The sequence below is a fragment of the Nonomuraea sp. KM88 genome (assembly GCF_052245635.1).
Taxonomy (GTDB): domain Bacteria; phylum Actinomycetota; class Actinomycetes; order Streptosporangiales; family Streptosporangiaceae; genus Nonomuraea.
Map to the genome: position 1 here is coordinate 228,541 of NZ_JBQQCC010000009.1, position 115,343 is coordinate 343,883.

The following is a 115,343-nucleotide window of genomic DNA, read 5'->3' on the forward strand; positions in this document are numbered from 1 at the left end:
TCGCCCGCCGCGCGGCGGGCGGCGACCCACGGCTCGCGCAGGCCCGCCAGCCCGCGCCGCACGTCGGTCTCGACGTACGGGTCGGTGTACGGGCCCGAGGTGTCGTAGAGCGTCACCGACGAGCCGTCGGAGAGGTTGACCTGGCGCTTGGGCACGCGGAGGTCGCCTTCGTAGATCTTGGTAAAGGTGGGGACACGCGCGTCGGTCATCGCGCAAACTCCCTTCGCCGGCATTACCCGGAGCAGGTTCTGGCGGTCGGCGGCTCGCAGCCGTCCTCTCAGCCCGGTCCGCACCGGGCTCCCGCGTTGGACGGCGCTGGTCCTACCCACGCCCACGCCAGGACGAAACATGACATCATCCGCAAAATGGAAGATCCCACGTCAACGACCGCAGCCACCTACGACCACATCGCCCCCGCTTCGCCGCGAACACCGAGCGGCCCGACGCCGGCCTCCAGGCCTTCAGGCAGCGCTTCGCCGACGCCGTGCCCGCCGGTGGAACGGTCGCCGACCTGGGATGCGGGCCGGGCAGGGACGCCGCCTGGCTGGGCGAGCGCGGGCTGCGGGTCGTCGGCGTGGACCGCTCGGCCGCCATGACCGGACTGGCGGCGGCCCGCGGCGTGCCCGCCGTGCTGGGCGACCTGCGCCGGCCGCCCGTGGCCCCCGGCTCGCTCGCCGGCCTGTGGTCGGTCGCGGCCCTCCTGCACGTGCCCGCCGCCGAGACCGAGGCCACGCTCCGCGCCTGGTCACTGACCCTGCGTACGGGTGGCGTGCTGGGCCTGAGCACCTCGGCGGGCGACTCGGAAGGGTGGGAGGAGGTTCCGAGCGGGGCCGGCCGGCACCGCTGGTTCGTCCACCGCGACCCCGGCGCGCTCCTGCGCCTTCTCCACGCGGCCGGATTCGACACCGTCGAGCACGGCCTGAACACCGCCGGGCGCACGTGGCTGAGCGTCCTGGCGATCAAGCGCGAGGTTTGACGGCCCTCTCCAGCGGTACCAACCCCATCAGGGGGACTATGAAAAAGATCGCCGCTGTCGCAGGACTCGTGCTGCTGGCCACGTTCGGCGCCCCCGCCGCCCACGGCGACGGGACGGACCAGCACGAGGTGAGCAAGGAACAGTACCGGACGCTGCTCGCCCAGTGCCGCTTCGCCGACACGGGCAAGGCTCGTTGCCGCTCGACGGTCAAGGAGATCTTCCGTATCGGCGCAAGGGACGCCGACCTGGACTGCCGTACGTACGCCGGCGTGACCGTGTGCGGCACGCTCCAGCTCAGCGAGGCCGAGCGCGCCTGCATCCGCGACTCCGAGGAGCACGGCATCTCGTTCCGCCGCGCCGAAGTGGAGTGCTACGCCTTCTCCTGAGGGGGCAGACGCCATGATCATTGTTGGGGTGGACGGCTCGCGCGCCGGGCTGGAGGCCGCCGGCTGGGCGGCCACCGAGGCGGCGCTGCGCCGTACCCGGCTGACCGTGGCCCACGCGGTGCCGCGGTGGGTGTGCGAGGAGCTGTCCGCCCGCTACGCCGAGGTCGCCCGGTGGATGCGCGACGAGGCGAACTCGGTGCTCGCCGCCGCACGCGACCGGGCGCTGCGCGAACGCCCCGCGATCATCGTCGAGACCACCCTGCTCCCCGGCGACCCCCGCACGGCGCTGATCAAGGTCGCGGAACAGGCCGACCTGCTGGTCGTCGGCGGCCACGGCATCGGCGGCGTACGCGGGCTGCTGGTCGGATCCGTCGCCCAGGGGGTCGCCGCCCACGCCCGTACGAACGTCGTCGTGGTCGGAGAGCGGCCCGCGACGCCCCGCGGCGAGATCGTGGCCGGCACCGACGGCTCGCCTCCCGGCCTGCGGGCACTCGACTTCGCCTTCGCCGAGGCCGAGCTGCGTGAGGCGCGGCTGCGGGTCGTACAGGCGTGGGCGTGGCCGCGGCCCGGCGGCTTCTTGCCCGCCGACCCCGAGAACGAGCAGCACACCCTGCACCAGCTGCAGGACCTGCTGGCCGAGCGCCAGGAGCGGCACCCGGACGTGGACGTGCTGCCCGAGGTCGTGCACGGCCACCCCGTCGAGGTGCTGAAGGAGGCGGCCGAGGGCGCCGACCTGCTCGTGGTCGGCTCGCGCGGGCACGGGCAGCTCGCCGGCATGCTGCTCGGCTCGATCAGCCAGGCCCTGCTGCACCACACCCCCTGCCCGCTCGCCGTGGTGCGGGCCTGACCCCCTCCGTGGTGTGACCTTCGGCGTGGCGCGGGCCTGAAAGTTACATCCGTCTTCGCAGGTCACCCGGGCGGGCACGGGCACGTGCTTCCCGCCGCGGACCGGCGCTTCCTACCATCTGCGCAGGCGACGACGGGAGAGCGGACGATGCGAAGGATCAGCGCCGTGCTGGCGGCGATGCTGGCCGCGGCCGCCGCGGTGTTATTCGCGACGACCGCGCCGGCCGGCGCCGCCGCGACCAGGATCATGCCCCTGGGCGACTCGATCACCGGCTCCCCCGGCTGCTGGCGGGCGCTGCTCTGGAACAGGCTCCAGAACGCCGGCCACACGGACATCGACTTCGTCGGCACCCTCCCGCCCCAGGGTTGCGGCGTCGCCCACGACGGCGACAACGAGGGCCACGGCGGCTTCCTGGCCACCAACGTCGCCGCCCAGAACCAGCTGCCCGGCTGGCTCTCCGCGACCCGGCCCGACGTCGTGCTCATGCACTTCGGCACGAACGACGTGTGGAGCAACATCGCTCCTGCGACGATCCTGGGCGCGTTCACCACGCTGGTGAACCAGATGCGGGCGAGCAACCCCGCCATGAAGATCCTCGTCGCCAAGATCATCCCAATGAACCCGTCCAGCTGCGCGGACTGCGCCCAGCGGGCCGTGGCCTTCAACAACGCCGTCCCCGCCTGGGCCGCCGCCACCACCACCGAGCGGTCGCCGATCACGGTCGTCGACCAGTGGACGGGGTTCAGCACGGCCACGGACACCTACGACGGGGTGCACCCCAACGCCGCAGGCGACCAGAAGATGGCCGACACGTGGTATCCGGCGCTGGTGGACGCCCTGGCCGGCGCCGACCCCGATCCCGACCCCACCGACCCGCCTCCGGGCGGCTGCGCGGCCGCGTACAGGAACGCCGGCCAGTGGCAGGGCGGCTTCCAGGGCGAGGTCACCGTCACGAACGCCGGCACGGCGCCCATGAACGGGTGGGAGGTGCGATGGACGTTCGCCGACGGGCAGCGGATCGACCAGATCTGGAACGGCACGCTGAGCGCCAGCGGCTCCTCGGTGATCGTGCGCGACGTCGGCTGGAACGGCACGCTCGCGCCCGGCGCCTCGGCCACGTTCGGCTTCCTGGCCTCGTGGAACGGCGCCAACACCGCGCCCGTACCCACCTGCTCCTAGTCCTGGCCCGCGCTGATCGCGGCCGGCGTGAGGCGTGCACGGTCGTCGGCGGCCGGTGCCGTCTCCCTCCCCAGGGGGAGGCCCCGCACGCGCGCCGGCCATAGCTTGTCGGCCATGAGACCACATGCCAGGCCGGCCCTGCTGACCGCGGGTTTCGCAGGAGCCGCCGCGCTGGCGCTGGTGGCGCCGGGAAACCTCGTCATGCGGCTGGCCTTCGGCAAGCTCGACGATCCGGCACTCGGCCGGCAGCTCCTGCTCACCGCCCTGGGCGTGCTGCTCGCCCTGGCCACCGTACGCTACGGCAGCCGCCCTCTCTCCCGCGAACCCGACGGGACGGTACGGCCGGCGCGCTGGGCCAGGGCGGCGACCTGGGCGGCGGCCGGCGTGCCGGTGCTGGGGTTCTCCGTACCGCACCTGCTGTGGGGGCTCGGCGTGCCGTTCGGCGTGGCGGGACCCTCCGCGGCGGGGCTCGCGGCGCTTCGCGGCTCGCCGGTGTACTGGGGGCTGCTCGTCGCGGGGCCGGTGGCCGGCGGCCTGCTCACCCTCGGGCTGATCAGCCGATGGGGGCAGATCGTGCCCACATGGGTGCCGTGGCTCGGCGGCCGGCGGGTGCCGACCGGCCTCGCCGCCGTCCCGGCCCTGGCAGTCGGGCTGCTCGTCGGCCAGTACGGGGCGATGATGACGAGCTGCCTGGCCTTCGGCATCACCCGCACGTGCGCACCCGAGGGTGGCGCTGAGGTTCTCGACGGCAGCTGGGCGTTCGCCGGGACGTACCCGGTCTTTCTGGCGTGGGGGGTGTGCCTGCTCGGCGCCGCCATCGGATATGTCCACACCCGGCGCGGCTGAAGGCTCCCGGCGACCTCGACGCCGACGATCACACCGACCTCGCGGCCATCAACCCCGAGAGCGTCCCGGGTGCGGGACCGCGCACCGTTGCGGGACAGTGCGAGCCGGGCGCCCTGGCACGTCCGCACCCGGCGCTTTCAGGTGTCGGTGGACAAGTGCTGCCTGCTGAGCGACAGCCCGTGCTCGTCAGCGAAGGCTCGCCGGCACAGGCCGTGGCAGAAGCCGTACAAGGTGCCCTGGTGAACGAGGGTGAGAGGCGTGTCGAGATCCACGCTCATGCCGCAGATCGGGTCGATCAGCTTGTCATCCACCTGGGGCGGCGCCTCACGCTCGGGCGCGCCGTCGCGGTACGGGCGCGAGACGAACTCGGTGAGATCCATGCTGTCCATGACCCTCCCTTGGATCCCGATGCCGCCCTCGGTGATGCCCTCGACGAGGATCACCGCGTGGGGCTCGCGTCGCACGCGTTCGGGATCGCGGCCGGCCTCCCGCTCGATCTCGGCCAGGATGGCGGTGATGGTTTCCACCATGTGCTCGCACACGTCCTTCCGCCACGACGCCGGGACGGTGACGCGTACGAGATAGCGCGGCGGAGCCGCGGGATCCGTCGCCGGCCGCTGACCGAGAACCCAGGTGGCCGGCTCGTGCACGAGCACCTGCGTGATCAGCCGTTGCGCATCGATGATCTCGAGGGCGTGGCTGTCGTCCTCGACCATCAGCGTGTCGATGAGCCGGCGCCCCAGCGTCTGGCGTTCGTCCTCGCTGAGAGCGCCTCTGGGAACGTACACATCGATCAGCAGCATCGCGCTCACCCAACCCTTCGGAACAGACTTCTCCCTCCACAATGCCGGGGAGGGGTATACGAAGCATCCGACGGGAGGAGCGTCTCTTCCCTACTACGGAGGAAGTAGGCCGAGGCGAACACCCTCACCGACCTGCACCGCAACCGAAGCGGTCAGGAAGCCTGCACCACGGGAGCGCCTTCGCTGGCCTGCACCAGCACGAAACCCTGCCCGTTGAAGGCCAGCTGCATGGCCTCGCCGCTCCCCCGCCCGATCAGCGCGCCCGCCTTCACCGTCCGGTTCACCCCCACATGGAGGCTGGTGCTCCAGCACACCGCGGACTGGCCGTCGGCGTACGTCGGCATCTGCGCGGCGTCGAGCAGCACCGGCGTCCCGTGCGTCGTCACCGCCACCCACCCGGTGCCGGTGATCGTCGTGTTGAACAGCCCGCCCGCCGCGACCCCCGCGCCCTGAACCCGCTGGATGTCCCACGACAACTGCGGCTGGAAGGCCAGCAGGTTACGCCCGTTGACCGTGAGCCCCTCGTTCTCCAGGTAGAACAGGTGAATGTCGTCGGCGTTGTCGGCGAGGTAGAGCAGCCCTTCGCCACGCACCCGCATCAGCGACGCGCCCTCGCCCGTCATGGCCTTCTTGAACAGCTTGCCGAGGCCGCCCGAACCTTCGTAGTCGAAATCCATCCGCCCCTGGAAGGCAACCATCGAGCCCTGCTTGGCCAGCACTTCGGGCAACTGCACCCGGAGCATCTTGCCGTTCTGGAGGGCGAAGCCAGGGGGCAGCGGCTGGCCGTCGAGGTTTCCGAAGATGGAGCTACGCACGTTTTCTACCTTTCGAGAAGTCGTGCCCGCCAGCGTACGGAAAACGGGACCCGACCCGCACACACATCGCGACCCGCTCGACCGATCACGACCCGCATCCCAGGCCGGCCCGCTCACCTGCTGTGCCCCTGTCCATCAACCCCGCTGGACGCCCTCCGCCAGATCCCTGACGACCTGGATCAACTCCGCCGGATCGAACGGCTTCGTCAGGTAGGCGTCCACGCCGATGCCGAGGCCACGCGCCCGGTCATCGTCCTGCGCCCGCGCCGTGATCAGCACCACCTTGATGTGGCTGGTGGCCGCGTCGGTGCGCAGCTTCTCCGCCGTCGTCCATCCGTCCAGGCAGGGCATCATCACGTCGAGCGTGATGACGTCCGGCATGACCTCGAGCACGCGATCAAGGCAGTCCTGCCCATCGGTGGCGGTTGTCACCTCGAATCCCTCCAGGTTCAGGTTGACCGCGATGAGCTGGCGGATGACCTCGTCATCGTCCACGACCAGTACTTTCCCAAGAACCTCGCCCACGGGCGCCAAGTTAACCTGTAGTGAGGTAGTCACGCCGGGTTTTCACGGGATGTGTTCAAGGAGCGTTATCCGGTGCCGAGTGGTGTCGGGATGCTGATAGCCTTGTCACTCGTCAGCCCCCTTAGCTCAGGGGATAGAGCACCGGCCTCCGGAGCCGGGTGCGCAGGTTCGAATCCTGCAGGGGGCACCAGACAGAAGGTAAGCACGATGGGTCGCCGACTCTCCTGACTGAGGTCCTCCTTGCCGGCCTGCGGTTCCTGCTCGGCCAGCGCCTTCACTTCTGTGATCTTCGCCTTTCTGGCCCGGGCCAGGTCGGCGTAGCGACGCTGGAGCCGTTCACGGAAATCACTGTCGATGTCGTCGTCGCCCGTCGGGACGTGATCTTCTATCTGAGCGAGCACGTTGTTCTGCCGTTTCTCCAGGTCGAGGATCTCCTTTCGCAGCTGCTTGATCGCGGTGTCATCCTTCGGGGCACTCTGAGCCAGGTCTGCGCCGAGTTGGGCCAGGCGATGCGGGTTGAAGACGCGATCGGCGAAGAACTCGTGCACCAGATCCAGCAGGTCGTCCTCCCGGATCCACAGGCTCTTGGGATGGGCGGCGTACCAGTCGCGGCGATCCTTGTGGTGCCGCGGATCCGGCTTTGCACGCGTAGTACGACACGTCGTTGCGGCTCTTGCCATGCATCTGGTGGTCACAGATTTCGCAGAAGACGTACGAACGCAGCGAGTACGTCCGGCTGGTCTGAGGGTGCGAGTTGGGCTCCGAGCCACCCCGCGATCGTTCCCTGATCTTCCCCACCGAAGAGACCGCCTGGAACAGTTCCTTGGTCACCAGCGGTTCGTGCGTGGGGCGAGGAGACCAGATCCACTCGCCGGACGGGTTGTTCTTGCCACCTTTCTTCGTCGCGCGGCGGTTCCACACCATGTAACCGGTGTACTTCGGGTTGGCCAGAATTTCGCGCACCGACGACCCGCTCCACCTGCCCAGCGCACGGCGCGGATCCACCGGCGTGGGCGGCGGATACTTCTCCGGCTCGATGTTCAGCTTGTCGGCGATGGCGTCGTAACCCAGCCGGTGGACCGCACGGAGCATGAAGATGTGCGTCACGGTCGGCCCTTCCACCGGATGGGGGACCAGGCGGGTCTTGCTTCTTCCCTCGGCACGCTTGGCAGCAACCGGGTGCGGGACCTTCTGAGAATTCACGCCGTGGATTCAGGCCCGGCAGCCTCGCGCACACGGTGCCGTAGCCAGGTCAGGGCTGGGTCCTTGGCGCGGGTGGCATGCCAAGCCAGTGACACGGTGAATTCTGGCATCTCGATGGGCACCGGGCTGAGCGCGAGCCCAGAGGTCGCGGCGAATACCCGGGCAGCATGTACGGGAATCGTCGCCATGGCGCTGCTTGCCTTGAGCAGCGAGATGACGCCGGCGAAATGGGTGATGGAGGTCACCACTGTTCGGCTCAGGCCGCGCGCTTCGAGAATGTCGTCGACGATCCCGCGATGCCCGTCGTATGAGACCAGCAAATGCGGGTGGCTGAGGAAGTCGTCCAGACTGAGCGGTGTCCTCACGCTCAGCCTTTCGGGGTCGTAGACACAGACGTAGCCGGATCGCAATACCGGCTCCTGGCGGTGCGACGCGCTCAGAATGGGCGCGGCGGTCACAGCGAGGTCGATGTCGCCGTTGTCGAGCATCCGCCCGACCACGTAGCGGTTGGTCTGGCGGACCAGGATGCGGACCTGCGGGCACTCCGCGGCGAACTTCGTGACCAGGGCCGGGACCAGAAACGTCTCGATGTCGTCCGACATGCCGATGGCAAAGGTACGCGGCCTTGCTGTGGGGTCGAACCCATCCGCGTCGCAGATGACGTCCGCGAGCGCGGCCAGCGCAGGACGGATCTGGTCGGCGAGTTCGACGGCGCGCGGCGTGGGGGCGAGCCCGCCAGGGGCACGGACGAACAGCGGGTCGTGAAAGACCGTACGCAATCGAGACAGCGCACCGCTGACCGCCGCCTGGCTCATCCCTATTCTCTGCCCGGTTCGGGTTGCGTTGCGCTCGGACATCAACGCGCTGAAGACCACCAGCAAGTTCAGGTCGACCCGCCGAAGATCGGTATGGCGGATATCGGATATCACAAATATCAGTTTCCCAGATGAATCTTCTGGGTCCTAGCGTTGGGGCCATGAGCTCCACCGCAGCAGACGCGCCGATGCTCTCGGTGGCCGTCGTCCAGGTCGGATCGACGATGTTCGACACCACCGCCACGCTGGAGCGGGCGATCATGTGGGTGCGTCGAGCCGCTGAGCAAGGTGCTCGCCTGATCGTCCTGCCGGAGGCACTGCTGGGCGGCTACCCCAAAGGCCTTGACTTCGGCGTACGCGTCGGGTCGCGTGATCCCGTCGGCCGCAGTGAGTTCCAGCGGTACTGGGATGCGGCGATCGACGTGCCCGGTCCGCAGACCGACACCCTCTCGGCCCTCGCCAGGGACCTGGGAGTCACATTGATCATCGGTGCCGTCGAACGGGTCGGCCGTACTCTGCACTGCGTCGCGCTGTTGATCAGCCCGGATCTTGCGGAGCCGTTGGTCCACCGCAAGCTGATGCCAACAGCCGCGGAACGGGTGATCTGGGGAACCGGTGACGGCTCGACAATGCCGGTGCTGCCCCTCCACACACAGGGAAGCGGCTCCACAGCGGGCGACGTGTGCGGCGTCGGCTCGGCGATCTGCTGGGAGAACTACATGCCGCTGTTCCGCGCGGCGATGTATGCCAAGGGCGTGGACATCTGGTGCGCCCCCACGGTCGACGACCGCGACTCCTGGCTCGCGACGATGCGGCACATCGCCTTGGAAGGACGATGCTTCGTGCTGAGCGCATGCCAGTACCTGGAACGCGACGGCCTGCCTCCGGACGTCCATCCGATTCAGGGCGACGTACCAGGGACCGTCCTCATCTCGGGCGGCAGCATGATCGTGTCTCCGCTTGGCGAGGTCCTCGCGGGTCCGCTGCGCGAGGGCGAAGGCATGTTGGCAGCCCGGCTCGACCTTCGGGAACTCGCGCGGGCCCGGATGGACCTCGACGTCATGGGCCACTACGCGCGACCGGACATCTTCCAGCTCACCGTCGACGAGCGCCCTCATGTTGCAGTGAGGCGGCTGACCCGTTGAACATCACCACGGCAATGCCCCTCGAACGCATCCGCGAAGCCGAATCGGCGGTGAGTGCCCGGCTGGCGGCCACCCCGCTCGTAGAGTTGCGCGGCCTTACCACACCTGAAGGTAGGACAATCCTGATCAAGGCCGAAGGCCTCCAGCCCACGGGCTCGTTCAAGGTGCGCGGGGCTCTCAACCGCATCATCAGGCTCAGCGAGGCGGAGCGTGCTGCCGGCGTCGTCGCCTACTCCACAGGCAACCATGCGCAGGCCGTCGCATGGGCGGCGCGGGCGTTCGGGATCGCCGCGACAGTGGTGATGTCGCCCGACGTCCCGCACAACAAGGTGGAGGCGACGCGCCGACTGGGCGCGGACGTTGTGATGGCCGCTGCGACCTCGGACGCTCGAAGAGCATTGGCCGAGCGACTCACCCACGAACGCGGGGCGGCGCTGGTGGCACCCTACGACGACCTGAACGTGATCGCTGGGCAGGCCACCATCGCCACCGAGATCCTGCGTCAGACGCACCACGAGCCACCAGCAGCCCTCTACGTGCCGATCGGTGGAGGCGGACTGCTGGCCGGCATCGCTGCCGCTGTCAAGCACCTGCATCCAGCCACACAGGTCATCGGTGTCGAGCCGGAGCTGGAGGCAGACGCATGGCGCAGCTTCCAGACAGGAATACTGTCCCGGCTCGACCGGCCAAGCGAGTCCATCGCGGACGCCATCAAGATCCAGGAACTTGGACGCCTGACCTGGCCACTGATCCACCGACACGCCGACGATGTGGTGACAGTTTCCGAAGCACAGATCGCCCATGCCTGCCGCATCGCCGTCGACCTGGCGAACATCGTCATCGAGCCCGGCGGGGCCGTCGGGCTCGCCGCGGCCCTGCAGGACCACCGCCGCATCGACCATGGCGGACCGGTCGTCGTGGTGGCCGGAGGCGGAAATGTCGACCTCGCCACGCTCGCAAAGATCGCGGGGATCGGTGAGCCGGCATATGGCTGACCTGCCGGTCTTCACCCGCCAAGGGATCGGCGCGGCGTTGCGTCTTGTGACCGGCTCTCCTGGCCTCCGACTACTACGGCGGCTCCGCCCCATCCGGCCCGTTCGGCGGTCGATGCGCCTGTCCCCGCCAGCGACCTGGCTGAGGATGTCCCGCTCTTGCTCCAGCTCACGAATCCGGACCTTGAGCTGCTTGAATGCCACCGTTCGTTTCCTTGATCGCCGTCAGGTCATTCATGAGTGCCCTTCCCGACAGTCGTACGGCCCGCCCACGTCGTCACCGCGACGCGCAGCGCATCGTCGTGCTCGGCCTTCTCGGTCGCCCAGCAGAAGTAGCCGTCGGGACGGACGAGTGCGGTGGTGTGGCTGCCGTTCGTCCAATGCGCCTGGATGACCTGGTCGGGAATGGCCACGCCGGTGTCTTGTCCGGCGGGCTTGATCAGCACGAATCTGCCGCGCGCTGGAGTTCGTTCAGCCGCCCCTCTGCCAGTTGGACATCGGGGGCGCGTCGTCCGGCCAGCTTGTGCGCGCCACGTGGAGCGCGGTAGGCAATGCCGATGCCGGAGATCATGGCGGCCGCCTTGCCCGCCAGTGGGCGCAGGTTGCTGAGGATGGTCCCGGCGGTGGTACGGAGCACGGCTCCGTCGCGGAGAACGGCGACGAGTTTCCAACTGAGGTTGGCGGCGTCCTGCAGGCCGGTGTTCATGCCCATGGCACCTGCTGGGGAATGCACGTGCGCGGCGTCACCGGCGAGGAAGACCCGGCCGACGCGGTACGCGGGAGCCTGCCGTTCGTCGCTGTGGAAGCGCGACTTCCAGCGGATGTCGGTGATGTCGTAGTCGGTGCCGAAGGTTAGCCGCAGTAGCTCTCTGATCTCCTCGTCGTCGAGTGGCGCGTCGTCGGGGAGTTGATGACGCCGGTTCCAGCCGGTCAATCGGTAGGTGTCGCCGCCCATTTCGGTGAGCAGTGCGAAGCCGTCCGGCACGGCGTTGACCGTGAACGCCCGCCCTGGCCGCCGGGCGAGCTTGAGATCGGCCAGGATCAACGAGCGGAGAATCGACTCGCCGGGAAAGGGCAGGCCGATCGCTGACCGGATGGTGCTGTGCACGCCGTCCGTCCCGACCAGGTAGGACGCGCGGAACTCGGTGGCCGGGTCCGGGGGCGCGCCTCGGCGGGTGACAGCGCGGGCCGTGACCCCGTGCCCGTCTTGGTCCACGCTGACGACTCTGGTGTCGTGGACGAGGGTGACGCCGGCTTCGCGAGCGCGGCGCTCCAGCACCCGCTCCACCTCGTACTTCGGGAGGAACAAGACGAACGGATAGCGACTGGGTAGCCGGGAGGGTTCAGTTGTGCCCGCTCGAACAGAGCTAGCCGATCGATGGGATGCCCCAGTTTCACTACTTCGTCCGCTATCCCACGGGCGTCGAACTGTTCCAGCACGCGAGCATGGACCACTAGGGCGCGGGACAGGTTGCTGGTCTTACGCGGCCGGGCCTCGACGAGGGTAACGGACAACCCCGCCTCGGCGAGATCGCCGGCCAGGAGCAACCCGGTGAGACCGGCGCCGACGACCAGCACATCAGAATTCACCACCATGAGGATCCTTGAGTGTTCTCCAACTTGAAGCCGCAGGTCGTGGGCATGCTGTGCGGCAGAGCTTGATCGACAAGTAGAAGAGCCCCTGGTAGAAGGGTTGTCGACCAAGATCAACCGTTAGACCAGAGGCTTGCTGTTCTACCGCGCCGCGCTGCCGTTGTCACCTCAGGCCCTGTCCTACCTGTCCGGCATCCTGCGCCGGCACCGCAAGACGATCGGCACGCCCTGGCGCCGCCTCAACCCCGGCCAGCAGGCCCTGCTCGTCCTCGTCCACCTGCGCAAAGGCGAGACCCTGGCAGAGGTCGCCGCAGGCTTCGGCGTCGGCATCGCAACCGCCTGGCGCTACATCCGCGAGGCCATCACCCTGCTCGCCCGCCGCTCACCCCGCCTAGAACAGGCGTTACGTGCCGCCCAGCGTGCCGGCTACCCCTACCTGGTACTGGACGGCACCCTCATCCCCATCGACCGCGTGGCCGCCGACCGGCCCTACTACTCCGGCAAGCACCGCAGACACGGCATGAACATCCACATCCTCGCCACCCCCGACGGCACACCCTTGTGGACCTCCGGCTCCCTGCCCGGCTCCGTCCACGACCTCAGAGCCGCCCGCATCCGGGGCATCCTGCGCCGCCTCAACGCCGCCGGCCTGGTCACCCTCGCCGACAAGGGCTACGTCGGTGCCGGCGAGCACGTACGCGTCCCCTACAAGGGCCGCAACAAGCCCGCCTCACAGAAGACCGCCAACGCCACCCACGCCAAGCTCCGCGGACCGGGAGAACCAATGCACAGCTGAAGACCTGGCGTATTCTGCGCAAACTCCGCTGCTGCCCACTTCTCGCAGGTCAGCTCGTCAAAGCGATCCTCGTCCTTCAGCTCCGTGAGGCTGGATGAAAAGCATTCCTTGCATTCACGTTGTGCGCTTTTGATTCCGCCGACGATTGGAGTGCCGGACGGAATTACTCACCAAGTGTGAGTACGTTCGTCCGGGGAAGCAAGGCCGATTCTCCCTCGATTACGGACAATGCACCGAGCTGAATAAGTGGGATTTTTGTCCGATAAATCCTGGTAACCTCGCCGGCCGGCGGCTAGCATTACGGGTGCATGTTGCGCACTGCACGCCGCGTCTGACATGGCCCCAGCATCGTCACGCACGAGCCCTTCAGAGGGAGCGGAGAAGCAATGCCCGAAATTTTGATCGTCGGGGCGGGAATCGGCGGCCTTGCCGCAGCCATAGGACTCAGGCGGATTGGTCGTTCGGTAAGCGTTATTGAAAAGGCCACCACTCTCGGCGCGGTCGGTGCTGGCTTGTCCCTGTGGCCGAATGCGCTACGTGCGTTGGACGAGCTTGGCGTCGGAAAGGCGGTCCGAGCAGCCGGAATCTCCGCCGTGTCACGCGGTGGACTGCGTCGCCCGTCCGGGCAGTGGCTGCGGCATCGGCACCCCGACGACATCCCTGTACTGATGATGCACCGCGCTGACCTGCACCGAACGCTGCTCGACGCGCTGCCCGCCGATTGTGTGCACACCAACGCCACCGTCACAGAAGTCAAGCAGGCCGCAGGCGGCATCGACGTGATGTACCAGACCCACGACGGTCTCCGGCAGGAGGAGGCCGAGTTGGTCGTGGCTGCCGACGGTGTGCATTCCACGGTCCGGCAGCAGCTGTGGCCCAAGCCCACGAAGACGCGCTTCGATGGCCGTTCGACCTGGCGTGCCGTCAGCGACGGCATTCTCGAACCGGCTGAGGAAGCCATCACATGGGAACGGGATCAGCAGTTCGGGCTGCTACCACTGCCCAACGGCCGCCTCTACTGGTTCCTCACAGCCGAGGTCGAAAGGCAAGGGATCCGTTACGACGACGAGTTGGGCGAGGTCCGACGCCGCGTGGGCCACTGGCACGACCCGATACCCGGCATTCTGGCCGCCACCGCACCCAGCGCGGTGTTGCACCACGACATCACGACTCTCGCACCTCTGGAAACCTATGTAAGCGGGCGGGTGGCGCTGCTCGGCGATGCCGCCCACGCTCAGTCTCCCGACCTAGGGCAAGGCGCCTGCCAAGCTATCGAAGATGCGGTCGTCCTCGCATCAGCGCTGGCGACCGAACACGATCTCGGTTCGGCGTTAGAGCGGTACGACCAGGAGCGACGTCCGCGCACACAGGCCATCGCCCAAGCGGCGCAACGTCAAGCCAAGTTGACGCAGGCGAACTTCTGGGCTATGACTTCTGCAGCCCGGCTACTGCCACGTTCACTGTGGCGCCGTCGGATCGCGCGTTGGGTGGACTGGTCGCCACCTTCCCTCTAACGTGCCCCATCTTCGGTGGAGCCGCTGGTGTGTCCTGGGTTGAGTGGAGGCGGGTTGCTGGATTCTTGTGCCGCTTGATGAGAGGAAAGTGGCATGGGACGACGGGGCGACCCGTCGGAGTTCCGGCGAAGGTACTGGACCTGCTCGAAGCAGGCCGAGTCGCACGGCCACTGTTCCCAACGTCTGGCGGCCGCGGTGGACGTGGCGGCTGAGGGACGTCGCCGGCAGGAAGGACACGTCCCAACTGGGCCGCTCATGTTCAGAGGCGCGAGATGTCGCGCATGCCGAAGCCCGTCTGGAACGCGCGGGCAAGCGTCGTCACGGCGATGGTGTGGCTGCCGCCGGTCGGCTTCGAGGGGTCGAAAATGGTGACCGTGCCCTTCAAGCTGTTGTAGCCGTAGGCGACGATCAGGTGACCGGTGTTGCCGGGGAATTCCTTGCCCTCGTTCCACGGCAGCTTCTCCGGCCATACCGCGAGATCGGTTGCTCGGCGGAGAACACCGATGTCGTGGGACAAGCGACTCATCAGGGTCAGCGGCCGTTTGGCGACGTCCGTGGCCAGAGTGAACTTGTAGCCCCGCGGCTTGACGTACATATTGAGCGTGTCCATGGAACCCTTCCACGAGGTGCCCGAGGTGGTGGTCCCCATTTTCTTGGCCAGAGTGGCCTGGTCAACCTTGATACCGAAGGTCGACAGGACCATCTGCGCAGCGGCTGGGGCGCAGTGGTTTCTTTTGATCATGTACTGACCCTTGAACGGCAGCGTATGCGCCAGCGGGGCGATGGCAGCACTACCCGCCCGGGGCACAGCCGCATCCCCGGCGGCGGCGTGCGCCAGGTGCTGAGGTGCGACCTGAGCGCCAGCCGTGAACGCGATCGATACGGCTAGGGCTGCGGTGCACTTCATGATCCACTGCTTCACTACCGAACTCCTCGAAGCCTCGGGCGGAATCGCTCGCCGCCGTTGTTCCCTGTGCTCTTCACGCTGTTCCGCAGGACGTCATGAGCCGACGGAAAAGAACACGGAACAGTTTGAGGTCGGCCGCTTCGCAGCGCAACGCCGGAAAACCCACGGATTCGGCCATCGCCCAGGTCGGCGTCCACCCGAGCCCCGGAGGGCGGCCGTTTACCTTCTGAATCTGTTGGATCCGAGAGCCGGGACTTCTCCCTCGGCCACCCGGCATCTTGTCGTCCGGTGATCAGAATGGTCGAGGAACCCCAGTTCGGGAGGCGCAGGGCGATAGGCGCCCGGGACTCGAACGCCGAACCTACGGTTCAGAAGATCGGTAAGCATGGAGGCATGCCGGCTGAAAGATTGGGATTTCTGGCCCGTTTCTCGATAGCTAGGTTTGGCTAGCGTTCACAGCCATTTCCTAGACGATCACGTTTCGCCTCGCGATGCATATCGACGAACGGAAATTGTTTCCCGAAGATAGCGTGGCCGGAGCTCCTCGATATGGTCTATCCACCCGGACAGCAACACGAAGGGATGCCTGAAGGCCGTGGCGAACAGTAAGCAGGTGGTCCGCAACCAGGATTATTCGGCGCCGCGCGCAGGAAGCGGAGGCACGTTCTGTCTCGACCGCCACACCCCCGTGTTCGTCGCGGTGACCGCCGGCCCCGGCCGACGGCCGCAAAGCCGGCAAACTCCCCTATCCGTGGGGGAGAGGAACTGGGACCAGCGGGGGCGGACTCTTCCATCAGCGGTCCTAGCCAACCTGCGCTGCCCGCAGCACGATCTTCGAGTTCATCGAGAGCTGGTACCACCTCCACCGCCTGCACAGCAGCCTGGCCCACCGGAGGCCTGCCGATTACGAGGCCGCCGAAGCCCTCGCTACGGTGCAGTGAGCGGTTCGGCCTGGTGCGCGTTGTGCAGCAATTCCACGAAAAACGGCGCCTCGAACAGCGGCACCGTGCCGATCCGGTGCACCGCGATGCCCGGCGTCCACGAGTTCATGACCACGCCGCCCGACAGGTCCGGAAGGTCCGTGAGCGTGACCTTCCGGACAAGTTGGGGGACACCGAGGCGGTCCAACTGCCTCCTGACGATGCCCATCATCGTTCCGCCCAGCATCTCGGCCTCCGGCCACACCACAGAGGTACCGTCCCAGAAAGCCAGATTCCAGATCGAGGCCTCGCTGAATCGACCCGCGCGATCGATGAAAGCGGCGTCGTCGTAGCCCTTGCCGACGGCCCGACGCAGGTAGTACGTCTTCGCCACCTCGCCGACATGCTTGAGGGCCGCGAGCATCCGCTCGTGCTCGACCACTGCCAGCGCCAGAGGTCCCGCCGGGCCGGCCGAGGCAGGCCCGGTACGGATCAGCACGTCGAGTTCGAGGTCGTCCCCGGCAGCGGTGAACTCACCGGCCGGTGAGTACACCGTCGCCGTCAGCGAGACATCGGCGGGGCCGGCCTCGATCGCGGCCCGCAGCAGGGAACGCATCCGGTCGTCCGGCAGCGCTTGGCCGAACAACTCCTTCGAAGCGCTGCGCAGGCGCTCCAGGTGGAGGTCGAGGCCCCGGATCCGGCCCTCGCGCACCTGCATCGCGGTGAAGTGGGCGTAGCCGGCGAAGGCCAGCGGTGCCAGGTCCCCGGCCGTCGCCGCCCGACCATTGCGTTGCACGGTGAAGAAAGTCATGGTCACTCCAGTGGTAGGGCCGCTGCGAGCGAAGGACCGCTTGCAGCAGATACATCAGAACGGGTCGAACAAGGTGATTCCAGCACCGCCCATTACCGCTTCATCGCAGGGATGATGCGGTGATCGCGCTGGGCGATCAGGTTGTGCAGGTCGGCGGTCGCGATCACACGCAGGGTGTGCAGTTCGGCGGCGGCATGCTCGGGGGTGAAAACGTTCAGCGGCCATCGGCCGACCGTCCCGCCCTGCAGGTGCGGGTGATGGAACCCGGCACCGTAGAAGGCGTGCAGGCGGACGGCTCCGATGCCGGCCAGTCGCTGCTCAGGCCAGGACAACTCCCACAGCGCTTCCAGTCCCCGCTCGCCGGTGCGGCGCACCCCGGAGGCAGCGATCTGGCCGGTGTTCAGGAGCAGGGGACCGTTCAACTCCTCCAGCGCCTGGCGGGCAAACGGGTCCAGGAACGGCACCGTTTGCAGAAAGAGCACGTCCTTGCCGGACCGATCACGCGCCGCCGGGACGGGGGCGTGGCCGTAGGTGCGGTCGCGCAGGTCGACGAAGTGCCGCATCAGCGCCGCGACATGTGCAGGCACGCTCATCGCGGGATCGCGGCACCGATGCCCCCAACGGCAGGCTCCAAGACAGACAGAAACATAAGGATCTCCGCCATGATCGTCTCCTGGTGGATGGTGCGTGATTGGACGCGTCCAGAATCGATGGCGGAAGATGTCCGCATCAAGACAAAAGTTGTCTAGCTTCGGTGAGTCTTACTCACCGATAAGGAGCGGGCGTTATGGAACGCTATGAGATCGAGACGTTCCTGACGCTGGTTGAGGAACTGCACTTTCGGCGCACTGCCGAACGGCTAGGGCTGGCCCAAGGCCGCGTCAGCCAGATCATCAAGAAGCTCGAACGCCAGATCGGCGCTTCTCTTTTCGACCGCACCAGCCGCCGCGTCGCGCTCACCCCGATCGGACGGCAACTCCACGACGGCCTGCTCCCCGCTCACCAGCAGATCCAGTGGGCGGTTGACCAGGCACGCACCGTCGCGCGCGGTTTCGCTGGCCCGATCCGGGTGGGCTTTTCCGCCCCGTGGTCGGGCGAGGCCGTCATCCAGGCCGCCGACCTCTACCAGGGCCGCCATCCCGACGCCGAGGTGCACATCAGGGAAGTCCAGCTCAACGATCCCCTGGGCCCGATGCGCGCCGACGAGATCGATCTACAGCTCACCGAGTTCCCCATCCGCGAGCCCGACATCGCCGTGGGAACCGTGGTGTTTGCCGAGCCACGCGGGCTCATGGTCCCCGCACGGCATCCGTTCGCCGAACGCCCCTCTGTATCGGTCGAGGACCTCGCCCGGGCCACACTGATTCCCATGGCGGGCGAGCGCATCCCGCAGTACTGGCTGGACGCCATATACCCCCGCCGCACCCCATCCGGGCTCCCCATCCCGCAGGGCCCGGGCGCGGCCTTTTGGCAGGAGGCGGTCTCGCTGGTCGGCGCGGGCAAGGGCGTCTCACCCGCGTCCCTCAAGGCCGCGCGGTATTACTCGCATCCAGGCGTCGTGACGGTCCCCTTCCACGACGCGCCACCGATCGAGTATGGGCTACTGTGGCCGGTCAGCCGCGAGACAGCCCGGGTTCGCGCGTTCGCCGAGCTCATTCGCCAGACCGCCGGGGCGGTCCGACCCGACGAAGCGTCCGGGTGACGTCCAGCGTACGTGCTGCGCGGCCTGATGTGCTCGCCAGGCGAGCAGTTGCGGATCGCCACCAAGTTATCCTCGGCTTTGTCGGAGTTGTCGCGCAGGCATTCGGCCAACACCACCGCGCCGCGACCCCGCCAGAGCGCAGGTGGTTCGCGATGATCAGCCTCGCCCACCAGGCCCCAGACGATCACAGTCTCTGCTACGCGATTGAGACCGGGCCGTCTGCGGCTGGACCTGGAGCTGGCCGGGATCAAGCACCTGACCGGGCTGGCCGACGCCATCCAGGCCCGTGATCCGAACGGGTTCGCCACGGCCAGGCAGGCTGGACTACGGCTCGGCTGGACGGCTGACTGGGTGGAGACGGTGCTCGGCGAGTGCCTCGCCGAGCTGCCGGCCTGGCACGGCGGCATGGTCGCGGAGGTGACCAGCGAGTTGGCGGACGCCATTGACGCCGCGATCGCCTCCACCATGACCATCCCAGCAAGCTCGCGCCGTGCTTACCGCAACCGGATCGCCGGTGTCCGGCGGCTCTTGTTCGAGTCCCGCGTGATCGACATCCCGCCACGGCGGCGGCCCTGGGCGCGCTCCCTGGAGCAACGCTTCGCCCAGGTGCCGATGGCCAGCCAGATCCGCGAGGTGCTGCTGCGCTATGTCCGCACCCGCGCTGCGGTGCTGCAGCCCAAATCGGTGGAGAGCCTGATCAACGACCTGCTGCCGTTCGCCCCGCGCGCCGCCTAGTCTTCGCTGCCGACATCCCCAAGCTTGACCAGCTGCTTCCCCGGGCGTAGAACGACGATTTCGCTCGCCTGGCCCTGCCCGTCCTTCGCGGCACGGGACTACGCGTCGGGGAACTGCTCGACTTGGAGATCGGCAGCATCATCGACTACTGCCCCCACCGGGACCCGGCTGAAAGTCCCGCTCGGCAAGCTCGCCACCGAACGCATGGTCCCTCTGGACGCCGCCGCCCTCGCCTGGATGAATGGGCCACGCTGCGCGGCGTTCACCGACCGTTGCCGCATCCACGCATCGGACACCCACCGACTTCCTGTTTCACCTTTGCACGGCCGCAGACTCGGCGCGACCCGGCTGCGCAACGGCCTGCTCGCCGCCGCCGAACCGGCCGGGCTGCGCACGCCCGACGGCAACGTGCTCGTCGTCACCCCACACACTTACCGCTTAACCTGCAGAAACAGGATCACGCGAAGATAGATTCATACACCACGTCCGTGGACGTGACCCCGCATCCGCGCCATTGGCGAGCGTGCCGTCGTGGCCTTGCAGTCCTGGAAGGTACTGACCAAGCTGAGCTGCCGCCCGCACCGAGCGACCGCGGTCGTGCAGGCAATCCTCGTGCTGCAACTGGTCGACGAGGGCCGTTGCTCAGGTTGAAGGGGTTCCATCTTCCGTGGCCCCTCAAGCCCGCCTACCATCGCCGCCGCGACGCTCTGCCCCCACGGGTGCGCAGAACGGGCTGCGTATCACTGCAGCGGCGATCATCGCGTGATCGATCTGACCTCCATCTAGTTCAGGCTTGCTACAACCAGATGACATTCGATATGAATCCTCTATGACAGAAGGACATTTGGCGATGAGTTGGACTGGGCGGAGTTCCAGATGCTCGACGCACACCTTGCCGTACTGTCACTGATCACCTGTGAGAAGGGAGCGCCTGCCGGCATCACGCGGACGAGCACAAGGGCCATATCACCGCCCTGGCCAACGATCACCGCGGCAAGAGGCTCAACAGGCCACGTCCCTCGACAGGGTGCGCTGCTACGACACCGAGGCCCACGTTGATCGGCAAGCTGTCGCTGCCTGAGCGGGCGACAACGCTCCCGGCGGAGCGCGGCGACCTCCTACACATCAGCCAGCCCGAGGAGCAACCATGACCGACTGGACCCCCACATCCCTGCAGCATGAGATCGCCCAAGATCTCCAGGTGAGCGCGTTCTTTGACGTACAGCAGGAGATCAAGCGCCGGGTGGCCTTCCTCGCCGACCAGCTGACTTCCACAGGGCGACGCTCGTTGGTGCTGAGCATCAGTGGAGGTGTGGATTCCATGACTGCGGGCCGGCTGTGTCAACTCGCGGTCGAGCAGGTCCGTAGCACCGGGCAGGAATCGGCGTTCCTCTCGATGCGGCTGCCGTACGGCGTCCAGGCCGATGAGCAGGATGCACAGGTGGCGCTCGAGTTCATCCGGCCTGACCAGGTGCTGACTGTCGATGTGCGGCCCGCCAGTGACGCCGCGCTGGAGGCGATGCTGGCCGGAGGCTTGGTCTTCCGGGATGCGCGCCACCAGGACTTCGTGCTCGGCAACATCAAGGCCCGGCAGCGCATGATCGCTCAGTACGCGGTGGCGGGAGCCCACGACGGCCTGGTTGTGGGCACCGATCACGCTGCCGAAGCGGTCTCCGGCTTCTTCACCAAGTTCGGCGATGGCGCAGCCGACGTGGTCCCACTCTCCGGTCTCACCAAGCGGCGCGTACGGGCCATGTCGCAGGCTCTTGGCGCGCCGTCCACGCTGGTTCACAAGACCCCGACCGCGGACCTGGAGTCGCTCACCCCGGGCAGGCCCGACGAGGAGGCGCTTGGCGTGACCTACGACGACATCGACGATCTCCTGGAAGGCAAGCCGGTTGATGAGGCCGCCTTCTCGACCATCGTCCGCCTCTACCGGCTCACCAAGCACAAGCGACATCTACCGATTGCCCCCTGAATCTTCTGCTCGGATGCAGGGCTGGGCCACGCGGGGGCGCAGGATGAGCGCGGCGACGCGGTGCGCGCACGGCCCATGTCCGGCGTTGGCGTAAGCATGGGTGCCGTCAGCGGCGAAGTAGGCCGTCCAGCTCAATGGACCTGTGGCCGATGGGCAACCCGGAGGACGCCGGACTCCACGATGATGTACTCGCGGGAGCCCGTTGCGTAGGCCGGGACGGCTGGCGCCGCAGCCTGGTGGCAGGCCGTACGGGTATCCACCGGCTCGCGACGCATGAGGAGCCACCGCCGCCCTTGCTGGTGCTGCCGAAACCACTGACTGGGCACACCTCGGGTCAGGGATATCGGACCGGCGCCTCGCCTGCTGGGGGTCGACGATTGGGCTCCGGGAAAGGCCACGTCTATGCCACGATCTTGTTGGACCTGGGGATTGGCGAGCGCGTCGATGTGCTCCCCGACCACACGGCATGGCCCGCCTCGCCGGAACGTTGGACCCCCGCACCGGCGGGTTGATCATCGCCGACGGCGAGCGGGCCGCCGTCGAGGCCGCGGTGGCGTGCGACCCGTTCCTCACCAGCGGTGCCGCCACCGCCGAGATCCTCCATTTCCACCCCACCTGTACGGCCGAGAAGCCGATCCTGTGAAATTCCCTTCGAGAAGATACGGAGATCCATAGGCGTGAGTGAAACAATCCACGTCGTGCCGGCGCGAGGTAGCGCCAGCCAGCGCCTGAAACCTGGGCAGAGCGTCAAGGTGATCAACACTTCGGGCACTCAAGTGGTCGATTGCTGGGCTTTCGCGTTCGCAGACACGCGCGAATTCATGTCGATGGAGCACACAAGGGTAGAGATCGAACGCGTATCTCCCGCTGTCGGGGATCATTTGTACACCAACCGCCGTCGACCGATCCTCACCCTCACGGAGGACAGCTCGCCCGGAGTGCATGACACCACCTTGGCCGCGTGCGACATATACCGCTACTGGCGCCTCGGCGCCGATGGCTATCACAGGAACTGTACAGACAACCTCGCCGAATCCATGCGGGCGGAGCGTCTGCCCCTCCCGGCGACACCGTGCCCCTTGAACCTGTGGGAGAACGCCCCGGTTCGCCCTGACCGCACCCAGAGCATCGCGCCCCCCGTGTGCGCTCCCGGCGATCATGTCGTGCTCCGGGCGGAACTGGACCTGGTCGTGGTCTTCTCTGCCTGCCCGCAGGACATGGCACCGACCAATGGCCCCGAGGGCGTCCCCCACGATGCGCACTTCATCGTGTTGTAACTCCCTCAGGGGCAGGAACGGCCCTTGAGGGTGCGCACCCAGACCGTCCGCTTCACCCAGCCACCATGGACCTGCGTTCCGCGTAATTCAGCGGCATGGAGGTCCGAATACGGGCTCTGAGCTGGGCTGACATGGGTGTGGCCGCCTGGAGGGCGTTTCTCTAGGCGGTGATGTTCGTGCTGGTCAGTGAATCGCCCCGGCTTCGGTGGAGACTTGATCTCTTGAGAGGATCGAGTCCATGCCAGGTAAGTCTCCCTACCCCGCCGAGCTGCGCCGTCGAGCGGTGCGGATGGTCGCCGAAGTGCGGCCCGATTACCCGACCGAGTGGGCCACGATCAACGCGGTCGCGACCAAGCTCGGCATCGGCACCGCGGAGACGCTACGGAGGGGTCGATGCGGTCGTGGCGGACGCGGGCGTGGGTGTCGGCGTCGCGGCTGCCGTCGGGCAGGGCCTTGGGCAAGGCCGTGTAGACCGCTGCCGGGGTGGCGCGGCGCGGCAGGGACCGGTGCGGGCGGCGGTGGTTGTAGGCATCGACGAAGCGGTCGAGGATGCGGCCAGGGGGCAGGCGCTCCCGGGTTATAGATCGGCGCGGGAACTGCTGCCGAGGCTGGTGTTCCTGGCCGCGCATTTGAGCCTGGTCGCGATCGGGTACGCGATCACCCTGTGAACGGGTTGAGCCACGCGTTCCTGGCCGACGGGCAGGCCCGGCTGTGGTGGCGGTCATTCGTCGGGCTATGGCAGCTTGCCAGAGCTCGGCAGGGAGTTTGTGTATCCCATCGATGAGGAGATTGCTCTGGCCGCGTCCATCAGAGGGCCGGTTGCGTCCTTCATGCGGCTTTCGTCGAACCAGGTCGACGGTCCGGAGACGCTCAGTGCTGCTACCTCCGACATGGAGATGGGAATGGGTGCGGCGACCGTGTGGACCCCTCGCATGGTTTCTTCGAACGCCCAGGCGTACCCGCGCCGGCGTGTTTCCTCGATTTGAGCGAGAAGCCCGTTCAACGTCGGAGGGGTTACGTGGGTGAATGCCGCGTCTCCCACGTCGAGCGTGAACTGGATGAGTTCTTCGCGTGACAGGCTTGCCAGTAAGACCCGGCCTGCCGCACCGGCCCACAGCGGGTACGGTCTGCCGACCTCGGCCTTCGCCTTGAGCCCGGACCGCGACTCGACCTGCTCCACGTAGACCCGCGAATGCCCTACGCGCACCGCGAGGGCAATGGTCTCGTCAAGGTCGTCCCGCAGCCGCATCATGTGCGGTAGCGCCTGGGAGCGGACGTCGATTCGGTCCAGGTACGACATGCCCAGGGTCAGGGTCTTCGGGCCGAGGCCATATCTGCGTGAGGCGGAATCCTGCCGGACGAGGCCGCTCTGCTCCAGCGCCTGCAGCAGTCGCTGGACGGTGCTCTTCGGCAGGTCAAGGAGAACGCCGATTTCGCGGGCGCTGGCGTCACGGCCGACCTCGGCGAGGGCGGACAGGATATCCGCAGCTTTGCGGACGGATTCGTTCATGTTACTCCCTCGCAGCAGGCTGCTGTGATTATGGCACCTCAGGCTTTGCGGGAGGTCGCCGGCGTCGTACCGGTAGAGATCGGGGCGACCGCCGGCTTCACGCGGGCTTGCTGCCGTTCTCGGCGTCGTTCCGGTGCCTCGATCACTTCCCCGCCCCGAGGGTGATGCCTTCGATGATTCGGCGCCACAACCACAGGTAAAGAGCCAGCATGGGCAGGACGAGAATGCATACGCCGGCGAACAGCCCGCCGTAGTCGGCGCCCGAGAACTGCATGCTCGACAAGAAGTTGAGCAGCGCCAGGGAAACCGTGTACTTGTCCACGGTCTGCAGAAAGACAATGCCGAGCAGCGTCTCGTTCCACATCGAGATGATGTTCAGGATCAGGACGGTTATAAGGCCCGAGCGAGCCAGGGGCAACATGACCTGCCAGAATGACCTGAACGGGGAGGCCCCGTCGATCGCGGCCGCCTCCTCGATCTCACGCGGCAGAGTGCGCATGAATCCGGTCAGCAGGAACACGGTGAATGGCACGTGCGTCGCGGTGTAGATGATGAAGAGACCCAGGAGGCTGTTGACCAGGCCGACTTTCGACATCATCTCGAACAGCGGGATGACGGTCACCTGCGCCGGGATGCCGAGCCCGAGCGCGAAGAACACGCTGAGCGGCCCGGCGGAGCGGGTGCGGATGCGGCTGAGCACGTATGCGGCGGGGGCGGAGACCGCCAGGGTACAGAAAGAAGCCCCTAGCGCGAGCCCGGCCGTGTTGAGCGTGGCGCGGGCGAAGCCGCTCTCGTTCCATGCGTTCTTCCAGTTTTCCAGGTGGAGCGAGCTCGGAATCCCCCAGGGCGCCCTGAAGATGTCAGTGGTGTTCTTGACCGATGACAGGATCAAGAACGCGAAAACCAGCAGGTTGAAGGCGACGAAGGCCCAGACCAGAACGCGGCCGAGGGCACGGAGCGGGTCGCCCCCCGCCGTTCTGACGAGCGGGGATCTTCCACGGGACGGACGTCGGTCACGGCCCTCGCGTACAACGGCGGGATCGCTGCGCGGCTGCAACACCCCGGCCTGCGCACCCGGGTTCTCAGAACTCAATGGGATCCCTCCGGAGCAGGCGCCTCAGGACGACGATCAGGACGGTGAACAGCACCAGCATGAGAATGGCTGACGCTGATGCGTAACCGAAGAGGTACGACGGGCTCCTCCCGCCGAACGACTCGCCGTAGACGAAGAGCGCCGAATTCCACACGGCCGGCGGTGGCAGATCATTGGTCGTTCCGCCGAAGGCGTAGATGAATTCGAAGATCTTCAGCGAACTGATCGTCCAGAAGATGGCGGCAACCGATATCACGTCCCACGACAGCGGCAACGTGACGAATCGTAGCCGCTGATATGCGTTAGCCCCGGCCAGCAGCGCGTCCTCGTAGAAGTACCGCGGAATACGGTCAACGGCGGCCAGGATGATCGTGACGTAGAGACCGGTGGAGATCCAGACCGTGCCGATGAGGATCATCAAGAAGAGATTGTCGGCGTTCAGCCAGGGGATCGGTTCCGTCCCGAACACCTTGGACAGGATGGTGTTGACCGTACCGTTGTGCTCGAAGATGAACCCCCACACGATCGACAGGACGATGGCGGACACGATGTGGGGAAAGAAGAGCACCGAACGGATGAACGACCGCCCACGCATCTCGCGGACGATCATGGTCAGGACGAAGCTGACGGCGAAGATGGCGGCGCCGGCTCCGACCAGGATGATGAGGGTGTTGACCAGCGCGGTGCGGAAGGTGGGGTCGCCGAAAAGCGCGAAATAGTTGTCGAGGCCGTTCCACCGCATCTCGCTCACGCCGTCCCACCTGTGGAAGCTGATCCACAGCGCGGCGAGGGTCGGCCCGATGATGAAGGCCAGGTACAACACGAGCGCGGGAACGACGAAGGGCAGGTACAACCGTCGGCGCGACCGGTCGAAGGCCCCCGTGCTCCGGGGTGAGCCACGCCAGGGGCGCGGCCCACCCGCAGGAGGTGTCGCGAGCGTCATGAGTGGTGTCCCGCCCAGAAGTCGCGCTGACCGGTGGTGATCTGGGCGATGAACTCGTCCGGTGTGACTTTGCCGGTCATGAGCTTGAGATTCAGCGGCTGGAAGACCTTCTTGTCGAAGTCCGAGAAGTCTCCGAGAACTCCGTCAGTGATCTTGCTCAGGTTCTTCTCCTGCAGGAGGGCGTTGACGTCCGCCAGCTGCTTGGGCACCTCGACATCCGATCGGGGGGTGAGGTTGTTCGCCTCGCTGGAGATCTTGGACAGCCGCTCCTTGTGGAGGAAGTGGGCGATGAACTTCTGCGCCTCCTCGGCGTGGCCCGCCGCCTTCGGGACAGCGAATCCGATGACGCTCGCCGGCAAAGAGTCGTCATTTCCGAGCGTCGGGAAGTTGAACGACCGGTACTCGAAACCGGGTGCCGCCAGCGTCTCGGTCTCGGTCGGAGCCCAGCTGCCCATGTAGAGGAAGTCCGCCTGGTTCTGCGCCCACTTCGTCTGGATGGCGGGGAACTTGCTGCTGTCGTACCCCGGTATGAAGTAACCCTGCTTCGCGAGGTCGGCGATGGCGGTGAGCGCGTTGCGGACGTCGGCGTTGTTCCAGCCGCTTGCCTGCTTGTCCGACACGAGCTTGTAGAAGCCACCTGTGCCGAGCGTTCGGGCCAGTGCCGTCGCCGTCCAGAACTCCGCGTACCCGGCGATGTCCCCGTCGAGGGCGATCGGGTTGCGGCCGGACGCCTTCGACTTGGCCAGGACGTCCGTGAATTCCTGCCACGTCTTCGGCGGGTTGCTCGCGACGTCAGGCAAGGTCTTGGCGTTGTACCAGATCGAGTATCCGATCACCTCGTACGGGATCAGGAACTGGGCGCCGTTGGCCGCGGTCGTGAACTGGTCGTATTTTTTCGGGATCACCTGGCGGACGGTCTTGCCTTCGCCAGGTATCTCTATGTTGTGTACGTCGCTCAGGTCCTTGAACTGATCATTCTTGACGATCGCGTTGCTGACCGTGAAGTACTGCTGATCGATGAGGTCGGGGACGTTGTCGGTGCGCAGCGCCGCCAGGAGTTTCGTGACATTGTCGCGCCCCTGCCACTCCACCTTCACCTTGATGCCGGACTCTTTCTCGAAGTCCGCGAGCGCCTTCGCCAGAACTTTGGCCTGCGGCTCTTTCTCCTGCCACATCGACCAGTAGGTGAATTCCTGAGCCGAGTCGTCCCCCGAGCCGTCGGCGGAACAGGCCGAACCGAACAGTCCAAGTGTGACGGCGAGCATGAGGGCGGCTGCTCTCTTGCGGCGGCGCCGGTGTCGCATCTGCATGGGCGCATCCCTTCAACGCGTCCCATTCAGCGGGACAGCGGACCGTTTCCCGAGGGGGTCGAAGCTAGGCGGTGCTTGCGGTGCGTGTCAACGGCCCCACCCAAGATGCCTGCGGAACGCCACCTCCTGTTCGCATTGCCGCCATTGATGGCAGCCCACGAAGCATGATTGACTCGATCTCCGTGCCACCTATAATGGTCCACCGTCCCATAAAATGGGACAAAGCAAATGAGGATCGAGGGTATCTCGTGGTGGAGTCTGGACCGCGACCGTCGGCCGGAATCGTTCCTTCTACAACACCTGAGCACGCCGTTCCCGCTCACGACCTCGCCGGCCACACAGTCCTTGTCACCGGGGCGTCCGGCCCCGGAATCGGCTCCGGGGTGTGTGACGCGCTCCACGCGGCAGGGGCGCGACTCGTCATCAACGACCTGGTCGATGAGCACGTAGAGAGAACGGTGCGTCGCTACCCCGGCGCAGTGGGTGTGGCCGGGGACGTCTCGCGGCCGGACGACGTGGCGCGGATATTCGAGGAGGCGATCGACCGCGCCGGGCCGCTGACCGGACTCGTCAACAATGCCGGCGTCGGGCTCATCGCACCGATGCTCGACGCGACCCAAGCCGAGTTCGACCGCGTCGTCGACATCGACTTCCGGGGTGTCTGGCTGATGAGCCAGGCCTTCGCCCGGTCAGTGGTGGCGCACGGCCGGCCGGGCGCCATCGTCAACGTCTCGTCGGTCCACGCCGACAAGACGATCGGCCAGTACGCCATCTACGCCAGCGCCAAGGCCGCGGTGGAGGGGCTGACCCGCGCCTGCGCCGTCGAATTCGGATCAATCGGCGTGCGCTGCAACGCCATAGCACCGGGATATGTCCCGATCAACCGGGATCTGGTGCCGCCCGGCTATCCCGCGCACGACGCCTCCTGGATCGCCGCGCACACCGGCAGCGAGCAGGTGCTCCAGAGGACGATCGAGCCGATCGACTGTGGCTGGGCAGTGCGGTTTCTCCTGTCGGAGCAGAGCCGGTGCGTCACGGGCCAGGTGATCACCATCGATGCCGGGCTCACCGCCCGGCTCTACAACGGCGAGATGAGTGCTCGCATCTATGCCGATCGAAAACGGCAGGCGGCGCTACGTGCGGAAGGCCCGGACGCGCGATGAACGATCCCATGCGGATTTCACGGATCCGCGCGACCGAGGTCGTCGTGCCCGCGCATCCCGGAGTCATCGAGTCGCCATCGCTTCACCGCCCGCTGCACAACAAGCCGTGGAAGGGCGCCGCGAGCTGGTCCGTCCAGTTCGACGAGATGCCCAAGGTCATCCTCGAACTCGAGCTGCGGGACGGGACGGTGGGCCTCGGCGAGCTGTACCGCGCGCACGACTGGGAGTCCGTGGACGCGATGGCCACCGCGCTGGTGGGTCTGGATCTGCGGTCAGTGAGCATGCAGGACGTGCCGCTTCCTCGTGTCCACGAATTCGACGGCTTCGAGATGGCCGTCTGGGATGCGTTCGCGCGATCCCTCGGCCTGAGGGTCGTCGACCTGCTCGGCGGACCGCTGCGCGACCGGGTCGCGGTGAGCGCGTGGTCGAGTCACCGCACGGTGGATGACGTCGGCGATCTGGTCCGCTCCTTCGCGTCCGCGGGCTTCACGACCGTCAAGTTCAAGTGCTCGCTCGAGGACGACGTCGTGGCGTGGTGCGGAGCCATCGCCGAGCGGGCACCCGCCATGTCCGTCGTACTCGATCCCAACGGCCGCTTCGAACACCTCGCAGAAGCGCGCGCCATCGGGTTGGCGCTGGCCGAGATAGGCAATGTCGCCTGCCTTGAGGATCCGATCCCGCACTGGATGCTCGATGAGTGGTCACGGTTGCGATCCGTCGTCCCGATACCGCTGGCACGCCACCTGTCGCTCGCCTACCCGCAGTTTTCCGACCGCGGCAGTGAAGCCGTCGCGGTACTCCAGCGCGGCACCGCGGACATGTTCAACATCACCGCGGGGTTGAGCGATTTCCGTCGCCTCGACCACGCCCTGGACCTGTTCAACATGCCGACCTGGCATGGATCGCAGGTCGACCTCGGTATCGCGGAGGCCGCCTATCTCCACTCCTGCGCCGCCGCACGAACGTGCGTGCGGCCCAGCGACATCTTCGGACGCCTGATCCGGTCCCACGACCTGCTCCGCCAACCACTACGGATCGAGCCCCCTTACGCGTTTCTTCCAGACGGAATCGGTCTAGGCGTCGAGCTCGACGAGCAGGCCCGCGTCGAGTTCCGGACAGCCGAGAAGGAGTACCTGCCGCAGTGAGCCCAGAGAACCCATTCCCAGCAGATCCCGATCGCGCCGCGATCTGGACGATGCTCGTCGACCGCGACATCAGCGCGTACGTCCGCAACGAGTGGACCATGGTCGAGGCCGACTATGTCAGCTCGTCGGAATTCGTGTCGATCGATGCCAGAAGGACGTCGAACCCCGATTCCTGGAGAGTCGGGCAGAATCTCGCGGCCTACCGTGACTCATGGTCGGCGGGCAGCGCGGAACTGGGCGCGGCCGTTCCGGCTGACACGTTGGAGGCCGGGTTGAGGGAGGCCACGACGCTGCGGGACATCGAGATTCACGAGGCGGACGCTGTCGCGCACAAGAAGTTCGACGGGACGATCCGCCGTCGCGACGGTGGACTGGTGCACCTCAACTGGCAGACCCTCTACCTCTGCCGGCGGTACGCCGATCGCTGGCGCATCAGGGGGTTCATCGGCCGGCTGCCGAACCCGATGGGAGACAGCTCCGTCGCGTTCCCCGCGAAGGACCTCCCTGCCCATGCCACCCAACATGCCACTGCCGGGCCCTACTCCCCGGTCCTGACCGTGCGGGCGGACCGCCTGGTCGTGGTGTCCGGCCAGGCCGCGATCGTGCAGGACGGCTCGGTCGTCGGGGATGACATAGAAGAGCAGACGCATCTCACTCTCCAGAACTGCCGACGCCAGCTGGCGTTCGCCGGATGCACGCTCGCCGACGTCGTGAAGGTGAACGCCTATCTCACCGACATGGCGACCTGGGGACGTTTCAACTCGGTCTACCGGACGTACATGCCGGAACCCTGCCCCGTGCGCACAGTGGTCGGAGCGGCCCTGCTCGACGGGCTCCTCGTCGAAGTGGAGATGTGGGCGGTCGCACGATGAGAGCCGCCTCATGACGTACTGGGAACAGATGACCTCGGCCCGACTCGCCACGGTCGACAGGTCCCTGCCGGTCATACTCCCGCTCGGTGCGGTCGAGCAGCACGGACCACACCTCCCGCTGGCGACGGACCGTATCCTCGTCGACCACTTCTGTCAGGGGATCGACCGGCACCTCGGTGACGACGTGCTGATCCTGCCCACCGTCTCGGTCGGCTACTCCAAGCACCACGACGACTTTCCCGGCACCTTGTCCCTGACGCACGAAACGCTGCTGCGCCAGATCGTGCAGACCGCCGACTCAGCTCTGCGGCACGGCATGACCAGCCTGCTGATTCTCAACGCCCACGGTGGCAACGAAGGCATCGCCCAGGTCGCTTTGGAACAGCTCGGGCACAGCCGGCCCGAATGCAAGATCGTCCGGACGGCGTGGTGGCAGATAGCTTCCGAGGCCCTGCTCGCCATCAGTACGACCGGCCCGGGCGGTGTCGGTCACGCATGCGAACTCGAAACCTCGCTGCTGTTGGCCATCGCCCCCCACCTCGTTGACGAGTCCGCCATACCGCCGCGCGAGAACAAGAGCTGGTTCAGCTGGGACACCGCCGACATGCTCCGCTCGGGGAGCGCCATCATCTACCGCCGCTTCGCCGACGTCTCGTCCACGGGCGTGTTCGGCGACCCCCAGGCCGCCTCCGCAGAAAAGGGGCAGCAGATCAGCGAGATCGTCACGCAGCGCCTGGTTGACCTCGTCCGGTCCATGACGGTCCGGTGAGGGCAGACGTCATTTGTGCAGGACTTCCGGGCCCCACTGACGAGAGGAACCCCGTGCGAGGCGACAACGAGTGCAGGCGCGCTGGCCGGACCGTGCGCCCCGGCGCGCGCCGGGGCGCGTACCGGGCCGTGATCTGCGACCTCGACGGCACCGTGTATCGAGCGGGCCGGCCGCTGCCGGGAGCCGTCGAGAGCTTGGAGCGGATGCGCGCGGCGAACGTGCCCGTTCTCTTCGTCTCCAACAACCCCACCCGCTCCTCGGCATCGTATGCCGAACGGCTGCGGGCGCTGGGCGTGGCCGCAGAGCCGGAAGACGTGCTGACCTCTGGTGGCGTGGTCATAGATTGGCTCCTGGCCGAGGCGGCGGGCGCACGGGTCCTGCTGGTCGGCGAATCGAGCCTGCACGCCGAACTCGCCGGACACGGCATCGGTCTCGTCGACAGCGGCCGCGACGCGGATGTGGTCGTGGTTTCGTTCGACCGTACCTTCGACTATCGCAAGTGGATGGAGGCGTTCCGCGCGCTGCGGGCCGGAGCCCGGTTCGTCGCCACGAACCCCGACCCGACCTGTCCCGTCGACGATGGGGAGGTCCCCGACTGCGGGGGAATCATCGCCGCTCTCGAGGTGACCGTCGGACGCCGGGTCGAGGTCGTCGTGGGCAAGCCGTCGGCGATGATGGCGCACGCCGCACTCGATCGGCTGCGGGCCGCCGCTCATGAGGTGCTCGTCGTCGGGGACCGGCTCGAAACAGACGTTCGTCTGGGCACGCGCAACGGCCTGGACACAGCGCTCGTCCTGACTGGTGTGACCGATCCGGCCGACCTGCACACGGCACCCGACCAGCCGACCTTCGTCCTGGACGATCTCGCGGCGCTGCCGTCCCTGGTGGGGCTCACCGAACCGGAGGCCGGCTGAGCATCCTCAGCACCAGGCTTCCGGCCGGCACCGGCTTGCCGCCGAGGTATCCGACGAGCAGGTCGCGAACCATAACGGGGCCCGGAAGACTACGGGGATGCCCCGCGTGCCGCGTAATTCAGCGGTCCGGAGGAATCTTGGGTGAGCTGACATGGGTACGGCCGGGTCGGCGATTTCGTTTGTCACGGCCGTGCCTTTATGTCGATACAACACGCTGGTGGACGCGCACTGCCGTCGGCCGCAAAGAGTGTCAGAAGATCGCTTGCGTGCGGCATTCAGGAAAGTGCGGTGGCCGGAAATGGCGGCCAATTCCAGCCGTGCGACCGCCGATAATCGACCCTTTTGGAAGGTAGAGGAATTGGGTCCTTGACGCGGCACCTGTCCCTATATACGTTGATCGCAACAACCTTCCATACCGCCCCCGACGCCGCACCTCACCGGTGTCAGGCGGGCATGGAACGCGTGCTTGTCAAGTTACTCAGAATGACTCGGGGGCCGCGCAGTGGCTGGGGGTTTTGGAACGCCGTTCCGGATCCTCGGGCCCATCGAACTCTGCAACGGCGACACCGTCGTGCCCATCGCACCCGGGCGGCAGCCGATCGTTCTCGGGGCGCTGCTGCTGGAAGCCAACCACATCGTCAGCACCGAGCATCTCATCGACGCCGTGTGGGACGAGGATCCTCCGTCGAGCGCGCGCAGCCAGGTGCAGATCTGCATTTCGGCACTGAGGCGGCTGCTCACGCTCTTGCCGGTCGAGGCCGAGATCGTCCGGCGCTCGCCCGGCTACCAGCTCAGCATCACGCCGGAGGATCTGGACTCGTACTGCTTCGAGAGCTTGGTGCACGAGGCCGGGAACCTGGCGCAGGCGGAGGACATCCTCGGGGCGGCCGAGATGTTGCGGGAGGCGCTGTCGCTGTGGCGGGGACCCGCGCTCAGCGGGGTCGCGAGCCAGGTGCTGGAGAGCAAGGCGCTGCGTCTGGACGAGTCCCGGCTCACCGCCCACGAGACCTGCATCAACCTCGAACTGGAGCTGGGCAGGCACCGCGAGCTGATCGGCGAGCTGACGGACCTGGTGCAGCGCAACGCGCTGCGCGAGCGGCTGCGCGGCCAGCTGATGCTTGCCCTGTACAGATCGGGACGGCAGGCGGAGGCCCTCGACGTCTACCGGGCCGGGCGTACACACCTCATCGAGGAACTGGGCCTGGAGCCGGGCGAGGAGCTGCGCCAGCTCGAATCGGCGATCCTGGCGGGCGACGAGTCGCTGCTGCTCGACAGGCCGGCTCACGCCACCGCCACCGCCGCGTCCGCGTCCGAACAGCCCGCGGTGCTCCTGTCGGTCACCCCGCACCAGCTCCCGACCGACATCCCGGACTTCACCGGGCATCGGTCCCTGATCGAGACGGCGGAGAACTTCTTACGCGGAGGCGAGGCCGAGGCGGTCCGCATCGTCGTGATCAGCGGCAAGGCGGGGGTGGGCAAGAGTTCCCTGGCCGTGCACCTCGCTCACCGCCTGTCCGGCGAGTTTCCCAACGGGGAGCTCTACCGGGATTTACGGGGCAGCCAGCCTCAGACCGTGCCACCCGCCGACACGCTTGGCACGTTCCTGCGCTCGCTCGGGATCCCGGGCCCTGCCGTGCCGAGCAGCGTCGAGGAGCGTACCGCCACCTATCGCAGCATGCTGGCCAACACGCAGACGCTGGTGATGCTGGAAGACGTGGAGAGCGAGGCCCAGGTCGTCCCGCTGCTGCCGGGCAGCGCCGGATGCGCGGTGATCATCACCAGCCGAGCGCGGCTGACCGGGCTGCCCGGCGCGCTGCAGCTCCCCGTGGAGGTCATGGACCAGGAACAGTCGCTGGAGCTGATCGGGAAGGTCATCGGCCCCGACCGGGTGGCGGCCGAGCCGGAAGCCGCCGCCGCGCTGACCCAGGTGGTGGGCGGCCTGCCGCTGGCGCTGAGGATCGTGGCGGCCCGGCTCGCCGCCCGCCCGCACTGGTCGCTGGCCTCGATGGTGGGCCGCCTGGCCGACGAGCGGCACCGGCTCGACGAGCTCGCTCACGGCGAGATGGTCGTCAGGAAGAGCCTTTCGCTCACGTACGAGAGCATGGACGAGCGCACCCGCAGGCTCCTGCGGCTGCTGAGCGTGGCGGAGTCCGTGACGATCCCCGCCTGGTTCGCCGGGGCCCTGCTCGACGACGACGTGTACCGCGCCATGGACCGGCTGGAGCAGCTCGTCGACGACCAGATGCTCGACGTGGCCGGGGTGGACGCGGGCGGCGATCCGCGCTACAAGTTCCACGGCCTCATCCGGGTGTTCACCCGGGAGCGGCTGCACGAGCACGAGGACGAGCCGACCAGGCTCACCGTACTCGGCCGGGTGACGGGCGCATGGTTGCACATCGCGGAGGAGGCGCACCGCCGCCTGCACGGGGGCGACTACACGCTCCTGCACGGCTCGGCCCCGCGCTGGACACTCCCGGGCCACCACCTCGACCGGCTGCTGGAGAGCCCGCTCGACTGGCTCGAACGCGAGCGGGGCAACCTGTGCGCCGCCGTGATGCAGGCCGCCGACCACGGCCTGGACGAGGCGTGCTGGGACCTGGCGGTCACCCTGGTGTCCCTCTTCGAGACCCGCAGCTATTTCGAGGACTGGCAGCACACGCACGAGAGGGCGTTGATCGCCACCAGGTCGGCGGGCAACGTGCGCGGCATGTCGGCGCTCATGTGCTCGCTCGGCTCCATGCATCTCAACCAGCGCCGCACTTCCCTGGCGCGCCCGCTGCTGGAGTCGGCGCTCGCCCAGTTCCGCGAACTCGGCGACGAGCACGGTACGGCCCTGGCCTCGCGGAACCTGGGCCTGCTCCACTACCGGCAGGGGGAGCTGGACAGGGCCGCGGAGCTGTACCGGCAGGCACTGGCCGGGTTTCGGCTCCACACGGACCTGGTCGGCGAGGCCCACGTCCTGGCGAACATGGCGCAGATCGAGCTGGACCTGCAGCAGTACGCCGCGGCGGAGGAACGGCTGAACCGGGCCCTGGAGATCGTCAGGGAGACCAGCAGCCGCCGGGTGGAGGCCCAGGTGCTGAACAAGCTCTGCAAGACGCACCTGCTGAGCGGCGACTACGAGCGGGCTGAGCAGGTCGAGGGCACCGTCCTGCGCATGGTGCGCGACATCGGCGACATCATCGGCGAGAGCTACGCCCTGCAGAACCTCGGCATCGTGTACGGCCGGCAGCGGAAGTTCGACACGAGCGAGCGCATGCTGCGGCAGGCGGTGGAGGTCCGGGAAGGGATCATGGACCATCTGGGCGCCTCGCAGATCCGGCTCGACCTGGCCGAGATCCTGACGGTCAAGGGTGACACCACCGAGGCGCTGGCGGTCGCGGAGAAGGCGCTGGCCATGTTCCAGGAACGGCAGGCCGAACAGTGGTCAAGGAGGGCCGACGAGATCGTCGCGGCCCTCCTTGACCGGGGGTGACCCGGCTGCCGGGGTCGGCTGCCGGATTCGGGCGGGTTCAGCCCACGGGGCGGGAGTGAGCTGGTCCCACGGCGTGTCGTTCGTGGGGGTGGAGCTAGTCCCAGGGCGTGTCGTCGTTGGCGGGGGTGGGGCCGTCCCAGGGGGTGTCGTTGGTGGGGGTGGGCTGGTCCCAGGGGGTGTCGGTGGTGGGGGTGGGTCCGTCCCAGGGGGTGTCGGCGTAGGCGATGGCGGTGGCGGGGCCGAGCAGGGTGGCGAGGGAGATCGTGGCGGTGATGACGATCTTCTTGATCTGCATGGCGGGGACCCCTTCACCTGGGCTTTCGGCTGGTTGCTGCGATGCCTCAGAAGGTATGGAAGGAGTCATTCGCGGCCCTATCGCGCGGCTTATCGCCGCCGGGTGCGTCCCGTGATGGCGCGACGATAGGTTCGTGACAGCCTCGTGACGGCTTCGCCTACCTGAACACCACCACCCGGTTGCCGTTGAGAAGGAGCCGGTGCTGGATGTGCCACTGGACCGCCCGCGCCAGCGCCAGGCACTCGACGTCGCGCCCGGCGGCGGCCAGGCGGTCGGGACAGAAGGTGTGGTCGACGCGGACGACCTCCTGCTCGATGATGGGCCCCTCGTCCAGGTCGGCGGTCACGTAGTGCGCGGTCGCGCCGATCAGCTTCACCCCGCGGACGTGAGCCTGCCGGTACGGCCCGGCGCCCTTGAAGCTGGGCAGGAACGAGTGGTGGATGTTGATGGCCCTGCCGTCGAGCTGCTTGCACACGTCGTCGCCGAGGATCTGCATGTACCTGGCCAGAACGACCAGGTCGATCCGATGCTCCTCCACCAGCGCCAGCAGCCTGTCCTCCGCGTCCTGCCTGGTGTCCGGGGTCACGGGGACGTGCTCGAAGCGGATCCCGTGGGAGGTCACCAGGTCGGCCAGGTCGGGATGGTTCGACACCACGAGCGGGATGTCGGCGGGCAGCTCTCCGATGCGCCGGCGGAAGAGCAGGTCGTTGAGGCAGTGGCCGTACTTGGAGACCATGATGAGGAGGCGCGGCCTGGCGGAGGCGTCGGCGAGCCGCCATTGCATGCCCAGGCTCTCGGCCGTCGGGGCGAAGTCGGCCCGCAGCTCCGCGAGGTCGCCCGGCGCGCTGAAGTGCACGCGCATGAACAGCCGGCTCGAGGCGTTGTCCCCGTGCTGCTGGCTCTGCAGGATGTTGCCGCCGTGCCGCAGCAGGAATCCGGAGATCGCGTGAACCACGCCCGCGCGGTCGGGGCAGGCGAACGTGAGCACATACTCCTCCGACATGCCATCCTCCTAGGTCAGCCAGGGGCGATGAAGTAGAACGTCTGCTGGGCGGAGAAGAGGCCGCTGGCGGAGAGCGTGAAGACGTCGGCGAACTCCAACGGCCCCTCGCCGGGCTCGTCCGGCTCCCGCGTACGGCTTCCGACGACGGCGATGTGTTCCGTGGAGGCGATGACCGTGCTCACCGTGTGGTGGCAGCGCCCGACCCGCTTCTCCTGGAAGCGCTCCAGCTCGGTCCGGCCGCGCACGGTCAGGCCTGGCCTGCTCAGCACCACGTCCTTCTCGAAGAGCGAGGCGTAGGCGTCGACGTCGCCGGCGTCGAGGTATTCGTAGCTGAGCTGGGCGTGGTCCACGGCGATGGAGGCGAGGCCGGCGCTGCGGACGCATCCGGCCCGCGGATCATCGTGAGACATGGTTGCGGTTCCCTCTGTCTGCGGTGGGCAGGGCGGGCCGGCGGTCAGGAAGCTCCGTGCCGCTCCCGGACCATCAGCAGGAAGAGCTCGTCCTTCTGGTCCAGGGCGTGGATGCGGGAGAACATGCCGTCCAGGTCCTGCGGGCAGGACAGGCGGCGGTGGTGGCGGCTGCGGAAGGCGTCGCAGCGCTGCTCGATGACCTGGCCGTAGTCGTTCATGGGTGTCCCTTCTCGCCGCTAGCCGCGGCTGAACTGGAGCTGGCCGAGCAGCTCGCCCACGGACTCCAGCACCGTGGGCAGCTCCTCGTGGATGAAGAAGTGGTCGCCCGGCAGCACGCGCATGCTGAACGGCCCGCCGGTCAGGTCGCCCCAGGCGGCGACGTCCGCCACGGAAACGGCGGCGTCGGCGGCGCCGCACAGCGCGTCGATCGGCACCGGGATCGGCGTGCGGGGAGCCCAGGACTGTCCGGCCACCACGGCGAAGTCGGCTCGCAGGGTCGGCAGGGCGAGGTCGACCAGCTCGGGCGAGTCGAAGAACGCGGGCGGCGTGCCGCCGAGCCCGCGCAGGTGAGCCAGGAACTCCTGGTCGGGCAGCAGGTGGGCGGCGGCGGGCGGCCCCAGGTGCGGCGGCGGCGAGCCGGCCGCGATGATCCGCTCGGGCAGCGGCCAGCCCCGCTCCAGCAGGGCGCAGGCGACCTCGTACGCGATCCGCGCGCCCATGCTGTGCCCGAAGATCGCGAACGGCCGGTCAAGGTACGTGCGCACGCCCGCGAGGAGGTCGTCCACGAGAGCGCCCATGTCGTGGTGCGGCGGCTCACTGAACCTGCTCCCTCTGCCGGGAAGCTGGAGCGGGATCACTGCGGCCCCGTGGATCTCCCGTGGCCATTCCTGGTACACGTTCGCGCTGCCACCCGCGTAGGGCAGGCAGAACAGGATGCGCTGCGCGTCGCCTACGGGCCGGGCCGTCCAGCGGCCGGGCCGGGTTCTGAGGGACATGGGTCCTCCTTGACTTCCCTGTGTCTCCAAGGTCCCCGCAACAGCCGCGGGACACAATTAGGGGAAATCCCCTGATGCGCGGACCCAGGGGGAAGTCCCGCAGGTCGCTTGCCTCGTCCGGGGTGTTCGGCATATCACCGATTTCAGGCCGCTCTCACGGAAAGGTGTTCGGCGATGTGTGGAATAGTCGGATGGGTCGACTGGCAACGTGACCTACGCGACCACCGCGACGTGCTGGCCGCGATGACCGAGACGCTGGCCTGCCGGGGCCCTGACGGTTCCGGCGTGTGGACCGCCCGTCACGTGGGCTTCGGGCACCGCAGGCTGGCCGTGCTCGACGTGGCGGGCGGCGCCCAGCCCGCGGTGGCGGAGGCGGTCGCGATGACCTACAACGGCGAGGTCTACAATTTCCGCGAATTGCGCGATGAATTACGGGCCAAGGGCCACCGCTTCACCACCACGTGTGACACGGAAGTGGTCTTGCGTGCGTATCTCGAATGGGGAGAGGATTTCGCCGGACGGCTGTCCGGAATATATGCGCTGGCCATCTGGGACGGGCGTACCGAAGAGCTGGTGCTGGTGCGGGACCGGCTCGGCGTGAAGCCGCTGTACTTCACCGGGACCCCGCACGGAGTGATCTTCGGCTCTGAGCCCAAGGCCCTGCTGGCCAACCCCGGCTTCGCGCCCGTCATCGACGCCGACGGGCTCGCCGAGCTCTTCGCCGCCGCGTCGGCGCCCACGCCCGGCCGCTCCCCCCTGCGCGGCCTGTCCGAGGTCCGCCCCGGGACGCTGGTACGGGTGAGCAGGCGGGGCACGCGCCACCGCACGTACTGGAGCCTGACCGCGCGGCCCCACGAGGACGGCGACGAGGCGACCGTGCGGCGCGTGCGCGAGCTCCTGGGCAGCGCGGTGGACGAGCAGCTCGTCTCCGACGTGCCGCTGTGCAGCCTGCTGTCGGGCGGCCTGGACTCCAGCGCGGTGACGGCCCTGGGCGCCCGGTCCTACCGGGGCGGCGCGTACGGCGACAAGCTGAGCAGCTACGCGGTCGACTTCCACGACAGCGGCAAACATTTCCAGGAGACCACGCTGCACCACAGTCTCGACGCGCCCTACGCCCGGGCGGTCGCCTCCCACGTCGGCACCAGCCACACCGAGGTGCTGCTCGACGTGCCCGACCTGCTGGCCTGGTCCGACGCCACGACGAGGGCGCGCGACCTGCCGGGGCTGGGCGACGCCGACATCTCCCTGCACCTGCTCTTCCGCAGGGTGGCCAGGGACTGCACGGTCGCGCTGTCGGGCGAGTCGGCCGACGAGGTGTTCGGCGGCTACCCGTGGTTCGCCAGGGAGGCGGCCGAGCCCACCGGGTTCTTCCCCTGGTACCGCGCCGCGCCGCTGGGCCTGGCGGGCCTGCTCGGGGCGGAGGCCGCGGCCTGGTGCCGGCCCGGCGCGTACCTGGCCGAGAGTTACGCGCAGGCGATGCGGGAGGTGCCGCGGCTCGGCGGGGAGAGCTCCGCCGAGCGGCGGCTGCGCGAGGTCGGCCACCTGTACCTCACGCGTTTCCTGCCTCTCCTGCTGACGCGCATGGACCGCATGAGCATGGCGGCGGGGCTGGAGGTCCGGGTGCCGTTCTGCGACCACCGGCTGGTGGACTACGTGTGGAACGTGCCGTGGCGGCTCAAGAACGCCGGCGGCATCGAGAAGGGGCTGCTGCGCCGCGCCGTGGCGGATCTGCTGCCCGCCGAGGTGCTCAACCGGCCCAAGAGCGCCTACCCCGCCATGCAGAACCCCGCCTACGTGGCATCGCTGCGCGCCCGGGTGCGCGACGCGGTCGCCGATCCGGCCGGTCCGCTGAAGGACCTGCTCGATGCGGGCGCGGTCAGGGCGCTGCTCGACCCCGGCGGCCCGCAGCCCGCCACCACCCTGGGCAGCGTCCGGGCGCTGGGGTTCCTGGTGCAGTTCGACCACTGGTTCCGTACGTACGGCGTGGCGTTCGCCTGAACGCCGGCGGCCCGGCTCGTCGTTCACGAGCCGGGCCCTCGTGCTCTTCAGTAGGGAAGTCTCCGCCCGGAGGGCGTGCGAAGATCGGGCTGCTGCTCGCGCAGGTGCTTGGAGGGGCGCTTGGGGAGCTGGATGCGCTTCATGGTCCGGTCCTTCCCTGGTTCCGGCGTTTCCTCTCACCTCCACGATGCGAAGTGCCCTTATCGTCGCGGCATCATCCCGCTCTCATGGCGGGCCGGGAACTCGGCGCCACGGGGGCCCGGGGCCAGCAGGTCGGCGAAGATGGCGATGGCCCGGTCGATGGCCTCCCGCCCGACGTACGCGTGCGTCACCGCCCGGATGCGCCCGCGACCGAGCTCCTCCACCCGTACGCCCCGCCGGGCCGCGGCGGCGATGAACGACCTGGTGGTGTACCGGTCGTCGCGGATGCGGAAGAAGACCATGTTGGTCACCGGCGGGCCGGGGTCGAGGCGTACGCCGGGCAGCCTGGACAGCCCTCTGGCCAGCCGGGTCGCGTTCTCGTGGTCCTCGGCCAGCCTGTCGGTCATCTCGGTGAGCGCGATGATGCCGCACGCGGCGATCATTCCGGACTGGCGCATGCCGCCGCCGAGCATCTTGCGCATCCGCCGGGCGTGCGCGATCAGCTTGCGGTCGCCCACGAGCACGGATCCGATCGGCGCCGAGAGCCCCTTGGACAGGCACACCTGGATGGTGTCGGCGTAGTGCCCGATCTCGGCGGGCGTGACGCCGAGCGCCACCGCCGCGTTGAACAGCCGGGCCCCGTCCAGGTGCAGTCCGACGCCGTGACGGCGGGCGAGCTGGCCCACCTCGGCCAGGTAGTCGAGCTGGAGGGGCAGCCCGCCGCACCGGTTCTGCGGGGTCTCCAGGCTGATCACCGCGGGCGGCGCGATCTGCGGGTCGGAGCGGTCGACCGTGCAGGCCTCCTCGATGTCGGCCAGGTCGATCGTGCCGTCGCGCTGGTTGGGCAGTGCGTCGTAGACGATGCCGCCGCACAATGAGGCGCCACCGGCCTCGTAGACGTAGATGTCCGACTCATGGCCGACGATGGCCTTGCCTCCGCGCGGGCAGTGCGCCAGCAGCGCCGTGAGGTTGGCCATGGTGCCGCTCGGCATGAGGCAGCCGGCCTCCTTGCCCAGCAGGTCGGCCGCCAGGGCCTCCAGCCGGGTCACCGTGGGGTCCTCGCCGTAGACGTCGTCGCCGAGCGGGGCGCGGGAGGCGGCCTCCAGCATGGCCGGGGTCGGCAGGGTGAAGGTGTCGCTCCTCAGCTCCACATGGCCGGAGGACTCGGGAGAGCCCGCGCCGCCGGCCGTGAGGATCGGCGCGGGGTCGTGCATCACGTCGTACGTAGGGTTGTGCAGCAGGCTTGTCATGGGATCTCCAGGGGAGCAGCGCGGCGGCGGAGGTGCCGGCCGCCCCGGACGTCCGGAGCGGCCGGCGGGGAGGGGCTAGCGGGCGGTGGCGGCCATGTGCTCGCGCAGGCTGCGCGGGCGCATGTCGGTCCAGATCTCGTCGATGTGTGCCAGGCAGTCGTCCTTGGGCCCGGCGAACCCCTGGGCCTGCCAGCCCTCGGGCGGCTGCCGGTCGGCCGGCCAGATCGAGTACTGGTGCTCGTCGTTGCGTACCACGGTGTACTGGCGCTCGGTCATGATGCTCTCCTCATGCGGTTTTCTGGTGGTTGGTGAGAATGTCGTGCACGGCCGCGTCGAGTTCAGCGGCGGCCTCGGCCCACCTCCTGCGACGGCGGGCCGCGCGGCGGCGCAGGTCGGTCAGGCGGGCGCCGACGTCGGGCAGGGCCGCTTCCAGCGCTCCCGGCCCCGGCCCGCCTCCGTAGTTCGCGGTGGCCGCGACGGAATCGGGGTCGAGCCCGGACCACACCGCCGGCCCGTACTGGGGCAGGCGCTGCCGGGCCACGTCCTCCAGCGGCCGGCCGGTCTCCAGCGCCTCGACCGCGATGGCGCCCACCCGGTGGTGCGCGCTGCGGAACGGCATGCCCGCGCTCACCAGGCGCTCGGCCAGGTGGGTGGCCACGGTCTGCCCCTCCACCGCGCTCTGCCGCATCCGCGCCGCGTCCGGCTCTGCGCCCTCCAGCACCAGCCGGAGCAGGACGACGGCGTCCGTCGCCGCCTCCAGCGTGGACCAGATGTGCGCGACCGCCTCGGTGCCCACGGCGATGGCGTTCGTGAAGCGGGAGGTGCACATGGCGCTGACCGCGGCCGTGAAGGCGCCGAGCGCCACGGTGGCGCGGCCCTGCACGTGTTCGAGCAGGAACGGATTGCGCTTCTGCGGCATCATGGAGCTCGACCCCACCACGTCGTCGGCCAGGTGCAGCAGCCCGGACTCGACGCTGGACCAGTGCTGCACGTCGTGCGCGACGCGGCACAGCAGCACGCCCAGCACCGCCGCCGCCGACGTCAGCCGCAGCACGACGTCCCTGGAGGCGACCGCGTGCACGGAGTTGGCCAGCGGCTCGGAGAAGCCCAGCAGCCGGGTGGTCCGCCGCGGGTCGATCGGCAGGGACGTCCCGCCCACGGCCCCGGCGCCCAGGGGGTTCTGCTCGATCTCCTCCCCCGCGTTCCACAGGTCCGCCATATCCCTGACCAGGGCGGCCGCCACGCCGACCAGGTAGTGGCCGTACGTGATGGGCACCGCGGGCTGGTGGTGGGTGTAGGCGGGCATCGTCACGGCGGCGTACCGGCGGCCGTCGCTCAGCAGCCGCCGGCCCAGCAGGTCGCACTCGGCCAGCAGCCGGTCGTACGGCTCGCGCAGCCGCAACCGGATCACCGTGGCGTTGAGGTCGTTGCGGGAGCGGCCGCTGTGCAGGATGCCGCCGACGTCGGGCCCGAGCGTGTCGATCAGGTACGACTCGTAGGCCAGGTAACGCCCGCGCGGCGCCGGGAGGTCGATCAGCGGCCCGAAGTGCGCCTTGCGCAGCCGCTCGATCCCTTCGAGCAGCCGCTGGGCCGCCTCGGGCGCGGCGATGCCCTGCTCGACCAGCATGACCAGGTGCGCCCGGTCCACCTGGCTGATGAGCTGCAGCTCGGCCGCGACGGGCTCGGCCGACGGCCGCAGGTGGCGGTCGAAGAGGATCTCCTGCGCGGCCGCGCACACGGGACGCTTCAGCCGGCCGGAGTCCCAGGCCGTGGGAGAGGAAGCGGGGATCGACGTCGTCGGGCTACTCATGGTGACACTCCTTCGGGGAGCGGCCGGATGGCTGTCCTGAGACAGTCCAGGGCGGCGGCCGCGGCCGCGCTGCTCTCTTCGGCCCGGTCGGACACGGTGAGCACGTGTCCGATCCGGTCGCGGAAGTCGCGAGCCGGCCGCAACCGGTCGCCACGACCGCGATACAACGTGATCTCTTCCACGCCGGGCAACCGCGTGGCCGCGCCGAGCGTGTCAGGAGGGCCGTCCAGGACGGCCGGGAGGTCGCTGACCAGGAAGCGGATGCAGGCGTGCCGGTCGTGGACGGGGGTCAGCCTGACGCGCGCGCCGAGAGCGGCGGCCACCTGCGCGGTGACCAGGTCGAGCCCGCTGGCCCTGCGGACCATCTCGGGGATCATGCCGCCGGCCAGCCTGCAGTTGACCTCGATCACCCGCGGGCCGTCCTCGGTGAGCCTGAGCTCCACATGTGCGGCGCCGAAGCCCAGGCCGAGCCCGCGCACCGCGTGCTCGGCGGTCTGCCGCATCCGGGCGGCCTCGGGGTACGGCAGTCCTGCGGGCAGGTCGTGACCGATCTCCACGAAGTACGGGGCGGGCCCGAGGTGCTTGGCGACGACGGCCACGGCGAAGCCGGCGAAGGTCTCCACCGAGAACTCCGGGCCTCGTACGTACTCCTCGACCAGCACCAGGGGCTCGACCGGCAGGCCGCGCTCGTTGGCGGTGACGGCGAGCAGGCTCTCGGCGTGGCCCGCCACGTCCTTGTCGTCGGAGCACTTCAGCACGCCCGTGCTGCCCGACCCGGCGGCCGGCTTGACGACCACGGGATAGCCGATGGCCCGCGCGGCCGTCACCGCCTCCCTCGCCGAGGCGGCGGCGGCGTGGCGCGGCGAGGGCACGCCGGCGGCCGCCATCGCGTCGCGCTGCCGCCCCTTGTGCCGGCAGGCGGTCACGGCGGCGGGGTCGGGGCCGGGCAGGCCGAGCTCGGCGGCCACCTGGGCGGCCGCCGGCACGTAGTACTCGGAGCTGGTGCTCACGCCGGCCAGGTCCGGCACGTCGCGCGCGGCGCGCAGCACCGCCTCGGCGTCGCCGGTGTCCACGCGGCGGGTCTCGATCCGGTGCTCGCGGGCGTAGCCGTAGCGGTCCGGGTCGGCGGCCAGCAGCAGCGGCCGGGCGCCGAGCTCGCGGGCACGCCGGGCGAACAGCAGGCCGGTCCCGGTGCTGTTGCTCTCGACGAGCAGCAGGGTCGCGGTCATGGCCGCACCCCGATCAGGTCGTGGAGCCGCCGCCGGTTCCAGTCGATACGCGACCAGCCGCCGAGCTCCTGTGCCGGATGGGCGACCTCGACCGGCTCGGGGGCCACGGGGGCGTCGAGCAGATCGATCGCGCGCAGCCACTCGTCGTCGTAGACGGTGTCCAGGTAGCGGTAACCCTCGTCGGGGAGCAGGGCGACCACCTGCGCGTCGGGGTTGCACCTGGCCCACCAGGAGGCGACCAGGAAAGCGGCGCCGCTGGTCGGGCCCATGAACAGGCAGTGCCTGCCGTAGAGCCGGCGGGTGGCGTGGAAGGCCTCGGCCGGGCCCACCCAGTGGACCTCGTCGTAGCTCTCGTGCTGGACGTTGCCCGGCACCAGGCTGTTGCCGAGGCCGCGCAGGAGGCGGGGCCGGTCGGGCTGCCCGAAGATGATGCTGCCCGGCGTGTCCACTCCGACCAGGTGCAGGTCGGGCGACACGAGCCTGAGGAAGGAGCTGGTGCCGAGGGTCGAGCCGCCGGAGCCGACGGCCCCGACCAGGCAGTCGATGGGCCCGACGGCTTCGGAGAGCTGCTCGGCGACGACGGAGTAGGCCGCGGGGTTGTCCGGGTTGCCGTACTGGTTGGGGATGTAGTGGTCGGGATGCTCGTCACGCAGCTCGGCCAGCCGGTCCAGGCGGGCGCGCTGGTAGCCGCCCTCGGGGCTCGGGTCCTCGCAGATCTCCACGCGGGTGCCGAGCTGGTTCAGCCGCCGCCGCAACCCGGGGTCGATCGCGGGATCGCCCACGATCGTCAGGGCGTTGCCGCGCAGACGGCACACGATCGCCAATCCGAGCCCGAAGGTGCCCGAGGAGGTCTCCAGCACCGTGGTGCCCCAGTCCAGCTCGCCCCGCTCGGCGGCGCGATCGAGCATGTAACGGGCAGGCAGCAGCTTCATCAGCCCGAACGCGGCGACATGCAGGTTGTGCCCGATCCGGATGAGCCTCGGCAACTGCGTCGCTTCGACAATGGATCGGCTGGGCGCGACGGATCGCATGGTTGATCATCCCTTCGTGCTGAATCTCCAGGTTTCGGTGATGCCAAGGCAGCGCAGCCGCTCGCCGGCCCGCTCCACCCGGTCGGCGGTCGCCGGGTCGGATGCCGGGAACAGCAGCCCCGCGATGTCGCCGCTGTGGGCGACCTCGACGCCGGCCGCGCCGCACTCGCGGGCCACGCGGATGATGTCGTCGAGCTGGGGCACCCGCAGGTGCCGCTGGTTGAGCAGGGCGCTGGCGGTGGCGACCCTGCCGAGCAGGTACGCGTCCCGGGTCCGCACGGCGCGCCGCAACATCCCGAGCATGGGCCGGAACGCCTCGATCTCCCATGAGGAGTAGCGCGCCGGCGGCATGTCCAGGGTGTTCACGCCCTGCCCATGGGAGCTGGTGCCGAAGCCGAGCACCTCCAGCGGCATCAGGTCCTGTCCGAGGTCCTCGATGACCACGCCCTCCCGGTGGGCGAAGAGCACCGCGCGCCTGCCGTACACGAGCGAGTCCGACGCCCGCTCCGCGCTGACAGCGATCTTGGCCACGGCGGCGGGCGGCAGCGTGCGGCCGGTGGCCACGACGACCGCCTGGATGGCGGCGGTGACGTCGGCGGTGGACGATCCGAACCCGCGCGACAGCGGGATGTCGCTGGTCAGGATGAGCAGCCCGCCGGGCACCGGCCAGCCGAGCGCGGACAGGGTCAGCTCGGCGGCCCGGGTGGCCTTGGTCCGCCAGCCGGGCCGGACCGTCACGCCGTCGTCGCCGGTCGGCATGAACGTGGCATGGGTGCTGTAGAGCGGGCAGGGCAGCGTGACCAGGCCGCGCCGCAGCCGCTCCCCGTCGTGGAAGACGCCCTGGAGTATCTCGCCGTGGTGGGCGTTCACCCGGCTGCCTGCGGTGTCCGGCAGGGGGAGCAGGTCCTCCAGGAGCCGGGGCCCTTGGTCGACTCTCATCGGTGTTCCTTTCCGAGCAACGAGGCGGCGATGATCCGGGCGAGCGTCGCGGCGTGCGGCGGTTCGACGACGTTCCAGTGGTTGGCGGCGATCTCGGTGGCCTGGAAGCCGCCGCGCGTCCTGCTCTCCCAGCTCACCGCGTGCACCTCCGGCCTGCCGTGCTCGGAGTGGCGCTCCGTCGTACGGATCAGGTGCAGGCCGGTGTCGAGCACGGCCCCGCACCGGTAGCGGGCGGCGGCGCGGCTGTTGGCCAGGTAGACGGCGGCCATGCGGGCGACGACCTCGCTCCTGGCCGCGTCCGGCACCAGCTCGCGGGTCCTGGCCTGGGACAGCAGCTCGCTCATCGCCTCCTCGGGCGACAGCCCGGCCAGCGCGGCGGGCTCGACGTCCAGCATGGTCCGGCCGAACAGGGACAGCGCGTCACCGGTCTCGACCTCCGGCGCCTGCTCCAACCGGTCCACGCCGAGCACCGAGGAGTCGATGACCCACAACCCGGCGACCTGCCGGCCCGCCTCCTCCAGCAGGCGCGCCATCTCGAAGGCCACCGATCCGCCGAAGGACCACCCGGCCAGCGCCACGGGCCCGTCAGGCAGCTCCCGCACGTAGCGGGCGGCGATGGCCTCCACCGTGTCCAGGGGCTGCTCGCCGCCTTCGTAACCGGGGGCCTGCAGGCCGTACACGGGCAGGCGCGGATCCAGCTCCTCGACCAGCGGCAGATAGGGGAAGGGTGTGCCCGCGGTGGGCGGCACCAGGAACAGCGGCACACGATCCGGCTCCCCCGCCCGCATCCGGATGAGGCAGTCCGCGGCGGGCGGCGCCTGCAGCGCCTCGCACAGGCCGCGCACGGTCGGGTGGCGGAACAGCGACGCCAGGCCGACGTCGAGGCCGAGCTCGGAGCTCAGCCGGTCGACCAGGCTCACGGCGAGCAGCGAGTGGCCGCCGAGCTGGAAGAAGTCGTCGGTGACGCCGATGCCGAGCTGCCCCAGCGACTCCTCCCACGCGCGCAGGACCGCCAGCTCCAGCGCGTCGCGGGGGCGGGCGCCCGCCGTCGCCGCGGCCGGCTTCGCCTCGGGCGCGGGCAGGGCGGCCCGGTCGATCTTGCCGTTGGCGGTGAGCGGCAGCTCGTCGAGCACGCTCAGGTAGGCGGGCACCATGTACTCCGGCAGCCGGGCGCCCAGGTGCTCGCGCAGCGCCCGCTCGTCCACCCGCGCCTCGGGGCCGGCCGCCGCGTATCCGGCCAGCCCGTCCCGGCAGGGCACCACCACCGCCTCGGCCACCGCCGGATGGCTCAGCATCGCGGCCTCGATCTCGCCCAGCTCGATGCGGTATCCCCGGACCTTCACCTGGTGGTCACGGCGGCCCACGAACTCCAGGGTGCCGTCGGCCAGGTACCTGACCAGGTCGCCGCTGCGGTAGAGCCGCCCGGGGCCGAAGGGGTTGGGCACGTACCGGTCAGCGGTCAACCCCGGGCGGCCCACGAAGCCGCGTGCCACGCCGACACCGCCGGCCAGCAGCTCGCCGGTCACGCCGATCGGTACGGGCCGCAGGTCCTCGTCCACGATGTAGATCTCGGTGTTCCAGATGGGTCGCCCGACGGACACGGGGGTGCTGGTGGCCTCGGCGGCGGGCAGCAGGTTGATGACGTTGGCCACGGAGGTCTCGGTGTGGCCGTACTCGTTGGAGACCACGACGCCGGGGGCGTTCGAACGCCAGAACGCCAGCGCCTCGGCGGTGAGCTGCTCGCCGCCCACCACGAGGTAGTTCGCCGCCGCGGCGGCGTCCGGAGCGTCCTGCAGGCAGCGCTGCAGCGGCTCCAGGTGGGCGGGGGTGAGCTTGACGAAGCTGAAGCGGCGCCCGGTGGACAGGGCGTCGGCCAGCCCGGCGATCGGATGTTCGTCCTCCGGGATCAGGGTGACCGTCGTGCCGCACATCAGCGGCAGGAACAGGCCCGTCACGGTGAGGTCGAAGGAGAGCGAGGAGTGCACGGGAGCGCCGTCGCCCCGGTCGGCCTCGTACGCCTGCCGGCACCAGCTCAGGTAGTGCACCACGCCGCGGTGGCTGATCATCACGCCCTTGGGCCTGCCGGTGGATCCGGAGGTGTAGATGATGTAGGCCAGGTTGTCGGGGTGCACCGGCGACTCGGGCGGCAACTCGGCGCTCTCGTCGGGCCGCTCGTCCAGGAAGAGCTCCCGCCCCTCGTAGCCAGGCAGCCGGCCGCCGTAGCCGGAGGTGGTGAGCAGGACCGGGGCCCCGGCCTCCGCCAGGATCCAGCCCAGCCTCTCCTCCGGGTAGGCGGGGTCGAGCGGGACATAGTGGCCGCCCGTCTTGAGCACCGCCAGCAGCGCGGGCAGCAGCAGCGGCGAACGGTCGCACAACACGCCGACCGGCGTCTCCAGGCCCACGCCCGCCTCGCGCAGCCGGTGGGCCAGGGCGTTGGCGCGCTGGTCCAGCTCGCGGTAGGTGAGCTCGTCCGCGCCGCACCGCACGGCCACGGCCTGCGGCGTGCGGGCCGCCTGCGCCGAGATCAGCTCGTGCAGGCACGCCACCGGGTACGGGGCCGCCGTGGCGTTCCACTCCCGCAGCAGCAGCGAGCGCTCCTCGTCGGCGAGCAGCTCCAGCTCGCTGAGCCGGGCCCGCGGCCGGGCCGCGACCTGCGACAGGAGCTGCGCGATGTGGCCGCCGAGCCGCTCGACGCGGCCCCGGTCGAACAGCGCGGTCGCGTACTCGATCAGGCCGCTGACGGAGCCGTCCTCGGCCTGCTCCATCCCGATCGTCAGGTCGAACTTGGCGCTGACCGACGGCGGCGTCAGCTCGGAGACCGACAGCCGCCCCATGGGCGTGCGATCCGGGCCGGCCTCGCCGGTGACGAACATGACATTGGTGAACGGGGTCCGCGACAGGTCGCGCGTCACGCCCAGCTCGTCCACGAGCTGCTCGAAGGGCAGGTCCTGATGCGCGAAGTCGGCCAGCACACCCTGCCGCACCCGCTCCAGGAGGTCGGCGAAGGCCGGGTCGCCGGACAGGTCCGCCCGCAGCACCAGGGTGTTGACGAAGAACCCGACCACGTCCTCGGTCTCGCTGCGGTCGCGGCCGGCCACGGGGGTGCCGACGGCGAGGTCGCGTTGCCCGCAGTGCACGGCGAGCACGGCCAGGACAGCGGTGAGCAACGTCGTGAACGGCGTCGCGCCCTGCTGCCTGCCCATCGCCAGCACAGCCTGGGCGACGGGGGCGGGCACGGTGAAGGCGACCGCGTCACCGCTCGTGTCGCGCCGGGCCGGCCGCGGCCGGTCGGTGGGCAGCTCCATCGGCTCCAGCCCGGCCAGCCGGGTGCGCCAGTAGCCGGCCTGCCCGTCCAGGGCCGCGCCCGCCGGCCGCCCGCGCTGCCAGTGCGCGAAGTCCGCGTAGCGGATCCTGGGCGGGGGCAGCGGGCTGTCCTGGCCGGCCAGCAGCGCGGGATAGATCTCCGCCAGCTCCCTGCGCAGGATGCTCAGCGACCAGCCGTCGCAGGCGATGTGGTGCACGGCCAGCACGAGCACGTGCTCCTCGGGTGCCAGGCGCAGCAGCAGGGCGCGCAGCACCGGCCCGCGTTCCAGGTCGAACGGCTCGGACAGGTGCTCGGCCACCAGCTGGTCGAGCCGCCCGGCCGCGTCCGTCAGCGGCAGGGGCACCGGGCCCGGCGGATCGACGATCTGGTGCGGGCCCTCCTGGCCGCCGGCGTAGCGGGTGCGCAGTGTCTCGTGCCTGGCGACGATCTCCTCCAGGGCACGGCGCAGCACGTCGTGATCGAGGGGGCCCTCCAGGCGCAGCATGAGCGGCACGGTGTACTCGACACCGCCGGGCTGCAGGCGGTCGAGGAACCACAGGCGCCGCTGGCCGTACGAGAGCGGGATCGGGACGTCGTCCGGGCAGGGCGGGATGGTGGTCGTACGGCTTCTGCCGCCGCGCAGGCGCCGCGCCAGCAGGGCACTTCTGAGGTCCGCGGAGCTGGGGCCGTTCGGCGGCGTGGTGGTGACGGTCATGACGAGACCTCTCGTTCGAGCGAGGCGAGCAGTTCGTGGTCGGACAGCCCGGCCAGTTCGTCCTCGATGGCGCGTTGCACCTCGGCGGCCTGTTCGGCGATCGAGGTGGCGGCGAAGAAGCCGTGCATGGGGAGGTCGACGCCGAAGTTGTCCTGCAGCCGCATGCGGAGCCGGGCGACGAGCAGGCTGTGGCCGCCGAGCTGGAAGAAGTCGTCGAAGGCGTCGTGCACGGGCCGGCCGAGCAGCTCGTGCCACACGTCGGCGATGATCTCCTCCGCGGGTCCCTCGGGCGGGCGGGACGGCCGCGCGGGCTCGCCCGACGCCGCGGTGGCCGAGTCGTCGCCGCCGTCCCGCGCGATGCCGCCGAGCGGGGCGTACGGGCTGCTCAGCGCCGTCGCGAGCAGTTCGCGGAAGCCGTTGGCGAAGCTCGCCACGGTGGCCTCGTCCAGCAAGATCGGGGAGTACTCGATGACGCCCGCCAGCCCGTCGGCGGTGCGGGTCAGCCCCATCGCCAGCTCGTACCGGGCGGTCAGGATGCGTTCGGGCAGGCGGCGTACGTCCAGACCGGGCAGCGTCCATTCCTGGGCCGGAGCGGTGTCGAGGGTGAAGTGCACGGGCGACAGGGGCGGCCTGGCCGGATCGCGGTCGGTGACCAGCTCGCTCACGACCCGCTCGAACGGCAGTGCCCGGTGTGCCAGCGCGGCCGTCACCCGCCGCTTGGCCTGCCGTACGACCTCGGCGAACGTGGGGTCGCGCGACAGGTCGGCGCGGATCACCAGGGTGTTCACGAACATGCCGACGAGGTGCTGGATCTCGACGTTGTCACGGTTGGACACGGGCGTGGTGACGGCCAGGTCGCCCTGACCGGACAGCCGGGCCAGCGCCGCCTGGAAGGCCGCCAGCAGCACCACGAACGGTGTGGTCGCGTTCGCCCTGGCGAAGGAGTCGACCTGGGTCGCCAGCGCCTCGGGAAGGGTGAAGGCGTGACAGGCGCCCGCGGGCCGCCGCACCGCGGGCCGCTCCCGGTCCACGGGCAGCTCCAGCGGTGGCAGCCCCGCCAGCTCGGCGCGCCAGAAGGCCAGGTGCTCGTCCTCGCCGGTGAAGTGGTCGCGCTGCCAGGCGGCCACGTCCGCGTACTGGACCTTCAGCTCCGGCAGGTCGGCGGGCGCGCCGTGCGCGGCCTCGGCGTAGTGGCCGGCCAGCTCCTGCCTGAGCAGGTCGATGGAGGTGCCGTCGGCGCCCGCGTGATGCATGGTGATCAGGAGCAGGTGGTCGTCGGCGGCCAGCCGGATCAGCCTGGCCCGCAGGAGCGGGTCCTGGCCGAGGTCGAACGGCGCCGCGGCCGCGGCGGCGACGATCTCCTCGGCCGCGGCGGCGGGGTCGGCGGCGGCGGTCACGTCGTCGACGGGCAGGGCGACCTCGCCCGGCGGGGCGATCTCCTGGACCAGCACGCCCTGCTCCGACAGGCGCAGCCGGGTACGCAGGGACTCGTGCCGGCCGAGCACGGCGGTCAGCGCCGCGCGCAGCGCCTCGACCTCCAGCGGGCCGCGCAGCGACAGCTCCACCGGCAGGTGGTAGTCGGGCACGCCGGGGAACATCTGGTCCAGGAACCACATGCGCTCCTGCCCGAACGACGCCCGCGGCGGCCGGTCGCGTGGCACGACGGCGATGTGGTCGCCGGCCAGGCCGTCCTCGGTGGCGAGACGGGCCGCGAGCCCTGCCACGGTCGGGGCGTCGAACAGCGCCCGCACCTCCACGGCGGTGCCCAGCTCGGCGTTGATCCGGTTCATCGCCTGGACGGCGAGGAGGCTGTGGCCGCCCAGGGTGAAGAAGTCGGCGTGCACGCCGGGCACCGCCACCCCGAGCACGTCCGACCACACCTCGGCGACGAGCTTCTCCAGCCCGCTGCGCGGCGCCTGGTCGGCCTCCGGCGCGGCGGAGACGGCCGGCGAGGGCAGCGCCTTGCGGTCCACCTTGCGGTTCGGGGTGAGCGGGAAGTCGGGCAGCGTCATGTAGACGGTCGGGACCATGTAGTCGGGCAGCTTGCGTGCCAGGTGGGCGCGCAGGTCCGCGGGGTCCGGCTCGCGGCCCGCGGCGGTGAGGTAGGCGACCAGGCGGCGGTCCCCCGGGGCGAACTCGTGCGCGACGACGACGGCCTGCGCCACGTCCGGGTGCTCGGCCAGCCTGGCGTCGATCTCGCTGGTCTCGATGCGGAAGCCGCGTACCTTCACCTGATGGTCGTTCCTGCCGAGGAACTCCAGGTCGCCGTCCGGCAGCCGGCGAACCAGGTCGCCGGTGCGGTAGAGCCGGGTCCCGGGCGGGCCGTAGGGGTCGGGGACGAACCGGTCGGCGGACAGGCCGGGCCGGCCGTGGTAGCCGCGGGCCACGCCGTCCCCCGCGATGTACAGCTCGCCCGGTACGCCGGTGGGCACCTGCCGCAGGTCGGCGTCCAGCACCAGGCAACGGGTGTTGGCGATGGGGGTGCCGATCGGCAGGGCCGCGGCGCCGCGGGTCAGGTCCCGCCCCGCGATCCGGCGCACGGTGGACCAGATGGTGGTCTCCGTGGGGCCGTACATGTTCCACACGCCGCGCGCGGCGGCGGTGAGCGGGCCGGCCACGTCGGGGGTCAGCGCCTCGCCGCCGACCAGCACCGTCAGCCCCTCCAGTTCGGGGCAGTCGCCGAGCAGCCGCCACGTGGCCGGCGTCGCCTGCATGATCGTCGCCCCGCTGGAGGTGATCAGCGCGCGCAGCCGGTCGCCGTCGAGCGCGGTGTAGCGGTCGGCGATCACCACCTTCCCGCCGGTGACGAGCGGCAGGAACAGCTCCAGCGCGGCGATGTCGAACGACGGCGTGGTCACCGCCAGCAGCACGTCGTCCCCGGCGATCCCGGGCCGCTCGGCCATCGTGGCCAGGAAGTTGCTCAGCGCCCCGTGCGGTACGGCGACGCCCTTGGGCCGGCCGGTGGAGCCGCTGGTGAAGATGACGTACGCGAGGTCGTGCGGGTGCCTGTCCAGCTCGGGCGGCGTGTCCGGCATGGACGCGATCGCGGCGGCGTGCTCGGCCGCCAGGTGGATCTCGGCGGCGCCACCGGGCAACTGCGGCAGCAGCTCGCGCTGGGTGAGGATCATCGCGGGCGCGGCGTCCTGCAGGATGAGCGCGACGCGGTCGGCGGGCTCGCCCGGGTTGAGCGGCACGTACGCGGCTCCCGCCCGCTGCACCGCGAGCAGGGTGACGGGCAGGTCGAGCCCGCGTTCCAGGAAGACCGCCACCAGGTCGCCGCGGCCCACGCCGGCGCGCCGGAGGTGGTGGGCCAGCCGGTTGGCGGCCTGTTCCAGCTCGGCGTAGGTGAGCCTGGCGTCACCGTACTGGACGGCCTGCCTGTCGCCGTGCCCGGCCGCCTGGCGCGACACCATCTCGGGCAGCGGCACGCGCTGGTACGCGCGTACGGTGTCGTTCCAGCCCTCCAGCTCGCGCAGCTCGTCGTCGGGCAGCAGCCGCAACGAGCTCAGCGGCAGGTCGGGCGCGTCGGCCGCGGACTCCAGCAGCCGTACGGCCCGGCTCGCCAGCCGGTCCGCGGTGGCCGCGTCGAACAGGGCGGTAGCGTATTCGAGGGTCAGGACGAGGTCGTCGCCCCGGTCGCGGAAGAAGAACGACAGGTCGAACTTGGCCACGTCGTTGGCCACGGCCAGCTCCTCCACCCGCAGCCCGGGCAGCCGCCAGCCCTCACCGGTGCCCCGGCCGAGCTGGACGAACACCTGAGCCAGCGGGTTGCGGGCGGTGTCGCGCTCGGTGACCAGCTCGCGTACGAGCCGTTCGAAGGGCAGGTCCTGATGGGCGAACGCGTCAAGGACGGTGGCCCGCTCTCGGGAGAGCGCGCCGGCGAAGGACGGGTCGCCGGACAGGTCGCCGCCCAGCGCCAGGGTGTTGACGAAGCAGCCGACGACCTCCTCCAGCTCGGGCCGGTCCCGACCGGCGATGGAGGTGGCCAGGATGAACCTGTCCTGTCCGCTGTGCGCCCGAAGGAGTGTCCTGACCGCGGTGAGCAGCAGCATGTAGAGGCTGGCGCCGCACCGGTCGGCCAGCTCGCGCAGCCTGGCGGTCAGGTCGGGCGGCACCGTGACCCGGGTCTCGGCGCCGTCGTGGCGGAAGGTCGCCGCTCTGGGGCGGTCGGTGGGCAGCTCCAGCACGTGCGGCTGGCCGGCGAGGGCCGAACGCCAGTGGTTCAGCTCGGCGCGCAGCCGGTCGCCGCTCAGCCGCTCGCGCTGCCAGACGGAAAAGTCCCGGTAGCGGGTCCCCGGCTCGGGGCGGGAACGGCCGGCGTACCCGGCGGCCAGGTCCTCGGCCAGGATCTCGGTGGACCAGCCGTCGGTCACGATGTGGTGCAGGACCAGCACCAGGACGTGCTCCTCGGCGCCGCGCCGGAAGAGCGCCGCCCGGCACAGCGGGCCGCTGGTGAGGTCGAACGGGGTCCGGCATTCCGCCAGCACGCGCCGCTCCAGCTCATCCGGCGACAGGTCGCTCAGGTCGCGCTCCGTCAGCGGCATGGACGTGCCGGAGCCGACCACCTGCACCGCGGCGGGCTCGCCCGGGGCGAACGTCGTGCGCAGCGCCTCGTGCCGTTCCAGCAGCCCGTCGAGGGCCCGCCGCAGCGCGGCCCGGTCGAGCGGGCCGGCGATGCGGAAGGCGTGGTAGACGTTGTACGTGTGGTCCTGGCCCTGGAGCTGGTCGATCAGCCAGAGCCGCTCCTGGGCGAACGACGTGGGCGCGGGTTCCTGGCCGTCGTGGCGCGGGATGACCGATGACGGGGCTGCCTGGGCGGCGCGCACCCGGTCGGCCAGCAGCTTGCGCCGGGCCGAGGCCGGGAGGTCCTTGGGCCTGATGCTCATCTCTCCTCCGTCTCCATCAGGTGGGCCAGGTCGTCGTCGCTCAGGTCGTCGAGCTCGGCCAGCAGCACCCGCTCGACCGCGTCGGCGGCATCGGCCAGGGTGGCCGCCTCGAACAGCAGGCTGAGCGGCAGATCCGCGTCCAGCTCTGCCCGCATGCGGGAGATGGCCCTGGTCGCCAGGAGCGAGTGGCCGCCGAGGTCGAAGAAGTTGTCGTCGGCGCCGACCCTCGGCAGGCCGAGCAGGTCGGCCCAGATGCCCGCGACCAGCTCGGCGACCGGGCCGTCGGGCGCGCGGTAGGCGCTCGCGGCGCTTTCGCCCTCCTCCGGAGCCGGCAACGCCTTGCGATCGATCTTGCCGCTCGTCGTGGTGGGCATCTCCGGCAGCACCGACAGCGCGGCGGGCACCAGGTAACTCGGCAGCCGTTCCTTCAGCCGCTCCCTGAGCAGGGCGGGCGTCAGGTCGCTGCCCGGCTTCGGCACCGCGTATCCGGCCAGCCGCTTGTCCCCCGGGCTCGGCTCCCAGACGGTCACCGCGGCCTCGCGTACCCCGGGCAGTTCGAGCATGGCCTGCTCGACCTCGCCCGGCTCGACCCTGATCCCGCGGATCTTGACCTGGTCGTCCTGCCGTCCGAGGAAGACGATCTCGCCGTTCGGGCGCAGCAGCCCGCGGTCCCCGGTGCGGTAGAGCCGCTGTCCGGGCCGGAACGGGTCGGGCCCGAAGGCGCCGGCGGTCTTGGCGGCGTCATTGAGGTAGCCGCGGGCCAGCGCGTCGCCGCCGATGTAGAGGTCGCCGGGCACCCCGATCGGGGCCGGGTTCAGCTCGGGGTCCAGCACGTACACCTGGTTGTTGGCGATCGGCGTGCCGACGCTGACGGAGGTGTGGGCGCGGACGTCGGCCGGCAGGCAACGGTGGGCGGTGGAGTCGATGGAGACCTCCGTGGCGCCCCACTGGTTGTTCAGCGTCGGGCCGTCGTCGCCGAAGCGGTCGAGGAACAACCGCAGCAGCTCGGGCTTCAGCGCCTCGCCGCTGGAGATGACGTGCCTGAGCGCGTCCAGCCGGGACAGCCGCTCGCCGTCCAGTGCCTCCAGGAACAGCGTGAGCATGCTGGGGACGAACTGCAGCACGCTCACCCGGTGCCTGGCGGCGTACTCGGCGATCTCCACCGGGTCGCGGTGCAGGCCCGGCGGGATGAGCGCCACCCTGCCGCCCACCAGCAGCGGCCACAGGCACTCCACCGCGGCGTCGTCGAAGACCAGGGTGGTCTTCTGCAGCACGGCCTCGCCCGGACGCAGGCGGTAGGTGTCCTGCATCCAGCGCATCCGGTTGACCCAGCCGCCGTGCGTGCTGGCCACGCCCTTGGGGCGGCCCGTCGAACCGGAGGTGTAGTAGATCGAGACGAGGTTGTCCGGGCTGAGCTCCACCTCGGGCGGCGTGGCCGGAGCGTCCGCGGGCGCGTCGTGCACGGTGACGAACGTGACCGGTCCTGGGTCCGCCGGCGCGCGGCCCGCGTCCACCAGGCAGACGGGGGCGGCGGCGTCGGCCAGGATGTCCATCATCCTGGGCTCGGGGGCGTCGGTCTCGATCGGCACGTAGCAGCCGCCGGCCTTGAGTATCGCGAGCAGGCCCACGATCAGCCCCACCGAGCGGTCCAGCCGCAGGCCGACCGCCGTGTCCGGGCCGACGCCCAGGGAGCGGAGGTGATGGGCGAGCCTGTTGGCCCGTGACTCCAGCTCGGCGTAGGACAGGCGGTCGTCGGCGTACTCGACGGCGATCGCGCCGGGGGACCTGGCCGCCTGGCGCTCGATCAGCTCGTGCATGCACTCGCCCGCCGGGTAGTGGACCTTGGTGTCGTTCAGCGCGTGCACGAGCTCGCCCCGCTCCCCCGAGGTCAGCAGGGGGATGAGCCCGACGGGCAGGCCGGGCCGCGCCGCCGCCTCGGTGAGGAGGGTGACGTAGTGGCGGGCGAGCCGGTCGATGGTGGCCGCGTCGAAGAGCGCCGTGGGGTATTCGACGGTGCCTTCGAGCGAGCCGTCGGGGGTTTCGCGTACCGCCATGAACAGGTCGTACTTGCTGGTGCTGGTGTGCGCCGGGATACGCGCGACCGACAGCCCGCGCAGGTGCCAGGACTCCGTGTCCGCGGTCTGGAGCGCGAAGACGTGCTGGACGAGGGGGGTGCGGGTGAGGTCGCGTTGGGGGTGGAGTTCTTCGACGATGCGGTCGAAGGGCAGGTGCTGGTGTTCGTAGGCGGCCAGCGCGCTGTCGCGGACGCGGTCGATGAGGTGGTCGAAGGTCGGGTCGCCGGTGTGGTCGGCGCGCAGGACGAGGGTGTTGACGAAGAAGCCGATCAGGTGGTCGAGGTCGGGGTGGTCGCGTCCGGCGACGGGGGTGCCGACGGCGAAGTCGTGCTGGCCGGTGTAGCGGTGGATGAGGGTCTGGAAGCCGGCCATGAGGACCATGAACAGGCTGGCGTTGTGACCGCGGGCCAGGGCGTGCAGGCTACGGGTGGTGGCGGCGGGGATGTGGAAGTCGCGGCGGTGCCCGCGGATGTCGCGGCTGGCCGGGCGGGGCCGGTCGGCCGGCAGTTCCAGGGTGTGCGGCATCCCGGCCAGCCGCTCACGCCAGTAGGCCAGCTCGTGGTCGAGCGCGCCCTGCTCCACCTGGGCGCGCTGCCAGGCCGCCACGTCACCGAACTGCACCGGCGACTCCGCCACGTCCTCGTGGCCGGTGGCCCGGTAGCCGGCCGCGATCTCCTCGGCCAGGATGCCGACCGAGCGGCCGTCGGCCAGGATGTGGTGCAGGACGAGCAGCAGCACGTGCTCCTCCTCGCCCACCCGGCCCAGCACGGCGCGGAAGACCGGACCGGTGGCCAGGTCGATCGGCCGCCGCGCGTGCTCGGCCAGAAACTCCTCCACGTCGCCCACCGGCACCACGGGCAGCTCGAAGGCGCCCGGCGGATCCACCACCTGCACCGGCACGCCGTCCTGCTCGACGATCCGCGTCCGCAGCGCCTCGTGGCGGCGCGTCACGGCCTCGATGGCGACGCGCAGCGCCTCGTGCTGGAGCGGGCCGCCGACGCGCAGCGCCATCGGGATCACGTACTCGGCCGTGTCGGGGGCGAGCCGGTCGGTGAACCACAGCCCGGCCTGGTTGTACGTGAGCGGCGCCGGGGTTCCGGCTGGCCGCCGGGGAATGGCCGAGGAACCGGTACGGGCCGCCTGCTCCACGACCGGAGCCAGCTCGGCGATCGTGGGATGCTCGAAGATCGCCCGGACCGGAAGGTCGGCCTCCATCCGCTGCCGCAGCACGGACAGCACCTTGGTGGCCAGCAGGGAGTGGCCGCCGAGGTCGAAGAAGTCGTCGTGCACGCCGAGCCCGCCGGCGCCGAGCACCTCGGACCAGATCTCGGCCAGCGCGGTCTCGACCGGTGTGCGCGGCGCGACGTACTCGGCGGCATCGCCCTCCCACGACGGCGCGGGCAGGGCGGCGCGGTGCACCTTGCCGTTCGGATCCAGCGGGAACTCCGGCAACGCCACGAACGCCGCAGGAACCATGTACTCCGGCAGAGCCACCCGGCAGAACTCCCGCAACTCCGCACGACCAGGCACCTCCACACCCGGCTCCGCCACCACATACGCCACCAGCCGCTTGTCCCCCGGCGTGTCCTCACGCGCCAGCACCAACGCCGCATGCACCGACCCATGAGCCACCAGCCGAGCCTCCACCTCCCCCGGCTCGATCCGATGCCCGCGAATCTTCACCTGATGATCCGCCCGACCGACGAACTCCAACTCCCCACCCGGCGACAACCGCGCCAGATCACCCGTCCGATACAACCGGCCAGGACCGAACGGATTCGGCACGAACCGTTCCGCGGTCAGGCCGGGGCGGCCCCGGTAACCGCGGGCCAGGCCGGGCCCGCCGATGTACAGCTCGCCGGGGACGCCCACCGGCTGCCGGTTCAGCGCGGCGTCCAGCACGTACACCTGCGTGTTGGAGATCGGCCCGCCGATCGGGATGGCGGACTCGGTGTCGGCGCGCGTGATGCCGCTCTTCACGCAGCTGAACGTGGTGCACTCGGTCGGGCCGTAGCCGTTGCTGACCTTGACCCGGGTGCCGTCGAGCACGGCTCTGACGTGCGCGGGCGAGAGCACGTCACCGCCCGCGACGAGGTGCCTGAGCTCCGCCAGCGCCTCCAGCCGGGTCTCCACCAGCAGGTGGAACAGGCCGGCCGTCAGCCACAACACCGTGACGCGGTGCCGCCGGATGGCCGCTTCGAGCCCGTCCGCGGTCGGCTGCCCCACGGGGTAGATCGCCAGCGTGGCGCCGTTGCACAGCGCTCCCCACAACTCGAAGGTGGAGGCGTCGAACGACAGCGGAGCGAGCAGCATGAACACCTGGTCGGGCCCGAACTCGACGTAGTCCGCCCGGTGCACCAGGCGCACGATGCCCCGATGGGTGACCTGCACGCCCTTGGGCCGGCCCGTCGAGCCGGAGGTGTACATGATGTAGGCGAGGTTGTCGGGCCGCACGCGCACGTCGGGCGGCTGCGCGGGCTGCTCGCACAACATCCTGCGCACGTCCTCCCAGATCAGCCTGCGGACGCCCGAGGGCGCCTGGAGTCGCTGCGCGAGATGGCGCTCGGCCAGCAGGATGGGCGCCTGCGTGTCGGCCAGCATGTGCGCGATGCGCTCGGCGGGATAGTCGGCGTCGAGCGGGACGTAGCAGCCGCCGGCGCGCAGAATGCCGAGGAGCACGACCGGCACGTCGAGGCCCCTTTCGAGGCAGACCGCCACGGGCGTCTCCTGGCCGACGCCGCACTCGCGCAGGTGGTGCGCGAGCTGGTTCGCCTTCCAGTCCAGTTCGGCGTAGCCGATCCACTCGCCTTCGTACTCGGCGGCGACCGCGTCGGGCCGCCGCCGCGCCTGGTCGGCCACCAGGTCGGGCACGGTCAGCTCGCCGAGGTCCTGTGCGGTGTCGTTGACCAGGGCCTCGAGCTCCTGCCGCGCCGCCCGGTCCATGAGCTGCGCCCGGCTCGCCGGGGCGCCCGGGTCGGCGGCCAGCTGGCCGAGCAGCGTCACGAAGTGCTGGGCGAGCCGGTCGACGGTGGCCGCGTCGTACAACGCGGTGGGGTATTCGACGGTGCCCGCGAGTGAACCGTCCGGCCGCTCCTCCAGCGCCATGAACAGGTCGAACTTGCTCGTGCCCGTGTGCAGGGGCAGGCGGCGGGCCTGCAGCCCGGGAAGCTGCCAGGACTCCGTGGCCGCGGTCTGGAGCGCGAAGACGTGCTGGACGAGGGGGGTGCGGGTGAGGTCGCGTTGCGGGTGGAGTTCTTCGACGATGCGGTCGAAGGGCAGGTGCTGGTGTTCGTAGGCGGCCAGGGCGCTGTCGCGGACGCGGTCGATGAGGTGGTCGAAGGTCGGGTCGCCGGTGTGGTCGGCGCGCAGGACGAGGGTGTTGACGAAGAAGCCGATCAGGTGGTCGAGGTCGGGGTGGTCGCGCCCGGCGACGGGGGTGCCGACGGCGAAGTCGTGCCGGCCGGTGTAGCGGTGGATGAGGGTCTGGAAGCCGGCCATGAGGACCATGAACAGGCTGGCGTTGTGACCGCGGGCCAGGGCGTGCAGGCTACGGGTGGTGGCGGCGGGGATGTGGAAGTCGCGGCGGTGCCCGCGGATGTCGCGGCTGGCCGGGCGGGGCCGGTCGGCCGGCAGTTCCAGGGTGTGCGGCATCCCGGCCAGCCGCTCACGCCAGTAGGCCAGCTCGTGGTCGAGCGCGCCCTGCTCCACCTGGGCGCGCTGCCAGGCCGCCACGTCACCGAACTGCACCGGCAACTCCGCCACGGGCCGGCCCGCGTAGAGCTGGTGGATCTCGTCGGCCAGCACGGAGATGGACCAGTCGTCGGCGACGATGTGGTGCAGGAGGAGCAGCAGCACGTGCTCCTCCTCGCCCACCCGGCCCAGCACGGCGCGGAAGACCGGACCGGTGGCCAGGTCGATCGGCCGCCGCGCGTGCTCGGCCAGAAACTCCTCCACGTCGCCCACCGGCACCACGGGCAGCTCGAAGGCGCCCGGCGGATCCACCACCTGCACCGGCACGCCGTCGTGCTCCACCACGCGCGTGCGCAGCACCTCGTGCCGCGCGACCACGGCCGCCAGCGCCCGGCCGAGACCGGGCACGTCCAGCGGTCCGCGCAGCTCCAAGGCGATGGGCACCACGTACTCGGCCGAGTCCGGTGCCATCCTGTCGGCGAACCACAGCCGCGTCTGCGCGGGGGAGAGCGGCGCGGAGGAGCCGTCGGGCCTGACCGGGATACGCTCGCCGGAGCCGGCCCTCGCCGTACGCACCACCTCGGCCAGCTCCGCCACGGTCGGAGCCTCGAACACCGAGCGCAGCGCGAGGCGCGTCCCCAGCCGCTCGCGCAGCCGGCCGACCACCTTCGAGGCCAGCAGGGAGTGGCCGCCGAGGTCGAAGAAGTTGTCGTGCACGCTGGCGACGCCGGCGCCGAGCACCTCGGACCAGATCTCGACGATCAGGGACTCGACCTCGTCGCGCGGGGCATCGCGCAGCTCGACCGGGCCGAGCGAGGTCTCGGGGGCGGGCAGGGCGGCGCGGTGCACCTTGCCGTTCGGATCCAGCGGGAACTCCGGCAACGCCACGAACGCCGCAGGAACCATGTACTCCGGCAGAGCCACCCGGCAGAACTCCCGCAACTCCGCACGACCAGGCACCTCCACACCCGGCTCCGCCACCACATACGCCACCAGCCGCTTGTCCCCCGGCGTGTCCTCACGCGCCAGCACCAACGCCGCATGCACCGACCCATGAGCCACCAGCCGAGCCTCCACCTCCCCCGGCTCGATCCGATGCCCGCGAATCTTCACCTGATGATCCGCCCGACCGACGAACTCCAACTCCCCACCCGGCGACAACCGCGCCAGATCACCCGTCCGATACAACCGGCCAGGACCGAACGGATTCGGCACGAACCGCTGCTCGGTGAGCTCCGGACGCCCCCAGTAGCCGCGGGCCAGACCAGGCCCGGCGAAGGCCACCTCGCCGACCGCACCGGGCGGCACGAGCCGCATCCGCTCGTCCACCACGTACATGCGCATGTTGGGGTTCGGCCGGCCCAGCGGCACGATCTTGCGGTCGGGCGGGCCGTCGAGCACGTACGAGCAGCCGCCGACCGAGGTCTCCGTGGCCCCGTACTGGTTGAGCACCATGGTGTCCGGAGCCAGCTTCCACCACTCCTTGACCAGCCCGGCGTGCAGAGCCTCGCCGCCCACGAACAGCGCGCGCACCGAGGGCTCGGCCTCCCGGTCGGCCAGTTGCCGGTTCAGCACGGCCAGGTGCGAAGGGGTGAGCCGGACGAAACTGAAGTCCAGCCCGGCGGCCAGCGCGTCCCCCAGCTCGTCCAGCCCGTCGCCCTCCGGCAGCAGGACCACGTCGCTGCCGGAGATCAGCGGCAGGAACATCGACGGCACGGTGAAGTCGAAGCCGAAGGGCGAGTGCATCACGGTGCCGTGCCGGCCCGTCATGGGGAACCGCTCGGCGGCCCACATCAGGTAGTTGACGATCCCCCGGTGCTCGATCATGGTGCCCTTCGGCCGGCCCGTCGAGCCCGAGGTGTAGATCACGTACGCCAGGTCGTCCGGACCGGCGACCGGCTCCGGCCGGGCGCCGGCCTGCCGCGCGATCAGGTCGGCGTCCTGGTCCAGGCAGACGGCCTCGCACGCGGGCAGCCGGTGGCGCAGGTCCGCAGTGGTCAGGATGACGCGCATGGCGGTGTCGGCGATCGTGTACTCGATCCGCTCGTCGGGGTAGCCCACGTCGAGCGGCACGTAGCAGCCGCCCGCCTTCAGCACGGCCATCGTCGCAACGAACGTCTCCGGCGACCGGCCCAGGAAGATGCCCACCGGCGTCTCCCTGCCGACGCCCCGCTCGCGCAGGTGCCGGGCGAGCTGGTTGGCCCGCCGGTCCAGCTCGGCGTACCGGAGCGTCCTGTCGCCCTGCCGTACGGCCACCGCGTCGGGCGAGCGGTCGGCCTGCCGTTCCACCAGCTCGTGCAGGCACAGGTCCAGGGGGTAGTCGCGGCCGGTGTCGTTCCAGCGCACGACCAGCTCGTCGTGCCCCCGCTCGCCGAACAGGTCCAGCTCCGCCAGCGGGCGCGACGGGTCGGCGGCGACCTGGTCGAGCAGCAGCGCGTACTGGCCCGCCAGCCGGTCCGCCTCGGCGGGCTCGAACAGGTCCACGTCGTAGACCAGCAGCAGCCTGCCCCCGGCGGTCAGGTGCGCGGCCAGATCCACCTCGGTCGTCGTGGGAGGGGCGTCGATCCTGGTCGCGGAGAGTCCCCCGGCCGCCCAGTTCTGCTCGCCCGGCTCCGCGGTGACCACCTGTGCCTGCACCAGCGGCGGCCGTCCTGGGTCGCGGGCCGGCTGCAGCAGGTCGATCACGGCCTCGAACGGCAGGCGATGGCGCATGCAGGCGGCGAACTCGGCGGCGTACCGGCCGAGCAGTCCGCGCAGGCTCACCTCGTCGTCCGCGACGCACCGTACAGGTACCAGGTCGCTGAGCGGGCCGACCGCCTCCCCCGCGCTCTCGGACCTGCACCGCACGCCGAGCGCGAGGTCATCGGCCGCGCCCAGCCGGCGCAGCAGCAACTGCAGCGAGGCCGCCAGCACCAGCTCCACACCCGCACCCGCGGCCGGGCCGGCGGAGTCGCGCAGCCGATCCAGCGAGTCCGGTGCGACGGGCACGACGGCGGCCGCCGCCCTGCCTCGCCGATGTGATGGGCGCGGCAGGGCGCAGGGCAGCTCCAGCGTCGGCAGGCCGACCAGCCGCTCGGTCCAGAACCGCGTGCGTTCCTGCGGCGTTCCGCCCTGTGCGGGCTCGACGGCCACCGGCGCGGGCTCGTCCAGGCGGCCACCCGACAGCAAGGTCCACAACTCGCCCATCAGCAGCTCGGCCGAACGGTCGTCGGCGACGATGGCCGAGGCCGTCAGCACGAGGAGGTGGTCACGGGCGCCGAGTTTGATCAGGCGCACCCGCATGAGCGGCGCTCGGTCGAGCTGGAAGGGCTCCAGGGTCTGCGCGGCCACGAGCTGTTCCAGCCCCGTGTCGGGGGGCGGCTCGACGATCGCGACGTCCGCCGCGACGGCGGGCTCGGTCACGGCGACGGGGCCGGATTCGCCCGCGGTCAGCCGGGTGCGCAGGACGTCGTGCCGGGCGAGCAGCGCCTGCGCCGCTCTGCGTACCTGCTGGAGCTCTAGATCACCGCGGACGCGGAGCGCGCGGCAGGCCGTCACCTGCACGTCTCCAGGCCGCAGTTCGTCCAGGAACCAGAGCCGGCGCTGCGCCGCGGTGACGAGGGACGGGGTCGGGCTGGTGTACAACGTATTCACCTGGCTCTCGAAGAGAAGTTCGCCTGCGGGGCCGGGTCGAGCCTGCGCCGGTGGAACGACAGGTCGGCCAGGAAACGGCGGGAGCCGATGCGCCCGCCGCCCAGGCCTGCGGGAATGGGCATGGCGCCCGTGTCGCTCCACTGGAGCCCGTCGGCGCCGATCACGGTCCGCGTCCGGTTGCGGTTGTCGGGGTGCAGGCAGTACGGAACGTCCAGCAGCCCGCGCTCGAAGGCGGCCGGCAGGGCCTGCGTGAGTGAGGGGGCCAGGCCGCGTACCTCGTCCACGAGCACCTTGGCCTGGTGATAGATCTCCGAGTCCGCGTCGGCGGACGGGGTCGAGGCGGGCCCGGCCTGCTCCCGAGCCGCGTCGTGGGCCAGGCGCAGCGCCGCCGTGTTCTCCTCGATGGAGGGGATCCGATGCGCCTCGGCGACGGTCTTCACGATGAGCCGTTCGGTCCCGGTGGCCGCGGCCAGCCGGGCGCTTTCCCTGATGAGCTGCTGCGCGCCGGTGACGCTCTCGGGGAAGAGCCCCATGAACGTGTAGAGCACCACGTGCCAGTCGACGCCGGTCAGATGCTCGGCGCACAACCGCCGCAGCGCCGTCAGGGCCTGGGCGTCCTGCCGTTGGTGGGTCTGCTGGGCGTAGCTCGCCGACACGCTCGGCACGCCGTGCTCCTGGAAGAACAGGCATTCCAGGACGGAGAGCGCGACCAGCAGGCTCGGCGGGCAGAGCTGGCCCAGCATGCAGCCGCCGAACGATTCGAGATGGCACGACACGCCCCGCTCGCGCTGCTCGGCCAGCAGCCGGGCGGCCTTGGACCACGCGACGGCGGACTCGCGCAGCGGCATCCTGCTGTAGGGCAGGCAGTAGGAGACCGGCCCCCCTTCCGAGGCGTCCACGCCGGCGTCGAGCATGGCGCGGAAGATCTGCTCGGGGAACGGGGAGCCGTGCCGCACCTGGACCGGGAAACCGGCGCCGATGACGCCGTCGAGCATGCGCGCGGTGGTCTCCGCCCCGTGCGCGACCAGCGGGTAGCCGTTGAGCCGCAGGCCCGACTCGACCGCCATCTCGGCCCGGTCGTGCTCCCCCTGGCGCGTGTAGCTGTCCAGCGTGACCGTGCCGATCGCCGTCACGCCCGCCGACCGTACGGCCAGCAGCCCTCGTCGCATGAGAGCCGGATCGTCGAAGCCCATCCTCGGCTGCACGATCAGCGTCCCGGTCTTCCTGACCAGGGCGACGAACTCGGTGAACAGCGAGCGCACCATCACGTCACCTGCTGCACATGCGAGCCGATGTAGCGGCGGAACGCCTCGATCGCGTGGGCGGAGTCTCCCGCGCCGACGTGGAACACCGCGTCGAACCCCAGCTCCAGCAGTTCCTGCTCGAACTGGCTGTTCGCCTCGCCCTCGACGCCGAGCTTGCCCCCGATGACGACGTTGAGCCCGGCGAGCCCGGGGTCGGCGCGCAGGGCGGTGATGAGCCGGGCCCCGTCGATGTGGCCATGGCCGTTGACGCTGCTGATGACCACGCAGTCGGGGCGCTCCGCGTGGCACTGCCGCAGCAGCAGGTCCGTGGGAACGCAGGCGCCGAGATTGACGACCTCGTGTCCCATCTCCTCCAGGAGGATCTGTAGGGCGACCAGGTTCCACATGTGCGAATCGGAGGGAACACTGGACACCAGGAATTTGCGGGTCCGGGACACCAGAGGGCCGAATGCGTCCCGCTGGCCGAGGTCTTCGAATATCTCTACGCTCGTCATTTCCGGTCGCTCCTCGTCAGTGGTCAAGAGGCCGATGAGACCAGGTTCTCCGGGTATTCAGCCCGGCAACAGCCGGGGAATCCCCTCGTCCTGCCGGGTCAGGGAATTCCCCTGATCAATGGCCGGGTCGCCGAAATGCGACCGGGTGAACAATGTCGCCAGGGCGGCGCGCGAGGGAATGTGCAGTTTTCTGTAGACGCGGGACAGGTGCCCTTCCACGGTTTTCTCGCTCACGCCCAGGCGGCGGGCCACCTGGCCGTTGGTGACGCCGCTGCTGACGAGCTCGGCGATCTCCAGCTCGCGGCAGGTGAGCAGGTCCATCGTGGTGCCGTCGGGCGTACGGGAACGCTCCTCCGCCTGGCCGCGTACCGACTCGGCCAGGGCGCGGACGTGCGCGGCCGAGCCGGAGGCCCCCTCCCGGTCCATCAGGTCGGCCGCCGCCGCCGCTTTGGCCGCGGCCTTGGCCGGCTGACCTGCGGCCAGCAGCGCCGTCGCCGAGGCGACCATGCTGAGGCCGATCCGCCCGGCCAGCCCCGTCGCGTCCGCCTCCTTCTCCAGGAGCTCTCCCCAGTGCGCGAGCTGGTCGGTCAGCCCCAGCGCCCTGCCCGCCGTGATCACGGCCAGGTAGAAGTCCGCCCGGTACAGCGCCGGCAGCGCGGACAGCCGCGGGCCGCCTGCGTGCCGGAGGAACTCCCCCGCGTCCCGCTCCGGCGCCTCCCCCGCGCCCAGGCGTGCGGCGGACAGGTGCGCGGCCGCCAGCCGGTCGGGCGTCGCGGCCAGCGCGCGCCCGGCCCAGCGTGCCGCGGCCGGCAGGTCACCGCCCCGCCGCGCGGTCGCCGACCGCTCGATCAACGCGTGCGCCCGCAGGTAGGCGTGATCCTCGCCGGCCAGTACGGCCACCGCCTCGTCCAGCGCCGCGGCCGACTCGGCCGGACGGCTCAGGTACCCCGCCGCGCTTCCCGCCACCGTGAGCAGCAGGCCGAGCGGCACGGCACGGCCGGCGGCGCGAGCGAGAGCGGCGGCCCTGCGGCTGTGGCGCAGCGCGTCCGCGTGCCGCTCCAGGCGCAGCTCCGCCCAGCACAGCCAGGCGACCAGATCGAGCCGGCCGGCGAGCTCGGCGTCCGGCGTCTGGTCGACCAGCCGGATCGCGGTACGCAGATCGTTCGACGTGCCGCCCTCGCCCATGAGGGCCTCGCACACGGCGTGCACGGCCGAGCAGAGGGCGCGGGTGACCCGGCAACCGTGCGCGGCGAGGTGGCCGAGCTGCTGCCGCAGCCGGCAGAGGTCGAGCCCGGGCTCCACGTCCGAGAGCTGCGTGATCGCCAGCCACAGCGCCGTCTCGGCCCGATCTCCCGGCTCCTCGGCGACGTCCAGCGCCTCGAACAGCAGCGCTCCCGCCTCGGCCGTCCGCCCGAGCAGGCGGCCCGCGTACGCCGCCATCCGCAACGCCCGCACCCGGTCCGGCGAGCCGGCCTCGAGCGAGGTGTCGGACGCCTCCAGGGAGAGCCGGTAGGCCCGGCGGAGGTGGCCGGCATCGAGGGTCGCGGCGGCCCGGTCGAGCAGAAGGCCGGGGCCCTGGCCGGGGGCGTGCTGGACGGCCAGGTCGAGCCAGTGGGCCGCGAGCGCGGGGCGTACCGGAAGCACGGCGCGGCCCGCGGCGGCGAACTCCCGCGACAACGACGGCCCGTCCTCGCCGGCGGCCCATTCCAGGTGTGCGGCGTACTCCTGGGCCGGAGCCCCACGGGCCTTGAGCGCGTCCAGCGCGCGCCGGTGCGCGGTGATCCGCCAGGCGTGCCCGGTGGTCTCCAGCGTCGCCTTCCAGGTCAGCGGGTGGCGGAAGGCGTAGTTCCGCTCCGAGTGGCGTACCACGTCCGCGCTGACCAGCTCGTCCAGCCCCAGCAGGACGCGTTCGCCGTCGATGCCGCAGATGGCCGTGACCAGCCCGAGGTTGAAGCGCTCGCCGGCCACGGCGGCGGCACGCGCGACGAGTTGCGCCGTCGCACCGAGCTCCGCCAGGTCGCGGGTCAGCTCGGCGGCGACGCCCGGCGGCAGGAGGGGCTGCCGCCAGTCTCCGCCCGGCGGGACGAGATCGAGTCCACGTCCCTTGGCCAGCGCCGCGAGATACAGCGGGTTGCCCTCGCAGAATCGGTTGACGGGCCTGACCCGTACGTCGTCGGCGTCGGCGCGAAGGAGGCGGGCCGCGGTCGCGTCGCAGGCGGGCGCGAGGGAGAGGCGGGTGTCCTCGCGGTCCAGGCCGGCCAGCACCGAGGCGAGCAGCGCGGGCGCCTGTCGCGGCCGATAGGAGACGCAGACGAGCAGCGGGCCGGAGGGACGGTGCCTGGTCAGGAAGCACAGAGCGCGCAGCGATGCCTCGTCGGCGGCGTGCGCGTCGTCCAGGACGACCAGCAGGGGTCCGCCGCCGGCGCGCTGTCCGAGCCGGTCGCGCATGAGCCTGCCGACGGCGTGGGGGTCGTGGGGGTCGCACTCGTCCAGGCCGAGGTCCTCACCGAGGCACTCGCAGGCGTCCTGCAGCAGCGCGTACGGGCCGCGCGGGACGGATCGCGCGCTGGCCAGCACCGCGGTCCCGCCATGGGAGCGCACGTGTTCGGCCAGCAGGCCGAGCAGATGGGACTTGCCGAGTCCGGGATCGCCGGCCACCTCGGCGAACCGGCTCGCGCCCGTGGACGCGGGCTGCCACGCGTGCTCCAGCGCGTCCCACGCCGGCGGTCTCGGCGGTTCGTCGTCTCTCGTCCTCATCTCCATCCTTGGCCTCCCTCTGCCGGCGACGCGCCCACGGCGATAGGACTCATGCCTCTTATGTTGGGAAGTTGGCCATCATGGCCCCATCGTGGCGCTATCACGGGAACCGCCCGGCGGCGATAAGCCGCGCGATAGGGCCGCGAATGACTCCTTCCATACCTTCTGAGGCATCGCAGCAACCAGCCGAAAGCCCAGGTGAAGGGGTCCCCGCCATGCAGATCAAGAAGATCGTCATCACCGCCACGATCTCCCTCGCCACCCTGCTCGGCCCCGCCACCGCCATCGCCTACGCCGACACCCCCTGGGACGGACCCACCCCCACCACCGACACCCCCTGGGACCAGCCCACCCCCACCAACGACACCCCCTGGGACGGCCCCACCCCCGCCAACGACGACACGCCCTGGGACTAGCATCGGCTGAACCCGCAGGTAGAAGGGCGGACCACCACGGTCCGCCCTTCTTCGTGCCAAGATCGCAAAATTGTATTTGCAAAAATGTCTTTGCGAATCTATCGTGAAGACATGACAGCGGACTCAGCCACCACAGCGCCCCTCACCGCCCGCGCCGCAGCCGGCCGCTACGCCCTCATCAGCTTCCTCGCCTGGCTGCCTGCCGGCCTGATGGGAGCGCCCATGGTCCTGCTGATGCTCCAGCGCGGCATGGACGTCGCCACCGTCGGCCTCGTCATGGCGATCCACTCCATCGCGGTCGTCTCCCTGGAGTTGCCCACCGGCGGGCTGGCCGACGTCATCGGCCGCCGCACGACGATCGCGGCCTCCGCCGTCTTCGCCCTGGCGAGCCTGCTCCTGATGGGCCTGGCCACCGGCTTCGGGCTCTTCGCCGTCGCCTTCGTGCTCAAGGCGGTCTCCCGCGCCCTGGCCAGCGGTCCCGCCCAGGCGTGGTACGTCGACACCATGCACACCATCGACGGCCCCGACGCCAACCTCAAGCCCGGCCTGGCCCGCGGCGCGTCCATGTCATCCATCGCGCTGTGCGGCGGCACGCTCGTCGGCGGCATCGTTCCGCTGGCGCTGCCCTCGTCCTGGTCGTTCGGCCCGCTCGTCCCGCTGTCGGTGCCCATGCTGCTGGCCGCCGCGGCCGCCGCCGTGCAGTTCGTCGTCACCCTCGTGGCCATGCCCGAGCCGCCGCGCCGCCGCGCCTCGTTCGCACACGTGCTGCGCGGCGTGCCGGTCGCGATCACCGGCGGCCTGCGCAGCGGGCTGCGCGAGCGCGCCATCACCAGGCTGCTGCTCGTCGCGGGGGGCGTGGGAGTCGTGCTCACCTCCATCGAGATCTTCACCCCGAGCCGGCTGCAGGACCTCACCGGGCAGCCGGAGAGCGCGGGCATGATCTACGCCGTGGTCGGCGCCATCGGCTACGCGGGCAGCGCCCTCGGCAGCGCGCTGGCCCCCCTGGCAGCCCGGGTGGCGCGCGGCTCGCGACGGGGAGCCGTCATCGGCACCTGCGTCACCGCGGCGGCCCTGTCGATCCTCGCCGCCTCCACCCCGCTCGGCGGCACCCTGGGCATCGTGCTCGCCGGGCTCGGCTACGTCACCCTCTACCTGGGGTGCGGCATCAGCGAACTGCTCCGCGGCGAGATGCTGCACCGGCGTGCCACCTCGGCGGAGCGCACCACGCTCCTGTCGGTCGACTCGCTGCTCCTGCAGGCCGGCGGCGCCGTGGCGGCGGCGGGCCTGGGCTGGGTCGCGATGCACCTGGGCCTGGCCACCGCCTGGTGGATCACCGCAGCCACCATCCTGGCCACGGTCGTGCTGTTCCCCCGTACCAAGCCCTCCCGCCGGGCGCCCGCCTCCCCCGCGACGCCGCAGGCCGCGCCCGAGCCGGTCGGCGCGCAGGCATAGTTCCCGTACGTCGAGGGTGGTGGCGCGGACCTGGTCCTCGCGAGTCGAAGGCGGTGGCGCGGGCCACCGCCTTCGGCTTGCGTGGGAGGGTCACGCGAGATCGAGCCCAGCGGCCCACAGTGCCCGGAACCTGTGCCCGGAACCTGGCAAAGGTTGTCAAGGGTGCGCTCTGCCGCCCTCTTTCAGGCGTCCGGCCGTTTCCACGAGTTCGGCCAGTGCCGTGGATCGCACCCCGGCGGGCCAGGCGAGCAGGGTCGTGACCGGAGGGGCGTCGAGAACGGGGACCGCGGCGTGCTCCGGCCACTGCCAGGCGCGGCTGGACGCGGGAATGACCAGGAGCATTCGCCCGAGAGCGACGAGTTGGGCCAGCTGGCTCTGGCTGTGGACCTCGGGTCCTGGGCCGGGCGGATAGGTGTCGTCATGGCGCGGCCAGCGGGCGATCGGCAGGTCGGGGACATCGCTGACCTCGGCCATGGTCAGGCTGGAGCGCCGGGCGAGCGGATGCGACGCCGGCACGATGGCGACCTGGCCTTCCGTCAGGATCTCAGCGCTGTCGAGGCCGGTCATCACGTCGAAAGGAGCGTGCATGATCGCCACGTCGGCACGACCGTCGCGCAGGAGTTTCCGCTGCTCACCGATCTCGCACAACACCACGTCGATGTCCACGGCGCCGGGCCGTGCGGCGTAGGAGTCGAGAAGCTCTTTCAGCAACTCGTGGGAGGCGCCTGCCTTCGTGGTGAGCACCAGGGAGGACTACGCCGATGCGGCGCGGCGGGTGCGGCGTACGGCTGCGGCGACGGCATCGAGTGCGGCTCGGGCTTCCACCAGCATGGTCTCACCTGCGGTGGTGAGCGAGACACCCCCGCGGCCCCGGTCCAGCAGCACGACCCCCAGGCGGCGCTCCAGCTGCTGGATGGCGCGGGACAGCGGCGGCTGGGCCATGTTCAGGCGCTCCGCGGCACGGCCGAAGTGCAGCTCTTCGGCCACCGCTACGAAATACCGCAGTTCGCGAGTTTCCAGCCCGTCCACCAACGCAGGATACCGGTGGGGTATCAGGCCTGATCGAACCGGTCTTGGACGGCGTCGTCTCCTCACCAGCACCATGTGGTGCCGGGAAGCGCCCGGACGGCGAGCGTCTCCCCCTCCTACGAAAGGCCAGAACGTGAGCACGACCTCTGACTCCCTACCCGGCAGCACCTGGACCCTGGGCGACCTGACCGTCACCCGATTCGGCTACGGCGCCATGCAGCTCGCCGGGCCCGGGGTGATGGGCCCGCCCGCGGATCGCGACGAGGCCCTCGCCGTCCTCCGCGAGGCCGTCGACCTCGGCATCACCCACATCGACACCGCCGACGCCTACGGCCCCCGCGTCACCAACGAACTCATCCGCGAAGCGCTGCACCCGTACCCCGGCTCGCTGCACGTGGTCACGAAGGTCGGCGCGACCCGTGACAAGCAGGGCGGATGGCCGCCGGCTCGTGAGCCCGACCAGCTGCGCCGCGCGATCGACGCGAACCTCGACGGCCTCGGGCTCGACACGCTGGACCTGGTCCACCTGCGCCTCGGCAACGCCGAGGGACCCCAGACGGGATCGCTTTCCCGCGCCTTCGAAACGCTCGTCGAGCTGCGGCAGCAGGGCCTGATCCGGCACCTCGGCGTGAGCAACGCGACAGCGGAACAGGTCGCCAAAGCCCAGGCGATCGCGCCGATCGTGAGCGTGCAGAACATGTACAACCTCGCCTTCCGCCACGACGACGAGCTCATCGACCGGCTCGCCGCCGAAAAGGTCGCGTACGTACCCTTCTTCCCGCTCGGCGGCTTCAGCCCGCTCCAGTCCGAGGCGCTTTCCGCAGTGGCGGCCCGACTGAACGCCACACCGATCTCCGTCGCGCTGGCGTGGCTGCTGCAGCGCTCGCCGAACATCCTGCTGATCCCGGGGACCTCCTCCGTGCGGCACCTGCGGGAGAACGCCATCGGCGCCGGACTCGCGCTCAGCGATGAGGACGTCGCCGAACTGGAAAAGATCAGCGGCCAGGCCTGAAGGCCCTTGGCCACCCCGTCGGCGTAACGCCGGGTCACGGCCAGCGCACCTCCGGGGTGCGTTCCACGAACCGCGTGTACTGCTCGAACGCCCGCTCAACCTCCGCCCGTTCGCTTCTGTGGAGTGGTACGAGCGGCTGCACGGCGATCCGCACCCGGCTCTTCGTGAGGGTGCGTTTCCAGGTGGCCACGACCCGGCCGGCGCGTACCACCGTGGACTGGAAGACCCCGTTGTTCCCGGGAATGATGGCTGCCTTGTGCTCGTCGGCGACCATGAGTGAGCGGTCTTTGTAGCCCAGCAGGTATTCGTCGAACCCGGGCAGCGCGAGCACCTCGTCGTCTCCGGCTGGGAGAGGGGCGGTGTCGAGGAGCGCGGCGTCGAGGTGCGTCTCCACCCCGTGGACGGTAACCCTGGCCAGCGCGTCTCCGGCCACGGCGATGCCGCGTTTGGCGTCGGCCGCGGTCAGGCCGGTCCAGCCCGCGAAGTCGTGCCGGGTGGCCGGCCCGCGGCCGCGGAAGTAACGCAGGGCGATGGTGCCCAGCGCCTCGTCGCGCTCCGGCCGGTGCGGGTCGGGAACCCATTCGTCGAGCAGCACGAAGCTCTGCTCGTTGCCGATGTTGGGGGCGATGCACAGCAGGCCCCGCTGGCTGGCGTACCACAGCAGGTGGTAGCCGCGCTGGCCACTGGTGTCGATGCCCTTGCCGGCCAGCACGGCCAGGCACTCCGACCGGCTCAGCCGCCCGCCGCCGGCCAGGGCCGCGCCCAGCGCCTCCATGGCCTGAACGGCGGTCTCCTCCGACAGACCGAGTTGCTCGCGCCGCCTCGCCGCACCGCTCAGCACCCTGACGCCCATCACTTCGAGCATCCAGCGGGCGTCGCGGGACGGAACGAAATGGATGGTGCCGCGCATCGGCCACGTGCGCAGCGCCTCACGCCGCTCCAGCGCGGCGGTGACGTCGGCGGCGGTGCATCCGGGCAGTCGCACACCGAACGACCACAAGCCGCTGGCCAGGTCTTGCGCCTGCATCGCCCCGAGCCAGGTCACCACCTCGGCCACGCCCGTCGCCCGGCCGGCACCGCCGGGCGACGCTCGGAGCAGCAGGCTGGACATCCGCAGGCCGAGCACCTGTTGGGGGGAGAGTTCCACTGATTGACCGTATCCTTCGCCACCGACAATCCCGCCGATGTGATCGCCTGTCGTCCCGCCCGGAAGGGGGCGTGCGGGCGGGACCTACGGGCCGGCGGCCTGAACCCCTGGGCGTACGCCAGGCCACCCGTGGCCCCGCCGGCCGGGCTCGACCCCCCGACCGGCGGGGCGGGCCGGCCGCTCTCCCCGCGGCTTCGCCGGCGTTCAGCGCCACTGAGCGCGAGCCAGAGTGAGCCCGTACACGTTCACCGCGCCGCTCGCCTTGAGCCGCATGGCCACCGCGTTGAGGCTACTGCCGGCGGTGAAGACGTCGTCGTAGACCATGACGCGTCGGCCTCGCACGCGGGCCGGGTCCGGCACATGTAGCGCGGCGTACAGCTCATGCGCCGCGATCTGACGCTCGATAAGCGAGGTCGTGTCTCGCATTCGGGGAGTGGCTCGCGTCTTCTCGATGAGCGGCGGATCTAGCACGAATGGGAGATTCTCATCGTCTTCGAGGATCGCCCGTTCGATAACGTACCCAGTGTGATCATTGCCTTTGCGTGCCTGGTGTGGCCCAAGATAGGCGGGCATCGGGATGATGGCGTCCACCTCGTCGACGAGTTCGGGGTGGGTGTAGAGGTGGCCCAAGATGATCCGTGCGAAGATCATCCCCCAGCCGTATGCCCCGCGCTTCAGTCGGAGAACCCCCTGCTCCAGGGTGCCGGCCTTGACCCCGACGACGGCCGTCCACTCGAAAGCACGTTGTGGGTCGCTGCAGAGCCTGTTGGAGCAGGTGAGCTCGCCACTCCGCAACGCTTGGCGGCAGATCCGGCAGTTGGGTTCGTTCGGCGGCTGCAAGCTCTCCGATGCGCACTCGTGGCAGATGCGGACGTGCCCCGCTTGCAAGTAGGGGCATTCGCCGCAACTGCCGAACCCGGCGGGGGGTGGGCCGTCGCCGTAGGCCAACCGCCCTGGTTTGGTCACCACAGCGCCCCGGGCGACGGCTCCTCCAGGTTCAGATCTTCGAAGTCGAGGGTCAGTTGAGCGCGGGACTCGTTGACCGCTTGGATGCGATCCGGGCTGGACAGGCTCTTCACGACATCGTCCACGTCCTCCACCATGAGCGCCCCGCGCGTCTTGACATACTCCTGTGCCCACGGTTGAGCCTCGGTGAGGCTACGTAGCAGGAACACCCTTTTGCCATGCTCCAGCGCCAGCCGCGCCTGCATCTTCGCCCCGGACGTGCTCGCGGCTTCGATCACCACCGTGCCTTGCGCGATGCCGGACATGGTGACATTGCGGCGGGGAAAGGTATAGGTCGCGCCGTTGGCTTCCGGCCAGAACTGGGAGACCACGGCCCCGTTCTCGGCGATCCGGTCGGCCAGGGCGCGGTTCTCGGCCGGGTAGCAGCGCAGGATGCCTGTCCCCACGACCGCGATCGTCCTGCCGCCGGTATCGAGCGCCGCAGTATGCGCCGCGGTGTCAACGCCTCGGGCGAGGCCGGACACGACGGTGACCTGACGTTCGGTGAGCAGGGCGGACATCCGGCGTGCCCGGCGTAGTCCATCATCGCTCGCCTGGCGGGTGCCGACGACGGCCACGCTGCGCAGGTCCTCTTCGCGCAGCTCGCCCCGGACGAACAGGAACGGTGGGAGATTGAAGATCAACCGGAGGGTGGCGGGGTACTCCTTGTCCAGGACAGTGACGAGTCGAGCCCCGCTGTCGGCCGCGAGTTCGGCCTGCTTGACGGCAGAGTCGACGTAACGATTGAGCTCCTGGGCGCTGTTGGCGATGAGGGCTCTGGCTTTGGTCGCCTCAGGGGAGGACTCGATGATGTCGCCCGACCACAGGCGCGCCAAGCCGTTGGGACGTTGAGCCTCTCGCGCGATGAGGTACCAGCTAACGCCTTTGACCATGCATATCGCGAGCAGTCGTGACTGCTCTTCAGTGATCCGCATCCTACTCTCCAAACAAATGTTCGAATGCGTGTCTTATGGTACTGCAGATGCCCATGCCGCTCGAAGATATGTCCATATTGCCAGGTAGTACTAGATGTCCCACGAGCTGCATCGATGGTCGACATGGCGGCGAGTGTGATCGATATCCGCCCGTAGCTTGAGTAGCGCAAAGGCACTGAGCTCTTACGGTGAGTATACGAAAGACGTGTTCGGATGGCGGCTCATCGGGCCTGGCCGGCGAGCAGACGGCGCCACCACTCTTGCGCTTCCCCACGGCGCCACCACTCAGCCGTCCAGGACACGGGCGGCACGCCCCGGCGGGGAAGGGTCCGGCGGCGGATCTGGTAGACGCCGCCGCAGGCGACCAGCTCGTAGGCGGTCATCTGGCAAGAGCAGGTGTACGCGACGACCTGGCCGGGCCCGAGACCCTGCTCGATCCACCGCAGCGCCGTACACCCGGAGCGCGGCACGGCCGGATGCGGTGAAATCCCCGGGCAGTCCTCGTCCGTGAGAACATCAGGCGGAGCGAGAACGACGGCGAACGCGGTCACCGCGTTGTCCGTACGATCCGGCACTTCCGCTCGGCGATGCCCTCCTGGTCCGCGATGGCCTGGCACAACCCACCAGGTCGTCGGCGTCAACCGTCCGGTGCGCGCCCGCGTCCTCGACGGCCCGGGGGAACGGTCGCTCGCGGGTCGCCCAGAACCGCCCGGCGTCGCTGCGCATGATGCGCCACCCGGCGAACACCGGACTTGCGACGGCCACAGCCCTATCGTGTGTCATGGGTCAGGACCACCATCCTGATCAAGGGGTCCGTACGGCGGTTCCAGCGCCTACGGACCCCGGCTTCGATCACGTCACCTCCGATTACAACAGCGAGTAATTCTTTGATCACAGGTGTGATCGGGGGACACTAAGGGCGGTCAGAACGTCCCCAAGGTCTGACAGCGAGGTGCTCACGATGGTGACCGAACTTCCGGCATGGGCCGTACGGCTGCGCGCCGAGCGGCGCAATCGGTTCTGGAGCCAGAAGGACATGGCCCGACGCCTGGTCGAGGCCGCCGACGACGACGTACGAGCCCGGCTTCCTTCTCGGGAGAGCATCGTCCGCCGGATCAAGGCATACGAGGCCGGGCACAACCAGCCCGACGACCCCTACCGCCTCCTGTACGCCCGCGCCTTCGACCTCACCGAGGACGAGCTGTTCGAGCACAGCCCCGGAAACCTCGGGTTCGCCGGTGACGACGAGTGGGACGCTTTGGAACTGGCTCGCCGCGCCGCCGCCACCGAGGTCGGGCGGGAGACACTCGAACGGCTGGAACTGGCGGTCGATGACCTGGCCGTGGCCTACCCCGAGACTCCGCCCCGCGAGTTGCTGGTGCGGGTGCGCCGTCACCTCTACTACGTCTCCCAACTTCTGGACTCCAAGAAAACGCTCACCGAGCATCGGCAGCTCCTGGTGGCCGGCGGCTGGCTCTCTCTCCTCGCCGCGACCTGCCTCATCGACCTGCGCTGGTTTCCGGCCGCCGCCGCGCGGCTTCGGACGGCTGCCCAGCTCGCCAAGGAAACAGAGCATCGCGAGATCGCCGCCTGGTGTCTGGAGACGGAGGCGTGGCAGGTCCTCACAGAAGGCGACTTCGGTCGAGCCCTGACCTTTGCCCAGGCAGCGCAACGAGTCGCGCCCAGCGGCAGTTCGGCGTACATCCAGGCGACCGCGCAGGAGGGCCGGGCTTGTGCACGCCTCGGCGAGGCCCGGGAGACCCACGAGACGCTGAACCGGGTGATGCGGCTCGTCGCGCCTCTGCATGTCCCAGACCGGCCCGAACACCACTTCCGGTACGACCCCGCCAAGTCCGACGCCTATATCGCGACCACCTTGTGCTGGCTCGGCGATCCATCGGCCGAGCCGTACTCCCGAGGAGTGCTCGCCCGGCTGGAGTCGACGACAGACGGCCCGCCACGGCCGCGCAGGGCGGTGGCCGCGCGGCTCGACCTGGCGCTCGCGCTCCTGGCCGCCGACCAGCCTGACGAGGCTGGGCACCTGACTCTCACCGCGATGACCAGCGGACTCCTCGTTCCGTCCAACTACTGGCGGGCAGCCGAGGTGGTCAGAGGTTTGGAAACAAGACGCGCACCCGTGGCCGCCGAACTGCGCGAGGCATACCGCGAGCTCTGCGCCCCTGCCGCCCAGCCTTCATGACAATTGCTCGCGATTTCCCCGTGACCGTCATCTGGCCCGAGGGCGCCGCGAGAGAAGGTCACGTGACCCTGCCGTCCTTCGACCAGACTCTCGTGCGATCCAGTCCTTCTTCAGGTTGGCCGGCTGGTCAGGGGCTGGCTGGTCAGGGCCGGTTGTCCTTGCCGTCGAGCCACAGCGTGTCGGACTCGTCGCGATGGGAGCCCGAGCTGCCGACGTGTTTGGCGTCGATCTGCGGACCCTTCTTGATCACGTGCACCAGGGCCATCGCGTGTCCACGTCCGAGGCCGTAGTCCTCCTTGAGCCAGTCGATGATCGCACCGGCCTTAACGGACGGGTCGTCGAAACCGCGCCCCTTCGCCAGGGCGATGAACTCCCGAGGCGTCAGCCCGGTCTTGCCTTCGATGTTGTCCAGATACGCCTGGAAGGACATGAGGTTCTCCATTCTGTGGGGTCATGTCGGCACATGACAGGTCCATTTGCCGCCCGCAACCTCTGCGAACAGTAAGCTTGCATTTTGCAAGTCCGATATGTCAACTGAAGTATGGGATGAGATCATGGCCTTGCACGGCGCGGTGGGGTCCGGCAAGAAGCCAGGCGAAGGTGCTCATCCCACCTTCGCCTGCGACGACGCGCTCGCTCCCCGGCTGCTGGGGTCCTGGAAGCCGGTCAGGCCGGGGGTGTCGTCCGTGGTCAGCACGATCTGGTTGAGCACCAGCCCCGCCTCACGCGGCGCCAGCGAGATCGTGTGCTCGCCCGGCTCGAGCGCCAGCGCGGCGGCGGCGACGCTCGTGCTGCCGTACCAGGTCTCGAACCCGGTCTCCGGCCCGGACTTGCTCGAGTGGTATCTCCACTGCCCGTCGACGAGCACGTGGTAGGAGTCGGCGTCGGGGTTCGGGTTGCTCGTGTTGGCGAACAGGTAGTATGTGCCACCGGTCCGGATGTCGACGGTGAAGTCGAGCCGCGGTGGTGCGCCTGCCGCGGAGCTTCCGTTGACCTTCTCTGCCGGGCCGGCCTCGAACAACGCCTCGGCCTGGGCCGCCGTGGTCGCCAGCCAGTTCGCCTTGGCGCCGGCGTCGGCCGGCGGGACGACCTGGAGGCCGTTACGGGCCAGCGCCCAGGTGTGCGTCCCGTTGTTGCTGTCGGTGGCGTGGGCGGCGGCACTCTTCTCGAGCGCGTCGGCCGCGTCGATGACCGCCAGGCCGTCCCGCTCCTCGTACGGGCCGGTCGGCGAGCCCTCGGCCCTGCCCACCGTGACCGGCGCCACCCAGGCCTGCCCGCCACCGGCGGTGATGGAGAGCTCGGCCGTCCCCACCCTGTGCCCGGTGACCCGGATGCGGCCGTCCTCCACGGCGACCGACGCGGCGGTCGTGTTGTCGGACCCCGCGGCCTCCACGTCCCGCACGCCGTCGACCGTGCCCGTCTCACCCACCGACGTCTGGATGGCGGGCAGCCGGTGGAGCTCCGGCATCGCGGGCGGAAGGGGCGCCACGGTGGCCTTCTGGGGAGCGGCGATGTTGTTCGGGCTCTCGGGCGGGCCGACCAGGCCGTCACCGGCCGCGCCGGCGCGGGTCTCGATGATGATCCGGTCGAAGAGGATCGCCGCGTCCGAGCGGTAGACCACGAGGTCGTGCCAGCCCGGTGTGGTCACGTCTACGGTGAACCGCAGGGGTTCGATGGCATGCATGATGTTGAATCCCCAGGGGCTGGTGCTCGTACCGGCGACGGAGTTGCCGCGCAGCAGGCTGGGGGCCTGCTTGTCGAGCCCGATCGCCGTGCGTGCGGTTCGTGGCGTGCCGTCGTCGTCCGTGCCCTCGTTCAGCGTCGGAATGCGGTAGAAGGTCCCGGTGAACTTCCCGGTGGAGGTGAAGTGGACCCGGTATCTCAGGCGGGCGGTCGTCTCGAAGCCGGAGTCGACCCGGGGCGCGATCTCCGGGAAGCCGCCCATCGATGCCCCGCGCTGGCCCACGCCCTGGAGTGGCGCCCAGCGGCTGCCGTCGGCGCCGGGCACGTTCTCGGAGAAGTGCTCGGCCTCGATGGTCACGTATCCGCCGGCCTCCAGGTGCGCCTTCTCGGCGGCACGGTGCAGTTCCACGGCTGCCCGCTCCGCCTTGACCGTGAACGTCGCGACCGGGTCGCCGGCCTTGACGCCGTCGACGGCGTTGAAGACCCGGATCGTCCCCGTCGTGGCCGGGTTCTTCTTGGCGACCGTCACCGTGACGCGTTGCTCTGTCGCGGTCCTGCCCGAGCGCCGGGAAAGGATGATCCACGGAGCGTCCGCCTCGGCGACCCACTCCTGCGGGTCGGCCACGTCGTCCCGGGAGAACACGTCGAAGAAGCGCTTGTCGTCGGGCGCGGCCGAGTTGAACGTCAGCGTGCCGCGGCCGGGCTCCTTGCTCCCCTCGGCGGCGGCGCCCACCGCGTCGGCCGGTGTGGCCACCCGGGCGTACCGGTCGTTGGTGAGCATGACGGCACCCTCGTTCGGGAAGCCTTCGGGATGGCTGTGGCCGATGGCGTCGTCCCACTTGCCGTCGCTGATCGTGTTCCAGCGGTCCTCGTCGGTGAAGATGCGCTGACGGGCCTGCTTCGAGAGCAGCTCGTAACTTCCCGCGCTGGCGTAACGGCCCTGGGCGGCGGCGAGCCGGTTCTTCCAGTAGTAGCCGATCTGCTCGGCCATGTTGCGGTAGGACCGGACTCGGTGGAGCACCTGCTGGTAGAACGCGGAGCGATAGCGGGGGTCGAGCTTCGCGGAAACGCGCTCGAGAACCGCCACCAGTTCGTTGGACTCGTTGATGTAGCGCTGGAGCTCGTCCCCGTCCGAGGTGGCGCTGAAGGGGAAGACCTGACCGTTGTGGATCCTTCCCGAGTTCGCGTTGGAGGAGTTGACCTCCCCCCAGGACTCGGCGCGCTTGGTGTTCTCGAGCACGTCGAACCTTTCCAGCGCGTCGACGACCGCGGCCGCGTCGCCGCCCTTCAGCCGGAAGTCCCTCTGCACGTGCTCGGTGAGGAACTTCTTGCCGATGTTCGTGTCGTCGTAGCCCTCGACGTGCCACGCGAGCTTGGCGAACAGGTCGAGCTTGATCTCGCCGGGCTTGATGTCCCCGACGTTGAGGATCCAGTAGCGTCCCGCACCGGAGTTCCACGCCCGGTGCAGTTGCTGCACCATGAGGGACATGGGCGTCGAGTTCAGCCACAGGTAGCTCTTCGGCTCGCCCCAGTAGGAGATGTGGTAGTAGACGCCGTTCCCGCCGGACCGGGCCGCTTCTGTCCGCGTGGGCACCTGGCGCAGGTAACCATGGTTGTCCTCGGCCCACATCAGGGTCACGTCGCCGGGGATGTGGTCCTTCAGCCCGGCGTTGTAGAGATCGTTCATCTCCTTGTAGGGGATGAACACCTGGGGCACGGCGTCGGCTCTGCCGTAGATCTCCGCGATCAGCCTGCGCTGCTCGCGAATGACGTCGGCCAACATCTCGATCTTGTCCTTGAACCCGTACGGGTTACCGGGCGTGAACACCGGATCGCTGTCGTGCACGCCGCGGATGCCCAGGGCGAGGATGTTCTCGAAGCCGGCGTTGGCGACCACGCGCTGGCGCCAGTACTCCAGGATCGCGGGCTTGTTGATCGAATAGTCGAAGGCCGCCACGGCGTCCGGGCCCTTGATGTCCCACGCGTCCTTGTTGCGGTCGTACCACTGTCGCCACTCGCCCTCGTTGTTGCGCAGCATCAGCTCCGCGTGGGAGGAGGACGCGACGATGCCGAACGCCGCCGCCTCGCGCGCGTTGACCGGTGTTCCGTTGTCGTACGTCCCGGTGTCGGTGACCGCGTTGAACGCCGTCGAGGCCAGGTGCATCGCCGGCCAGAGCGTGTTCAGCCTGAGCCGCAACATCAGCTCGAAGACGTGCCGGTAGTAGTTGACCTCAGGCGTGCCCTTGCCGGTGGGGAACTTCTTCTTCGCCCACGCGACGGTGCGTTCCTCGTCGTTGACGAAGATCCCGCGGTATTTGACGTCCGGCCCGTCGTCGACCCTGGCCTTGCCCTTGACCTTGATGTCGTCGCGCTGCCTGACCGGTACGTCGGCGTACCAGTACCACGGCGAGACCCCGATCTCCTCGGAGACGGAGTAGATCCCGTAGATCGTCCCGCGGGCGTCGCTGCCCGCGATCACCAGGGCCTTGTCGACCCCGGGGACCGGGTTCTTGACGGTCTTGGCCGCGTACGCCTCCCACCTGCCCTCGATCCCGGCGGCCTCGTCGAACTTGCCGGCTTCGACGATCTCGTCGATCAGCCGACTCTGACCGAGCTGGCCGACGATGATCGCGGTCTTCTGGCCCGCGGCCTCGGTCAGCAGGGCCGGCGTCTTCCTCCGGTCAGCCTTCGCCAGCCGCGCTTCCTTGGCCGGCTCGTCGTCGACGAACAGGCTCTGCACCTCGCCGGGGTCGATCGCCCCGGTCACCATGGCGACGTCCTGGCGTAAATCCTGGACCGCGCGACGCACCTGTCCGTAGTCCCGATCGGCGTGATCGCCGCCATAGGACGGGTCGATGAGGATCGGCGCCGTCGTGCGGCCGTCGAAGATGGTGAAGTCGGTCGATGCCGCCTGTGCCGGCGTCACCACCACCGACGTCAGCGACACGGCCAGCGACACGGCCAGCATGGCGCCGGTCGTCACGACCGCGGACCACCGCCTGACCCGACTGCCGATCGTGCGCTGCTCGTGCTGCACAGCTTGACCTCTTCGCCCGGGCTGCGACATCCCTCGCTCCTCTCGCCCGACACGTCACCGTGTGGCCGGCATGATCGCAACGTAGGTACGACGCGACAATTTCTGCAAGGTGTTGCCAGAATTTCCGTTTTCGTGGCTAGATTCGTTCGTGCAGCCCACCATCTTCGACGTCGCGCAAGCCGCCGGCGTGGCCGCGTCGACGGTCTCCCGGGCGTTCAACAAGCCCGGCCGGGTCAACGAGGCGACGCGACAGCGGATCGTCGCGGCCGCCGCGCAGCTCGGCTATCAGCACAGGCCGCAGAACCGCGCTCTTGCGGGTCTGCGCCACCGCACCATCGCCCTGGTGCTGTCCGACATCACCAATCCCCACTTCTTCGAGCTGATCCGCGGCGCCGAACAGCGCGCGCGGGCGTCCGACGCCACTCTGGTGATCGTCAACGCCGAGGAGTCCCGGCGCATCGAGGAGAACCAGATCCGCGACCTGGCCACCGGCGTGGACGGGTTCGTGCTGGCCTCCAGCCGGCTCGGCGACGAGGTCCTGCGTGACCTCGCCAAACTGCACCGAATCGTCCTGTTCAACCGAGAGCTGCCCGGGTTGACCAGCGTGACGTTCGACACCGTCACCGGCTGCCAGCAGATCCTGGAGCACCTGGCCTCGCTCGGGCACCGGAGCCTCACCTACTGCGCCGGGCCTCCCAGCTCCTGGATGGGCGCGACGCGCTGGGCGGCACTGGGCGCCGAGGCCGGAGCGCAGGGTCTGACGGCCCACCGGATCGGTCCGTACGCCCCCAACGTCGCGGGCGGCGGGGCCGCCGCCGACGGAGCGCTGCGCACCGATGCGACGGCGGTCATAGCTCACAACGACCTCCTGGCGATCGGCATCATCCGGCGCCTCGCCCAGCGTGGTGTCCGCGTCCCGGCCGACGTCAGCGTGATCGGGTTCGACGACATCTTCGCCGCCGACTTCGTCCATCCCTCGTTGAGCACCCTGGCCGGGCCCGGCTCGCACGCCGGCCGGCTCGCGGTGGAGCTCCTGATCGAGCAGCTCGCCGCACGGTCACCACGCGAGGGCGAGACGATCCGCCTGCCCACCGAGCTGGTGATCCGCGAGTCGTCCGGACCGGTGGAACGCCGCGGCTGAGCGGCCCCGGCCGCACGAACCGGGAAATCGCCTCGGCGCCGGGTGAGTACCGTGGCGTCTGCGGGCAAGAGCCTTCGAGACGAGGGTAGTGAACCGGTGCCGGCTCACATCTGCGACGGAGGCCGAGCCGGGTCGGACAACCACGTGAGTGATCATCTGCCGCGAAGTGGCTTGCGCTTCAGGGGGCCGCTCATGAGAACGGATCTCACATCCGCCCGCGCGGAGCATGGCGGAAGCCCCACCCTGACTCTGGGCGTGGAGGAGGAGTTCGTCCTGCTGGACCGCTCCGACGGGCGTCCGGCCGACCGGGCGCCCGCGATCCTGGCCCTGCTCGGCGGCGAGCCGCTGGTCAAGCATGAATTCCTGCGCTACCAGCTGGAGACCGTCACCGGCGTGTGCACGGATCTGGGCCAGGTGGGGAAGGAGCTGGCGCGGAGTCGACGGCTGGCCGCCCGCGCGGCGGCGGAACTGGACTGCCATCTGGTCGCCACCGGCATACCACCGCAGCCTGGCCCCGGCCCGTGCCCGGTCACGGCCGATCCCCGCTACCTGCAGCTGATGGCCCGCTACGGTTTCCTGGCCGCCGGCCCCGGCACCTGCGGGTGCCATGTGCACGTCGGCGTGCCCTCACGGGAGCTGGGCGTGCGGGTCCTGGCGCGGTTGCGGCCGTACCTCGCCACGCTGCTGGCGCTCAGCGTCAACTCTCCCGTCGCCGACGGCTGCGACACCGGTTGGGCAAGCAGTCGCTACCCCTGGTGGACCCGCAGGCCCTCGGCGGTGCCTCCCCGGGTGTGGCGATCCGCGGCCGCCTATGACGCCACCGTACGCCGCCTGATCCTCCGGGGGGATGCGCTGGACGAGCGGGGTGTCTACTTCCACGCTCGCCTGTCACCGCGCTACCCCACGGTGGAGGTGCGCATCATGGACGTCTGCCTCACGGTCGATGACACCGTTCTGGTCGCCGGACTGGCACGGGCCCTGGTCGCGTTGGCGATCGACGACGAGCGACGCGGCGTGCCGGTCAAGGTCATCAGCGGCCGGCGGATCACCGCCGACCTGCGCGCCGCCGCCCGGCACGGCCTGGCCGCGCACGCCGTCGATCCGTACACCGGATTCCTGGCGCCGCACCACCATCTGGCGGATGCCGTCCTGAACCGCCTGCCCGAGCCCGAGCCGATCGCCGGCCTGCTCCGCTGCCTGGTCCTTCACGGTACGGGTGCCGACAGGCAGCGCGCGATGCTGGCCCGCGCCGGCACGCCGCAACGCTTCGCCCAGTTCCTCGCCGAGGCGACCCTCCGGTGAATCCGCGCCGTCCACGGACCCGGCCCGGGCACCTTGCCGCCGCACATCGCGCCTGACGCGACGGCGCATGTGCCGCGGCTCATCTCAGGCCACCGACGGACAGCCCTCCGCGCCAGTGTCGTTGAAGAGTGAAGAAGGCGATGACGAGGGGGATGACCGACACGAGCGCGCCCATGATGATGAGGCTCCAGAGGGAGGTGCTGCCCGCGTTGTTCGCCGAGGCGATCCCCTGCCAGAGGCCGAGTCCGACGGTGACGGGGAAAAGGCGGTTGTCGGAGAGCATGGCCAGGGGCAGGAAGTAGTTGTTCCAGGATGCCACGGCGGACAGGAGCAGCACGGTGACCACCGCAGGCCGCATCAGCGGGAACGCGACCTGGAGGAACGTTCGTATCTCACCCGCGCCATCGGCCCGCGCCGCGTCCAGGATCTCGTCGGGAACCGCGTCGCGCGCGTACACGTGCATCAGATAGACCCCGAAGGGGTTGAGAAGCGAGGGGAGGATCACCGCCCAGATCGTGTTCGTCAGTCCGAGCTGGGAGAACATCATGAAGGTCGGAATCACCAGGGCCGTCGCGGGCACCATCAGCGCGCCGAGCACGAGTGCGAAGCTGAAGCGTCTGGCGGCGAATCGGTATTTGGCGAATCCGTAGCCGGCCATGACGGCCAGGATCGTGGCGCCGATCCCGCCCGCGACGGCGTACAACGTGGAGTTGAGGATCCACCTGCCGTAGATCCCGTTGTCGTAGGTGAACAGCTGCTGGAGGTTGCCGAGGTAGTCGATCTCGGTGGCGAACCACAGGGTGTTGCCGCCGCCGAACAGGCTGGGGGCGTCCTTGGAGCTGTTGACGATGACCCACCAGAACGGCACGAGAAAGTACACGACCAGAAAGCCGAGGAGCACCTGCAGGGGGAGATGGCGTTGTGGCCGGCGGCGGGCGCCGGCGCGGGAGGGGGCATTCGTCACAGGAAGCTCCTTCGCTTGCGGGTGAAGAACAGAAAGGCGTAGACGCCGACGAACACGATCCCGCCGAGAGCGAAGGAGATCGCCGATCCGTAGTTGAAGTTCGCGAGTGAGAACGCCTGCTGGTAGGCGTACATGTTGGGGGTGAAGTCCGGCCCGATGGTGCCGGCCGCGAGCGACCGCAGAATCTGTGGTTCGTTGAAGAACTGCAGGGTGCCGATGAGCGAGAAGACCAGGATCAGGATCAGCGCTGGGGCGATCAGCGGGATTTTGATCCGCAGGGCGATCTGCCACTTGCCGGCGCCGTCCATGCGGGCGGCCTCATAGAGTGCCGGGTCGATGCCCTGGAGCGCCGCATACAGGATGATCATGTAGTAGCCGGCCCACTGCCAGGTCACGACGTTGACCAGACCGTAGAAGATCAGATTGCTGCTGAGGAAGTCAGGCGGGGTGGCGCCGAACAACCCGAAGATGTCGGAGAACGGCCCGAAGCTCTTGCTGTACAGGAACCCCCACATGACGGCCCCGATGACCGTGGGAATCGCGTAGGGGAGAAAGATCATGAGGCGGGAGAAGCGGGTGAACAGGGAGGTCACCGCATCGAGGATCAGGGCCATCGCGAGGGCGATGATGATCTGCAGCGGAATGGAGACCAGCGAGAAGCGGATGACGAACCACGACCCCGACAGGAAGCTCGGGTCGCTGAACGCCTTCCCGTAGTTGTCGAGGAAGACGAAGCTGGTGCCGCCGATCAGCTTCTTCTGAAAGAGACTGAGGTACAACGCGTACCCGAGCGGCGCGATGAGCAGGGCGAGGAAGACGATTCCGAATGGCCCGACGAAGAGCCACCCCATCAGATGCTCGCGGAGGCGAACCGTGCCGCGGGTTCTGCGTGTCTTCTCCTGGGTGGGTGGTGTGCTCTTCTCGATCAGAATGGTCACGTTGGGCTCCGGAATATCGGTGCTGGCAGGTCACGGGTGGGCCGGCCGAAGACGGGCGCGGCCCACCCTGCTCGTCACTTGACGGTGAAACCTTGTTCCTGGGCGTAGCCCACCACGTCCTCCTGCAGCCGGTCGGCCGCCTGCGCGCCGGTGTCGGAGCCCTTGATGAGCGCGCTGACCTGCTTGGTCATGGCGTCGAAGTAGTACTGGCCGAACGGGCTGTAGGTGACACCCTTGTAGGCGTTCGCCGCGGGGACGTAGACCTCCTTGTTCGCCTGCTGGCCGTCGAAGAAGTCCACCTTCAGGTTCACGAACTCGGGGTCGTTGAGCGCTTTGAGGTTCAGCGGGAAGATGATCTGGTTGGTCCAGCCGTGGGTGAGCGACTCCTTGTCGGCGTAGAGGCCGTACGCCACCTTCGCCGCGAGTTCGGGGTTCTTCGCCTGGCTCGTCACGGAGAAGGCCGACCCGCCCCAGTTCACCTGCACGGGGTTGTCGGCATCCCACTGCGGCAGCGGGGCCACCGCGAACTTGCCGGTGTCCTCGCCCTTGCCGACGCCGGCGCCGGTGAGGTAGCCGGGCGCCCAGGCCGCCGAGATGTACGTCGCGTACTTCCCGTTGATCACTCCGGAGATGTACTCGGGCGTGAACTGGTCCTGCGTCCCGACCAGCCCCTTGCGCGCGAGGCCCGCCCAGTAGTCGAGCACGTCCTTGGAGCCCTGGTCGTTCAGCGCGATGCCGATCGTGCTCTGCTGCGCCGGGTCGTAGGTGAACGGCACTGCGCCCTTCTGGATCTGCAGCGCCATCGTGAGGGCGGACACGTTCGCGGCGAAGTCACCGAACTGCGGGCCACCCGCGTCCTTCATCTTCTGCGCCGCCTGCTCGTACTCGGCCCACGTCTTCGGCGGCTTGATGTCGTACTTGTCGAAGATGTCCTTGCGGTAGATCATCGCCATCGGGCCGCCGTCGACCGGAACGCCGTAGACCGCGTCACCGACCGAGACGTCCTTCCACGCGCCCTCGCTGTAGTCGGCCTTGACGCCGTCGAAGCCGTACTTCTTGATGTCCACGAGCGCGTTCTGGATCTGGAAGGTTGGAATCCGGTCCATCTCGATCATGATCACGTCGGGTGCGCCCGTGCCCGCCGAGATGGACGTCTGGAACTTGTCGTACTCGTCACTGCCCTGGCCGACGTTGGTCCAGCAGACCTGCACCTCGCCGTTCTGCTTGTTGAAGTTGTCGACGACGAGTTGCATGTTGGGATACCAGCCCCACATCGTCACGACCGGAAGGTCCTTCTTGGGGATCGTGTTCGTGCAGTTGCTCGCGTCGTTTCCGCTCGCGTCGCTCCCGCCTCCTTGCTCGCTGGAGGAGCAGGAGGCGAGCGCGGTCGCGGCGGCGAGCATGGCTGCCGCGACAAGGAGCCTTTTCTTCTTCATTGGCATGTTTCCCTCTGGATCGCAGCGCACGGAGGTTCCTGCGCTGCCGCTGTGATCGAGCGACCGACCGGGACGGGGCACAGGTGACGCGACCTGTGCCCCGCCCGTTCGTGTCGCCCTTTTGTGAGCGCTAACATCATCGATGTCCGACAGCGCCCGGGAAGGCCCCCTAGCGCTTGAACAGGCGTGGCGCCAGGTCGATGAGGTTCTTCTGCCACACGTCCCAACCGTGCGGCCCCGGGGTGACCCCGTCGAACTCGTAGCGGATGCCGAGGTCGTCCAGGGTGGCCAGGGACGTCGCGAACGACGGGTACACGAAGTCGGTCTGATCGCCGACGTACAGGCGCAACAACGTGGTCCCGTTGTTGATCGCCTCCGCGTCGACGCCCGCGCCGCTGCCGAAGCCGGCCGAGAACGCCGCCACATAAGCGAACGTGCCCGGGTGCGCCTTGAGCACCCCGAACGTCTGCCCGCCTCCCATCGAGAGGCCGGCGAGGGCCTGCTGCGACGGGTCGCTGGAGACGTTGTAGCGGTCACGGACAGCCGGAACGATGTTCTCCAGCAGTTCCTTGTTGAAGTCGGGCACGTTGCCGTTGCCCATCACGACCACCATCGGCACCAGATCCCCGTCGAGGAACTGGTGGTCGAGGATCTGCTTCGCACGTCCCATCTCGACCCAGTCCGTGTAGTTCTGTCCGCCACCGTGCTGGAGGTGGAAGACGGGGTACGGCTCCGCGCGGTCCGGGTCGTAGCCAGGCGGGGTCCACACCAGCGCGGTCCGGTCCTCATTCGCCACACCGCTCCGGTACGTCATGCTCTCGACCTTGCCGCCCTTGCCGGCGGGAACGTCCGAGAGCAGGCGCGCCCTGTCGCCGGGGACGAAGAAGGTGCTCCACGTCGGCTCCGAGGTCACCTTCGTCGGGTTCGACGCGTCCTTGACCGCGACCCGATCCACCATCAGCCGGTAGTAGTAGAACCACGGGTCGAGCGGACCCACGGTCGCTCTCCAGCGGTCGCCCGCACGGGACAGCGGGATGCGCAGCCAGCTCCCGTTGGGAGCCCAGTTCGCCCACACCGTGACCTGCTGGGCGTCCTGGAAGTCCGTGGTGGTCTCGAAGGTGACGAACCCGTCCTCGGCCACGAACGGCGTCGGAGTGGTGCCGGGCGCCGGCGGGGTGAACTCGCCCTTCAGCCGGCCGTGACCGTCGCTCGGGCCGTGATCCGACACCTTGCGGAACAGCCGCGGCACGAAGTCGATCAGGTTCTCCTGCCAGGCGTTCCAGTTGGCCCCGGCGTCGGGGTTGACCCCGTCGAACTCGTACGTGACGTGGGCGCGGTCCAGCGCCTTCGTCAGGCGGTTGGTCGCGTTGTACGCGGGATCCGTCACGTTCCCCGTGTACAGACGCAGCAGCTTGACGTGGCGGTTGATCGTGTTCGCGTTCGCCCGGCCGACGCCGTCCGCCAGGAGGCCTGAGAACGAACCGGCGTAGGCGAAATGGGTCGGGCGGGTCAGCGCGGCACGCAGAGCCCGCGTCCCGCCCTCGGTCACACCGGCGATCGCCTGATGCGCGGGGTCCCGGTGAATGCGGTAGCGGTCCTCGACCGCCTTCCGGAGATCCTTCACCTCCTTGTCGCCGGCGGACCCGTGACCGTCGCTGATCACGACCACCATCGGCTCCATGTCCCGCTGAGCCGACAGATTGTCGAAGATCTGCTTGGCCCGGCCGAGGTCGAGCCAGTCGGTGGCGCTCACACCGTCACCGGACTGCAGGAACAGCACCGGATACGCCTTGGGGCCAGGAGCGGGGTAGCCGGGCGGCGTCCACACCAGAGCCGACTTCTCCTGCTTCCCGGCCCGGTAGGTCAGGGTCTCGACCTTGCCGCCCTGTCCCTCGGGCACGTCCGCCAGCGGGCGCACCGCGTCGCCCGGCACGAAGAAGGTGCTCCAGAAGGGCTTGGACGCCACCTTGGTGCTGTTCGTCGGATCCTTGAGACCGGTGCCATCGGCCGTGACCTGGTAGGAGTACAGGCCCGGCTTGAGCGGGCCGAGGACCCCCGAGTAGACATCGCCCCGGCGGGTCAGGCCGAACTCCGCCCAGGCGGCAGAGGGGCCGAAGTTCCCCTCGATGACGACCTGCCCCGCGCCGCCCTCGATGGCGGCCGCCGGGACGCTGAACGACGCGTAGCCGTCCTCGGAGACGGTGAGCCATGGCGTGTCGGCCGCCGCCACCGGCCCCGGCGCGAGCAACACCGCCGCGATCGCCATGACGCCGGCGGCGATCACCGACGTGAGCCGGCGCACGCCCTGGGGGCGCGACCTGCCGTGATAAGGTAAAAATGGCATGCAGAAACTCCCTTGATGGCCTGGCCACGGATGGTTACCTGCGGGCCGGCCTAGATCAGCGATGGTTGTGTTGGGTTCTGTCAACACCTCCGTCCGTAGGGGTTCGACTTGCCCACCTGCCGTTCGTTGCCGCGAACGTTCAGGTGTGCTGAGACGCCGCACCTGTGGGTGGCGTCACGTTCTCACGCAGTACTCGGCGCCGCGGTCGAGCCGCGCACCACCAGGCGGGTCGGGAGCACGATCTGGCTGGGGCCCTCCCAATCGCCGCGCACCAGCGACTTCAACATGCGCGCGGCCTCGTTCCCGAGCAGATACATCGACTGGTCCACCGTGGTCAGCCCTGGCTCGGCCAGCGCGGAGTCCGGGATGTTGTCGAAGCCGGCCACCGACAGGTCGCCGGGAACGTCGAGCCCCAGGTCTCTTGCGACCTCCAGGGTTTTCAGCGCCATGCCGTCGTTCGCCGCGAAGATCGCCGTCGGGCGGTCCTCCCTGTCCAGCAGCGCCCGCGCGAGCGGCGCCGCCGACTCGGGAGTGAAGTCCCCTCTCGCGATCAGCTCCGGATCGACGGGGATGCCTGCGTCGGTCAGCGCCCTCCGGTAGCCCTCCTCGCGCGCCACCGCGGAGGCCAGGCTGGAGCGGCCGGCGATGAAGGCGATCCGCCGATGCCCCAGGCCGAGGAGATGCCCGGCCACCGCGGTGGCACCGGCGAAGTTGTCGGCCGTCACCGACGGCGCCGTCGAGCCCACCGCCGGATCGATGACCACGACCGGAGTGCCGCTCCGCACCTCGCCCGAGGGCGTGACCACGATGGAGCCGTCCGTGAGCGTGCCCGCCAGGCGGGCCAGATGCCGCTGCTCCCAGCCCTCGGAATAGGACCCGTAAAGGTCGCTGTTGGCGTAGATGATCAGGTCGAAGCCCGACTGGCTCAGCTCGTCCATCACGCCCTTGAGCACCTCGGCCGTGTAGGACTGGAAGCTGTGGGTCACCAGCCCCAGGACGTTCGTACGGCTGCGCCGCAGGCTCGTCGCCACCAGGCTCGACTCGTAGCCGAGCTGCTCGATGGCCGAACGGACCTGCGCGATCGTTCTCGCGCTGACGCCGTAACGCCCGTTGACCACCCGCGACACGGTGGCGGTGGAGACGCCCGCCGATCGTGCGACATCGCTCATCGTCACCGGTGCGCCACCCTCGGCCATGCCGCCCTCACCAGTTGCAATCGTTATCGGTTACGTTTGCAGCGTCACGGTAAGCGATCACGATTGCAGAAACAAGACCTTTTCGGACGGCCGTTCATCAGGTATAACGTTGACCGGATCGTGCGGGCCGGACCGGGCGTGGCGCCGCCCTGGTCCGGCCAGGGCGGCCAGTGCCCCTGCCGACCTGGGGCTAAGCGAGCGGGGAGACAGGCCCCGTCGAGTCGCGAATGCTGAGGGTCGTCGCCAGCTGGAGGTGCCGGGAGGCGGGCTGGACGCCGTCCGCCATGCCGAGGACGGTCTCGACGGCCATCCGGCCCATGCCGAGCAGGGGCTGCCGGACGGACGTGAGCCGGGGCGTGGTCCACTGGGCCTGCGGCGTGTCGTCGAACCCGGCGACCGACAGCTCGCCGGGGACGGAGACGCCGAGCTCTATGGCCGCGGCGATCGCGGTCGGGTCGCCGGCTCGCTCCTCAGGTTCACGCTGACCGTGCCCGACGACGGCGTGCTGAACGTCGACGTCGAGCTCGCGCCCTGGGCGGTGATGTCGCTGCGGCAGTCGAGGACGGCGGCCGGGCGCTAGCGTTGCAGGCGCACCGGGGCGCTCGGCGCGTTGCGCCGGACGAGCCAGGCCTCGGTGATGTGCGTGAACATCGCTTCGGCGGCGCCGTCGGGGTCGTGGGCGGCGATGCGCTCGTAGATCCGGCGATGGCCCTGGTTGGACGCCACGCACAGAGCGCGCTCCGGCTTGCCCATGTAGCGGGCGGTGTTGATCACCTGGCTCTCCAGCGCTCGCACCACGCCCCGGGCGATGCGGTTGCCGGAAGCCTGCATGATCACGTCGTGGAAGGCTCGGTCGTGGTCGGCGTAGGTGACGTGGTCGTCCACGAGGTCGTCCATCCGGTCCACGAGCGCGCGCAGCTGCTCGACGGTCTCCTCGCCTGCCACGCGGGCGGCGAGGTGGGCCATGTCGGACTCGAGCAGCCGGCGGGTGACGACGAGGTCGTCGAGGATGCCCAGGCTCTCGTCCATGTCGATGGTCGCGGCGAGCACGAGCTCGTCGAGCATGTCCCACATCGTGGGCGGGGTGACCATGGTGCCCGCGCCCTGGCGGACCTGGACGAGCCCCTTCTCCTGGAGGATCTTCACGGCCTCGCGCACGACGGTCCGGCTCACCGAGAAGGTCTCGCACAACACGGGCTCGGGGGGAAGGGGCGTGCCGGACGGGTGCACGCCGCGGACGATGCGCTCGACGAGCTCCGCCGTCACGGCCTTGGCGAGGCTGGCCGGCCGCCGGACCCATGCGGGCGGGACGGCGTCGCTGCCGGTCGATTCCCGCGATGCCGTCATAGCCCCTCCAGTGCCTCGACCGGCGCCAGTATATGGCAACCCTGTTGACGTCATACATCATACGAGTTACGTTTCCGTGGCAGACGGCCGAGGACGCCGGCCGCGTTCTGGAGAGTGAACACCCATGAAGCAGCGAAGACTATGGTCGGCTGTCCTCGTCACAGGCCTGGCCGTGACCGGCTGCGGGAGCGCCGCACCGACACAGCCCTCCTCCGGGGACACCGCGAGCACGATCGTGGTGTGGGACTGGAAATCCGGCGAACCCGGCGTGGCCTCCTACCTGGAGAAGGCCAAGGCCGATTTCGCCAGGAAACATCCCGACGTCACCGTCGAGTTCGTGGCCCAGCCGTTCGACCAGTACTACACGCTCCTCGGGGCGGCCACCCAGTCGGGGAAGGGCCCCGACGTCATGCTGTTCAACGGCGGCGGGCAGATCCGCGACCGGGTGGACACGCTGCTGCCGCTGGACCGGTACGTGGCCGACGACAGGCAGCGACTGGCCGGCTGGGACGCCTTCAGCAAGGACGGCAAGGTCTATGCCGCCCCGGTGACGTTGCAGGGCCACCCGATCTACTACAACAAGACGATCTACCAGAAGGCCGGGCTGGACCCCGCGAATCCGCCGAAGACGTGGAACGAGTTCGTCAGCGGCTGCGCGGCCATCAAGAAGGCGGCCGGCGCCAGGTGCCTCGCCCTCGGCAACAAGGAAGGCTTCGGGATCCAGTTCTTCATGTCGGGGCTCGGGCCGGGAATCCTGACGCCCGAGGAGTACGACGACTGGATCGCGGGGAAGCGCGACTGGACCTCTCCCCACGTGAAGGAGATCTTCAAGCTGTGGAAGAAGGTCAACGACGACGGCCTGAACAACGACGGGCCCAACTCCACCGCGCTGTTCAACGACGCCTTCGCCCTCTTCAACACCGGTAAGGCCGCCACCATCATCGGGCTGATGTCGGATGTCGGGCACTGGAAGGACTTCGGCGAGTTCCTGGGCGCCGGTCAGGTCGGCGTCATGACGGCCCCGGTGGTCACCGGCGAGGCCACGCCCGTCCTTCCCTACGACGGCGGCATCGGCTACGCGGTCGCCAAGTCGGCCAAGGATCCCGAACTGGCAGCCGACCTGGTGCGATCGCTGACCTCGACCGACGCTCTGGCCGCCTTCTACACCGGCGCCGGCGCGATCACCTCCGACACCACGATCGACGTGTCGCAGGGCGCTCCCGCCGTGGCGGCGATCGTGCCCCAGATCAAGACCGGCAAGCCCGCCCTGCACGTCGCGCTGTCCAGCAAGACCCTGGAGCTGATGGGCAGGCTGTCCCAGCAGCTTCTGAGCGGGTCCGCGAACGTCGACGACGCGGTGAAGCAACTGGCCGCCTCGGACAAGGCGAGTTGATCGCGTGCCGATCGGAGGTCCCCCCGGGGCGCGGGCCGAGCGTTTCGCGCCCTTCGTCCTGGTGGCTCCAGCCGTACTGATCATCGTGGCCCTGCGGTTGTGGCCGCTGGTGCTGGGCGTCAACTTCTCCTTCACCGGAGACGGCGAGCGCAACGGGATGCCCGTCGGCTTCGACAACTACGCCGAACTGCTGAACGACCCGTTGTTCCGCACCGCGCTGGGCAATGTCGGACTGCTGGTGCTCCTGCTTCCCGTCGCGGTGGCGATCCCCGGCCTGCTGGCGACGTTCATCTATCTGCGGGTGCCCGGGCATCGGCTCTTCCGCGGCGTCTACTTCTTCCCCGCCGTGCTCTCGCCGGTGATCGTCGGTGCGATCTTCAACCTGATGCTCGGCTTCGACGGCCCGTTGAACACCGCCCTGGGACAGATCGGCCTCGGCCCCGTCGACTGGCTCGGCGACCCGGACCTGGCCATGTTCACGGTCATCGGCGTGCACGTCTGGGCGACGTTCGGGATGGCCCTGGTGGTCTTCCTCGCCGGCTTCTCCACTCTGGACGCCGCGCTCCTGGACGCCGCCCGCATGGACGGCGCGTCGCTTCCCCAGACCATCTGGCACGTCATCGTCCCGGGCCTGTCGCGCACCATCCAGTTCGTCTTCGTGACCACCATGATCGGAATGCTGACCTCGATGTTCGGCCTGCTGTACGTGATGACCAGCGGCGGACCGGAAGGTTCGACGTACCTGCCGGAGTTCTACGTCTGGATCCAGCAGGGACAGATGAACCGGCCGGCACTCGCCTCGGCCGCATCGACGGTGTTGTTCCTCATCATGCTCGTGGTCGGCATCCTTCAGGTGGCGGTGCTGCGCCGGGCGGGGAGGGAGGACTGATGCGCGGCAGGCGCCTGGGCAGGTGGCTGGCCGCCGTCCCGATGGCGCTCCTCGCGCTGGCGACCGTCTATCCCCTCGTGTTCACCACCAACGTCGCCATGAAGACCCGGCGGGAGTACATCTTCGACCGGTTCTCCCCGGCGAGCTCCTTGCACCTGGAGAACATCGCCGCGGCGTGGAACAGCGTCGGCATGGCGCGCTACTTCGCCAACTCGCTCTTCGTGGTGACGGCCGCGGTCGTCCTGCTGCTGCTCTTCGGGTCGATGGCCGGCTTCGCACTGGCCCAGTTGCGTTTCCGCGGCTCCTCGGTGTTGTTCCTCGGCTGCCTGGCGGCGTTGTTCGTCCCGTTCCAGGTGATCATGGTGCCGCTGACCCGGGTCATGGCGGCCGCGGGCCTCATCGACACCTACCCCGGACTGATCCTGACCTACGTCGCGCAGTTCCTCCCCTTCACCGTCTTCCTGATGACCAGCCACTACCGGACCATCCCCGTGGAGATCATCCACGCCGCGAAGATCGACGGGAACTCCACCTACGGCGTCTACCGGCGCATCATGATCCCGCTCGGTGCTCCGGCCCTGCTGTCGGTCGGCATCCTCGACGCTCTGTTCTGCTGGAACGACGTGCTCATCTCCCTGCTGATGACGCCGTCCCCGGAGCATCGCACCCTCATGGTCGGGGTCACCGCGCTACGCGGCCAGTACTCGGACAACATCCCCCAATTCGCCTCGGGAGTTCTGATCGCCGCGGTACCCGTCCTGTTGATCTATCTCTTCCTGCAACGCCAGATCGCCGACGGTGTCACCGCCGGTTCCACGAAGGGCTGACATGCGCATCTCGGGGTATCGGACGCTGACGACAGTGCATGAATGGGGCCGCACCGTCGGCGACGCCAACGGCGTCCACACCGACGGGATCGTGCCGGTGCCGATCATCCTGGTGGACACCGACGAAGGCATCACCGGCGTCGGTCTCGGGCCGCACGCCCACCTCGACACCGTCTTCGCCGCCATCGAGGGAGAGGATCCGCGCGGCGTGACGGCGCTCTACGACCGCATGCTGCGGCAGACGTTCAAGGCCGGTCACGCGGGCGCCGTGTTCGGGACCATCGGCGCGCTCGACACCGCTCTGTGGGACATCAAGGCGCAGGCCGCCGGCGAGCCGCTCTGGCGTCTGCTGGGCGGTCGCGACAGGCGGGTCCCCGCCTACGCCTCCGGCCTGGACATCAGCCAGACCGACGACGAACTCGCCTCCCTCTACCAGGAGTACGCCCGGCACGGACTGCGGGCGGCCAAGCTCAAGGGCGGCCTCGACCTCGAACGTGACCGGCGCCGCCTCGCCCTCGTACGAGAGGTCCTGGCCGAGGCCGCGCACGGATCGCGGCCGGGTCTGATGCTCGACGTCAACGAGTCCTGGACCCGGAAGCAGGCGGTCCGGCACGTCTGCGAGCTGGAACGCACCCTGGACCTGGTGTGGATCGAAGAGCCGGTCCGGCGGTGGGACGCCGAAGGTCTCGCCACCGTCGGCCGCGGGATCCGCGCCTCGATCGCCACGGGCGAGAACCTCACCGGGCTCGATCAGTACCGGCCCCTGCTGGCGGCGGGGGCTGTCGACATCGTCCAGACCGCCGCCGTCTGGGGAGTCACCCATTTCCTGCGCGTATCCGCTCTGGCGCACGCCCACGACCTGCCGGTCAGCCCGATCGGCACCACTCCGGCCGGACTGCTGCACGCCGCGACGTCGGTGCCGAACCACCTGGTCAGCGAGCTGCAGGACCTGCGGCCACCGCTCGGGGTGTCCCTCGATCTGACCGTCGAGGACGGCGCGTTCATCCTCGGCTCCTCCGCTGGACTGGGCGTCACGATCGACGAGGACACCATCGCCTCGCTCGCCCGCCGGCCCGGCGACGCCATGGCGGCCGGCACCCCCAACGTCCGGCCCGAGCACGCCGGACGACGCCTGCTGACCGGGACCGATCACGGCGCCGGCCCGCCCTCCGGCCCTTGACCCCGCACCACCGGGCCGCGACGTCAACGCGCGCCATTCGTCCACGTCACGGGCGCGCGAGGCGGCGGCCGAGGGCCGGTCGCGGGACCGGCCGACGGAGCCTGGCTCCGTCGGCCGGTTGACCTGCGTGCCCGCGGCACCGGGTCAGGAGGCGTCGCAGGAAAGGGCGGGCGTGGCCGGGGAGCCGCCCGCGGTGAAGCCGAACGTGGTGGTGCCGTTGGGGGCGATCGAGCCGTTGTAGGCCTCGTTGCGTACGGTCACGCCGGTTCCTGAGCCGGAGCGGACGCCGTTCCACAGGTTGCTGATCGTCTGCCCGCCCGGCCAGGTCCAGCCGACCGTCCAGCCGTTGACGGCGCTGCCGCCGGCGCGGACGGTCACGGTGGACTGGAAGCCGCCGCCCCAGGAGTTGACGGTCTCCATCGTGGCCGTGCATCCACCGGGTGCGGGGGTCGGCGACGAGGAGTTCCCGAACTGGGAGAAGAATTTCCACACCTCCGCCTTGGTCCAGGTCGTGACGCCGTTGTCGGTGTAGGTGCCGTCCACCGGGGCGGGCGTGTGGCCGTTGTCGAACGCGGCCCAGACGACCGGATAACCGGCCCGGCACCCGGAGTAGGCGGTGACGATGTGGCCGCGGCTGCCCGAACTCGGCTCGGGCGGGTTCTGCGCGGTACAGCCGTTGTTCCGGACGAACCTGTCGCGCAGCGCCCGTCCCTGCGCGATGCCGAGCACGGTGTCTCCGAGGCCGTGCAACCCCATGTACGCGACGGGCTGGGTTCCGCCGCTGCACCCGCTGAGCTGCGCGCCGGAGAAGACCGCGACCGCCCGGAAGACCTCCGGCCGCGAGCACGCGAGAGAGAAGCTCATGCCGCCGCCGTAGCTGAAACCGGTCGCGAAGCGCTGCGAGGTGTCGACGCAGAGGTCCCCCTCGATGAGCCGGATCAGGTCGTCGACGAAGGTGACGTCCTCACCGTTGTTGTTCGCCCAGCCGTTGTTGAAGCCCTGGGGCGCGACGAAGATCGCGCCGTTGCCCGACAGCTGCCTGAGGCCGTAGAAGGACCAGGGGTATCCGCTGGCTCCGCCGGAGTCGACGTCGGCGGCGGTGCCGCCCAGCCAGTGGAAGCCGAAGATCAACCGGTAGGGGGTGGCGTTGTCGTAGCCGTCGGGCAGCCGGAGGATGAACGAGCGGTTCCTGCCGCTGGTCTGGATCGAGTGCGTGCCGCTGCTCAGCGTCGGGGTCTTGCCGCATCCGTCGGTCGTCGCGAGGGCGCCTGCGGGCGCCGCGGCTGTGCCGGCGTCGCTGCTCATCGCCGCGCCGCCCGTCGCCAGTACGAGAAGCGCCGCGGCGGCGACCGCGATGGTGGTGAAAAGGGAGCCGCGTCCTGACATCACGTCACTCCGTTCTTGGTCCGGATGGCGATGCGTGTGGATGGAGGAGCCATGGCGGGAGCATCAGCCGGCTCGGTGCTACTGGGGCGAGGCGTCGTTGCCGGAGGAACCGCCGGTGAACTGCCACCAGTCGACGTTGAACAGGTAGCCGCTGCCGCCGGTGTACCTGAAGTACAGGTCGCGGGTGCCCGTCGCGCCGTTCACCGGGCAGGTGACCGTCGTCCACGCCTGCCAGCCGCCGGTGCCCGGGACGGTGCACGTCCCCACCAGCGTGCCGTTGGCACCGTCCAGGCGGAGCTCCATGCGGCCACCGCTGGTCGCCGATGCCACCCGCGCGCTGAAGGACGTCGCGCCGGAGCCGAAGGCTACGCCCTTGACCTTGATGTGGTCCCCGTTCTCGATCCACCCGACGTTCATGCCGCCCTCGCCGGCGGGTTCGGTCTCCACGCCGGACGCCCAGGCGATCGTCTCAGCCTCCTGGCGGGCGTAGGGGTTCACCGTGCCCACCTGGGGCGCTCCGGCCGTGGTCATGGAGATCGTGGGGATGCTTCCGTCGGCGTTGTAGGTGAACTTCTCGACGGCCACCGAGCGGGTGAAACCGCCACCGCCCGGCAGGGCGCCGTTGTGGTAGAAGAAGTACGATCCGCCCTTGTAGTCGATGACGCCGGGGTGGTTGGTGAAGCTGCTGCCCTGGGTGGGCATGACGGTCCCGCGGTAGGTCCAGGGGCCGGTGGGGCCGGGCGCCGTCGAATAGGCGACGAACTCCGAGCAACATCTCGCTGCGAAGACGTTGTAGTAGAGGCCGTTGCGCTTGTAGACCCAGGGGCCCTCTTCGTACAGGGTGGGACGGTTGCTGTCGCCGGTGCGGGTGCCGAAGCCCGCGGTGGTGAGCGGGATCTGGGTGGGGCTGCCGGAGTACGAGATCATGTCGGCGTTGAGCTTGACGTACCAGAGGTTGGGGTTGCCCCAGTACAGGTAGGCCTGCCCGTCGTCGTCGATGAAGACACTGGGGTCGATCTCGCCGTTCCTGACGAGGGGGCGGCCTATGGCATCCGTGAAGGGCCCGGTGGGGCTGGTGGAGACCCCGACGCCGATGGCCATCTGGCCGCTCGCCCGGTCCTTCACGGGGACGTACCAGTAGAACTTGCCGTTTCTGTATACGGCCTGGCCCGCCCACGCGTCCGCGCTCGCCCAGCTGAAGGTGGCCACGCTCATCGGCGAGCCGTGGTCGGTCCAGTTCACCATGTCCGCGGACGACCAGACCCGCCACTCCTTCATGGTGAACCACGTCGAGCCGTCCTCGTCGTGTCCCGTGTAGAGGTAGACCCGGCCGTTGTGCACCAGCGGAGCGGGGTCGGCGGTGTAGATCGTCTGGACGATCGGGTTGTCCGCCCTGGCCGTGCCCGGGATCGCCGCCACGACGCAGAGCAGCGCCACGATCACCATCGCGCAGCGCCTCGCCATGACGCCGAACCGAAGGGGGGATGCGACTTTCATGGTCACCTTCCGAAGTCGGGCGGGCATTTGTGCGAGGCGCGGCGGGGTCAGGTCATGGGTACGCCTCTTCGCTGTTAGCGCTAACAAACCGTTGTCCGGTCGAGCTCCCTCTGGGGCCGTGGGATGTGGTGGCGCAACGGAGCAAATACGAGACGGAAAGCTACTGTCAAGAGCGTCTTAACGTGCAGTTGGCCGGCGGACGCAACACTCCAGCGCACTCACCTCGGTCGATCGGGCCCGAGCGCCGCCCAGCAGCGAGAGCGTCGCCATGAAACTTTCAGCCGAGCCCCACCCAGGCGCGTCCGGCCGAAAGCATCGAGGCCGCGCGCCACGCGTCGAGCCAGGACGACCGGCACTGACGGGGCAGACGCTCCGAAACATTTCACTAGATTCTTGACAATTTTCGGCGCGCTTCCCACACTGAGTGCCCAAGGTGATCTCCCTGACCAGGTCGGTGGCGCTGAGCAGGGGGACCGCCGTCCCGACGCCTGTGGTGTGCGTCCCCACCGGGGCGCGGCGCCGGTCCCGGGGGATCCTTCCCCATGGTTCGCTTATGGAGGCTCAAGCATGCGTGTCAACGCCATGTCCCCACCCCCCGCCCGACGGTCGCCCGGCGCGCGCCGCCGGGCACTGATCACCGGCGCACTCGGCGCGATCGGCCTGGTCGCAGCCCTGACGACCGCGATTCCCGCCAATGCGGCCGAGAGCACGCTCGGCGCGGCGGCAGCGCAGAGCGGCCGCTACTTCGGCACCGCCATCGCCTCGGGCAAGCTCGGCGACTCCCAGTACACCTCGATCGCCGGTCGCGAGTTCGACATGGTGACGGCCGAGAACGAGATGAAGATCGACGCCACCGAGCCCAACCGGGGCCAGTTCAACTTCAGCCAGGGCGACCGCGTCTACAACTGGGCCGTGCAGAACGGCAAGCGGGTGCGCGGGCACACCCTGGCCTGGCACAACCAGCAGCCGAACTGGATGCGGCAGATGGAGGGCGGCTCGCTGCGCCAGGCGATGATCGACCACATCAACGGCGTCATGAACCACTACAAGGGCAAGATCTACGCCTGGGACGTGGTCAACGAGGCCTACGCCGACGGCAACTCCGGCGGGCGGCGTGACTCCAACCTCCAGCGCACCGGCAACGACTGGATCGAGGTGGCCTTCCGCACCGCGCGCGCCGCCGACCCTAACGCCAAGCTGTGCTACAACGACTACAACATCGACAACTGGAACTGGGCCAAGACGCAGGGCGTCTACAACATGGTCCGCGACTTCAAGTCACGCGGCGTGCCGATCGACTGCGTCGGCCTGCAGTCGCACTTCAACAGCAACAGCCCGTACAACAGCAACTACCGCACGACCATCCAGAGCTTCGCGGCTCTGGGGGTCGACGTGCAGATCACCGAGCTGGACATCCAGGGCGGCTCGGCCACCACGTACGCCAACGTCGTCAACGACTGCCTGGCGGTGCCGCGTTGTACCGGCATCTCGGTCTGGGGGGTTCGCGACAGCGACTCCTGGCTGGGCGCCAGCGCCTCCGCGCTGCTCTTCGACGGCAACGGCAACAAGAAGGCCGCCTACACCGCGGTACTCAACGCGCTCAACGGCGGCGACACGACACCGCCTCCCGGCGGGGGCGACGAGGGGCAGATCCGGGGCACGGCCTCCGGGCGCTGCGTGGACGTGCCCAACGGCAGCACCACCGACGGCACCTCGGTGCAACTGTGGGACTGCCACGGCCAGAGCAACCAGCAGTGGACGCAGACCTCGTCCGGAGAGCTGACGTCCGGCGGCAAGTGCCTGGACGCGGGCGGCTCGGGCAGCGGCGCCAGGATCCAGATCTACTCCTGCTGGGGCGGCGACAACCAGAAGTGGCGCGTCAACTCCGACGGCACGATCGTGGGCGTGCAGTCCGGGTTGTGCCTGAACGCCAACGGCTCCGGCAACGGCGCGCAGCTGCAGTTGTCCAGTTGCTCAGGCAGCAGCAACCAGAAGTGGACCTACAACGCGGGCAGCGCGTGAGCCGCACCAGCCCGTCGCCCAGGCGCCTGCTGACCCAGGCCGGCTCCATCTGCTGACCGCACCACTGGTGCGACCCTTCTTCAGCCCCGGTGGGGAGGCCGGGGAAGGCTGAGCCGCACCCGGCCGAAGCGGCGGGTGCGGCTCGACAACGTTCAGCATCCCGAGGCGGCAAGTTAACCGGCGTTCGCCGCAACTTACCGTGGCGACAGCCGGTGGAGCGGTGAAACTTTCACCGGCACGTACAGCGCGAAACCGCAGGCGGGAAGGGGCTTCATGGCATCGCCCAGGCCGGCGAGGCACATCCCTCGTTGACGCCGTGCCGGACCGTCGGCTGTACTCCGCGACAACGTGCTCAACGATCCGTCCACCGCCTGCCGCGAAGGGATGTTAACGCTAACAAACGTGGCCGGCGGCGGCCGGCCACCCCCCACCTCCAAGGAGCCCCATGTCCTTGAGCCGCCGTCAGCTCTTACAGGCCGCAGGCGCGACCACCGCGCTCTCGGTCGCCGGCCAGGTAGCCGGCGCCTCCCCCGCCCTGGCCGCACTCCCATGGGCCAGATCCGACATCGGCGTCTCGGCCTACGCGTTCGACCTCGGCCAGGTCCGGCTGACCTCGGGCCGCCTGCTGGACAACCAGAACCGCACCCTGAACTACCTGCGCTTCGTCGATGTCGACCGGCTGCTGTACGTCTTCCGGGCCAACCACCGCCTGTCCACCAACGGCGCGACGGCCAACGGGGGCTGGGACGCGCCCAGCTTCCCGTTCCGGTCCCACATGCAGGGCCATTTCCTGACGGCGTGGGCGCAGGCCTACGCCGTGCTCGGCGACACCACCTGCCGGGACAAGGCCGAGCACATGGTCGCCGAACTGGCCAGATGCCAGGCCAACAACGGCGCTGCCGGGTTCACCAGCGGCTACCTGTCCGGCTTCCCCGAGTCCGACATCACCGCCGTGGAGAACCGCACCCTGACCAACGGCAACGTGCCCTACTACTGCATCCACAAGACCCTGGCCGGGCTACTGGACGTGTGGCGCCTGATCGGCGACACCCAGGCCAGGACCGTGCTGCTGAGCCTGGCCGGCTGGGTGGACACCCGCACGTCGCGGCTGAGCTCGAGCCAGATGCAGGCCATGCTCGGCACCGAGTTCGGCGGCATGAACGCCGTGCTGACGGACGTGTACCAGATGACCGGCGACTCCCGCTGGCTGGCCACGGCCCAGCGGTTCGACCACGCGGCCGTGTTCAACCCGCTGGCCGCGAACCAGGACCGGCTCAACGGGTTGCACGCCAACACCCAGGTGCCCAAGTGGATCGGGGCAGCCCGGGAGTACAAGGCGACGGGCTCCACCCGTTACCGCGACATCGCCGCCAACGCCTGGTCCATCACTGTCAGCGCGCACACGTACGCGAACGGCGCCAACAGCCAGGCCGAGCACTTCCGCGCCCCCGACGCGATCGCCGCCCACCTGACCAGGGACACCGGCGAGGCGTGCAACACCTACAACATGCTCAAGCTGACCCGGGAGTTGTGGCTGCTGTCGCCGACCCGGGCCGACTATTTCGACTATTACGAGAACGCCCTGCTCAACCACCTGATCGGGCAGCAGGATCCGGCTGACGCACGCGGCCACGTCACCTATTTCACTCCGCTCAACCCGGGCGGACGCCGCGGCGTCGGCCCGGCCTGGGGCGGCGGCACGTGGAGCACGGACTACAACTCCTTCTGGTGCTGCCAGGGCACCGGGATCGAGACCAACACCAAGCTGATGGACTCGATCTACTTCCACAACGGCAGCACACTGTTCGTGAACCTGTTCGCGCCCTCCACGCTCGACTGGAGCCAACGCGGCATCACGGTCACGCAGACCACCTCCTATCCGGTCAGCGACACCACGTCGCTGCGGGTCACCGGTGACGCGGGCGGATCGTGGACGATGCGCATCCGCATCCCGGCCTGGACCCAGGGCGCCACCATCAGCGTCAACGGCGTGCAGCAGGACATCTCCGTCACCCCCGGCGCGTACGCCGATCTCACCCGATCGTGGACGCCGGGCGACACCGTGACCGTGCGGCTGCCCATGCGCGTGGTCATGAAGGCCGCCAACGACGATCCGAACGTGCAGGCCGTCACCTACGGCCCGGTCGTGTTGTCAGGCGACTACGGCAACAGCAGCCTGTCGGCGGCCCCCGCCCTGACCTCCTCGTCGATCAGCCGGACCAGCACCTCGTCCCTGGCCTTCACGGCCACCGCCGATGGGGCGCCGGTGCGGCTGGGGCCGTTCTACGACGCCCATGACCACAACTACGTCGTCTACTGGAACACCGGTGGTCAGGGCGACACCGGCGAGGCCACCTTCCGGCTGCTCAACGCGGCCAGCGGGCTGGCCCTCGGCATCCTGGACATGTCCACCGCCGACGGCGGCCTGGCCCTCCAGTGGACGGACAACGGCACCGCCGACCACGACTGGGTTCCGGTCGTCGACGGCAACGCCCTGCGATTGCGCAACGCGCACAGCGACAAGGTGCTCGGCGTCGAGAACATGTCCACCGCCGACAACGCCCGGGTGCTCCAGTGGGGTGACACCGGCACCGCCGACCACCGCTGGACGATCTCGGACGTCGGCGACGGCTCCGTCAAGATCCGCAACGTCCACAGCTCCAAGCTGCTCGGCATCCAGAACGGATCGACCGCCAACGGCGCCCAGGCGGTCCAGGACTCCGACGACGGGAGCGCGGACAACCAGTGGCGGTTCGTGCCCAACGGCGCGCGGCGCGTGCAGAACGTGGGCACCGGGATGGTGCTCGGCGTCACCGGCATGTCCATGGCCGACGGCGCGCTCGTCATCCAGTGGGGCGACACCGGCACCGCCGACCACCTGTGGACGGCGATCGTCGACACCGGCGGCTACCTGCGGCTGCGCAACTCGGGCAGCCAGAAGGTGCTGGGTGTGGAGAACATGGGCACCGCCTCGGGGTCGCGTGTCCTGCAGTGGGCCGACAGCGGCACCGCCGACCATCGCTGGCGGCTGCGCTACGGGTCGGCGGCCGCCTTCCGGATCCAGTGCGCCAACGGCGGCCGGGTGCTCGGCCTCGCCGGCACCTCCCAGGGCGCGCAGGTCGTGCTCGCCGACGACAACGGCTCGAACACCAACCTCTGGAGGTTCCTGTGAGACGCGTCCTCGCGGTCCTCTCGTCGCTGCTTCTCGTGGGCGTGCTCCTCACACCCCAGGCGTCAGCGGCGACGGTCGACACCAACGCGTGGTATGTCCTGGTCAACCGCAACAGCGGCAAGGCCCTCGACGTCTACAACCTCGCCACCAACGACGGCGCCCGCATCACCCAGTGGTCCCGTAACAACGGCAACCAGCAGCAGTGGCAGTTCGTCGACTCCGGCGGCGGCTACTACCGCATCAAGTCCCGCCACTCCGGCAAGGTCCTCGACGTCCACAACTTCTCCACCGCCAACGGCGGCGCCATCGTCCAGTGGAGCGACCACAACGGCACCAACCAGCAGTGGCGCCTGGCCGACAGCTCCGACGGCCACGTGCGGTTCATCTCCCGCCACAGCAACAAGGCACTGGAGGTCCAGGGCGCCTCCACCGCCGACGGCGCCAACATCGTCCAGTACGACGACTGGGGCGGCGCCAACCAGCAATGGCAGCTCGTCCGGGTCGACGACGGCGGCGACCCTGATCCCGGCAGCACCTACACCAACCCGGTCGTCTGGCAGGACTTCGCCGACGGCGACATCATCCGGGTCGGCGACGCCTACTATTACTCGGCCTCGACGATGCACTACTCGCCGGGCGCGCCGATCCTGCGCTCCTACAACCTGGTCGACTGGGAGTACGCCGGCCATTCGGTGCCGAGGCTCGACTTCGGCTCGGGCGCCTACGACCTCAACGGCGGCCGGGCGTACGTGAAGGGCATCTGGGCCTCGACGCTCAACTACCGGCCCAGCAACAGCACCTACTACTGGATCGGCTGCGTCGAGTTCAACAGAACCTACGTCTACACCGCCTCCGCCGTGGACGGCACGTGGACCAAGCGCTCGCAGATCAACAACTGCTACTACGACGCGGGCCTGCTGGTCGACAGCGACGACACGATGTACGTCGCCTACGGCAACGGCACCATCAGCGTCGCCCAGCTCTCGGCCGACGGGCTCAGCCAGGTGCGCGCCCAGCAGGTGTTCCAGACTCCGAGCAGCGTCGGCACGCTGGAGGGCGCCCGCTTCTACAAGCGGGGCGGCTACTACTACATCTGGCTGACCCGCCCCGCCAACGGCCAGTACGTGCTCCGCTCCACCTCGCCGTGGGGCCCGTACGAGATGCGGCAGGTCCTGCTCGACATGCCCGGCCCCATCTCCGGAGGCGGCGTGCCGCACCAGGGCGGGCTCGTCCAGACCCAGAACGGCGCCTGGTACTACATGTCGTTCGTCGACGCCTACCCCGGGGGCCGCGTCCCCGCACTCGCGCCGATCACCTGGACCAACGACTGGCCGACCGTGCAGACCGTCAACGGCGGCTGGGGTGTCACCTACCCGAAGCCGGACATCCAGACCAGCCGGACCGTGGCCTCCATGATCGGCCCCGACACCTTCACCTCGGGCAGCCTCGGGCACCGCTGGGAGTGGAACCACAACCCCGACACGAGCCGCTTCTCCACCGGCGACGGCCTGCGCCTGCAGACCGCGACCGTGACGAACGACCTCTACAACGCCCGTAACACCCTGACCCACCGCATCCAGGGCCCGTCATCGACGGCGACGATCGAGCTCGACTACTCGCAGATGGCCGACGGCGACCGCGCCGGGCTTGCCATGCTGCGCGACCAGTCGGCCTGGATCGGCGTCAAACGCGACAACGGCGTCAACCGGGTCGTGATGACGAACGGGCTGACCATGAACAGCTCGTGGCAGACCACCGGCACCGGGACCGAGGCGGCGAGCGCGAACGTCTCGGGCGGCCGGATCTGGTTGCGGGTCAACGCGGACGTCCGGCCCGGTTCGGGCAGGCAGGCCCGCTTCTCCTACAGCACCGACGGCAGCACCTTCGTCAGCCTCGGCCCGGCCTTCACGTTGAACAACGCCTGGCAGTTCTTCATGGGTTACCGCTTCGGGATCTTCAACTACGCAACCCGGTCCCTCGGCGGCGCGGTCACCGTGAGCCGCTTCGATCTCACCACCCCCTGACGCAACACATCGACACACAGGAAGGCATCAACCACCCATGGCGAAATCCAGATCCCTGTCCGTCCTCGCGGCGGTGGCCACCTTACTGGCGAGCCTGCTCGTCGGCCTGCAGGCTCAGTCAGCCAGCGCGGCCACCGTCGACACCAACGCGTGGTATGTCCTGGTCAACCGCAACAGCGGCAAGGCCCTCGACGTCTACAACCTCGCCACCAACGACGGCGCCCGCATCACCCAGTGGAGCCGCAACAACGGCAACCAGCAGCAGTGGCAGTTCGTCGACTCCGGCGGCGGCTACTACCGCATCAAGTCCCGCCACTCCGGCAAGGTCCTCGACGTCCACAACTTCTCCACCGCCAACGGCGGCGCCATCGTCCAGTGGAGCGACCACAACGGCACCAACCAGCAGTGGCGCCTGGCCGACAGCTCCGACGGCCACGTGCGGTTCATCTCCCGCCACAGCAACAAGGCACTGGAGGTCCAGGGCGCCTCCACCGCCGACGGCGCCAACATCGTCCAGTACGACGACTGGGGCGGCGCCAACCAGCAATGGCAGCTCGTCCGGGTCGACGACGGCGGCGACCCCGGCGAGCCCGGCGAGTGCGACCTTCCGTCGAGCTACCGCTGGACCTCGACGGGAGCGCTGGCGACGCCGAGGCCGGGCTGGGTCTCGCTCAAGGACTTCACCGTCGCCCCCTACAACGGCAGGCACCTGGTCTACGCGACGACACACGACACCGGCACGCGCTGGGGCTCGATGAACTTCAGCCCGTTCAGCAACTGGTCGGAGATGGCCTCGGCCAGCCAGAACGCCATGTCCTCCAGCACCGTCGCGCCCACCCTGTTCTACTTCGCCCCGAGGAACGTCTGGGTGCTCGCCTACCAGTGGGGCAGCACGCCGTTCTCCTACCGGACCTCGACCGACCCGGCCAACCCCAACGGCTGGTCGGCGGAGCAGCCGCTGTTCACCGGCAGCATCTCCGGCTCCGGCACCGGCCCCATCGACCAGACGCTCATCGGTGACGGCACGAACATGTACCTGTTCTTCGCCGGCGACAACGGCAGGATCTACCGGGCGAGCATGCCGATCGGGAACTTCCCCGGCAACTTCGGCTCGTCCTCGACGGTGATCATGAGCGACTCGACGAACAACCTGTTCGAAGGCGTTCAGGTCTACAAGCTTCAGGGCCAGAACAAGTACCTGATGCTCGTCGAGGCGATCGGCTCGCAAGGCCGCTACTTCCGCTCGTTCACGGCGACCAGCCTGAACGGTTCGTGGACGCCGCAGGCCGCGAGCGAGGGCAACCCGTTCGCCGGCAAGGCCAACAGCGGCGCCACCTGGACCAACGACATCAGCCACGGCGAGCTGATCCGGGCGAGCGCCGACCAGACCTTCACCGTCGACCCCTGCAACCTGCAACTGCTCTACCAGGGCCGCAGCCCCAACTCCGGTGGCGACTACGGCCTCCTGCCCTACCGTCCAGGGCTGCTGACCCTGCAGCGCTGACGATGTGACCCCGGCTCTGATGGTCCTGACGTTCACGGCCCCATCGGATGGGCGCTGTCACGGCACACGATCAGGACCATGAGGGCCGGGGTGGCGGGCTCGGCGCACGGCCGAGCCCGCCCGGGGCCCCGTACCCCGTGATTAGACTGCCGCCATGACCACGGAGTCGTCCCCCCTCACCATCGCCCAGCTCGCCGAGCTGGCGGGCGTGTCCACCGCGACGGTCTCCAAGGTCGTGAACGGCCGGTCGCAGGTGTCGTCCGAAACCCGTGCCGCCGTGGAGGAGCTCATCCGGCGGCACGGCTACCGGCGACAGCGCCGCCGGTCCACGCCGACGGCCCTGGTCGAGCTGGTCTTCCACGCGCTGGAGGGCGACTATCCCGTCGAGATCACCAAAGGTGTGGCGCGGGTCGCGCGGGAGCACGAGCTCACGGTGGGGATATCGGACCTGTGCTGCGACCGAAGCGCCGCGGACGCCTGGCTGGAGGGCGTGTTACGGCGCCGCCCGAGCGGTGTGATCGCGGTGTTCTCCTGCCTGACAGAAACCCAGCACGAACAGCTCGCGCTCCGCGAGATCCCGCTCGTCCTGCTGGATCCGGCCGACGCTCCCGCGCGGAACATCCCCTCGGTGGGGGCCGGCAACTGGAACGGCGGGCTCACGGCCACCCGCCACCTCCTCGGGCTCGGGCATCGCCGCATCGGCATCATCACCGGGCCGGACTCCGCGCTGTCCAGCCGGGCCCGTCTCGACGGCTACCGCACCGCCCTCGACATGGCCGGCGTGCCCGTCGATCCGGAGCTGGTCGGGCGGGGGGACTTCCTGATCGAGGGCGGCCTGGCCGAGGGGCACCGCATGCTGCGCCTGCCCGACCGGCCGACTGCGATCTTCGCCACGAACGACGGCCAGGCCATCGGCGTCTATCACGCGGCCCACCGGCTCGGCCTGCGCGTCCCTGACGATCTCAGCGTGATCGGCTTCGACGACATGCCTTCGATGCGGTGGGCCATCCCGCCGTTGACGACCGTCCGCCAGCCCCTCGCCGAGATGGCCGCCGCGGCCACCTCCATGGTGCTGAAGCTGGTCAACGGCGAGCAGCCGCCACAGAGCCGCGTCGAGCTGGCCACCGACCTCGTCGTACGCGAGAGCACCGCGCCTCCCCCGCTCCCTCCCGCCTAGTCCTCCGGCGGCGGCGCGGCACGGTCGAAGTACCAGGCAGCGATCTGGGTGCGCGACGTGAAGCCGAGCTTGGTCAATATGTGCTCCACATGTCCCTCCGCGGTGCGGGTCGATATGACCAGCCGGGCGGCGATCTCCTTGTTGCGCACGCCCTGCGCGATGAGGCCGGCCACCTCCAGCTCGCGCGGAGTCAGCTCCGTGGCCTCAGCCCGCTGTCTCGGCGCGGCCTCGGCGCCGGTCCTGACCGGATCCGCCGGATCCTCCAAGGCGTAGGCGACGGCCTCGTCGACGTCGAGACCAGCCCCCTCCTCGGCAGCCGCCTCGAACGCCTCCTCACCCAGCCGTTCGCGCACCGCCGCCTCGCACTCCTGGTGCGCGCCGGAGTAGACCTGGAAGCCGGGCAACGACAGCCCCAGGATCTCGCGGATCGACGCGGCGGCACCGAGCAGGCGGGCGGCCCGATCGTCTCGTCCTTGCGCGGCCGTCGCCCAGGCCAGGGACTCGATGGCCCATGCCGCGCCGTAGCGGTATCCGATGGCGCGGCCGATGCGGATGCTCGTACGGAACAACTCCAGCGCGGCCTCCGTCTCCCCCGCCAGCCACCGCTCGATGCCGCTGACCCACACCCCCATGGAGATCTCTCCCTGCGCCCCGGCGTCCTCCGCCGTCTTCCGGCATCGGGCCGCGAACGCGGCGGCACGTGGATCACGTCCGAAGGCCGCCGCCAGGGCCAGGTAGAAGGCGGGCAGGAACGGGCCCTGCAGCACGTCTTCCCTGGCGAGGACGCCGGTGTTCTCCTCATACCAGCGGACGGCCTCCTCCAGCTGGTCGACCGCACCGCGATGGTCGCCCAGCAGGAGAGCGAGCCGGCCCGACAGGCACTTCTCCATGGCCTGCGCGCTGCCGTCCTGCCAGTCGCGGGCCAGCTCGGAGCAGTCGGCGATCAGCGGGGTCGCCACGTCGACCTTCCCCTGCATCAGGGCGAACAGCGCCGCCGTCGCCAGCGCCCTGAACCGCGCCGGTCGCGCACCCTGCACAAGCTGGAGCGCGCGGTCGAGCCAGTAACGCGCCTCGCTGAAGCCGCCTGAGTAGACCCAGTAGCCATAGAGCCGGGTGATGATCTCCAGCCCGGTCACGGCCAGTGCCGGATCTCCGAGCGAGGTCTCGAGCGCCACCCGGAAGTTGGGCATCTCGCGGACCACGCTGGTGTAGTGGTCGGCCTGCAGGGGGGTGAACCAGCCGGCCTGCGTCCGCTCGCTCAGCCGCCGGTAGTGGTCCAGGTGGCGGCGGCGTACCCGCGCCTCGGAACCGCCGGCGATGTGTCGCTCCGAGCCGTACTGGCGGAGCAACTCCAGCATCCTGTAGCGCAACCGGGCGCCGCTGCGCTCGGAGGTCAGGACGGACTTGTCGATGAGCGCCGCGAGCAGCGGCAGGAGCTCCTCGCGTGCCAGCCCGTCACCCGAGCACACCTCCTCGGCCGCGTCCAGGTCGAAGCCGCCGGAGAAGACGGTGAGACGCTGCCAGAGCGTCTGTTCCTGAGGCGAGCACAGCTCGAAACTCCAGGCCACCGTCGCGCCCAGCGTCTGGTGCCTGGGCACAGCGGTCCGGTAGCCCCGTGTGAAGAGATCCAGGTGATCGCCCAGCCGCTCGACGATCTGGTCGAGGGAGAGGACCCGCAGTTGCACCGCCGCCAGTTCGATGGCGAGCGGGATGCCGTCGACGAGCCGGCACAGCTCGGCCGCGCCGTCGTGGTCGGCCGCCGGCTCGAATGACGGATCGATGGCTCTGGCGCGTTCCAGGAACAGCGTCACCGCCTCACCCCGGCCCGTGTCAGCGGCCGCCGGCCCGTGACCGTCCGGCGGCAGCGACAGTGGTGGCACGACATAACGAACTTCGGACGGGACGCCCAGCGCTTCCCGGCTGGTCGCCAGGATCCGCACGTCCGGAACCGCACGGATCAGCGCATCGGCGAAAGCGGCGCACGCGTCGATCAGGTGCTCGCAGTTGTCCAGCACCAGCAGCGTCTGTTTGCCGCGCAAATGGCCGATCAGCGCATCAAGGGAGGAACGTGACGTCATGTCATGCACGCCCAGGGTTTCGGCCACCGCGCGGTCCAGCAGCTTGCCATCCTGCAGCAAGGCCAGTTGCACCAGCCACACGCCGTTGGAGAAGGCGCGACGCATCGTGGCCGCCATGTAGACGGCCAGCCGGGTCTTGCCCACCCCGCCAGGGCCCGTGAGCGTCAGCAGCCGCGTGGACGACAGCAGCCGTTTGACGTCGGCGGCCTCGCGTCGGCGCCCGACGATGTCCTTGCTGTCCGCCGGAAGGTTGTCGGTCGCCTGCCTCAACGCCGCCCGTGAAGCCACGTTTTCCCCCGCAACCTGCCCTTTCGTGCGATCCCCGCCTTCGGGCTCGCGACTCGTGGTCGCGGCTCTACCCGGCACGCGGTCCCCTACACACGTACGCATGCCCCAAATAGGCAATTCCCCGGTTATGCCCCGTAGCGGGCCGCCGCACGATGGAGATGTCAGGAATCCGTACAGGTCACAGGGAGTGGGCGCCATGAACAGGTTCGAGAGCGAGGCGCCTCGCCGCATCCGGAGAGAGCCGCGGCGTCATGCCACATACCAGCCAGCACATCGTCACCCGCGAACCCCGCCCTTGCGGGCCTGCGCCGGCTGCGACAGGCGCCGCCGGACGTCGTGGCTCTTCCCGCCCATCGTCGCTTCGGTGCCGCAGGCGCGGCACAGCGTGGGTGCGCAGGCGCGGCAGTGGGGATTCGCCGACGAGAGCACCACCGCCGAACTGCTCGTCTCTGAGGTGCTCGCCAACGCGCTCGCCCACACCGACGAGCCGGTGCACGTCCGTATGAGCGATGAGGACGGTGCTCTGCGGCTGGAGGTCGAAGAGCACGGCGCGGCCACGCCGCTGCCTCCCGCCCGGCTGTCCGGCCCTGACGAGGAGAACGGGCGGGGCCTGTTCCTGCTGGCAACGCTGTCCCGCGGGTGGGGCGCGGACTGCACGAGGACGGGCAAGGTCGTCTGGTTCGAGGTCGCCGGCGAGTTCGGAGCCGAGGACGCCGCCTGAGAAAGCCGTGGCGAATGCGTATTTCCACGGTGTCGGAAGCGGCTTCGCGACCGGCATGCTGAAGATCACGACTCAGTGGAGGATTCATGACCACAGCCGATGACTGCGGCGAGATCGCCACCCTCGTCGCGCGGATGGAGCATCTGGTGGAGCGGATGCGGGCACAGAATCGACAGTTCGTCACCGATGCCTCGCACGAGCTGGGCACTCCCCTGGCCGGCCTCCGGTTGCGGCTGGAGGAAGCGCGCATGCACCCCGGCCAGACCGACCTGGACGACCTCGTACGCCATGCCCTGCGGGAGGTGGACCGGATCCAGGCCATCATCGGCGACATGCTGATGCTCGCCAGGCTGGACGCCGGCTCCCCGGAACCGCTCCTGGCCATCGACGTGGCCGATCTCGTCAGGGAGGAGGTCGGCGAGCGGCCCCACGTCCTGCCCATCCATCTGGACCTGGAAGAGGGCTTGATCGTGGGCGGCGTCAGCGGCACCCTCGCCCGCCTGCTCGGCAACCTGCTGGACAATGCCGAACGCCATGGCAGGTCGGCGGTGCGGGTCTCGGTCCTCAGCGAGGACGGCGAGGTCCTGGTCCTGGTCGACGATGACGGCCTGGGCGTTCCCCCGCAGGAGCGCGAACGGGTCTTCAACCACTTCGCCAGGACCGACAGCGCCCGCGGCCGCGACCACGGCGGTTCCGGGCTCGGCCTGCCCATCGCCCTGGCC

Annotated in this window: 87 protein-coding genes, 1 tRNA gene, 5 pseudogenes and 1 riboswitch (2 of these 94 only partly in view); of the genes and pseudogenes, 43 read left to right on the plus strand and 50 right to left on the minus strand. The window is 69.6% G+C overall.

The genetic code is table 11. From position 1 onward, the window contains the following. Positions 1 to 209: the 5' end (the start) of a phosphomethylpyrimidine synthase ThiC gene (gene thiC, locus ACTWPV_RS26615; protein WP_347643630.1), read on the minus strand. Its footprint begins 1,396 nt before the window's first position; the window shows 209 of its 1,605 coding nt (coding positions 1-209); its start codon is at positions 207 to 209; its stop codon lies off the left edge, out of view. Then, positions 202 to 314: riboswitch (TPP riboswitch) on the minus strand. It overlaps the preceding gene by 8 nt. 146 nt (positions 315 to 460) lie before the next feature. Between thiC and ACTWPV_RS26620 the strand changes: the two are divergent. The 5 genes and pseudogenes from ACTWPV_RS26620 to ACTWPV_RS26640 form a co-directional block, all read left to right on the plus strand. Further along, positions 461 to 976, plus strand: a pseudogene (locus tag ACTWPV_RS26620) (class I SAM-dependent methyltransferase); the annotation flags it as partial. A 38-nt stretch (positions 977 to 1,014) separates the two neighbouring features. Beyond that, positions 1,015 to 1,362, plus strand: a complete 348-nt coding sequence (locus ACTWPV_RS26625) for a hypothetical protein (protein ID WP_347643628.1) — start codon at positions 1,015 to 1,017, stop codon at positions 1,360 to 1,362. Between the two features lie 13 nt (positions 1,363 to 1,375). Continuing rightward, a complete protein-coding gene (locus tag ACTWPV_RS26630) occupies positions 1,376 to 2,209 on the plus strand; it encodes a universal stress protein (RefSeq protein WP_443153863.1) in 834 nt (277 codons plus the stop codon). A gap of 147 nt (positions 2,210 to 2,356) precedes the next feature. Further along, positions 2,357 to 3,388, plus strand: a complete 1,032-nt coding sequence (locus ACTWPV_RS26635; protein ID WP_443153864.1) for a cellulose binding domain-containing protein — start codon at positions 2,357 to 2,359, stop codon at positions 3,386 to 3,388. A 114-nt stretch (positions 3,389 to 3,502) separates the two neighbouring features. Then, positions 3,503 to 4,234, plus strand: coding sequence for a hypothetical protein (locus ACTWPV_RS26640; RefSeq protein WP_443153865.1), 732 nt, complete (start codon positions 3,503 to 3,505; stop codon positions 4,232 to 4,234). Between the two features lie 137 nt (positions 4,235 to 4,371). Here the strand turns inward: ACTWPV_RS26640 and ACTWPV_RS26645 are convergent, their stop codons facing one another. From ACTWPV_RS26645 to ACTWPV_RS26655, 3 genes are all read right to left on the minus strand, one after another. After that, the gene (locus ACTWPV_RS26645; protein WP_443153866.1) at positions 4,372 to 5,037 is read right to left on the minus strand and encodes a hypothetical protein; all 666 of its coding nucleotides are present in this window, start codon (positions 5,035 to 5,037) and stop codon (positions 4,372 to 4,374) included. Between the two features lie 152 nt (positions 5,038 to 5,189). Next, on the minus strand, positions 5,190 to 5,852 hold the full coding sequence (locus tag ACTWPV_RS26650; protein ID WP_443153867.1) for an AIM24 family protein: 663 nt from the start codon (positions 5,850 to 5,852) through the stop codon (positions 5,190 to 5,192). A 135-nt stretch (positions 5,853 to 5,987) separates the two neighbouring features. Then, positions 5,988 to 6,377, minus strand: coding sequence for a response regulator transcription factor (locus ACTWPV_RS26655; protein ID WP_443153868.1), 390 nt, complete (start codon positions 6,375 to 6,377; stop codon positions 5,988 to 5,990). A 115-nt stretch (positions 6,378 to 6,492) separates the two neighbouring features. On the opposite strand from ACTWPV_RS26655, the gene ACTWPV_RS26660 reads away from it, so the two are divergent. Further along, positions 6,493 to 6,567, plus strand: a tRNA-Arg gene (locus tag ACTWPV_RS26660). Between the two features lie 269 nt (positions 6,568 to 6,836). Here the strand turns inward: ACTWPV_RS26660 and ACTWPV_RS26665 are convergent. Next, positions 6,837 to 7,580, minus strand: coding sequence for a recombinase family protein (locus ACTWPV_RS26665; protein WP_443153869.1), 744 nt, complete (start codon positions 7,578 to 7,580; stop codon positions 6,837 to 6,839). Next, the gene (locus ACTWPV_RS26670; protein ID WP_443153870.1) at positions 7,577 to 8,509 is read right to left on the minus strand and encodes a LysR family transcriptional regulator; all 933 of its coding nucleotides are present in this window, start codon (positions 8,507 to 8,509) and stop codon (positions 7,577 to 7,579) included. The genes ACTWPV_RS26665 and ACTWPV_RS26670 overlap by 4 nt, the downstream gene beginning before the upstream one ends. 47 nt (positions 8,510 to 8,556) lie before the next feature. Here ACTWPV_RS26670 and ACTWPV_RS26675 point away from each other — a divergent pair, with 47 nt between their 5' ends. After that, positions 8,557 to 9,540, plus strand: coding sequence for a carbon-nitrogen hydrolase family protein (locus tag ACTWPV_RS26675; protein WP_443153871.1), 984 nt, complete (start codon positions 8,557 to 8,559; stop codon positions 9,538 to 9,540). Continuing rightward, complete coding sequence (locus tag ACTWPV_RS26680; RefSeq protein ID WP_443153872.1) at positions 9,537 to 10,535, plus strand: threonine ammonia-lyase; 999 nt, start codon at positions 9,537 to 9,539, stop codon at positions 10,533 to 10,535. The genes ACTWPV_RS26675 and ACTWPV_RS26680 overlap by 4 nt, the downstream gene beginning before the upstream one ends. Positions 10,536 to 10,762: 227 nt before the next feature. On the opposite strand, the gene ACTWPV_RS26685 is transcribed toward ACTWPV_RS26680, so the two are convergent. Together ACTWPV_RS26685 and ACTWPV_RS26690 are read right to left on the minus strand one after the other, a co-directional pair. After that, on the minus strand, positions 10,763 to 10,978 hold the full coding sequence (locus ACTWPV_RS26685) for an aromatic-ring hydroxylase C-terminal domain-containing protein (RefSeq protein ID WP_443153873.1): 216 nt from the start codon (positions 10,976 to 10,978) through the stop codon (positions 10,763 to 10,765). After that, positions 10,972 to 12,128, minus strand: a pseudogene (locus tag ACTWPV_RS26690) (FAD-dependent oxidoreductase). The gene ACTWPV_RS26685 and the pseudogene ACTWPV_RS26690 overlap by 7 nt, the downstream one beginning before the upstream one ends. 130 nt (positions 12,129 to 12,258) lie before the next feature. Here ACTWPV_RS26690 and ACTWPV_RS26695 point away from each other — a divergent pair. Both ACTWPV_RS26695 and ACTWPV_RS26700 read left to right on the plus strand, forming a co-directional pair. After that, positions 12,259 to 13,019 (plus strand): annotated as a pseudogene (locus tag ACTWPV_RS26695) (transposase family protein). 288 nt (positions 13,020 to 13,307) lie between these two features. Beyond that, on the plus strand, positions 13,308 to 14,435 hold the full coding sequence (locus ACTWPV_RS26700; protein WP_443153874.1) for an FAD-dependent monooxygenase: 1,128 nt from the start codon (positions 13,308 to 13,310) through the stop codon (positions 14,433 to 14,435). 259 nt (positions 14,436 to 14,694) lie between these two features. Here ACTWPV_RS26700 and ACTWPV_RS26705 read toward each other — a convergent pair whose 3' ends face one another. From ACTWPV_RS26705 to ACTWPV_RS26715, 3 genes are all read right to left on the minus strand, one after another. Beyond that, entirely contained in the window at positions 14,695 to 15,357 is a 663-nt protein-coding gene (locus ACTWPV_RS26705; RefSeq protein WP_443153875.1) for a C39 family peptidase, read from the minus strand. Between the two features lie 912 nt (positions 15,358 to 16,269). Continuing rightward, positions 16,270 to 17,073, minus strand: coding sequence for an aminotransferase class IV family protein (locus tag ACTWPV_RS26710; protein ID WP_443153876.1), 804 nt, complete (start codon positions 17,071 to 17,073; stop codon positions 16,270 to 16,272). A gap of 92 nt (positions 17,074 to 17,165) precedes the next feature. Further along, a complete protein-coding gene (locus tag ACTWPV_RS26715; protein WP_443153877.1) occupies positions 17,166 to 17,666 on the minus strand; it encodes a hypothetical protein in 501 nt (166 codons plus the stop codon). Positions 17,667 to 17,860: 194 nt separating this feature from the next. Here ACTWPV_RS26715 and ACTWPV_RS26720 point away from each other — a divergent pair, with 194 nt between their 5' ends. The 9 genes and pseudogenes from ACTWPV_RS26720 (at position 17,861) to ACTWPV_RS26760 (ending at position 23,433) form a co-directional block, all read left to right on the plus strand. Then, positions 17,861 to 18,775: a LysR family transcriptional regulator gene (locus ACTWPV_RS26720; protein WP_443153878.1), complete on the plus strand. Its 915-nt coding sequence runs from the start codon at positions 17,861 to 17,863 to the stop codon at positions 18,773 to 18,775. 204 nt (positions 18,776 to 18,979) lie between these two features. After that, positions 18,980 to 19,510: a hypothetical protein gene (locus tag ACTWPV_RS26725; protein WP_443153879.1), complete on the plus strand. Its 531-nt coding sequence runs from the start codon at positions 18,980 to 18,982 to the stop codon at positions 19,508 to 19,510. A gap of 318 nt (positions 19,511 to 19,828) precedes the next feature. Continuing rightward, on the plus strand, positions 19,829 to 19,981 hold the full coding sequence (locus ACTWPV_RS26730; protein ID WP_443153880.1) for a hypothetical protein: 153 nt from the start codon (positions 19,829 to 19,831) through the stop codon (positions 19,979 to 19,981). A gap of 30 nt (positions 19,982 to 20,011) precedes the next feature. Beyond that, positions 20,012 to 20,161, plus strand: a pseudogene (locus ACTWPV_RS26735) (IS5/IS1182 family transposase); the annotation flags it as partial. A gap of 496 nt (positions 20,162 to 20,657) precedes the next feature. Further along, entirely contained in the window at positions 20,658 to 21,488 is an 831-nt protein-coding gene (gene nadE / locus ACTWPV_RS26740; protein ID WP_443153881.1) for an ammonia-dependent NAD(+) synthetase, read from the plus strand. A gap of 466 nt (positions 21,489 to 21,954) precedes the next feature. Then, entirely contained in the window at positions 21,955 to 22,131 is a 177-nt protein-coding gene (locus tag ACTWPV_RS26745) for a hypothetical protein (protein WP_443153882.1), read from the plus strand. Between the two features lie 34 nt (positions 22,132 to 22,165). Beyond that, positions 22,166 to 22,765 (plus strand): DUF1989 domain-containing protein, encoded by a 600-nt coding sequence (locus tag ACTWPV_RS26750; protein ID WP_443153883.1) that lies wholly within the window; start codon positions 22,166 to 22,168, stop codon positions 22,763 to 22,765. 238 nt (positions 22,766 to 23,003) lie between these two features. Further along, a pseudogene (locus ACTWPV_RS26755) lies at positions 23,004 to 23,150 on the plus strand (IS3-like element ISMyma3 family transposase); the annotation flags it as partial. Positions 23,151 to 23,283: 133 nt separating this feature from the next. Further along, entirely contained in the window at positions 23,284 to 23,433 is a 150-nt protein-coding gene (locus tag ACTWPV_RS26760; protein ID WP_443153958.1) for a hypothetical protein, read from the plus strand. A gap of 65 nt (positions 23,434 to 23,498) precedes the next feature. Here ACTWPV_RS26760 and ACTWPV_RS26765 read toward each other — a convergent pair whose 3' ends face one another. From ACTWPV_RS26765 to ACTWPV_RS26780, 4 genes are all read right to left on the minus strand, one after another. Beyond that, positions 23,499 to 24,275, minus strand: coding sequence for an IclR family transcriptional regulator (locus ACTWPV_RS26765; protein ID WP_443153884.1), 777 nt, complete (start codon positions 24,273 to 24,275; stop codon positions 23,499 to 23,501). A 142-nt stretch (positions 24,276 to 24,417) separates the two neighbouring features. Then, positions 24,418 to 25,335 carry a carbohydrate ABC transporter permease gene (locus ACTWPV_RS26770; RefSeq protein ID WP_347643576.1) on the minus strand — a complete coding sequence of 306 codons (918 nt, stop codon included), beginning with the start codon at positions 25,333 to 25,335 and terminating at the stop codon, positions 24,418 to 24,420. Positions 25,336 to 25,357: 22 nt separating this feature from the next. Then, a complete protein-coding gene (locus ACTWPV_RS26775; RefSeq protein ID WP_443153952.1) occupies positions 25,358 to 26,110 on the minus strand; it encodes a carbohydrate ABC transporter permease in 753 nt (250 codons plus the stop codon). Positions 26,111 to 26,307: 197 nt separating this feature from the next. After that, a complete protein-coding gene (locus ACTWPV_RS26780) occupies positions 26,308 to 27,621 on the minus strand; it encodes an ABC transporter substrate-binding protein (RefSeq protein WP_443153885.1) in 1,314 nt (437 codons plus the stop codon). 194 nt (positions 27,622 to 27,815) lie between these two features. On the opposite strand from ACTWPV_RS26780, the gene ACTWPV_RS26785 reads away from it, so the two are divergent. The 6 genes from ACTWPV_RS26785 to ACTWPV_RS26810 all read left to right on the plus strand — a co-directional run bounded on the left by ACTWPV_RS26785 (position 27,816) and on the right by ACTWPV_RS26810 (position 35,959). Further along, positions 27,816 to 28,784 (plus strand): SDR family NAD(P)-dependent oxidoreductase, encoded by a 969-nt coding sequence (locus ACTWPV_RS26785; protein ID WP_443153953.1) that lies wholly within the window; start codon positions 27,816 to 27,818, stop codon positions 28,782 to 28,784. After that, on the plus strand, positions 28,781 to 29,929 hold the full coding sequence (locus tag ACTWPV_RS26790) for a mandelate racemase/muconate lactonizing enzyme family protein (protein ID WP_443153886.1): 1,149 nt from the start codon (positions 28,781 to 28,783) through the stop codon (positions 29,927 to 29,929). The genes ACTWPV_RS26785 and ACTWPV_RS26790 overlap by 4 nt, the downstream gene beginning before the upstream one ends. 98 nt (positions 29,930 to 30,027) lie before the next feature. After that, positions 30,028 to 30,801, plus strand: a complete 774-nt coding sequence (locus ACTWPV_RS26795; protein ID WP_443153887.1) for a RidA family protein — start codon at positions 30,028 to 30,030, stop codon at positions 30,799 to 30,801. Positions 30,802 to 30,829: 28 nt separating this feature from the next. Further along, positions 30,830 to 31,570 carry a creatininase family protein gene (locus tag ACTWPV_RS26800; protein ID WP_443153954.1) on the plus strand — a complete coding sequence of 247 codons (741 nt, stop codon included), beginning with the start codon at positions 30,830 to 30,832 and terminating at the stop codon, positions 31,568 to 31,570. 53 nt (positions 31,571 to 31,623) lie between these two features. Then, positions 31,624 to 32,484, plus strand: a complete 861-nt coding sequence (locus tag ACTWPV_RS26805; RefSeq protein WP_443153888.1) for an HAD-IIA family hydrolase — start codon at positions 31,624 to 31,626, stop codon at positions 32,482 to 32,484. A gap of 571 nt (positions 32,485 to 33,055) precedes the next feature. Continuing rightward, positions 33,056 to 35,959 (plus strand): AfsR/SARP family transcriptional regulator, encoded by a 2,904-nt coding sequence (locus ACTWPV_RS26810; RefSeq protein ID WP_443153889.1) that lies wholly within the window; start codon positions 33,056 to 33,058, stop codon positions 35,957 to 35,959. A 94-nt stretch (positions 35,960 to 36,053) separates the two neighbouring features. Here the strand turns inward: ACTWPV_RS26810 and ACTWPV_RS26815 are convergent, their stop codons facing one another. The 5 genes from ACTWPV_RS26815 to ACTWPV_RS26835 all read right to left on the minus strand — a co-directional run bounded on the left by ACTWPV_RS26815 (position 36,054) and on the right by ACTWPV_RS26835 (position 38,662). Further along, positions 36,054 to 36,254, minus strand: coding sequence for a hypothetical protein (locus tag ACTWPV_RS26815; protein WP_443153890.1), 201 nt, complete (start codon positions 36,252 to 36,254; stop codon positions 36,054 to 36,056). A gap of 157 nt (positions 36,255 to 36,411) precedes the next feature. Next, positions 36,412 to 37,257: a formyltetrahydrofolate deformylase gene (gene purU, locus ACTWPV_RS26820; protein WP_347643568.1), complete on the minus strand. Its 846-nt coding sequence runs from the start codon at positions 37,255 to 37,257 to the stop codon at positions 36,412 to 36,414. A gap of 14 nt (positions 37,258 to 37,271) precedes the next feature. Continuing rightward, entirely contained in the window at positions 37,272 to 37,667 is a 396-nt protein-coding gene (locus tag ACTWPV_RS26825) for a nuclear transport factor 2 family protein (protein ID WP_347643567.1), read from the minus strand. A 44-nt stretch (positions 37,668 to 37,711) separates the two neighbouring features. After that, entirely contained in the window at positions 37,712 to 37,885 is a 174-nt protein-coding gene (locus tag ACTWPV_RS26830; protein ID WP_443153891.1) for a hypothetical protein, read from the minus strand. Between the two features lie 18 nt (positions 37,886 to 37,903). Continuing rightward, a complete protein-coding gene (locus ACTWPV_RS26835; protein WP_347643565.1) occupies positions 37,904 to 38,662 on the minus strand; it encodes a thioesterase II family protein in 759 nt (252 codons plus the stop codon). Between the two features lie 174 nt (positions 38,663 to 38,836). Here ACTWPV_RS26835 and asnB point away from each other — a divergent pair, with 174 nt between their 5' ends. Continuing rightward, the gene (gene asnB, locus ACTWPV_RS26840; RefSeq protein ID WP_443153892.1) at positions 38,837 to 40,660 is read left to right on the plus strand and encodes an asparagine synthase (glutamine-hydrolyzing); all 1,824 of its coding nucleotides are present in this window, start codon (positions 38,837 to 38,839) and stop codon (positions 40,658 to 40,660) included. Positions 40,661 to 40,860: 200 nt separating this feature from the next. Here the strand turns inward: asnB and ACTWPV_RS26845 are convergent, their stop codons facing one another. The 12 genes from ACTWPV_RS26845 to ACTWPV_RS26900 form a co-directional block, all read right to left on the minus strand. Continuing rightward, positions 40,861 to 42,051, minus strand: a complete 1,191-nt coding sequence (locus ACTWPV_RS26845) for a GntG family PLP-dependent aldolase (RefSeq protein ID WP_347643563.1) — start codon at positions 42,049 to 42,051, stop codon at positions 40,861 to 40,863. A gap of 75 nt (positions 42,052 to 42,126) precedes the next feature. Next, a complete protein-coding gene (locus ACTWPV_RS26850; protein ID WP_347643562.1) occupies positions 42,127 to 42,327 on the minus strand; it encodes an MbtH family protein in 201 nt (66 codons plus the stop codon). Positions 42,328 to 42,337: 10 nt separating this feature from the next. After that, positions 42,338 to 43,861 carry an argininosuccinate lyase gene (locus tag ACTWPV_RS26855; protein WP_443153893.1) on the minus strand — a complete coding sequence of 508 codons (1,524 nt, stop codon included), beginning with the start codon at positions 43,859 to 43,861 and terminating at the stop codon, positions 42,338 to 42,340. Next, positions 43,858 to 45,090, minus strand: a complete 1,233-nt coding sequence (locus tag ACTWPV_RS26860; protein WP_443153894.1) for an ATP-grasp domain-containing protein — start codon at positions 45,088 to 45,090, stop codon at positions 43,858 to 43,860. Before ACTWPV_RS26860 ends, ACTWPV_RS26855 begins: the two co-directional genes overlap by 4 nt. Then, on the minus strand, positions 45,087 to 46,121 hold the full coding sequence (locus tag ACTWPV_RS26865) for a pyridoxal-phosphate dependent enzyme (protein WP_443153895.1): 1,035 nt from the start codon (positions 46,119 to 46,121) through the stop codon (positions 45,087 to 45,089). The genes ACTWPV_RS26860 and ACTWPV_RS26865 overlap by 4 nt, the downstream gene beginning before the upstream one ends. Before the next feature lie 6 nt (positions 46,122 to 46,127). After that, positions 46,128 to 47,060: a GHMP family kinase ATP-binding protein gene (locus ACTWPV_RS26870; RefSeq protein ID WP_443153896.1), complete on the minus strand. Its 933-nt coding sequence runs from the start codon at positions 47,058 to 47,060 to the stop codon at positions 46,128 to 46,130. Next, entirely contained in the window at positions 47,057 to 51,079 is a 4,023-nt protein-coding gene (locus tag ACTWPV_RS26875) for a non-ribosomal peptide synthetase (RefSeq protein ID WP_443153897.1), read from the minus strand. The genes ACTWPV_RS26870 and ACTWPV_RS26875 overlap by 4 nt, the downstream gene beginning before the upstream one ends. Next, positions 51,076 to 55,965 carry an amino acid adenylation domain-containing protein gene (locus tag ACTWPV_RS26880; RefSeq protein WP_443153898.1) on the minus strand — a complete coding sequence of 1,630 codons (4,890 nt, stop codon included), beginning with the start codon at positions 55,963 to 55,965 and terminating at the stop codon, positions 51,076 to 51,078. Before ACTWPV_RS26880 ends, ACTWPV_RS26875 begins: the two co-directional genes overlap by 4 nt. Then, on the minus strand, positions 55,962 to 65,354 hold the full coding sequence (locus ACTWPV_RS26885) for an amino acid adenylation domain-containing protein (RefSeq protein WP_443153899.1): 9,393 nt from the start codon (positions 65,352 to 65,354) through the stop codon (positions 55,962 to 55,964). The genes ACTWPV_RS26880 and ACTWPV_RS26885 overlap by 4 nt, the downstream gene beginning before the upstream one ends. Before the next feature lie 5 nt (positions 65,355 to 65,359). Further along, positions 65,360 to 66,628 (minus strand): methylaspartate mutase, encoded by a 1,269-nt coding sequence (locus tag ACTWPV_RS26890; RefSeq protein WP_347643554.1) that lies wholly within the window; start codon positions 66,626 to 66,628, stop codon positions 65,360 to 65,362. Then, a complete protein-coding gene (locus ACTWPV_RS26895) occupies positions 66,628 to 67,122 on the minus strand; it encodes a cobalamin B12-binding domain-containing protein (protein ID WP_347643553.1) in 495 nt (164 codons plus the stop codon). The genes ACTWPV_RS26890 and ACTWPV_RS26895 overlap by 1 nt, the downstream gene beginning before the upstream one ends. Positions 67,123 to 67,179: 57 nt before the next feature. Next, entirely contained in the window at positions 67,180 to 69,879 is a 2,700-nt protein-coding gene (locus tag ACTWPV_RS26900; RefSeq protein ID WP_443153900.1) for an AAA family ATPase, read from the minus strand. 215 nt (positions 69,880 to 70,094) lie between these two features. Here ACTWPV_RS26900 and ACTWPV_RS26905 point away from each other — a divergent pair, with 215 nt between their 5' ends. Further along, a complete protein-coding gene (locus ACTWPV_RS26905) occupies positions 70,095 to 70,295 on the plus strand; it encodes a hypothetical protein (RefSeq protein WP_443153890.1) in 201 nt (66 codons plus the stop codon). Positions 70,296 to 70,406: 111 nt separating this feature from the next. Beyond that, on the plus strand, positions 70,407 to 71,747 hold the full coding sequence (locus ACTWPV_RS26910; RefSeq protein ID WP_347643550.1) for an MFS transporter: 1,341 nt from the start codon (positions 70,407 to 70,409) through the stop codon (positions 71,745 to 71,747). A 156-nt stretch (positions 71,748 to 71,903) separates the two neighbouring features. Here ACTWPV_RS26910 and ACTWPV_RS26915 read toward each other — a convergent pair whose 3' ends face one another. Together ACTWPV_RS26915 and ACTWPV_RS26920 are read right to left on the minus strand one after the other, a co-directional pair. Next, positions 71,904 to 72,491, minus strand: coding sequence for a LysR substrate-binding domain-containing protein (locus ACTWPV_RS26915; protein WP_443153901.1), 588 nt, complete (start codon positions 72,489 to 72,491; stop codon positions 71,904 to 71,906). A gap of 9 nt (positions 72,492 to 72,500) precedes the next feature. After that, positions 72,501 to 72,776: a LysR family transcriptional regulator gene (locus ACTWPV_RS26920; protein ID WP_443153902.1), complete on the minus strand. Its 276-nt coding sequence runs from the start codon at positions 72,774 to 72,776 to the stop codon at positions 72,501 to 72,503. 133 nt (positions 72,777 to 72,909) lie between these two features. On the opposite strand from ACTWPV_RS26920, the gene ACTWPV_RS26925 reads away from it, so the two are divergent. Beyond that, positions 72,910 to 73,788, plus strand: coding sequence for an oxidoreductase (locus ACTWPV_RS26925; protein WP_443153903.1), 879 nt, complete (start codon positions 72,910 to 72,912; stop codon positions 73,786 to 73,788). 34 nt (positions 73,789 to 73,822) lie between these two features. Here the strand turns inward: ACTWPV_RS26925 and ACTWPV_RS26930 are convergent, their stop codons facing one another. The 4 genes from ACTWPV_RS26930 to ACTWPV_RS26945 form a co-directional block, all read right to left on the minus strand. Further along, positions 73,823 to 74,935 (minus strand): winged helix DNA-binding domain-containing protein, encoded by a 1,113-nt coding sequence (locus ACTWPV_RS26930; RefSeq protein ID WP_443153904.1) that lies wholly within the window; start codon positions 74,933 to 74,935, stop codon positions 73,823 to 73,825. Between the two features lie 204 nt (positions 74,936 to 75,139). Continuing rightward, the gene (locus tag ACTWPV_RS26935) at positions 75,140 to 75,901 is read right to left on the minus strand and encodes a hypothetical protein (RefSeq protein WP_443153905.1); all 762 of its coding nucleotides are present in this window, start codon (positions 75,899 to 75,901) and stop codon (positions 75,140 to 75,142) included. Beyond that, complete coding sequence (gene dprA / locus ACTWPV_RS26940) at positions 75,898 to 76,875, minus strand: DNA-processing protein DprA (protein WP_347643545.1); 978 nt, start codon at positions 76,873 to 76,875, stop codon at positions 75,898 to 75,900. The genes ACTWPV_RS26935 and dprA overlap by 4 nt, the downstream gene beginning before the upstream one ends. 221 nt (positions 76,876 to 77,096) lie before the next feature. Next, on the minus strand, positions 77,097 to 77,450 hold the full coding sequence (locus ACTWPV_RS26945) for a hypothetical protein (protein WP_443153906.1): 354 nt from the start codon (positions 77,448 to 77,450) through the stop codon (positions 77,097 to 77,099). 386 nt (positions 77,451 to 77,836) lie between these two features. Here ACTWPV_RS26945 and ACTWPV_RS26950 point away from each other — a divergent pair, with 386 nt between their 5' ends. Next, positions 77,837 to 79,075, plus strand: coding sequence for a helix-turn-helix transcriptional regulator (locus ACTWPV_RS26950; RefSeq protein ID WP_443153907.1), 1,239 nt, complete (start codon positions 77,837 to 77,839; stop codon positions 79,073 to 79,075). Between the two features lie 142 nt (positions 79,076 to 79,217). Here the strand turns inward: ACTWPV_RS26950 and ACTWPV_RS26955 are convergent, their stop codons facing one another. Together ACTWPV_RS26955 and ACTWPV_RS26960 are read right to left on the minus strand one after the other, a co-directional pair. Further along, positions 79,218 to 79,505 carry a DUF4287 domain-containing protein gene (locus ACTWPV_RS26955; RefSeq protein ID WP_347643540.1) on the minus strand — a complete coding sequence of 96 codons (288 nt, stop codon included), beginning with the start codon at positions 79,503 to 79,505 and terminating at the stop codon, positions 79,218 to 79,220. A gap of 174 nt (positions 79,506 to 79,679) precedes the next feature. Continuing rightward, positions 79,680 to 83,795, minus strand: a complete 4,116-nt coding sequence (locus tag ACTWPV_RS26960; protein WP_443153908.1) for a glycosyl hydrolase 115 family protein — start codon at positions 83,793 to 83,795, stop codon at positions 79,680 to 79,682. Between the two features lie 148 nt (positions 83,796 to 83,943). On the opposite strand from ACTWPV_RS26960, the gene ACTWPV_RS26965 reads away from it, so the two are divergent. After that, positions 83,944 to 84,936: a LacI family DNA-binding transcriptional regulator gene (locus ACTWPV_RS26965; protein ID WP_443153909.1), complete on the plus strand. Its 993-nt coding sequence runs from the start codon at positions 83,944 to 83,946 to the stop codon at positions 84,934 to 84,936. Between the two features lie 192 nt (positions 84,937 to 85,128). Continuing rightward, positions 85,129 to 86,238 (plus strand): carboxylate-amine ligase, encoded by a 1,110-nt coding sequence (locus ACTWPV_RS26970; RefSeq protein WP_443153910.1) that lies wholly within the window; start codon positions 85,129 to 85,131, stop codon positions 86,236 to 86,238. A gap of 79 nt (positions 86,239 to 86,317) precedes the next feature. On the opposite strand, the gene ACTWPV_RS26975 is transcribed toward ACTWPV_RS26970, so the two are convergent. The 7 genes from ACTWPV_RS26975 to ACTWPV_RS27005 form a co-directional block, all read right to left on the minus strand. Next, positions 86,318 to 87,202 (minus strand): carbohydrate ABC transporter permease, encoded by an 885-nt coding sequence (locus ACTWPV_RS26975; protein WP_443153911.1) that lies wholly within the window; start codon positions 87,200 to 87,202, stop codon positions 86,318 to 86,320. Further along, the gene (locus tag ACTWPV_RS26980) at positions 87,199 to 88,140 is read right to left on the minus strand and encodes a carbohydrate ABC transporter permease (RefSeq protein WP_443153912.1); all 942 of its coding nucleotides are present in this window, start codon (positions 88,138 to 88,140) and stop codon (positions 87,199 to 87,201) included. Before ACTWPV_RS26980 ends, ACTWPV_RS26975 begins: the two co-directional genes overlap by 4 nt. Before the next feature lie 74 nt (positions 88,141 to 88,214). Then, entirely contained in the window at positions 88,215 to 89,576 is a 1,362-nt protein-coding gene (locus ACTWPV_RS26985; RefSeq protein ID WP_443153913.1) for an extracellular solute-binding protein, read from the minus strand. 169 nt (positions 89,577 to 89,745) lie between these two features. Then, on the minus strand, positions 89,746 to 91,920 hold the full coding sequence (locus ACTWPV_RS26990; protein ID WP_443153914.1) for an alpha/beta hydrolase: 2,175 nt from the start codon (positions 91,918 to 91,920) through the stop codon (positions 89,746 to 89,748). Positions 91,921 to 92,102: 182 nt separating this feature from the next. Next, complete coding sequence (locus ACTWPV_RS26995) at positions 92,103 to 93,089, minus strand: LacI family DNA-binding transcriptional regulator (RefSeq protein ID WP_443153955.1); 987 nt, start codon at positions 93,087 to 93,089, stop codon at positions 92,103 to 92,105. A 217-nt stretch (positions 93,090 to 93,306) separates the two neighbouring features. Continuing rightward, positions 93,307 to 93,744, minus strand: a complete 438-nt coding sequence (locus ACTWPV_RS27000; RefSeq protein WP_443153956.1) for a substrate-binding domain-containing protein — start codon at positions 93,742 to 93,744, stop codon at positions 93,307 to 93,309. Continuing rightward, positions 93,693 to 94,463 carry a FadR/GntR family transcriptional regulator gene (locus tag ACTWPV_RS27005; protein WP_347643532.1) on the minus strand — a complete coding sequence of 257 codons (771 nt, stop codon included), beginning with the start codon at positions 94,461 to 94,463 and terminating at the stop codon, positions 93,693 to 93,695. The genes ACTWPV_RS27000 and ACTWPV_RS27005 overlap by 52 nt, the downstream gene beginning before the upstream one ends. A 124-nt stretch (positions 94,464 to 94,587) precedes the next feature. On the opposite strand from ACTWPV_RS27005, the gene ACTWPV_RS27010 reads away from it, so the two are divergent. The 4 genes from ACTWPV_RS27010 to ACTWPV_RS27025 are packed head-to-tail and all read left to right on the plus strand — an operon-like array spanning position 94,588 to position 98,752. Further along, positions 94,588 to 95,856, plus strand: a complete 1,269-nt coding sequence (locus ACTWPV_RS27010; RefSeq protein WP_443153915.1) for an ABC transporter substrate-binding protein — start codon at positions 94,588 to 94,590, stop codon at positions 95,854 to 95,856. A gap of 4 nt (positions 95,857 to 95,860) precedes the next feature. Then, complete coding sequence (locus ACTWPV_RS27015; RefSeq protein WP_443153916.1) at positions 95,861 to 96,745, plus strand: carbohydrate ABC transporter permease; 885 nt, start codon at positions 95,861 to 95,863, stop codon at positions 96,743 to 96,745. Beyond that, positions 96,745 to 97,572, plus strand: a complete 828-nt coding sequence (locus tag ACTWPV_RS27020) for a carbohydrate ABC transporter permease (RefSeq protein WP_443153917.1) — start codon at positions 96,745 to 96,747, stop codon at positions 97,570 to 97,572. Before ACTWPV_RS27015 ends, ACTWPV_RS27020 begins: the two co-directional genes overlap by 1 nt. 34 nt (positions 97,573 to 97,606) lie before the next feature. Beyond that, entirely contained in the window at positions 97,607 to 98,752 is a 1,146-nt protein-coding gene (locus ACTWPV_RS27025; RefSeq protein ID WP_443153918.1) for a mandelate racemase/muconate lactonizing enzyme family protein, read from the plus strand. Between the two features lie 144 nt (positions 98,753 to 98,896). On the opposite strand, the gene ACTWPV_RS27030 is transcribed toward ACTWPV_RS27025, so the two are convergent. Both ACTWPV_RS27030 and ACTWPV_RS27035 read right to left on the minus strand, forming a co-directional pair. Beyond that, entirely contained in the window at positions 98,897 to 100,138 is a 1,242-nt protein-coding gene (locus ACTWPV_RS27030; protein ID WP_443153919.1) for a cellulose binding domain-containing protein, read from the minus strand. A gap of 78 nt (positions 100,139 to 100,216) precedes the next feature. Continuing rightward, positions 100,217 to 101,635 (minus strand): glycoside hydrolase family 43 protein, encoded by a 1,419-nt coding sequence (locus ACTWPV_RS27035; protein ID WP_443153920.1) that lies wholly within the window; start codon positions 101,633 to 101,635, stop codon positions 100,217 to 100,219. Between the two features lie 567 nt (positions 101,636 to 102,202). Here ACTWPV_RS27035 and ACTWPV_RS27040 point away from each other — a divergent pair. The 5 genes from ACTWPV_RS27040 to ACTWPV_RS27060 all read left to right on the plus strand — a co-directional run bounded on the left by ACTWPV_RS27040 (position 102,203) and on the right by ACTWPV_RS27060 (position 111,534). After that, positions 102,203 to 103,657, plus strand: a complete 1,455-nt coding sequence (locus ACTWPV_RS27040; RefSeq protein WP_443153921.1) for an endo-1,4-beta-xylanase — start codon at positions 102,203 to 102,205, stop codon at positions 103,655 to 103,657. Positions 103,658 to 104,102: 445 nt separating this feature from the next. Next, a complete protein-coding gene (locus ACTWPV_RS27045) occupies positions 104,103 to 106,829 on the plus strand; it encodes a beta-L-arabinofuranosidase domain-containing protein (protein ID WP_443153922.1) in 2,727 nt (908 codons plus the stop codon). Beyond that, a complete protein-coding gene (locus ACTWPV_RS27050; protein ID WP_443153923.1) occupies positions 106,826 to 108,853 on the plus strand; it encodes an RICIN domain-containing protein in 2,028 nt (675 codons plus the stop codon). Before ACTWPV_RS27045 ends, ACTWPV_RS27050 begins: the two co-directional genes overlap by 4 nt. A gap of 37 nt (positions 108,854 to 108,890) precedes the next feature. Next, positions 108,891 to 110,357 (plus strand): non-reducing end alpha-L-arabinofuranosidase family hydrolase, encoded by a 1,467-nt coding sequence (locus ACTWPV_RS27055; RefSeq protein ID WP_443153924.1) that lies wholly within the window; start codon positions 108,891 to 108,893, stop codon positions 110,355 to 110,357. Positions 110,358 to 110,511: 154 nt separating this feature from the next. Then, positions 110,512 to 111,534, plus strand: a complete 1,023-nt coding sequence (locus ACTWPV_RS27060) for a LacI family DNA-binding transcriptional regulator (RefSeq protein WP_443153925.1) — start codon at positions 110,512 to 110,514, stop codon at positions 111,532 to 111,534. Here the strand turns inward: ACTWPV_RS27060 and ACTWPV_RS27065 are convergent. Continuing rightward, positions 111,531 to 113,900 (minus strand): helix-turn-helix transcriptional regulator, encoded by a 2,370-nt coding sequence (locus ACTWPV_RS27065; protein WP_443153926.1) that lies wholly within the window; start codon positions 113,898 to 113,900, stop codon positions 111,531 to 111,533. The two genes, ACTWPV_RS27060 and ACTWPV_RS27065, sit on opposite strands and share 4 nt — an antisense overlap. A 196-nt stretch (positions 113,901 to 114,096) precedes the next feature. Between ACTWPV_RS27065 and ACTWPV_RS27070 the strand changes: the two genes are divergently transcribed. Both ACTWPV_RS27070 and ACTWPV_RS27075 read left to right on the plus strand, forming a co-directional pair. After that, positions 114,097 to 114,621, plus strand: a complete 525-nt coding sequence (locus tag ACTWPV_RS27070; RefSeq protein WP_443153927.1) for an ATP-binding protein — start codon at positions 114,097 to 114,099, stop codon at positions 114,619 to 114,621. Positions 114,622 to 114,707: 86 nt separating this feature from the next. Continuing rightward, positions 114,708 to 115,343, plus strand: the 5' portion of a protein-coding gene (locus tag ACTWPV_RS27075; protein ID WP_443153928.1) for a sensor histidine kinase. 117 nt of this gene lie beyond the right edge of the window; the window shows 636 of its 753 coding nt (coding positions 1-636); it begins with the start codon at positions 114,708 to 114,710; the stop codon falls past the right edge of the window.

What these genes read in the sequence shown, in the direction of transcription:
- ACTWPV_RS27060 (WP_443153925.1), top strand. Translation starts at nt 110,512, where the DNA reads ATGACCACGGAGTCGTCCCCCCTCACCATCGCCCAGCTCGCCGAGCTG.
- ACTWPV_RS26630 (WP_443153863.1), top strand. Translation starts at nt 1,376, where the DNA reads ATGATCATTGTTGGGGTGGACGGCTCGCGCGCCGGGCTGGAGGCCGCC.
- ACTWPV_RS27035 (WP_443153920.1), bottom strand. Translation starts at nt 101,635, where the DNA reads ATGAAAGTCGCATCCCCCCTTCGGTTCGGCGTCATGGCGAGGCGCTGC.
- ACTWPV_RS27055 (WP_443153924.1), top strand. Translation starts at nt 108,891, where the DNA reads ATGGCGAAATCCAGATCCCTGTCCGTCCTCGCGGCGGTGGCCACCTTA.
- ACTWPV_RS26895 (WP_347643553.1), bottom strand. Translation starts at nt 67,122, where the DNA reads ATGACGAGCGTAGAGATATTCGAAGACCTCGGCCAGCGGGACGCATTC.
- ACTWPV_RS26815 (WP_443153890.1), bottom strand. Translation starts at nt 36,254, where the DNA reads ATGCAGATCAAGAAGATCGTCATCACCGCCACGATCTCCCTCGCCACC.
- ACTWPV_RS26950 (WP_443153907.1), top strand. Translation starts at nt 77,837, where the DNA reads ATGGTGACCGAACTTCCGGCATGGGCCGTACGGCTGCGCGCCGAGCGG.
- ACTWPV_RS26970 (WP_443153910.1), top strand. Translation starts at nt 85,129, where the DNA reads ATGAGAACGGATCTCACATCCGCCCGCGCGGAGCATGGCGGAAGCCCC.
- dprA (WP_347643545.1), bottom strand. Translation starts at nt 76,875, where the DNA reads ATGCGGATCACTGAAGAGCAGTCACGACTGCTCGCGATATGCATGGTC.
- ACTWPV_RS26625 (WP_347643628.1), top strand. Translation starts at nt 1,015, where the DNA reads ATGAAAAAGATCGCCGCTGTCGCAGGACTCGTGCTGCTGGCCACGTTC.
- ACTWPV_RS26785 (WP_443153953.1), top strand. Translation starts at nt 27,816, where the DNA reads ATGGTCCACCGTCCCATAAAATGGGACAAAGCAAATGAGGATCGAGGG.
- ACTWPV_RS26645 (WP_443153866.1), bottom strand. Translation starts at nt 5,037, where the DNA reads ATGCTGCTGATCGATGTGTACGTTCCCAGAGGCGCTCTCAGCGAGGAC.
- ACTWPV_RS26890 (WP_347643554.1), bottom strand. Translation starts at nt 66,628, where the DNA reads ATGGTGCGCTCGCTGTTCACCGAGTTCGTCGCCCTGGTCAGGAAGACC.
- ACTWPV_RS26715 (WP_443153877.1), bottom strand. Translation starts at nt 17,666, where the DNA reads ATGAGCGTGCCTGCACATGTCGCGGCGCTGATGCGGCACTTCGTCGAC.
- ACTWPV_RS26720 (WP_443153878.1), top strand. Translation starts at nt 17,861, where the DNA reads ATGGAACGCTATGAGATCGAGACGTTCCTGACGCTGGTTGAGGAACTG.
- ACTWPV_RS26825 (WP_347643567.1), bottom strand. Translation starts at nt 37,667, where the DNA reads ATGTCTCACGATGATCCGCGGGCCGGATGCGTCCGCAGCGCCGGCCTC.
- ACTWPV_RS26900 (WP_443153900.1), bottom strand. Translation starts at nt 69,879, where the DNA reads ATGAGGACGAGAGACGACGAACCGCCGAGACCGCCGGCGTGGGACGCG.
- ACTWPV_RS26640 (WP_443153865.1), top strand. Translation starts at nt 3,503, where the DNA reads ATGAGACCACATGCCAGGCCGGCCCTGCTGACCGCGGGTTTCGCAGGA.
- ACTWPV_RS26905 (WP_443153890.1), top strand. Translation starts at nt 70,095, where the DNA reads ATGCAGATCAAGAAGATCGTCATCACCGCCACGATCTCCCTCGCCACC.
- ACTWPV_RS26635 (WP_443153864.1), top strand. Translation starts at nt 2,357, where the DNA reads ATGCGAAGGATCAGCGCCGTGCTGGCGGCGATGCTGGCCGCGGCCGCC.
- nadE (WP_443153881.1), top strand. Translation starts at nt 20,658, where the DNA reads ATGACCGACTGGACCCCCACATCCCTGCAGCATGAGATCGCCCAAGAT.
- ACTWPV_RS26875 (WP_443153897.1), bottom strand. Translation starts at nt 51,079, where the DNA reads ATGACCGTCACCACCACGCCGCCGAACGGCCCCAGCTCCGCGGACCTC.
- ACTWPV_RS27005 (WP_347643532.1), bottom strand. Translation starts at nt 94,463, where the DNA reads ATGACGGCATCGCGGGAATCGACCGGCAGCGACGCCGTCCCGCCCGCA.
- ACTWPV_RS27010 (WP_443153915.1), top strand. Translation starts at nt 94,588, where the DNA reads ATGAAGCAGCGAAGACTATGGTCGGCTGTCCTCGTCACAGGCCTGGCC.
- ACTWPV_RS26995 (WP_443153955.1), bottom strand. Translation starts at nt 93,089, where the DNA reads ATGAGCGATGTCGCACGATCGGCGGGCGTCTCCACCGCCACCGTGTCG.
- ACTWPV_RS27045 (WP_443153922.1), top strand. Translation starts at nt 104,103, where the DNA reads ATGTCCTTGAGCCGCCGTCAGCTCTTACAGGCCGCAGGCGCGACCACC.
- ACTWPV_RS26765 (WP_443153884.1), bottom strand. Translation starts at nt 24,275, where the DNA reads ATGAACGAATCCGTCCGCAAAGCTGCGGATATCCTGTCCGCCCTCGCC.
- ACTWPV_RS26775 (WP_443153952.1), bottom strand. Translation starts at nt 26,110, where the DNA reads ATGCGGTGGAACGGCCTCGACAACTATTTCGCGCTTTTCGGCGACCCC.
- ACTWPV_RS26800 (WP_443153954.1), top strand. Translation starts at nt 30,830, where the DNA reads ATGACCTCGGCCCGACTCGCCACGGTCGACAGGTCCCTGCCGGTCATA.
- ACTWPV_RS26795 (WP_443153887.1), top strand. Translation starts at nt 30,028, where the DNA reads ATGGTCGAGGCCGACTATGTCAGCTCGTCGGAATTCGTGTCGATCGAT.
- ACTWPV_RS26855 (WP_443153893.1), bottom strand. Translation starts at nt 43,861, where the DNA reads ATGAGTAGCCCGACGACGTCGATCCCCGCTTCCTCTCCCACGGCCTGG.
- ACTWPV_RS26845 (WP_347643563.1), bottom strand. Translation starts at nt 42,051, where the DNA reads ATGACAAGCCTGCTGCACAACCCTACGTACGACGTGATGCACGACCCC.
- purU (WP_347643568.1), bottom strand. Translation starts at nt 37,257, where the DNA reads ATGTCGGAGGAGTATGTGCTCACGTTCGCCTGCCCCGACCGCGCGGGC.
- ACTWPV_RS26955 (WP_347643540.1), bottom strand. Translation starts at nt 79,505, where the DNA reads ATGTCCTTCCAGGCGTATCTGGACAACATCGAAGGCAAGACCGGGCTG.
- ACTWPV_RS26790 (WP_443153886.1), top strand. Translation starts at nt 28,781, where the DNA reads ATGAACGATCCCATGCGGATTTCACGGATCCGCGCGACCGAGGTCGTC.
- ACTWPV_RS26985 (WP_443153913.1), bottom strand. Translation starts at nt 89,576, where the DNA reads ATGAAGAAGAAAAGGCTCCTTGTCGCGGCAGCCATGCTCGCCGCCGCG.
- ACTWPV_RS26910 (WP_347643550.1), top strand. Translation starts at nt 70,407, where the DNA reads ATGACAGCGGACTCAGCCACCACAGCGCCCCTCACCGCCCGCGCCGCA.
- ACTWPV_RS27030 (WP_443153919.1), bottom strand. Translation starts at nt 100,138, where the DNA reads ATGTCAGGACGCGGCTCCCTTTTCACCACCATCGCGGTCGCCGCCGCG.
- ACTWPV_RS26880 (WP_443153898.1), bottom strand. Translation starts at nt 55,965, where the DNA reads ATGAGCATCAGGCCCAAGGACCTCCCGGCCTCGGCCCGGCGCAAGCTG.
- ACTWPV_RS26830 (WP_443153891.1), bottom strand. Translation starts at nt 37,885, where the DNA reads ATGAACGACTACGGCCAGGTCATCGAGCAGCGCTGCGACGCCTTCCGC.
- ACTWPV_RS26700 (WP_443153874.1), top strand. Translation starts at nt 13,308, where the DNA reads ATGCCCGAAATTTTGATCGTCGGGGCGGGAATCGGCGGCCTTGCCGCA.
- ACTWPV_RS26870 (WP_443153896.1), bottom strand. Translation starts at nt 47,060, where the DNA reads ATGAGAGTCGACCAAGGGCCCCGGCTCCTGGAGGACCTGCTCCCCCTG.
- ACTWPV_RS27040 (WP_443153921.1), top strand. Translation starts at nt 102,203, where the DNA reads ATGCGTGTCAACGCCATGTCCCCACCCCCCGCCCGACGGTCGCCCGGC.
- ACTWPV_RS26850 (WP_347643562.1), bottom strand. Translation starts at nt 42,327, where the DNA reads ATGACCGAGCGCCAGTACACCGTGGTACGCAACGACGAGCACCAGTAC.
- ACTWPV_RS26835 (WP_347643565.1), bottom strand. Translation starts at nt 38,662, where the DNA reads ATGTCCCTCAGAACCCGGCCCGGCCGCTGGACGGCCCGGCCCGTAGGC.
- ACTWPV_RS26865 (WP_443153895.1), bottom strand. Translation starts at nt 46,121, where the DNA reads ATGCGATCCGTCGCGCCCAGCCGATCCATTGTCGAAGCGACGCAGTTG.
- ACTWPV_RS26990 (WP_443153914.1), bottom strand. Translation starts at nt 91,920, where the DNA reads ATGCCATTTTTACCTTATCACGGCAGGTCGCGCCCCCAGGGCGTGCGC.
- ACTWPV_RS26745 (WP_443153882.1), top strand. Translation starts at nt 21,955, where the DNA reads ATGGCCCGCCTCGCCGGAACGTTGGACCCCCGCACCGGCGGGTTGATC.
- ACTWPV_RS26710 (WP_443153876.1), bottom strand. Translation starts at nt 17,073, where the DNA reads ATGACTTTCTTCACCGTGCAACGCAATGGTCGGGCGGCGACGGCCGGG.
- ACTWPV_RS26780 (WP_443153885.1), bottom strand. Translation starts at nt 27,621, where the DNA reads ATGCAGATGCGACACCGGCGCCGCCGCAAGAGAGCAGCCGCCCTCATG.
- ACTWPV_RS27020 (WP_443153917.1), top strand. Translation starts at nt 96,745, where the DNA reads ATGCGCGGCAGGCGCCTGGGCAGGTGGCTGGCCGCCGTCCCGATGGCG.
- asnB (WP_443153892.1), top strand. Translation starts at nt 38,837, where the DNA reads ATGTGTGGAATAGTCGGATGGGTCGACTGGCAACGTGACCTACGCGAC.
- ACTWPV_RS26860 (WP_443153894.1), bottom strand. Translation starts at nt 45,090, where the DNA reads ATGACCGCGACCCTGCTGCTCGTCGAGAGCAACAGCACCGGGACCGGC.
- ACTWPV_RS26675 (WP_443153871.1), top strand. Translation starts at nt 8,557, where the DNA reads ATGAGCTCCACCGCAGCAGACGCGCCGATGCTCTCGGTGGCCGTCGTC.
- ACTWPV_RS27070 (WP_443153927.1), top strand. Translation starts at nt 114,097, where the DNA reads ATGAACAGGTTCGAGAGCGAGGCGCCTCGCCGCATCCGGAGAGAGCCG.